This is a genomic window from Enterobacter sp. 03-F-07-AD-ECC (genome assembly GCF_047530935.1).
In the GTDB taxonomy this organism is placed as follows: Bacteria; Pseudomonadota; Gammaproteobacteria; order Enterobacterales; family Enterobacteriaceae; genus Enterobacter; species Enterobacter cloacae.
The window spans coordinates 1-111822 of sequence record NZ_JBLKBZ010000008.1; the positions used below are offsets into that span (position 1 = coordinate 1).

Genomic DNA, 111822 nt, shown 5'->3' on the forward strand with positions numbered 1-111822 from the left:
GTTGTCATGCCAATGGCACTGCCCGGTAGCTAAATGCGGAAGAGATAAGTGCTGAAAGCATCTAAGCACGAAACTTGCCCCGAGATGAGTTCTCCCTGAGACTTAAAGTCTCCTGAAGGAACGTTGAAGACGACGACGTTGATAGGTCGGGTGTGTAAGCGCAGCGATGCGTTGAGCTAACCGATACTAATGAACCGTGAGGCTTAACCTTACAACGCCGAAGGTGTTTTGGCGAAGAGACAGATTTTCAGCCTGATACAGATTAACAGAATTTGCCTGGCGGCTTTAGCGCGGTGGTCCCACCTGACCCCATGCCGAACTCAGAAGTGAAACGCCGTAGCGCCGATGGTAGTGTGGGGTCTCCCCATGTGAGAGTAGGGAACTGCCAGGCATCAAATAAGAAGAACCCCGTACCGTAAGGTGCGGGGTTTTTTGCTTTGCACCCCAGAAAAACATGCCGGATGGCGGCTTCGTCTTGCCTACAAAACCTGTAGGCCCGGTAAGCGCAGCGCCACCGGGCATGGCAGATCGCACGATCCCACGGTAAAGAGAAACAAGAATACTAAAGAAAGGATTTATAAATGCAGAAAAGCAAAAACCCAGCCATAGGCTGGGTTCTTTAAATAGTGGTGCCCGGACTCGGAATCGAACCAAGGACACGGGGATTTTCAATCCCCTGCTCTACCGACTGAGCTATCCGGGCAACGGAGCGCATTAAACCGCAATCCTGCCCGAGCGTCAACATTATTTAGGGAAAAGCTGTTCAACTGCTTAAGTTTGCGGCAATCTGTCGGTTTATGCGACGAAAGTGCACAAATCTTCCAGACAGAACCCGTTCACTGCAGCAATGCTGATAGTAAGAGGAGGGCAGTATGGCGAACGACTGGCTTGAGCTGCGTCAGCATGCAGAGACGGGCATTGAGACGATTAAAGCGCACTTCGAAGGGCATGCCTACGATCCGCACTGGCACGACAGCTATCTGGTAGGGATCACCCTTTCAGGTACTCAACAGTTTCACTGCCGCCGCGTGCGTCATCGTAGTCAACCGGGGGATGCGTTTTTACTGGAACCGGGTGAGATCCATGATGGTGACGCACCTGTAGAAGGCGGCTTTACCTATCTAACCTTTTATCTGGATGAGCAGTGGCTAACACGTACGCTGCGCGGATTATATGACGCTACGCCCGACAGCTATTCACTGCACTTTTCTCAAACGCTGACGCGCGAGCCACGGCTGGTACGTAGCATCGGTGAGACCTTTGCCACACTGCATAACGCGGAGATGAAAATCGTTCAGCAAAGCGCGATGGATAATCTGCTCTCTCAGATCACCGCCCACTGCCACTGGCGTAAGCGACTCCCGTCTCAACGGCAAAGCGCTGCCGTCGCGCATCGTGCACGCGATTACCTCTACGCGCATATGGACGAAAACGTCGGGTTGTCGGATCTGGCACGTGAGACGGGAACCGACCGCTTCACGCTGACGCGCTGTTTTAAACGCGAGTTTCACCTGGCACCGCATGCGTGGCTTATTCAGCTACGCCTTGCAAAAGCTCGCCAGTTGCTGGCTCATGGTGAGCTGCCCGTGGATGTGGCATCGGCGGTAGGCTTTGCCGACCAAAGCCACCTTGGACGCTGGTTCCAGCGAGCATACCGTATATCGCCAGCCTATTACCGTCGGCTGTGCACAAACCTTCCAGACGTTTCCAGAAAATAGCGGCACATTGATGGCTCTGATAATAAGGAGCCACCTGTGAGTACAATACCTTTTCTGCTGTTTGCCTTTGTCGCTTCGATAACGCCAGGGCCGACCAATATCCTCATTCTCACCAACAGCCAGCACTTCGGCATCAAAAAAACCGTTCCGGCCATTCTTGGAGGATGCATGGCGGCGAGCATGATTGTGCTGGTTTCAGGTGCCGGTGCAGGGGAAGTGCTTCGCCAGTATCCCCTGATTCGCCAGATGATGAGCTGGGCAGGGGTGTTATGGCTAAGCTGGATGAGCTGGCAGTTATTTAACGCGCCTGCAGCAAACCTCTCTGCGAAGACGCATACCCGTTTTACCGCGCAAGCTGCAGCCCTGTTGCAGATCGTAAACCCGAAAACCTGGATGATGGCGCTGGCGGTTGTCAGCCTGTTTGCCCCTGCAAGCGAGCACGCGCTGCGGGATATAGCGCTGATGGCGCTGTGGTTCCTGGCCATCTCGGTGGTGTGTCTGATGTGCTGGGCGTGGCTGGGGAAGGCGGTAAATAAATTCTTTCGCACCACCGTGGCGATGGTGCGATTTCAGCGGCTGATGGCATTGTGCCTGCTTGTCTCAGCCTGGGCTGGGGTGCTGGCTTAGGTCAACGCGCCGCCCATGCGGCACTGGGCAAAGCGCAGGATGTCCTCTGCCAGGCGGTGAGCGGTATCCACATCGGCCTGGCTACGATTTACCAGCATACGGCTCAGGCAGCCTTCCAGCACCAGCTCCATTTGCTTTGCCACCATTGCCGGATCATCCACTTCAAGCGTTGTCAGCAGTTCGTGGGTGAAGTCGTGCGCCGCCCGTTTTTGCTGATCCGCCAGCTGATGGATCGGATGGCCTGGATCGGGGTAGTACGTGCATGCGGCGATAAACAGACAACCCGGGTAGCGGTTGTTACTTACACATTCCGTCAGCGCGGTATAGCGCGCCAGCAGCTTCTGTTCGGCGGTCAGTTCTTCATTCAACATCAGCTGCCTGCGCCAGATATCAACCTGCTGGCTGAGGTAGCGCAGGGCATCATAAAGCAGCGCCTCTTTATCGGGCCAGAAGCGCGTAAGCTCATCCAGAGGGTAATCGATACGGTCGGCTACCATCTCAAGCGTGGTGCTGGCGATCCCTTGAATCTCAAGTAATTGCAGGGCTTGTCCCAGTACGTCTTCGCGTTGCACGGTTCTCTCCTCCGTTATTCCCAACGGTTGTCCCGTTTAAAGTGTTGTTTACGGTTGGCGATCGCGCAAATGCGCGCTGAAAGCCGCCGCTTCCATAAACCCGGTTACACGCTGCCCTGGCTGTTCTTCACCCTGTTGATTGAAGAACAGAATGGTCGGCAGCCCGAGCACGTTAAGTTGCTTCAGCAGGGCTTTATCCTGCGCATTGTTGGCGGTCACGTTTGCCTGAAGCAGAACGGTCCCGTTTAGCGCCCCTTGCACCTGCGGGTCGCTAAAGGTGTACTTTTCAAACTCTTTGCAGGCAACGCACCAGTCTGCGTAGAGATCGAGCATCACCGGTTTGCCGCGCGCCTGGGCCAGAGCCTGGTTAAGATCATCCACGTTCTTAATCTGGATGAAATTCAGATGCGCCTGGTTCTGAGCCACTGGCGTGCCAAATGCCCAATCCTGAAGTGGACGCACGCTCACCAGCGCAGCGGCGAGCAGGACGATTTGTACCAGACGCATCCACGCGCTTTTTGCCCCCAGACTGACGATAAACGCCCAGGAGAAGAACGCTACGCCGAGCATCGCCCACAGGCGCATCCCCCAGACGTCACCGACAATACGCTCCAGCAGGAAGACCGGCAGCGCCAGAATGACAAAGCCAAACGCGGTTTTCACCGTCTCCATCCACGGCCCGCTCTTCGGCAGCAGGCGGTTGCCAAATACCGTGACCAGGATCAGCGGTAGACCCATCCCAAGCGCGTAAAGGTACAACGTACCGCCGCCAAGCCACATATTACCGCTCTGGGCGATATAGAGCAGAATCGCGCTAAGCGGTGCAGTGGTGCAGGGCGAACAAATCAGCCCGGCGATAGCTCCCATCGCAAACACACCACCTGCTGAACCCCCCTGTTGGCGGTTGCTGAGCAGCGTTAAGCGGGTTTGCAGGGAAGACGGCAGTTGCAGGGTGAACAGGCCAAACATCGACAATGCCAGCAGGATAAACACCACCGACAGGCCGATAAGGACATAAGGGTGCTGAAGAGCCGCCTGGAACTGTAAGCCGGCCGCCGCAACCACGAGGCCGAGTGCCGTATAGGTTAACGCCATTCCCTGCACGTAAATAAAGGCAAGCAGTAGCGCGCGGGCGGTGCTAAGACGCTGTTTTCCGCCCAGTACTATCCCGGAGATCAACGGGTACATTGGCAATACGCATGGCGTGAAGGCGATGCCGATACCAATCAGCAAGGCCCAGAGCGCGGAGAAAGGGAGGTCTGACGCAGGCTCACCTTCACGCTTGACCTCTGCAGGAAGAGGAGCAACGTTGGCGGCAGACGCTTTAACTTCACTAAGCGGAACGATCCTCGTTTCTGGGGGATAGCAGAAGCCTGCATCGGCACAGCCCTGGTAAGTGACGGTGAGCGTAGCGCCTTTGTCTGCCTGTTGCACCGTTACGGGCACGCTTAAGTGCTGGCGATAAATCTCGCTTTTGCCGTAAAACTCATCCTCGTGCCATTCGCCCGCAGGCAGTTGCAGCGCGCCCACGCTTGCCTGAGCGGGTGTGATACTGACCTGCTTACGATACAGGTAATAACCCTCTTTCACCTGCCAGGTGAGGTTGAGGTCATGCTGGTTTTGCTGGAAATCGAAAACAAATGCCTGATCGGCAGGAATAAAGTTCGAACGGCCGGGCGCGTCAAACAACCCGGCAAAGACTGACGTGCTGCACAGCAGCAGGATCAGCGTAAGGAAACGTTGAGCCATGAGAGATAATCGTTATCACCGTGGAGCACTGGCAATACCAGCAGTTCCGGAGTTTGGTAAGGATGATGAGATTTGAGGCAGTCAAGAAGCGCCTGCTGGTTTGCCAGGTTGGTTTTGAGCAACATCTGGACTTCGTACTCCTGCTCCAGTTTGCCTTCCCAGTAATAGAGGGAGGTCGCTCCGGGGAGGAGGGTTACACAGGCAGCCAGTTTTTCGGCCAATACTTTGGCGGCGAGATCCTGGGCGGAAGCTTCATCAGGGGCGGTACACAATACGACAACAGCATCAGGCGTGTTCACAAGTCGACCTCCTCATCACGAAAGTGGTCACTATATCACGCAAGGCGATTGGTCATTAATGAAACGGGCCGCAGAGCGGCCCGATTTTAACTATTTTTACAACCCGAAATGGTTTACAGCACGACGCCGCCGATGATAAAGCCGAGGATCACGCACAGCGTAATCGCGACCACACCCGGGATCAGGAACGCATGGTTAAACACATACTTACCGATGCGGGTTGAACCGGTGTCATCCATTTCTACCGCCGCCAGCAGGGTTGGATAAGTGGGCAGAACGAACAGGGCAGAAACGGCAGCAAACGAGGCAATGGCCGTCAGTGGCGTTACGCCCAGCATCAGAGCCGCAGGCATCAGCGCCTTGGTCGTGGCAGCCTGAGAATAAAGCAGGGTAGCTGCAAAGAACAGTACCACCGCCAGCAGCCATGGGTAGTTGTGCAGCAGGTCACCCGCAACGGTCTGGATATCGCTGATGTGCGCTTTTACGAAGGTATCACCGAGCCATGCCACACCCAGCACGCACACGCAGGCGCTCATACCGGATTTAAAGGTGCTGGCATTCAGCACTTCGCTGGTATCGATTTTACAGGTGATGCTGATCAGGGTTGCGATGGTCAGCATGAATACCACAATCGCTTCGTTACGCGGCAGAACCGGGTTCTGGATGAGGCCTACTGTGTCACTGATGGCCGTCGCGTAGAACATCACCGCCACGATACCGATCAGGAACAGCACCACGGAGCGTTTCGCATGCGGCTTCAGTTTGAAGACCTGGCTACCGCGCAAGCTCACTTCGCCCTTGGCCAGACGTTCCTGATAAACCGGATCGTCTTTCAGTTCAGCGCCGAGGAAGTTACACAGCACGGCGGTGATCATGACTGCAATCAACGTTACCGGAATACAGATCGCCAGCAGCGTCAGATAGCTCACACCCATGGGTTCCAGGATTCCGGCGAAGAACACTACTGCCGCTGAGATAGGCGAGGCGGTAATCGCAATTTGGGACGCCACTACCGCAATAGAGAGCGGGCGAGATGGACGGATACCCTGTTCTTTCGCCACTTCGGTAATCACCGGCAGCGTGGAAAAGGCAGTGTGACCGGTACCGGCGAGAATGGTCATGAACCAGGTCACCAGCGGGGCAAGGAAGGTAATGTATTTAGGATGACGGCGCAGCATACGCTCCGCCAGACTCACCAGGTAGTCCATACCGCCAGCCACCTGCATGGCGGCGATAGCGGCAATAACTGCCATGATGATTTCGATAACGTCAAACGGGATTGCGCCGGGTTTAATCTGAAAGATAAGGGTAAGAACGAGCACCCCGAGACCGCCGGCAAAACCGATGCCGATACCCCCGAGTCTTGCTCCCAAATAAATCGCCAACAGGACGATGACGAGTTCTGCTCCAAACATAAGGACCTGCCTTGCTTATTAACAAGTTGATATTGAATTGTTGTATTTTGGTAACGCCTAAAAAGAAAAAAGGCACGTCACAAGTGACGTGCCTTTCGGAAGCTTAGCCTGAACGGTTACTGTTCGCTTTCATCGGTGTATCGTTTCGCTTTATATGCCGGGTGCATCAGGTTCTGGGCGGAGAAGATATCGTCCAGCTCGGCTTCGGTCAACAGTCCGCGCTCCAGTACGACTTCACGCACGCTCTTACCGGTTTCGGCGCAAATCTTACCGACGATGTCGCCGTTATGGTGGCCAATGAACGGGTTGAGGTAGGTGACGATCCCGATGGAGTTGTACACGTAACCTTCGCAGACTTCTTTATTCGCGGTAATGCCGTTGATGCATTTTTCCAGCAGGTTATAGCAGGCGTTAGTCAGGATGTGGATAGATTCGAACATCGCCTGGCCAATCACGGGCTCCATGACGTTCAGCTGCAGCTGACCGGCTTCAGAGGCCATGGTTACGGTCGTATCGTTACCAATAACCTTGAAGCAAACCTGGTTCACCACTTCAGGCACTACCGGGTTCACTTTCGCTGGCATGATGGACGAACCGGCCTGCAGTTCTGGCAGGTTGATTTCGTTCAGGCCAGCGCGTGGGCCGGAAGAGAGCAGACGCAGGTCGTTACAGATTTTGGACAGTTTCACCGCCAGACGTTTCAGGGCGCTGTGTACCATGACGTAGGCGCCGCAGTCGGAGGTGGCTTCAATCAGATCTTCTGCAGGTACGACTGGCAGGTTAGAGACTTCAGCCAGTTTCTGAACCGCCAGCTGCTGATAACCGTCCGGTGTGTTCAGACGTGTACCGATGGCGGTGGCGCCCAGGTTCACTTCCAGCAGCAGCTCGGAAGTGCGCAGCAGGTTTTTGGTTTCTTCATTCAGCAGCACGTTAAACGCGTGGAATTCCTGACCGAGGGTCATTGGTACCGCGTCCTGCAGCTGGGTACGACCCATTTTCAGAATGTCCTGGAACTCAACCGCTTTGCGCTGGAAACCGTCGCCCAGCTGGTTAATGGCGTCGACCAGTTTCACAACGGAGGCATAAACCGCGATGCGGAAGCCGGTTGGGTAGGCGTCGTTAGTGGACTGACATTTGTTGACGTGATCGTTCGGGTTCAGGTACTGGTATTCACCTTTCTGGTGGCCCATCAGCTCCAGGCCGATATTTGCCAGTACTTCGTTGGTGTTCATGTTGACGGAGGTGCCCGCGCCGCCCTGATAGACGTCAACCGGGAACTGGTCCATGCATTTGCCGTTGTTCAGCACTTCATCGCAGGCCGCGATAATCGCATTTGCCGCGCTTTTAGGAATGGTTTGCAGCTCTTTGTTTGCCAGCGCTGCCGCTTTCTTCACCATCACCATGCCACGGACAAACTCAGGAATGTCGCTGATTTTGCTGTTGCTGATGTAGAAGTTTTCAATCGCTCTCAGAGTGTGGACACCGTAGTAGGCATCCGCTGGAACTTCCCTGGTACCCAACAAGTCTTCTTCGATACGAATGTTGTTTAACATGTGAACCTTCTTTTCAAGCTGCCGATGGATTGTACTAAACACACAGTATTTATGTGGTTTTGAATATTTTCTGACCGACGATTATTCCCTCAATCGGCCAATTGCTCGAGATCATATGCTGATGATAGCGAATTGCCGTAAGCTGGATCACTTATTATCGACCCGATTCCATGATAATTATTAATCTGTGAAATGGGTCACCGCTTTAATATTTCCAAAAAAAATATCCGTGCAAACCGATTGAATTTTAGCTAACCGTCCTCATCTCTTACAGACGCGTGTCGCGAACACATTCAGACAGGGGCCAAAAGGCACCTGCCACACAGGAGATGCCAGTGCGCTGGATACCGTTTATTGCTTTCTTTCTCTATGTTTACATTGAGATTTCAATTTTTATCCAGGTCGCCCATGTGCTGGGCGTCCTGCTGACGCTGATTCTGGTGATCTTCACCTCCGTCATCGGCATGTCGCTGGTGCGTAATCAGGGTTTCAAAAATTTCCTGTTAATGCAGCAGAAGATGGCCGCAGGCGAGAGCCCGGCGGCCGAGATGATCAAAAGCGTATCGCTGATTATTGCCGGTCTGCTGCTGATCCTGCCGGGCTTCTTCACCGACTTCCTCGGACTGCTGCTGCTGTTGCCGCCGGTGCAAAAACACCTGACCATGAAGCTGCTGCCGCATCTGCGCTTTAGCCGGATGCCGGGCGGCGGGTTCAGCACCGGCCCGGGTGATACGTTTGAAGGGGAATACCAGCGTAAGGATGACCAACACGACCGTTTGGATCATAAAGACGATCGGTAATGTCTTTGCCCGGTGACGCTTCGCTTACCGGGCGCGACTAAAGCGCCACCCACAGCCCTGCCAGCATGACGACGGCGTACATACTCTTCCATCCCACCATCATCAGCAACAGCAGGCAAAGCACTCCCCCGACAACGGCCAGTGCTTTATAGCGACCCTTCAACAGACGACAACCCGCCAGCATGCATAGCAGGTAGATCATAATAAATATGCCGTTGGCATAAATGATTAGTGCATCCAGATTGATCTTTAGCGCGTAAATACACAACGTGCTCACAACGCAACTTCCCAGCACGAGATTCAGCGCATTCAACGGCAGCTGACGCTTAGACAACTGCGCAAGACGGCTCTGCGGTTTATTGCGCGCCTGAGACCACACCAGCCGCGCAAAGCTCTGGATGTAAATATTGAGGCTGGCAAAACAGGCCAGATAGCCAATCACACAGGCCACCCACAGCGCTTTTACGCCGAACAGCTGCACCACGATACCCGGCAGCGAAGCGGCGGCTGCTTTATCTGCGCCAAAAGCGTCGAAGTGCAGCACCAGCACAGTACAGGCCCAGTAAACCGTGCCTGCGACCAACAGGCCAATCATCAGGGCTCGCGGAAAATCGCGCTCGGGATGCTTAAACTCCGACGCCAGATGGGCGAACGCTTCCAGACCGACAAAACACCAGAACATGACTGACAGGGCAGCGAAGAGCTGCGCATGATCGATATCGGTGATGGTCGGGAAGGGGATCTCCTCGACGCGAATATCTCCCGCCCACCAGATAGCGGCGATGAGCGCGACAATCAGCACCGCGACGATCGTCTGCAGGTTAGCGCTGGAACTGGCCCCGCGTGAGCCCACCCACCAGACGATAGCCAGCGTACCCAGCTCAGCCAGCAGCAGTGCTTCGTCATGCCAGCCGAAGAGCGCTTGCCCAAAGCCGGTTGCGATATGCAACGCCGCAGGCAGACCAACCGGAATGACGGAAAGGAACAGCCAGCCGGTGACGCGCTCCAGTCGTGGGCCAAACGCCATGCCGACAAAGTGCGCCACGCCGCCCGCGCTGGGAAAATGCCTTCCCAGAATGGCGAACACGATCGCAACCGGGAACACCAGCACAATCAGCACCGGCCACGCCCACAGGCTGTTATTACCGGCAACCAACGCCGCCAGTGCGGGCACCGCAAACACCCCTGTTCCTAACAAGGAGGTTGAGAGCAGGCCGACCCCCTGCGCCAGCCCCAACTCCTGTTTGAGTCCACTCATTGACATCGTCCCGCCACCATTCAAAGAGAGCCGATGGTAACACTTTCGCAAATTTTTTTTCGACTCCCCCTTGAAGGGGTAAAAAGCTATCCCCATCTCTCAGGGCACTAGCCGGAAAACCGTGTGCGGCCCGGCGTCATCCATAACTGATAATGACTTTCTCAAAGGAGAGCTATCAATGAGTATTCGTCCGTTACATGATCGTGTGATCGTCAAACGTAAAGAAGTTGAAACCAAGTCTGCTGGCGGCATCGTTCTGACGGGTTCTGCAGCAGCAAAATCAACGCGTGGCGAAATCATCGCTGTCGGTAAGGGCCGCATCCTGGAAAACGGAACTGTGCAGCCACTGGACGTTAAAGTTGGTGACATCGTCATTTTCAACGATGGCTACGGCGTGAAATCCGAGAAGATCGACAATGAAGAAGTGTTGATCATGTCCGAGAGCGACATTCTGGCAATTGTTGAAGCGTAATTAACGCACGAAACTGTACGAATTTGAGGAAATAAGAACATGGCAGCTAAAGACGTAAAATTCGGTAACGACGCTCGTGTAAAAATGCTCCGCGGCGTAAACGTACTGGCAGACGCAGTGAAAGTCACCCTGGGCCCGAAAGGCCGTAACGTAGTGCTGGATAAATCCTTCGGCGCGCCAACCATCACCAAAGATGGTGTTTCCGTTGCACGTGAAATCGAGCTGGAAGACAAGTTCGAAAACATGGGCGCGCAGATGGTGAAAGAAGTGGCCTCTAAAGCGAACGACGCTGCGGGCGACGGTACCACCACCGCGACCGTACTGGCGCAGGCAATCATCACTGAAGGCCTGAAAGCCGTTGCTGCGGGCATGAACCCAATGGATCTGAAACGTGGTATCGACAAAGCTGTCGCGTCCGCTGTTGAAGAACTGAAAGCGCTGTCCGTACCATGCTCTGACTCTAAAGCGATTGCTCAGGTAGGTACCATCTCCGCTAACTCCGACGAAACCGTAGGTAAACTGATCGCTGAAGCGATGGACAAAGTCGGTAAAGAAGGCGTGATCACCGTTGAAGACGGTACCGGTCTGGAAGACGAACTGGACGTGGTTGAAGGTATGCAGTTCGACCGCGGTTACCTGTCCCCATACTTCATCAACAAGCCAGAAACTGGCGCTGTTGAGCTGGAAAGCCCATTCATCCTGCTGGCTGATAAGAAAGTTTCCAACATCCGCGAAATGCTGCCAGTGCTGGAAGCCGTTGCGAAAGCAGGCAAGCCACTGGTTATCATCGCTGAAGACGTTGAAGGCGAAGCGCTGGCGACCCTGGTGGTTAACACCATGCGTGGCATCGTGAAAGTGGCTGCGGTTAAAGCACCTGGCTTCGGCGACCGTCGTAAAGCTATGCTGCAGGACATCGCTACCCTGACCGGTGGTACTGTAATCTCTGAAGAGATCGGTATGGAACTGGAAAAAGCGACCCTGGAAGACCTCGGCCAGGCGAAACGTGTTGTGATCAACAAAGACACCACCACCATCATCGATGGCGTGGGTGAAGAGTCCGCTATTCAGGGCCGTGTTGCTCAGATCCGTAAGCAAATTGAAGAAGCAACGTCTGATTACGACCGTGAAAAACTGCAGGAGCGCGTAGCGAAACTGGCAGGCGGCGTTGCGGTAATCAAAGTCGGTGCGGCTACCGAAGTTGAAATGAAAGAGAAAAAAGCACGCGTTGACGATGCCCTGCACGCGACCCGTGCTGCGGTAGAAGAAGGCGTGGTTGCTGGTGGTGGTGTTGCGCTGGTGCGTGTTGCCGCCAAACTGGCTGGCCTGTCCGGTCAGAACGAAGACCAGAACGTGGGTATCAAAGTTGCGCTGCGCGCGATGGAAGCGCCTCTGCGTCAGATCGTTTCCAACGCCGGTGAAGAGCCATCTGTTGTTACCAACAACGTGAAAGCGGGCGAAGGTAACTACGGTTACAACGCGGCAACAGAAGAATACGGCAACATGATCGACTTCGGTATCCTGGATCCAACTAAAGTGACCCGTTCTGCTCTGCAGTATGCGGCATCTGTAGCTGGCCTGATGATCACTACCGAGTGCATGGTAACCGACCTGCCTAAAGGCGACGCACCTGACTTAGGTGCTGCTGGTGGTATGGGAGGCATGGGTGGTATGGGCGGCATGATGTAATTGCCCCCTTCGCCCGGCAGCCATCAGGCGTTGGGCGCTACCTCTTAATAAAAAACCCCGGGCATCGCTGTCCGGGGTTTTTTGTTTTAGAACAGCAGTTGCATGACCCACATAGAGAGCAGAGCGTTGATTACGCAGACGCCAATAATATGCGGATAGTATTTAGGGTTTACCCCTGCCGTACCGAGACAGCGGCCGGTGTTTTGCACCGGATTACCCATCAGATAGATAGCCGGAAGCAGTACGGTGGCGTCATGCCCGCTGAGCGACCCTGCCACCACCAGGCTTGCGCAGACGCCCACGCCGCCGCCCATGCTCATCACCGACGCCAGCAACACGGTGGCGGCTTCTCCGGGCAGCCCCCACAGCGCCATAATCGGCTCGCAAACGCGGCCAACGATATCCAGCAATCCTGTTACCTTCAGCGCCTGGATGATCACGAAGGCCATTACGACGTTTGGCAGCAGGCTGGTGGTGGCGATGGTAAAGCCACGGCGAGCGCCGTCGATAAAGAGATCCATCAGGTTTTTACGCACTTCGGCGGTCATCTTCTCTCTCCTTGATCTGACGGGTTTGCAGGTGCGCAATCCATGCTCTGAGAAAATTGGCACCTATAAATTTAAAGACAAGAATCACTGCCAGCGGGGTGATAACCGGCACAGTGATGCTGGTGAACAGCGCCGCGCCGGACGAGAAGTAATTGGTGATAATTGCGCTACCGCTGGTCTGAAAGGTGGCGAAAATCGCTCGTTCCCTGTCGCTGATAACGCCTTCATCGGCGAGCTCTTTGGTCATACCTGCTGCCGCATCGGTGTTTTGCAAATTGGCGATAAGCGCCAGAGAACAAATGCCTGGAATGCCCAGCAACGGTTTCAAAACGGGCGTCATCAATTGCTGTGCCGCCCGCAGCCCGCCCAGCCCTTCAGTCACTGAAATGATGCCCAGCGACAAAATAACAGACGGTGCCAGTTCCAGCGCAAACAGAAAGCCATCTTTTGCGCCGGTACCGCCTGTGCCGCGAAAAGAGACGCTTACGGCGCCTTCGCCATTAACCTGGCCAAATGTGCCGTTCAGTACGGTGAAATCAAAGACTCGCCACCATTCGGTGGCTTTGGCGAAAAAGCCAGAAAAGAAAATGATGGTTAGAAAGAAAGCGAGATACCCTACCCACGTCACTTTCCCCTGATTCGGGGATACTTCACTCATGTTGCCTCCTGTTTTTATGTTTCCCTGTCACCACACGCGCAAAAAATAAGCCGGTGGCCTGTCACTAAAAACGAAAAAGCATAAAAAAACGATATCCGCGGGGTGATTATCAGAATTCATTTAGGGGAGGCGAAGGCACCATTCGTGCTTGATATCTCGCAGAAACGCACGGAGGTTTTTCTTTTGGTCATCTTTTTAGTATAAGGTTTACACACGGACAACTACTGTCCAGCTTATTGAAAACGAGGAATAACATGCGCGTAAAAGTCTGTGCAGGGATTGTAGGAGCAGCATTGCTGCTGGCGGGTTGTAGCTCCAGCAATGAGCTGACTGCAGCGGGTCAGGGCGTTCGCTTTGTGGAAGATAAGCCGGGTAACGAGTGCCAGTTTTTAGGCACGGCAACCGGTGAGCAAAGCAACTGGATGTCGGGTCAGCACGGCGAAGAGGGCGGCTCTATGCGTGGCGCGGCCAATGCCCTGCGTAACCAGGCCGCGGCGATGGGTGGCAACGTGATTTACGGGGTAAGCAGCCCGACGCAGGGAATGTTATCCAGCTTCGTGCCAACCGCCAGCCAGATGAATGGCCAGGTCTATAAGTGCCCGAACTGATTGCCTTTTTCCCTCTCCCACCGGGAGAGGGTTAGGCTGAGGGGAAACTAGCTCTGTCTTAGCTGCAAATCCAGCGGCGTCTTGCTCGGTTCACCGCCAATCTCACGCGCCAGCTTCGGCACCATATAGCCTGACACCAGCGTTAACAGTTCACGCACGATCTGCCGGGCTTCTTCATCCGTCACCATGAAATGGGCCGCACCCTGAACGCGATCCAGCACGTGCAGGTAATAGGGCATCACTCCCGCATCAAACAGCGCATTGCTGAGGTCCGCCAGCACGCGGGCATTATCATTTACGCCGCGCAGCAGCACGCTCTGGTTAAGAAGCGTCACGCCTGCCTTGCGTAAACGCACCATTGCCGCACGAAATGCATCATCAATTTCATTGGCGTGATTGATATGGTTCACCAGCAGCACCTGCAGGCGGGACTGCTCAAGGCGTGAGACCAGTCCGTCGGTGATACGTGCCGGAATAACAATCGGCAGACGGCTGTGTATGCGCAGGCGCTTAATATGCGGAATGGCTTCAAGCTGGGTCAGCAGCCAGTCCAGCTCATGATCTTTCGCCATCAGCGGATCGCCACCGGAAAAAATGATCTCATCCAGCTCAGAATGGGCGGCGATATAGTCCAGCGCGACCTGCCAGTTGCGTTTATTGCCCTGATTTTCGGCATACGGGAAGTGTCGACGGAAGCAATAACGGCAATTTACCGCACAGCCACCTTTCACCAGCAGCAGCGCACGGTTCAGATACTTGTGCAGCAAACCGGGTACCACGCTGTTCTGCTCTTCCAGCGGATCGGTGCTATAGCCGGGTGCCGTAATGAACTCTTCCTGTGCGGTAAGCGTCTGTTTTAATAATGGATCGTCAGGATTGCCTTTCTCCATACGGGCAACAAACGCGCGGGGAACGCGCAGGGCGAAAAGCCGCTTCGCCTCCCGGCCGGCCAGCAAATCGGTATGCTGTTCGAGCTCAAGAAGACGCAGTAATTCATCAGGACTGGTGATTACATCGGCAAGTTGCGATAACCAATCTTCTCTGGACGGGGTGTTTAGGGTTACAATATGCGCCATTTTGTGGCTAAGCTACCAGTTAACAAATTTAGAGGGCCTTATGGCAACGTACTATAGCAACGATTTTCGTGCTGGTCTTAAAATCATGTTGGACGGCGAACCGTATGCGGTTGAAGCCAGCGAATTCGTTAAACCAGGTAAAGGCCAGGCATTTGCACGCGTTAAGCTGCGCCGCCTGCTGACCGGTACCCGTGTCGAAAAAACCTTCAAGTCTACTGACTCCGCTGAAGGCGCTGATGTTGTCGATATGAACCTGACTTACCTGTACAACGACGGTGAGTTCTGGCACTTCATGAACAACGAAACGTTCGAACAGCTGTCTGCTGACGCTAAAGCCATTGGCGATAGCGACAAATGGCTGCTGGATCAGGCTGAGTGCATCGTGACCCTGTGGAACGGCCAGCCTATCGCGGTTACCCCACCGAACTTCGTTGAACTGGAAATCGTTGAAACTGACCCAGGTCTGAAAGGTGACACCGCCGGTACAGGTGGTAAGCCAGCGAAACTGTCTACCGGTGCCGTGGTTAAAGTGCCACTGTTCGTACAGACTGGCGAAGTGATCAAAGTGGATACCCGCTCCGGCGAATACGTATCTCGCGTGAAGTAAGTGTTAAGGCGCAGCGTTGCTGCGCCTGATTTTTGCAGGCAGGGATGATGAAACGCACCGTTAAAATTCTGCTTCTGTTAGCGCTGTCCAGCGCGTTGCTTTCCGGCTGTAATACCACACGTGGAATGGGGGAGGATATCCAGGATCTCGGCCATATCATTTCTCACGCCGCCAGCTAATCCCGTCTAATTTTCCTAAAAATGCTTCCTTTTCCGTCAACTGGCGGGATCTTGTCTATTCTTAAGTTGCTATACACAAAACAACTCTGGCTATAAAAGGAAGATATTATGGTTAAGAAGACAATTGCAGCGATCTTTTCAGTTCTGGTACTTTCTTCAGTATTAACGGCCTGTAATACCACGCGCGGCGTTGGTCAGGACATTTCTGAAGGCGGTAGTGCAATCTCCGGCGCGGCAACAAAAGCTCAGCAGTAATTTAAAAACGGTACGGGCCCGGACGGGTTTCGTACCGTCAGTTTTCTGATTCCTGCAGAGATAAAAACGGGGAAAAGCGCGTATCCATATGCAATTTCATGCGGATATTTCGCTTATAGGTATAGACCGTTTTTCCATTGATACTCAGGTGAGTGGCAATCTTCTGATTGCTTGCGCCATCCATCCACAGCGTCAACACCTTCTCCTCCTGGCGAGTGAGCAGAGGGGCTGCGACCGCAGGGATCTCAACGCTTGCGCGAGTCGTCAGGGCGTCGTTGATGACCGTCGCCAGCGTCTCCAGTCCGACATTTTTGGTAAGCGAAGCCCATATCGGAAATTGGGACAGAAAGCCTGCCATCTCTTTATCTTCCCCCGACTGCAGCAAAATGAAAGGCACTTTTTCACTGGCGTTCAGCAGGGAAGAAAGCTGCTGGAAATGGTGAATGTCCTGCATAAAGCCGTGCAGATCGGCGATAACTACCGATGGATCCCACTGCAGAATATGCTCTCTGGCGAGGATGAGATTATTCAGCCCGGTCACGACGAAGTGCCCGGGAAACAAACCGGAATGATTGAGCCATGCTTCAAACCCCGCGCGGGTGAAGTGACAACGGTCAATCAAAAGAATTTTGAACATAATAGATTCGCAGTCGGCTAGTGGTTTGGCTTCCTGCCATCAGAAAGCACATCATGATAGAGAAGTCGGATGAGTGATAAATGCCTGAACTACGCGCCATACTGAGGCTATTTCTTGCCTTAACAGGTTCAGCACAAAGGGATTGAAAAAAAATCGTTCGTTAACCAAAATAAGTGACCTAATCTATGCCTTACGGGACGACCCGTAAGCGTTTCGTTCACCGGGGACGGCCCCAACTTGCAGTTAAGTTAAGGAGCCTGAAATGTCCTGGATTATTCTTGTTATCGCCGGTCTGCTCGAAGTAGTTTGGGCAATTGGTCTGAAGTACACCCACGGATTTACCCGCCTGACACCCAGCGTGATTACCGTTACCGCCATGATTGTGAGTATTGTGCTGCTCTCCTGGGCGATGCGCTCTTTGCCGGTGGGGACGGCCTATGCTGTCTGGACGGGCATTGGTGCAGTGGGCGCGGCGATTACCGGGATTTTGCTGCTGGGAGAGTCGGCGAGTCTGGCGCGTATCGCCAGCCTCGCGTTGATTGTGTGCGGTATCATTGGGCTGAAACTCAGCGCCCACTAATGCGGTTGTTCTACCCAGATGAGTTTTGACACATCAAACCCTTGCCGGGTCGCAACGTCCAGCATCTGCTGTTTCATCTCTGACGAAATGGTCGGCGTGCGGGAGAGTATCCATAAATAGTCGCGATCCGGCCCGCAGACCAGCGCATGGCGGTACTCTCTGTCGAGGGCGATGACATTGTACCCGCCATAGAACGGGCCAAAGAACGAGACTTTTAGCGCGGCCCGGCGCGGGTCGCCGGTAAAGTACGCTTTTCCCGTCGACTGTTGCCACATCTGCCGATCCGGATTGTATCCACGGTTGATCACCTGAATACCCCCGTCGTCCATCGAACTGTAATGTGCTGTGACTTTCTCTAACCCCCGCTCAAACCGATGGTCGAGCCGGGCGATTTCATACCAGGTTCCGAGGAAACGTTGAGCGTCGAAATTACTTACAACAGTGACGCCGGAGGGAGGGGTAGGGGAACTGCAGGCAACCACTAAAAACGCGGCTGTCACCGCGGCGATAACAGGCAGAATGCGCATAGGAGTTTCCTTACTGTTTTTTGTTAAGTGTAGATGACAGCAGGGAAATTGCGGAAGATTGTGCAGCGTGTTTCGCCGGGTGGCGCTGCGCTTACCCGGCCTACACAACGCGTAAATTTTGTAGGCCGGGTAAGGCGAAGCCACCACCCGGCAAAGGTTTACTGTAGCGCGTCGAGGATACGGTAAGCCGTTTCCACCCGTACCGGGTTCGGATAGCTTTTATTTGCGAGCATCACAATACCGATCTGCTTTTCAGGAATAAACGCCACGTAGCTGCCAAACCCACCCGTAGAGCCCGTTTTATGCACCCAGGAGGCTTTTACTGGCGGAGCCGGAGGATTCACTTCTGCGACCGGCAACGGCGCCAGTGCGACCTTATTGTCGCTGCCATCCACCACGGTTTTGACGTCGACCGGCCAGTTGAGCATCTCCCAGCCTAACCCTTGATACATGGCACCCACGCGCCAGTAGCGAGACTGCGCCAGCGCAATACCCTGCTGCAGAGTGGACTGCGGGAGTGTCTCAGGTGCCATATTGGCCATCAACCAGCTCGCCATATCTTTGACGTTAGATTTCACGCCATAGGCTTCTGCATCCAGCATTCCAGGCGAAACGTGGACCGCTTTTCCCTCACGATAACCCCATGCGTAGTACGGCTCTTCAGCGTGTGGAACGTTTATCCACGTATGGTTGAGTTTCAGGGGCTTAAAGACCCGCTCCACCATGGCCTGCTCGAAGCGCATGCCGGAAGGTTTAACGGCCAGTGAGCCAAACAGGCCGATGCTGGTGTTGGCGTACAGACGCGTGGTACCCGGGGCCCACTTTGGCTGCCAGGACTGGTAGAAACGCAGCAGAGAGGCATTATCGGTGACATCATCCGGTACCTGCAACGGCAATCCGCCTTCGGTATAGGTTGCCAGGTCGAGCAGGCGAATGCCTTGCCACTGCTTGCCCGTCAATTCAGGCCAATATTTCGTGACCGGGTCGGCCAGCGAAATCTCTTTGCGGGCAATGGCATCGCCACCCAGCACGCCGGTGAAGGTTTTGCTGACGGAGCCCAGCTCAAATAAGGTTTGCGGCGTGACGGGCTTATTCGCCGCGACGTCTGCTTTACCGAAAGTAAAATAGTGTGGCTGGCCCTGATAAATGACGGCCACGGCCATTCCGGGTATGGCCTGCGCCTTCATCAGGGTCGTAATAGTACGTTCCACGACGTCAGCCAGCTGTTTTTCTGACATCGGCGCGGCAAAAGCAGAGCAAGCAACGCTGAGCAGCAGGGCGCAGCTTAGGGATTTTTTCATCATCAGTTATCTTCCGTAATAGCGAATCAAGGGGATGTCCGGGCCCGTCAGACGTTCGTAGTCTGGGTGATTTGACTGAGGCTGACAAACGGTTAAATTTAGCATTAGCTGTTAATTTTTCTAACGGAAGGGACCATGACACGCAGCTATCTCCCTCTTAATTCGCTTCGGGCGTTCGAAGCCGCCGCCAGGCATCTCAGTTTTACTCATGCTGCGATTGAGCTGAATGTGACCCATTCCGCGATTAGCCAGCACGTGAAGGCGCTGGAGCAACACCTTAACTGCCAGCTGTTTGTCCGCGTTTCGCGCGGGTTGATGTTAACCACCGAAGGCGAGAATCTGCTGCCGGTGCTGAATGACTCCTTCGATCGTATCGCAGGCATGCTGGATCGCTTTGCTAACCATCGGGCGCAGGAGAAGCTGAAAATTGGCGTGGTGGGGACCTTTGCCACTGGGGTGTTATTCTCACAGCTGGATGATTTCCGTCGCAGTTATCCGCATATCGATCTTCAGCTTTCCACGCACAACAATCGCGTCGATCCGGCAGCTGAGGGGCTTGATTACACCATTCGCTACGGTGGGGGGGCGTGGCACGGCACGGAGGCGACGTTCCTCTGTTCAGCGCCGCTGGCACCACTTTGCACGCCGGACATTGCAGCCGCGCTGCACACCCCTGCCGATATCCTGAAGTTTACCCTGCTGCGCTCTTACCGGCGCGATGAGTGGACAGCCTGGATGCAGGCCGCCGGAGAAAACCCGCCTTCACCCACGCATCGGGTGATGGTGTTTGATTCGTCGGTCACTATGCTGGAGGCCGCACAGACAGGCACAGGCATTGCTATCGCCCCTGTCGATATGTTTACCCATCTGCTGAACAGCGAGCGCATTGTGCAGCCGTTTACGACGCAGATTGATCTTGGCAGTTACTGGCTAACGCGGCTGCAGTCACGCGCCCAAACCCCGGCAATGCGTGAATTTGCTCAGTGGCTGGTGGGGAAGATGCAGAAATAACAGGCCCGCCGGAGGGCGGGCCTGGTGTGTCAGATAGTGACTACGGCAATCAGTGTTACCACGGTCAGGATGGTTGCCAGACCGTAGAACACCCATTTACCGCTCGGTACGTGGATCTTAAGATCATGCATCGCATGATGGATACGGTGCAGGCCGCACCACAGCGGCAGGACAATCATCAGGAAGATGAATACCCGGCCAATAAAGCTACCTGCAAATGCCAGGACGCGCTCATAGCTCAGCGCATCACCGGGGAACAGACCCAGCGGCAGCATAATGCCGACCAGCAGGATAATGACAGGCGCAATGATGGCACTCCACATGCCGCCTGCGCCAAAGAGGCCCCAGAAGACCGGCTCGTCTGAACGTTTTGGATTTGGATTGATCACAATAGTCTCCTTACCAGAACAGTGCGACAAACAGAATGACCACAGAGACCACTGCCGTCACTGCCCAAAGCCCTTTAATGACCGGCTCTGGCCCCATTTTCTCGCCTTTTACGATAATATTCGCCGCTTTTGGCGCCAGTTCAAACCAGGTTTTGGTATGAAGCAGGGCGGCCGCGAGCACAATCAGGTTCAGGATCACGATGATCGGGTTTTGCAGGAACCCGACAAAACTGGCCCAGGTTTCAGGGCCATGTTTGAGGGCAAAGACGCCATACATCAGTTCAAGGCTGAACCAGACCGCAGGCACCGCAGTGCCTTCACGCAGCATATAGAAGCGATAAAACGGCAGTTTCTTCCACCAGGTGGACGGCATCGGCCGCACGTAGGCTTTGCGTTTAGTCGTCATCATGCACTCCTTAGCGTGGTTTCAGGGTGGCGATAAGAAAGTCTTTCGAGCTTTCCACTTTACCCTGCTGAATAGCGGCGGCCGGGTCGACGTGCTTCGGACAGACTTCGGAGCAGTAGCCCACAAAAGTACAGCTCCAGACGCCGTTCTGGCTGTTAAGCTGCGGCATACGTTCTTTTTTACCGTGGTCGCGGCTATCCTCGTTGTAGCGGTGCGCCAGCGTGATCGCCGCCGGGCCGATGAACTCAGGGTTCAGACCAAACTGTGGACACGCGGCGTAGCAAAGACCGCAGTTGATGCACCCGGAGAACTGATGGTATTTCGCCATCTGGGCGGGCGTCTGGGTATTCGGTCCCTGATCCGGCGTGCGCGGGTTGCCAATGATGTACGGCTTAATGGCTTCCAGGCTTTCGATAAAGTGGGTCATATCGACCACCAGATCGCGCTCAATCGGGAAGTTGCCCAGCGCTTCAACCTTGATGCCTTTGGTGTAATCACGCAGGAAGGTTTTACAGGCCAGTTTCGGTACTTTGTTCACCATCATGCCGCAGGAGCCGCAGATGGCCATGCGGCAGGACCAGCGATAGCTCAGGTCCGGTGCCAGGTTATCCTTGATATAGCCGAGCGCATCCAGCAGAGAGGTTTGCTCGTCATAGGGCACTTCATAGAAAGCGCTGTGTGGCGCGGTGTCCACTTCCGGGTTGTAGCGCACCACTTCAACTTTCAGTGTTTGCATCTCAGCCATTCGCCTTCTCCTTCTTCTCGGCGGCTTCTGCTTCTGCGCCGTAAACGCGTTTAGCCGGTGGCAGCGTTGTGATCTTCACGTCGCTGTAGTCCAGACGAGTGGTGCCATCCGCGTCGCGCCAGGCGAGGGTGTGTTTCAGGAAATTGACGTCGTCACGCTCGGTGCAGCCCTCATCAAGACGCTGATGTGCCCCGCGTGACTCTTTGCGTGCCAGCGCAGAGTGCGCCATACATTCCGCGACGTTCAGGCCGTGACCGAGCTCGATGGTATAAAGCAGGTCGGTGTTGAACACGCTGGAGGTGTCGGTGATGCGCACGCGTTTGAAACGCTCCTGCAGTTCCGCCAGCTTATCGACAGTTTTCTGCATCAGCTCTGGTGTACGGTAGATACCGCAGCCCTCTTCCATCGACATGCCCATTTCGTCGCGGATTTTCGACCAGTTTTCGTTGCCTTCCTGATTGACCAGATCCTTCAGCCGTTTCTCTACGTCAGCGACCTGCGCGTCCAGTGCTGCGCCGTTGGCTTCGCCCGCCGTTGCGGCACGCTCCATCGCGCGTTCGCCCGCCATGCGGCCAAAGACAACCAGCTCCGCCAGCGAGTTTGACCCGAGACGGTTGGCACCGTGCAGGCCGACAGAGGAGCATTCGCCGACGGCGAACAACCCTTTGATGCGCGTTTCACACTGCTGGTCGGTTTCGATCCCACCCATGGTGTAGTGCGCTGTTGGGCGTACCGGAATCGGCTCTTTCACCGGGTCGACACCTACGTAGGCTTTTGCGAGCTCGCAGATGAACGGCAGACGTTCCAGCAGTTTCTTCTCGCCGAGGTGACGCAGATCGAGGTAGACCACATCGCCACGCGGCGTGGAGATCGTGTTGCCTTTGCGCCACTCATGCCAGAAGGCCTGAGACACTTTGTCGCGCGGGCCGAGCTCCATGTATTTGTTTTTCGGCTCACCGAGCGGCGTTTCCGGGCCCATGCCGTAATCCTGCAGATAACGGTAGCCATTCTTGTTGACCAGAATACCGCCTTCGCCACGGCAACCTTCCGTCATCAGAATGCCGGAACCCGGCAGGCCGGTAGGGTGATACTGGACAAATTCCATATCGCGCAGCGGCACGCCGTGGCTGAGCGCCATGCCCATACCGTCACCGGTGACGATGCCGCCGTTGGTGTTGTAGCGGTAAACCCGGCCCGCGCCGCCCGTTGCCATCACTACCGCGTTAGCGCGGATCTGCACGAGCGTGCCTTCCATCATGTTCATCGCCACCAGACCGCGCGCGTGACCGTCATCGACCAGAATATCGAGGACAAAATGTTCGTCAAAACGCTGGATTTGTGGGAACTGAAGGGAGGTCTGGAACAGGGTGTGCAGCATGTGGAAGCCAGTCTTATCGGCGGCAAACCAGGTGCGTTCAATTTTCATTCCGCCGAAGCGACGAACGTTGACGCTGCCGTCCGGACGGCGGCTCCACGGGCAGCCCCACTGTTCAAGCTGGGTCATTTCCGTTGGACAGTGGTGTACAAAGTAGTCAACGACATCCTGTTCGCAAAGCCAGTCGCCCCCTGCAACCGTGTCGTGGAAATGGTATTCGAAGCTGTCATGATCCTGCGCAACGGCGGCGGATCCTCCTTCTGCGGCAACCGTGTGGCTGCGCATCGGATAGACTTTTGAAATCAGTGCGATTTTAGCGTTGGGATTAGCCTGTGCTGCAGCAATCGCAGCACGTAATCCCGCTCCGCCAGCGCCTATTACGGCAAGATCGGCTTGAAAAGTTTGCACGACATTCCTCCAGATTTTTGTTATTTCGCAACGCGATAAACTAAAGGTAGCCCACCTGTCCGCAAGGACGATTGCGAAAGCGTTTCCACTGCTCCTTTATGGGTAAAGAAGTATAACCGCGCGAACGGCAGGGAAATTTGACGTGTTCGATTTTTTTGCTGTTCTGTGCGGTGATTTATCATCGTGAATGATGAATTCCGTCACGTGATAGTTGCCCTAAATGAAATGCGATTTTTATTGCGCAAAATTTGTCTCTGTCCGTGCTAACGAGTAGACTTCGTGCCCTTGTCTGAAATCGGAGAATTACCCATGAGCGAAACGGCCACCTGGCAGCCGAGCGCATCCATCCCCAATCTGCTGAAACGCGCTGCAATTATGGCGGAGATCCGCCGCTTCTTTGCCGACCGCGGAGTCCTTGAGGTGGAAACGCCGTGCATGAGTCAGGCTACGGTAACGGATATACATCTGGTGCCGTTTGAAACCCGTTTTGTTGGCCCCGGTCATTCTCAGGGCATGAACCTCTGGCTGATGACCAGCCCGGAATACCACATGAAACGCCTGCTGGCGGCAGGGTGTGGCCCGGTGTATCAGTTGTGCCGCAGTTTCCGTAATGAAGAGATGGGGCGTCACCATAATCCGGAATTCACCATGCTGGAGTGGTACCGTCCACATTACGATATGTACCGCCTGATGAACGAGGTAGACGATCTGCTGCAGCAGGTTCTCGACTGCTCAGAAGCGGAAACGCTCTCTTATCAGCAGGCTTTCCAGCGTTATCTGGAAATTGATCCACTGTCAGCGGACAAAACCCAGCTGCGCGAAGTTGCGGCAAAACTGGATCTGAGCAACGTGGCGGATACTGAAGAAGATCGCGACACGCTGCTGCAACTGCTCTTCACCTTTGGGGTTGAACCGCAGATTGGCAAAGATCGTCCGACTTTCGTCTACCACTTCCCGGCAAGCCAGGCTTCTCTGGCGCAGATCAGCACTGAAGATCACCGCGTGGCGGAGCGTTTTGAGGTCTATTACAAGGGCATTGAGCTGGCGAATGGTTTCCACGAACTGACCGACGCCCGCGAACAGCAGCAGCGTTTTGAGCAGGATAACCGCAAGCGCGCCGCGCGCGGTCTGCCGCAGCAGCCTATTGATACTAACCTGCTGGAGGCCCTGAAAGCGGGTCTGCCGGATTGTTCTGGCGTGGCGTTGGGTGTGGATCGTCTGGTGATGCTGGCGCTGGGCGCAGAACAGCTGGGCGATGTGATTGCTTTTACCGTCGATCGAGCCTGACGGCAGTACCCCCTCTCCCACGGGAGAGGGGGTACTGGCTGGCTTACAAACTCCCCGCCGGGCGTTTACGCGCCGCAGAGGTTAATGTTTTTCCTGTCTTAAGTCCGTCCAGGCTTTCCAGACGCATCTGGAACGGTGGGAACGGCATATCAATACCGTGCTCACGGAAGCCAGCCAGAATCAGCTGGTGGATCTCATGGCGCAGCGGCATACGGTGCCCCATTTCGGCGGCGTAAATACGCAATTCGAAAATCTGGATACCCTGCTGGAGATCGACCAGGAACACTTCCGGCGCCGGGTTATCAAGGACCAGCGTGCAGCGTTCGGCGGCGGTGTAGAGGATCTGTGTGACCTCTTCACTGTTGGCATCCGAGGGCGCTGGTACCGTCAGCACCACACGCGTGACAGAGTCTGACAGCGACCAGTTGATAAACTGCTCGGTGATAAACGCCTTGTTGGGCACGATGATCTCTTTGCGATCCCAGTCGCTGATCGTGGTGGCGCGGGTGTTGATTTTGGTGATGCTGCCTGTCAGATCGCGGATCGTCACCGTATCGCCAATACGAATCGGTTTTTCAAACAGGATAATCAGGCCGGACACAAAGTTAGCGAAAATCTCCTGCATGCCAAAGCCCAGACCAAACGTCAGCGCGGCAACCAGCCACTGCAATTTAGACCACTCAATACCAATCATGGAGAATCCAACCATCCCGCCAAAGAGCAGAATCAGGTATTTGGTGATGGTGGTAATGGCATAGCCCGTACCGGGGGTTAAATCCAGGTGCTGCAACAGCGCCAGCTCCAGCAGTGCCGGGAAATTACGCACCAGCTGCGTGGTGATGATCAACACCAGAATGGCAATCAGCACCGCACCTAAGGTTATGGGCTCCAGGCTCTCCACACCCTGCACCGTGGACGTCACATCCCACAGCGAGATGTTCTCCAGGAAACCAAACGCGGAGTGGATTTCTGACCACAGGAAGATCACCGACAGCAGCGCAATCAGCATCAGGATGGAGCGTACCAGACGCAGAGACTGGGTGCTGATAGCGTCGAGATCCAGCTCAACCTCGTCCGCATCTATCGTGCCTTCGGTGCTGTTGACGTGGTTTGGCTCATCCTCGCCTCGCGCACGCTGGGCGAGGATCTCCGCCCGGCGATGCTTGGCGCGGTCAAACGCCAGACGGCGTCGCTGGATCAACATCCCCCGGCGGATGACGTGATAGATCACCAGCAGCAGGAACCAGATGGCAACGGAGGTTTCCAGTCGCGCCAGCAGTGCCTGCGAGGTCGCCAGGTAACCCACCGCCGCTGCCAGCATGGCAACCAGGGGGGCGCACAGCAGCAGGTTCCAGAGCATGCGGTTGAACATGTTGTCGCCGCTGCCGGTTTTATCCAGATAGAGCGGTATACCAGCCCGTTTCAGGCTGAGCGTGACGATGGCCAGCGCACCGCATATCAACATAAAGCAGAGACGGCCCAGCGAGCCCGAAAACTCCCGGTCATTGAGATTATCAAACATGATCAGCGCCATAATCAGCGGCACAATCAGCCCGATGCTCATCAGGTAGTAACGCATGGCGCGCGCCACGCGGTTACGCGGCCAGCCAAAGTGAGCAATGAACAGACCATTCGGTCGCGCAAACGTGGCGCAAATCATCACTACCCACAGCAGGGGGACGGTAGCGGTCACGCCATCGCCAATGGCGACCGCGAGCGGGTAGGGCCAGGCCTCCCGCAGGCCATAACCGAGCGTCATCCACAGGACCGGCAGCGGCGAGGCGACAAGTATTGACCAGAACACGGTACGCAGCGTCAGCCAGAAGTGATCCTGCGTAACCTTACCCACCCGGGCGCTGGAGCGTTCCAGGAAGCGGGTGAAGTGTCTGCGTGAGTAAATGCTAAAGCCCACCAGAATCAACGCGCCCAGAAGAGGGAAAATGGTCTCTTTGCTGGTGAGCATCATCACGCTGGCTTTTCCAAGCTGGCTAAAGGTATCCAGCGAGATCAAACGGCGCAGATCCTGAACGATCTCGATTGGCCATGAGAAGGTCATTGGGCGCACGTCAGAGGTCCAGAAGAGATAACGGTGCGTTGCCTCGTTCACCTCTTTCAGCGCATCTTCCAGCTGACTGTTGGAGACCTTCAGCTTGGTCAGCTCCAGAATCAGCGTATCCCCGCCCTGTAACAGGGAGTTCAGCAGCTCGCGCTGGGTCCGCAACTGGGCTTCCAGAATACGGTTTTGCTCGCTGGTGAGAGGCTGCCCATCGGCCTGACGGATCTGGCGGATTTGCGGCTGTTTATTGAGAAGGTCTTCATAGTGCAGGCGTTGAACACGCAGTTGCGCCATCTCGGTATCCAGCTGCTGCGGTTTTGGCATCTCCGGCAGGCGTGAAACCTGGGCGCGTAATGCCTCTCCCAGCAGGTTGGACGAGCCCAGCCACTGAGACTGCTCGCGCAGGGTGTTGAGCGCCTGGCGAACCTGAAGGGTTTGATTGGTGGCCTGACGTTGCTGGGACGCCACCAGATCCATACGCTGCGCCTGCTGATTCAGTGCAGCAGAGAGCTCACGGTTAACCTTAAACTGGTCAACGATGCCCGCTGGCAGGTTATCGCTGTTTTCTGCCAGCAGCTCGGTGCTTTCCAGCGCGCGCTCAGCTTCACGCTGGCGCTGGCTGTTAAGTTGATTACGTAAAGCCTGCAGGTAAGCATCGAGCTGTTCGCTCTGCTTTTGCGCCAGTTCGGAGCGCATCCGCGACAGCTCCTGGCGGTTGTTTGCCGAGAGCTGCGCCAGCTCCAGTTCATCGACCAGTGCTTTAAGTCTGGCTGATTCAGCCTGAAGCGACAGATTTTGCGCCTGGTTCTGCGGCGTGTTACCCGTTTGGGTACCGATACGGCGCTCAACCTCGTTGAGCTGACGGCGGGCATCGGTTTGCTGTTGCGGAAGCTGGCTCAGCGAGTCGGCGATTTCACGTGCGCGTTCCTGCTCCTGCTGTGCCAGACGACTCTTTTCCAGAAGCTGACTGCTAACCTGCAGGATCTCCTGATTCAACGCGTCAGAGGTCATGCCAGCAGGCACATCGCGCGGTTCATCGCGCAGATTGCTCAACTGATTGCGTAGCGTTTGCGAGAGTTTGGGGAAGTTGTCGATAACCTGCTGATATTGCTGAGCGCGCTCAAGGGAGCCTTTCCGCTCCTCAAGCGCATTCAGTGCAGACTGGAGCGACTCCACGGTCTCTGGCTGAGCGGGTTTTGCCGCTTTCGCCTGCTCCAGTTCCTGGGTTATCTGTTTTGCGTCGGGGGCTGTCGCTGCGTACGCCCCCATGCTGAGGCACCAGGCCATCAGTAGTACGATAATCGGGCGCACGTCAGCGTTCCTTCTGTTGTTAGCCTTCGTCTTTTTTGTCGTCAACCAGCGGGCTGGCGTCAAGTTCGGCCTTGATCTCTTCTTCCGGGAGCGGTGCAGGCTCTGCGTCCGGCGTCACGAAAGGTTCAGTCGAGACCGCCAGCGGCTGGCCGAGTTTGGTGACTGACAGGCTCTGGAGCTGTTCAGCCAGCTTCACTTTGCCAGGGGCAAAGAGGTTGATAACCGTGGAACCCAGCTTGAAGCGACCCATCTCCTGGCCTTTCAGCAGAGCGACTGCGCCTTCTTCTTCACCAGCAGGCCAGGTCCAGCGTTTGATCACGCCTTCACGTGGTGGGGTGATGGTTCCAGCCCAGACCGTTTCGATGCTGCCGACAATCGTTGCACCCACCAGAATCTGCGCCATTGGGCCAAACTCAGTATCAAACAGGCAGATGACGCGTTCGTTACGCGCGAACAGGTTGGGAACGTTTTGCGCGGTCAGGTGGTTCACGGAGAACAGATCGCCCGGCACGTAGATCATTTCACGCAGGATCCCGTTGCACGGCATGTGCACGCGGTGATAGTCACGCGGAGAGAGATAGGTGGTGGCGAAGGTACCGTTGCGGAACAGATCCGCCATCAGATAGTTACCCGCCAGCAGCGCTTCCAGGCTGTAGTTGTGGCCTTTTGCCTGCAGGATTTTATCGTCTTCGATGTTACCCAGCTGGCTAATCACGCCATCCGCAGGCATGACCAGCACGTTAGGATCGGTATCAACCGGGCGGACTTCGTCGCGCAGTGGGCGCACGAAGAATTCGTTGAAGGTGCGATAGCTGGCGGTATCTGGCTTCTGCGCCTCTTTCATGTCGACCTTGTAATATTTTACGAAAAGGTCGATGACCAGTTTGGTCAGCCAGCCCGCTCGTTTGCTCGCGCCCCAGCCCGCCAGGCGAGTGAGCCACAGTTTTGGCAGAATGTATTGAAGCGAAAGTTTAAATGCGTTTAACAAGGTAGCCTCCAGGCCATTTTTTGTCGTTCCTGATCCGGCTGTAATCAGCCGGAACCTGAAAAAAGGGGACGATTTTAGCGATGCTTAGCTTAGTTGTCAGTTATCAGAATCAGAAAAGTTTTTACGCGTTTTTACCTGATCCATGCTCTCAAGAATGCGGTGGTAGTTATCAAAGCGGGTCTCCGCAATCTCACCTTTCTCGACCGCTTCGCGGATGGCACAGCCCGGGTCGTTATCGTGTTTACAGTCCCGGTATTTGCAAGCCCCTAAATAATCATGGAATTCGACAAATCCGTTGAAGATTTGTTCCGGCTCAAGGTGCCACAAACCGAATTCACGCACGCCCGGAGAGTCAATCACATCGCCGCCATGCGGGAAGTGGTAGAGACGAGAAGCGGTAGTGGTGTGCTGGCCCAGGCCCGAGACATCAGAGACATCGTTAGTCAGAATTTCTTGCTGGAGACCGAGAAGATTATTCAGCAGGCTGGATTTCCCCACGCCGGACTGACCCGCAAAGATACTGATGCGCCCGGTCAGCGCTTCTTCTAAGGGTTTCAGGCCATCTTTGGTGTAGCTGGAGACCATCAGCACGCGATAACCGATCTTGCGGTAGATATCCATCTGCTCATTCACGAAGTCCATACCTTCATCATCCAGCAGATCGATCTTGTTCAGAACAATGATTGGCTCAACCTGTAACGTTTCGCAGGCAACAAGGTAGCGGTCGATAATATTGAGCGACAGCTCGGGCAAAATCGCCGAGACGATGACGATCTGGTTGATATTGGCGGCAATGGGTTTTACCCCGTCGTAGAAATCGGGACGGGTAAGTACCGACGTGCGCTCGTGAACCGCTTCAACGATACCTTTGACCGTTACGCCTTCCGCCGCCTCTTTACCTGGACGCCAGACAACGCGATCGCCGGTAACCAGCGAACGAATAGTCCGTCGAATGTTGCAACGGTGGATCTCACCGTCGGCGGATTCCACGTCGGCATGCATACCGAAACGGCTGATGACGACGCCTTCCGTCGGCTCACCAAACAGGTTGTCGTCGTAATCGACCTTCTCCGAAGTGGTTTTAAGACGGCGCTGGTGATTGGCATTCACGCGGCGCTGCTGCCCTTTGGAGAGTTTATTTTTACTCAATCGCGCTGGCTCCTGGTCGCCCGTAAGGGGCAAAACCTCTATGATACACTCTAATTAATACTAGTTAACCTGCTACAGCCGGTTATGCGAGAAGGGTGGAAAATAACATGAGCGCGGATGAAAACAACCTGATTTGGATCGATCTTGAAATGACCGGGCTGGATCCCGAGCGCGATCGCATTATTGAGATTGCCACGCTGGTCACCGATGCAAACCTGAATATTCTGGCGGAAGGGCCAACCATTGCGGTGCACCAGTCCGACGATCAGCTTGCGTTGATGGATGAGTGGAACGTGCGTACCCACACCGGCAGCGGGCTGGTTGAACGGGTGAAGGCGAGCACGATGGGCGACCGCGAGGCGGAGCTGGCGACGCTTGAGTTTCTGAAACAGTGGGTCCCGGCGGGCAAATCCCCTATCTGTGGTAATAGCATTGGCCAGGATCGTCGTTTCCTGTTTAAGTACATGCCGGAGCTGGAATCTTACTTCCACTACCGTTATCTGGACGTGAGCACCCTTAAAGAGCTGGCGCGCCGCTGGAAACCCGAAATCCTCGATGGCTTTAAAAAGCAGGGTACGCATCAGGCGATGGACGATATCCGTGAGTCCGTCGCGGAGCTGGCGTACTATCGCGAAAACTTTATTAAGCTGTGATTTTGAGACCTGGCGCCTTGCGTGGCCGGGTTTTTGTCGTTAAATTGTTCAGCTTGCCGATTAAATAAGCACTTGAACTGATTTTCGAAAAAATCGCGTTGAGGGGGGTTGCAGCTAAAAGGATTTCTCGTATAATGCGCCTCCCGTAACGACAGAGAAATACGCGTTACGACAGCAACAAAAGCAGTACAAATTTGCGGGAATAGCTCAGTTGGTAGAGCACGACCTTGCCAAGGTCGGGGTCGCGAGTTCGAGTCTCGTTTCCCGCTCCAAAATTTGAAAAGTATCGCAAGATACGCCAGCACCAGAACACCCAAGCGGGAATAGCTCAGTTGGTAGAGCACGACCTTGCCAAGGTCGGGGTCGCGAGTTCGAGTCTCGTTTCCCGCTCCAAAATTTGAAAGTATCGCAAGATACGCACAGCTTCAGAACACCCAAGCGGGAATAGCTCAGTTGGTAGAGCACGACCTTGCCAAGGTCGGGGTCGCGAGTTCGAGTCTCGTTTCCCGCTCCAAATTCTTCTTGATATCAAAAATATCCACAGCGATAAGATTCGTTGGGGACGTTTTCTATTACTTCCGAAATACTCTTGTAAACAGAGTTATCCACAGATTTTGGGTGTAGCCGAAACCGTGTAAAAAGTTAGCAGGGTGAATAGTATCTCTGTAACTTACTGTATATGCTTGAGAAAATTTGATTTCAAAATGTTATTGAGATCACTTGACCTCATCTCCAGCCCTGATGCTGCTTGAGTTTGTAATTTTATTCACAGGCTGTGAATAGTTCACGCATCCCGCGGAAGCCCTTTTTCTATCACCCTCACCAGGCGTTGTTTTTGCGGTGGTTGCACCTCAACCACGCAGGCATTTCGCTTCTCGATTTGCTGCGCAATCGCCCACTCTATGTGTTCATCGAGAAGTGGGTGCTCACCTCTACGGCTCTCAAGCGCCCGGATATTCGCTTCATCCCACGGGGCATTCCCCAGCGCAACGGCGACATTACGCAGCCAGCGCAGATGGCCAATACGGCGAATGGCCGAACCTTCCGTCACTTTCAGGAACCAGGCTTCACTCCAGGCGAACAGTTCAATGAGCTGTGGCGCATGCAGCGCCTTACGCGGGCTAAAATCCTCTTCGTCTGTGAGCTGCGAATAACGGTTCCACGGGCAAATTAACTGGCAGTCGTCGCAGCCGTAGATGCGATTGCCAATAAGTGGTCGGAATTCTTCAGGGATCGCCCCTTCCAGTTCGATGGTGAGGTAAGAGATGCAGCGTCGGGCATCCACCGTATAGGGCTCAACGATAGCGCCAGTCGGGCAGATAGTCATACAGGCCACGCAGCGCCCACAACCTTCTTCTACCGGGCCGTCTACCGGCAGTGGTAAATCAATCAGCAGTTCACCAAGGAAAAAGAACGATCCGGCGTCGCGGCTCAGAATAAGTGAGTGCTTACCAGTCCAGCCAAGCCCGGCTTTTTCAGCGATAGGGCGCTCAAGAACAGGCGCGGAGTCGACAAACGGTCTAAAATTCAGCGAAACACAGTGCTGCTGAATAGTTTCGCCGAGTTTTTTTAGTCGGTTACGCAGAAGCTTATGGTAATCACGCCCCAGGGCATACCGGCTAACGTAACCGAGAGAGGGATTTTTTAACGTACGCGCAAAAGCCGCGTTGGCGGGAAGATAATTCATGCGTACGCTGATAACGCGTAACGTACCCGGCAACAGCTCGTGTGGACGGGCCCGCATCATGCCGTGACGCGCCATCCACTCCATTTCGCCGTGGTATTGTTTATCCAGCCAGGCCTGCAGTTTTGGCTCGCTGGCGGAGAGATCGGTGTCGGTGATCCCCACCTTCTGGAAGCCCAGTTCAGCACCCCACTGTTTTATTTTTTGCGCTAACTGATTGAGATCGAGGGGCTGTGACATGACGGACCATACTGTGAAGAAAAACCCCGCAAGTATACCACATTCCATCTGGCATGCGGATGACCTCAGACGCGCCGAAAAAGAGGCCGCGGACAGTCTTGGCATTACCCTTTATGAGCTCATGCAGCGGGCGGGCGAGGCGGCATTCAACATTGCCCGCAGTGCGTATCCGCAATCCGGCCACTGGCTCATTTTATGCGGACACGGCAATAACGGTGGCGATGGTTACGTTGTCGCCCGGCTGGCGGTCGCGGCAGGTCTCCGCGTTACGTTACTGGCGCTGGAGAGCGATAAGCCGCTGCCGGAAGAAGCCAGCGCCGCGCGGGAAGCCTGGCTGAATGCAGGCGGAGTGATTCATGCATCCGATATCGTCTGGCCAGAGGATGTTGATCTGATTGTTGATGGTCTGCTGGGCACCGGGTTACGTAGTGCGCCCCGTGATAACGTAGCCGCTCTGATTGCGCGCGCCAATGCCCATACCGCGCCGGTGGTGGCACTGGATATTCCCTCTGGTCTGTTGGCGGAAACCGGTGCGACACCGGGAGCGGTGATCCAGGCCGCGCATACCGTCACGTTTATTGCCCTGAAGCCCGGGTTACTCACCGGGAAAGCGAGGGATGTGGTGGGCTCGTTGCACCATAACGCCCTGGGGCTGGAGAGCTGGCTTGCCGGGCAGGAGACACACCTTTCCCGCTTTGATGCTACTCAACTTAGCCACTGGCTGCCGCCGCGTCGGCCAACGTCGCACAAGGGCGACCACGGCAGGCTGGTCATCATTGGCGGCGATCACGGTACGGCTGGCGCAATCCGGATGACGGGGGAAGCTGCGTTGCGCAGCGGGGCGGGGCTGGTCCGGGTGCTGACACGCAGTGAAAATATCCCGCCCATTATTACGGCCCGACCAGAGCTGATGGTGCATGAGCTTACGCCGCAGACCCTTGAAGAGAGTCTTGAGTGGGCGGATGTGGTGGTGATTGGCCCGGGACTCGGGCAACAGGCCTGGGGTAAGCAGGCGCTGCAAAAGGTCGAGAATTTTCGTAAACCGATGCTCTGGGATGCCGATGCGCTGAACCTTCTGGCAATCAACCCGGATAAGCGTCACAATCGCATCCTGACGCCACACCCCGGCGAAGCCGCGCGGCTGCTTAACTGCAGCGTGGCAGAAATTGAAAGCGATCGCTTACTTTCTGCTCGCCGTCTGGTAAAACGTTACGGAGGTGTTGCCGTTCTTAAAGGGGCGGGAACCGTCATCGCAAGCGATGAGGCACTGGGCATTCTTGATGCCGGAAATGCGGGCATGGCGAGTGGCGGAATGGGCGATGTGCTTTCAGGCATCATCGGCGCATTGCTCGGGCAGAAACTTCCCCTTTATGATGCAGCCTGTGCCGGCTGCGTGGCTCACGGTGCGGCGGCTGACAGCCTGGCTGCACGGTATGGCACACGCGGTATGCTGGCCACCGATCTTTTTTGCACGCTGCGGCGTGTTGTTAACCCGGATGTGATTGACGTAGAAAATGACTAATCGAGCGATTCCTTTACCTGATGAACAAGCCACTTTAGAACTCGGCAAGCGCGTGGCGCAGGCCTGTCAGGGGGCGACTGTCATTTATCTTTATGGTGATTTAGGTGCGGGTAAAACCACCTTCAGCCGGGGTTTTTTGCAGGCGTTAGGCCATAACGGGAATGTGAAAAGCCCAACCTACACGCTGGTAGAACCGTACACTCTTGAAAATCTCATGGTGTATCACTTCGATTTATACCGACTTGCGGATCCTGAGGAGCTGGAATTTATGGGGATCCGTGATTATTTTGCCAATGATGCCATCTGCCTGGTGGAGTGGCCGCAACAAGGTGCGGGTGTGTTGCCTGACCCGGATGTCGAAATTCACTTAGATTACCAGGCACAAGGGCGTGAGGCGCGCATCAGTGCTGTTTCCTCATCAGGCAGTTCCTTACTGGCGCGTTTAGCCGGTTGAGCGTAGGGATGACGGGATGATAAATCGCGTTAAAGGTTGGTTATTGGCTGCCACAGTGCTGCTGTGCGCGCAGGCTGGTGCAGCAAGCCTCTCGGATATTCAGGTGTCGAACGGGGAGAGTCAGGCCCGGATCACGTTCAGTTTTATGGGCGACCCTGAATATGCTTTTTCTCAACCAGACAGCCGCAGCGTGGCGCTGGATATCAAACAGACGGGTGTGATCCAGGGGTTGCCCTTACAGTTCAGCGGTAACAACCTGGTCAAAAGTATTCGTTCCGGTACGCCAAAAGATAGTCAGTCATTGCGCCTGGTGGTCGATCTGACCGAAAAGGGTAAAACGCGGGCGGTGAAGCAGCAAAACGGCGCGAATTATACGGTGGTCTTTACCATCAATGCCGATGCGCCTCCGCCACCGCCACCGCCGCCGGTTGTGGCGAAACGGGTGGAAGAGCCGGTTTATACCCCGCGCCCGTCTGAACCTGCGCGTAATCCGTTTAAAACCGACAACGATCGCATCACCGGCGTCACCAGCAGTAATACCGTGACGCGCCCGGCGGCCAGCGCGCGTCGGGTGGTCAGCGGTGATAAAGTGATTATCGCCATTGATGCCGGTCATGGCGGGCAGGATCCTGGTGCAATTGGTCCAGGTGGTACGCGCGAAAAAAACGTGACCATCGCCATTGCCCGTAAGCTACGGACGCTGTTGAACGATGACCCGATGTTTAAAGGCGTATTGACCCGTGACGGCGATTATTTTATCTCCGTGATGGGACGCTCAGACGTGGCGCGTAAACAAAATGCTAACTTCCTGGTCTCCATTCATGCGGATGCCGCACCAAACCGTAACGCCACGGGGGCATCGGTGTGGGTGCTGTCAAACCGTCGGGCGAACAGTGAAATGGCTAACTGGCTTGAAGAGCATGAGAAGCAGTCCGAACTGTTGGGTGGTGCGGGCGATGTGCTGGCCAACAGCCAGTCTGACCCGTATCTCAGCCAGGCGGTGCTCGATTTACAGTTCGGTCATTCTCAGCGCGTCGGGTATGATGTCGCCACCAACGTACTGAATCAGCTGCAAGGCATCGGGGCATTGCATAAACGCCGTCCGGAGCATGCGAGCCTTGGGGTTCTGCGTTCGCCGGACATTCCATCGATCCTCGTGGAAACTGGCTTTATCAGTAATAACAGCGAAGAGCGTTTGCTGGGCAGCGACAGCTATCAGCAGCAAATTGCCGAAGCGATTTATAACGGTCTGCGTAAATATTTTGAGGCTCATCCGCTGCAGTCTGCGCCGCAGGGCGGTGCAGCCCAGACGGCCAGCGCCGTGCTGCCGGGTGAAATTACCGCGACCAACTAAGGAGAATTCATGCCGATTCAGGTTCTACCGCCGCAGCTTGCGAACCAAATCGCCGCCGGTGAGGTGGTGGAGCGCCCTGCGTCGGTGGTGAAGGAGCTGGTCGAAAACAGTCTTGATGCGGGAGCCACCCGCATCGATATTGATATCGAACGTGGTGGCGCAAAGCTGATTCGCATTCGGGACAACGGGTGCGGTATCAAAAAAGAGGAGCTGGCGCTGGCGCTGGCGCGTCACGCGACCAGTAAAATCGCCTCTCTGGACGACCTGGAAGCGATCATCAGCCTCGGGTTTCGCGGCGAGGCGCTGGCCAGTATCAGCTCGGTTTCCCGTTTAACGCTGACCTCCCGAACGGCCGAACAGCAGGAAGCCTGGCAAGCCTATGCCGAAGGGCGCGATATGGACGTCACGATTAAACCTGCGGCGCATCCTGTTGGCACGACGCTCGAAGTATTGGATCTCTTCTACAACACTCCCGCCCGCCGTAAGTTTATGCGCACCGAGAAGACCGAATTCGGCCATATCGATGAGATTATCCGCCGTATCGCGCTGGCGCGTTTCGATGTCACCATCAACCTCAGCCACAACGGCAAGGTGATGCGTCAGTACCGCGCGGTAGCGGAGGGCGGGCAGAAAGAGCGTCGTCTGGGGGCAATCTGCGGTACGCCGTTTCTGGAACAGGCGCTGGCCATTGAATGGCAGCACGGTGATTTGGCCTTACGCGGTTGGGTTGCCGACCCGAACGCCAGCAGCGCCGCCTTCGCGGAGATCCAGTATTGCTACGTTAACGGCCGCATGATGCGCGACCGTCTGATCAACCACGCCATTCGTCAGGCCTGTGAAGATAAGCTCGGCGCGGATCAGCAGCCTGCGTTTGTGCTTTATCTGGAAATCGACCCGCATCAGGTTGATGTTAACGTCCATCCTGCCAAGCATGAAGTTCGGTTCCATCAGTCGCGGCTGGTGCACGATTTCATCTATCAGGGCGTGTTGAGCGTTTTGCAGCAGCAGGTTGAACCCACGCTGCCGCTGGAAAAAGAAGAGCCCGCTCCGCGTCCAATACCGGAAAACCGTGTTGCGGCGGGGCGTAACCATTTTGCCGAGCCCGCTGTCGCGCGTGAACCGGAAGCGCCACGTTTCTCGTCGGCAGGAAGCGCGCCGCGACCCACCGGTGCGAACTATCCCAACGCTCAGCCCGGCTATCAAAAGCAGCAGGGGGCGTTGTACCGCAAACTGCTGGAAACCCCCGCAGTTACGCGTAAAGAGCACAGTGAGGTACAAACGCCTTCGCTGGAAGGGCATAGTCAGAGCTTTGGCCGGGTGCTGACGATTATTGCGCCGGATATGGCGTTACTCGAACGCGAGGGCAAGCTCATGCTCCTGGCCCTGCCGGTTGCAGAACGCTGGCTAAAACAGGTGCAACTGACCCCAGGAGAAAACGCGGCTTGTGCGCAACCGCTTTTGATCCCGGTTCGACTAAAAATATCCACTGAAGAAACAAGGGTACTGCAGCGCGCAGAGGCCCAACTGGCGCAGATGGGGATTGAAATGGTACTGGAATCACAGCATGTGACAATTCGCGCAGTGCCTTTACCCTTACGCCAACAAAATTTACAAAACTTGATTCCTGAACTGATAGGCTACCTGGCGCAACAAACAACGTTTGATGCCGCCAACACCGCGCAGTGGATCGCCCGCCATTTGGCCAGCGAACATACGCCGTGGAGTATGGCGCAGGCGATTAGCGTGCTGGCAGAGGTGGAACGCCTTTGCCCGCATCTGGTGAAAGCACCGCCGGGTGGATTATTACAACCTGTTGATTTACAAACGGCGATGACTGCCCTTAAAGATGATTGATGTCAGTAAGGCGAGCCTGCCTAAGGCGATTTTTTTGATGGGCCCTACGGCCTCCGGCAAAACGGCGTTGGCCATTGAGCTACGTAAAGTTTTGCCCGTAGAGTTGATTAGTGTCGATTCTGCCCTCATCTACCGAGGAATGGACATCGGCACGGCGAAGCCCGACGCAGACGAACTGCGCGCGGCTCCGCATCGTTTGCTGGACATTCTCGACCCGGCGCAGGCCTACTCCGCAGCGGATTTTCGCCGCGATGCCTTAGCCGAGATGGCCGAGATAACGGCGGCGGGACGTATACCGCTGTTGGTTGGCGGCACCATGCTCTATTTCAAGGCGTTGCTGGAGGGGCTCTCTCCTCTGCCATCGGCGGACCCTGAAATAAGAGCAAAAATCGAACAGCAGGCGGCAGAGCAGGGATGGGACGTTTTGCATCAGCAACTGGCAGAGATTGACCCGGTTGCCGCGGCACGGATCCATCCAAATGATCCGCAAAGGCTTTCCCGGGCACTGGAAGTTTTTTTCATTTCGGGTAAAACTTTAACGGAACTGACGCAAACGTCAGGAGACGCTCTGCCGTATCAGGTGCATCAGTTCGCTATCGCCCCGGCGAGCCGTGAACTGCTCCATCAACGAATTGAGCAGCGTTTTCATCAGATGTTGGCTTCAGATTTTGAAGCAGAAGTGCGGGCGTTATTTGCCCGTGGAGATTTGCATACGGACATGCCTTCCGTTCGTTGTGTGGGATACCGCCAGATGTGGTCATATCTTGAAGGCGAGATTTCATATGATGAAATGGTTTATAGAGGTGTTTGCGCCACGAGACAGTTAGCGAAGCGCCAGATCACCTGGTTGCGCGGTTGGGAAGGGGTTCACTGGTTAGACAGCGAAAAACCGCAACAGGCGCTAAACGAAGTGATTGAGGTTATTGGTGATATCGCTCACTGAATGTGTACAATTGAGACGTATCGTGCGCAATTTTTCAGAATCGCAAGGTTCTAAGTACAAAACAAGCATATAAGGAAAAGATAGAATGGCTAAGGGGCAATCTTTACAAGATCCGTTCCTGAACGCATTGCGTCGGGAACGTGTTCCAGTTTCTATTTATTTGGTGAATGGTATTAAGCTGCAAGGTCAGATTGAGTCTTTCGATCAGTTCGTGATCCTGTTGAAAAACACGGTCAGCCAGATGGTCTACAAGCACGCTATTTCTACTGTTGTTCCGTCCCGTCCGGTATCTCATCACAGCAATAACGCTGGCGGCGGCACTGGTAGTAACTACCATCATGGCAGCAACGCGCAGGGTTCTTCTGCTCCTGCGCAGGACAGCGACGAGACCGAATAAGGTTTCGCACTGTTATCCACACGGGGAGCCAGGGATCCTGCGTTCCCCGCTGATATTTTTAGAGGGTTTTACGCTTGTTTGACCGTTATGATGCCGGTGAGCAGGCGGTGCTGGTACACATCTATTTTTCGCAAGACAAAGATATGGAAGACCTCCAGGAGTTTGAATCTCTGGTCTCTTCCGCCGGTGTCGAAGCAATGCAGGTGATTACCGGTAGCCGTAAAGCGCCGCACCCAAAGTATTTTGTTGGTGAAGGTAAAGCAGTAGAAATTGCGGATGCCGTAAAAGCAACCGGTGCGTCAGTCGTGTTGTTTGATCATGCGCTGTCTCCGGCTCAGGAGCGTAACCTGGAAGCGCTTTGCGAATGCCGTGTTATCGATCGCACGGGGTTGATTTTAGATATTTTTGCTCAGCGTGCACGTACCCACGAGGGTAAGCTGCAGGTTGAGCTGGCGCAGTTGCGCCATCTGGCCACGCGTCTTGTACGTGGCTGGACCCACCTTGAACGACAAAAAGGCGGGATTGGTTTGCGCGGTCCGGGTGAAACCCAGCTCGAAACCGACCGCCGTTTGCTGCGCGGCCGTATTACCCAGATCCTCTCTCGTCTGGAAAGAGTCGAGAAACAGCGTGAGCAGGGACGTCGGGCGCGTACGAAAGCCGACATCCCGACGGTGTCGCTGGTGGGGTATACCAACGCCGGTAAATCCACCCTGTTTAACCAGATTACCGAGGCCCAGGTCTATGCCGCAGACCAGCTGTTTGCGACCCTGGACCCAACGTTGCGTCGTATCGATGTGGCGGATGTGGGTGAAACCGTGCTGGCGGATACCGTAGGGTTTATCCGCCACCTGCCGCATGATCTGGTGGCCGCGTTTAATGCCACCCTGCAGGAGACGCGTCAGGCGACCCTGCTGCTGCACGTGATTGATGCTGCAGATGTCCGCGTGCAGGAAAACATCGACGCGGTGAATGTGGTGCTCGAAGAGATCGAGGCCCACGAGATCCCAACGCTGTTGGTGATGAACAAGATCGACATGCTGGATGATTTTGAGCCGCGTATCGATCGTGATGAAGAGAACAAACCAATTCGGGTCTGGCTTTCCGCCCAGACCGGTATTGGCGTGCCACTGCTTTTCCAGGCTTTGACAGAACGTCTTTCCGGTGAGGTAGCCCAGCACACGCTGCGACTGCCACCACAGGAAGGCAGGCTGCGCAGCCGGTTTTATCAGCTTCAGGCGATAGAAAAAGAGTGGATGGAGGATGACGGCAGCGTGGGGATGCAGGTGCGTATGCCGATCGTTGACTGGCGTCGCCTCTGTAAACAAGAACCTGCGCTGGTCGACTATATCGTCTGATCGGAAAGGGGATGCCTGAATAATTCGCCCTTGCATAACAAATATGGAGCATATACATGGCGTGGAATCAGCCCGGTAATAACGGACAGGACCGCGACCCGTGGGGAAGCAGCAATAATCAAGGCGGCAACTCTGGGGGAAATGGCAACAAAGGTGGTCGCGATCAGGGGCCGCCGGATCTGGATGATATCTTCCGCAAGCTAAGCAAGAAGCTTGGTGGGCTTGGTGGAGGAAAAGGGTCTGGCTCGGGTGGCAATTCTACCCAGGGCCCGCGCCCGCAAATGGGTGGTCGCATCGTGGGCATTGTGGCCGCTGCCGTGGTCATCATCTGGGCTGCCAGCGGGTTCTACACCATTAAAGAAGCCGAGCGCGGCGTGGTCACCCGTTTTGGTAAGTTCAGCCATCTGGTTGAGCCGGGCCTGAACTGGAAACCGACCTTCATTGACGACGTCACTGCTGTGAACGTGGAGTCGGTGCGTGAGCTGGCCGCTTCCGGCGTGATGCTTACCTCTGATGAGAACGTAGTGCGCGTTGAGATGAACGTGCAATATCGTGTTACGGACCCAGAACGTTATCTGTTTAGCGTGACCAGTGCCGATGACAGCCTGCGTCAGGCGACCGACAGCGCCTTGCGTGGCGTGATCGGTAAATACACCATGGACCGCATTCTGACTGAAGGTCGTACCGTTATTCGTAGCGATACCCAGCGTGAGCTGGAAGAGACCATTCGTCCGTACAACATGGGTATCACCCTGCTGGACGTCAACTTCCAGGCTGCTCGTCCGCCGGAAGAGGTGAAAGCCGCGTTTGATGACGCGATTGCCGCGCGTGAGAACGAACAGCAGTACATCCGTGAAGCGGAAGCGTACGCCAACGAAGTTCAGCCACGTGCTAACGGTCAGGCGCAGCGTATTCTTGAAGAAGCACGCGCGTATAAGACCCAGACCATCCTGGAAGCGCAGGGTGAGGTGGCTCGTTTCGCGAAAATTCTGCCGGAATATAAAGCGGCTCCGGAAATTACCCGCGAGCGTCTCTATATCGAAACCATGGAAAAAGTGCTGAGCCATACACGTAAAGTGCTGGTTAACGACAGCAAAGGTGGAAACCTGATGGTACTGCCGCTGGATCAGATGCTGAAAGGCGGTTCTGCACCGGCAGCAAAAGATAACAGCGGTGCGAATAACCTGCTGCGTCTGCCACCTGCATCGTCCGGTAGCTCCAGCGCAACAACCACGCCTTCTTCGAACGATGGTGACATTATGGACCAACGCCGTGCTAACGCGCAGCGTAACGACTACCAGCGTCAGGGGGAATAAGGATGCGTAAGTCAGTTATTGCGATCATCGTCATCGTACTGGTCGTACTTTATACCTCTATCTTTGTGGTGAAAGAGGGCGAGCGCGGGATTAAGTTCCAGTTCAGCAGCGTCGTCCGTGACAGTGACAAGCGTCCGGTGATTTATGAGCCGGGTCTGCACTTCAAGGTTCCTTTTATCCAGTCAGTGAAGACGCTTGATGCGCGTATCCAGACCATGGATAACCAGGCCGACCGTTTCGTGACTAAAGAGAAGAAAGACCTGATCGTTGACTCTTATATCAAGTGGCGTATCAGTGATTTCAGCCGTTACTTCCTGGCAACGGGCGGCGGTGATGTTTCTCAGGCGGAAGTGCTGTTGAAACGTAAATTCTCTGACCGTCTGCGTTCTGAAATTGGTCGTCTGGATGTGAAAGACATCGTGACCGACTCTCGTGGTCGTCTGACGCTGGAAGTGCGCGATGCGCTGAACTCCGGCACCGCGGGTACGGAAGACGAAGTTGAAACGCCAGCAGCGGACGATGCAATTGCTAAAGCGGCGGAACGTGTTCAGGCTGAAACCAATGGTAAAGTGCCTGTAATCAACCCGAACAGTATGGCTGCGCTGGGTATCGAAGTGGTGGATGTGCGTATTAAGCAGATCAACCTGCCGGCGGAAGTGTCTGAGGCGATTTACAACCGTATGCGCGCCGAGCGTGAAGCGGTAGCCCGTCGTCACCGTTCACAGGGTCAGGAAGAAGCGGAAAAACTGCGTGCAGCCGCGGACTACGAAGTGACCAAGACGCTGGCGGAATCTGAGCGTCAGGGCCGTATCCTGCGTGGTGAAGGTGATGCGGAAGCCGCGAAACTGTTCGCCGATGCGTTTAGCCAGGATCCAGACTTCTACGCCTTTATCCGTAGCCTGCGCGCTTACGAGAATAGCTTCCAGAGCAACCAGGATGTGATGGTGCTCAGCCCGGACAGCGATTTCTTCCGTTATATGAAGACGCCGACTAACGCAACGCGATAAACTCAGTCTCGTTTGAGTATTCAAACCACCGCTCTTAACGGAGCGGTGGTTTTCTTTTATAAGGATTAAAAATGAATTCAACGATCTGGCTGGCACTGGCGCTGGTTTTAGTCCTGGAAGGTCTGGGCCCGATGCTCTATCCGCGCGCCTGGCGTCGCATGATCGCCACCCTGAGCCAGTTGCCGGATAATATTTTGCGCCGATTCGGCGGCGGTCTTGTGGTTGCTGGCATTGTTATCTACTACATGTTGAGGAAAACGATTGGCTGATCAAAAAGTGATCGGTTTTGGCATATTTTGGGGTCAAAAAGTGCTGTATATCTGAAAAAGCGATGGTAGAATCCATTTTTAAGCAAACGGTGATTTTGAAAAAAATGGGTAACAACGTCGTCGTACTGGGCACCCAATGGGGTGACGAAGGTAAAGGGAAGATTGTTGATCTTCTGACTGAACGGGCTAAATATGTTGTACGCTACCAGGGCGGTCACAACGCAGGCCATACTCTCGTAATCAACGGTGAAAAAACCGTCCTCCATCTTATTCCATCAGGCATTCTCCGCGAAAACGTCACCAGCATCATCGGTAACGGCGTAGTGCTGTCTCCGGCTGCGCTGATGAAAGAGATGAAAGGTCTGGAAGACCGTGGTATCCCGGTTCGCGAGCGTCTGCTGCTCTCCGAAGCCTGCCCGCTGATCCTTGATTATCACGTGGCGCTGGACGTTGAGCGTGAAAAAGCGCGTGGCGCGAAAGCGATCGGCACCACCGGTCGTGGTATCGGCCCGGCTTATGAAGACAAAGTGGCTCGTCGCGGTCTGCGCGTGGGCGACCTGTTCGATAAAGCCACCTTCGCTGAAAAACTGAAAGAAGTGATGGAATATCACAACTTCCAGTTGGTGAACTTCTACAAAGCAGACGCTGTTGACTACCAGAAAGTGCTGGATGATGTCATGGCGATTGCAGACATTCTGACCGGCATGGTAGTTGATGTGTCCGATCTGCTGGACCAGGCGCGCAAGCGTGGCGATTTCGTCATGTTCGAAGGTGCGCAGGGTACGCTGCTGGATATCGACCACGGTACCTATCCGTACGTAACCTCCTCTAACACCACCGCAGGTGGCGTGGCGACCGGCTCTGGCCTGGGTCCACGTTATGTGGATTACGTTCTGGGCATCATCAAAGCGTACTCCACTCGCGTGGGTGCGGGTCCATTCCCGACCGAGCTGTTTGATGAAACCGGCGAGTTCCTGTGCAAGCAAGGTAACGAGTTTGGCGCGACCACCGGTCGTCGTCGTCGTACCGGCTGGCTGGATGCAGTGGCTGTGCGTCGTGCAGTGCAGATCAACTCCCTGTCTGGCTTCTGCCTGACCAAACTGGACGTCCTGGACGGCCTGAAAGAGGTGAAAATCTGCGTCGGTTACCGCATGCCGGATGGCCGTGAAGTGACCACCACTCCGCTGGCTGCTGATGACTGGGAAGGTATCGAGCCAATCTACGAAACCATGCCAGGCTGGTCTGAGACCACTTTCGGTGTGAAAGAGCGTAGCGGCCTGCCACAGGCAGCGCTGGATTACATCAAGCGCATTGAAGAACTGACCGAAGTGCCGATCGACATTATCTCTACCGGCCCGGATCGTACTGAAACGATGATCCTGCGCGACCCGTTCGACGCATAATCTTCGTGACTGCTGGCCTGCGGGAAAACCCGTAGGCCGGATAAGCGTAGCGCCATCCGGCGACCGCTCCTGGATATCCGCTTTTTCGCCCCGTCTGTCAAATAAATTAGCCCCTAACTATCTGGCTGGTTTATCATCATTAATGAATATCTCTGCGGTTTTACCGCGTTTTCCCTTTTTTCCTGAGGTTGATGTGCAGTTAACAAGTTTCACCGATTACGGCTTACGCGCGCTAATCTACATGGCGTCGTTACCCGATGGGAAAATGACCAGTATCTCTGAAGTGACAGAGGTCTACGGCGTGTCCCGTAATCATATGGTCAAAATAATCAATCAACTTAGTCGTGCCGGATACGTTGCTGCCGTCCGCGGGAAAAATGGTGGGATCCGTCTCGGTAAACCGGCGCAAAGTATTCGTATTGGGGATGTGGTGCGTGAACTGGAACCCTTGTCTCTGGTGAACTGCAGCAGTGAGTTCTGCCACATTACCCCCGCTTGTCGCCTGAAACAGGCGCTTTCTCTGGCCGTGCAAAGTTTTCTTAAGGAACTGGATAACTACACGCTGGCCGATTTGGTTGAAGAGAATCAACCGCTTTATAAATTATTGCTGGTGGAATGAAGAAAATTTCCACCGGAGCTGACAACGGAGGAACCGATATGTCACATGATCCTTTCCAGGAACGCGAAGCTGAAAAATACGCGAATCCTATCCCCAGCCGCGAGTTCATCATTGAACACTTAACAAAACGCGAAAAACCCGCCAATCGTGAAGAACTTGCTGTTGAATTAAACATTGAAGGTGAAGAGCAAACTGAAGCCCTTCGCCGCCGCCTGCGCGCCATGGAGCGCGACGGGCAACTGGTCTTTACCCGCCGCCAGTGCTATGCGCTGCCAGAACGCCTCGACCTGTTGAAAGGGACCGTCATTGGTCACCGCGACGGTTACGGTTTTTTGCGCATAGAGGGCCGCAAAGACGACCTCTACCTCTCATCCGAACAGATGAAGATGTGTATTCACGGCGACCAGATCCTGGCGCAACCGTTGGGTGCCGATCGTAAAGGCCGTCGCGAAGCACGCGTGGTTCGCGTGCTGGTGCCAAAAACCAGCCAGATCGTTGGCCGCTACTTTACCGATGCCGGTGTAGGCTTTGTGGTACCGGATGACAGCCGTCTGAGCTTCGATATCCTGATCCCGCCTGAAGAGGTGATGGGCGCGCGCATGGGCTTTGTGGTAGTAGTGGAACTTACCCAACGTCCAACGCGTCGCACCAAAGCGGTAGGTAAAATCGTCGAAGTGCTGGGCGATAACATGGGTACCGGCATGGCTGTTGATATGGCCCTGCGTACGCATGAGATCCCTTACATCTGGCCAAAAGCGGTTGAAGAGCAGATTGTGGGTCTGAAGGAAGAGGTGCCGGAAGAGTCCAAAGCGGGGCGCGTGGATCTCCGCAGTTTGCCGCTGGTCACCATTGATGGTGAAGATGCCCGCGACTTCGATGACGCCGTATACTGCGAGAAAAAACGTGGCGGCGGCTGGCGTCTGTGGGTTGCTATCGCCGACGTGAGCTATTACGTTCGTCCCCATACGCCGCTCGATAACGAAGCGCGCAGCCGTGGTACGTCGGTTTACTTCCCGTCTCAGGTGGTACCGATGCTGCCGGAAGTGCTTTCCAACGGCCTCTGTTCCCTGAACCCGCAGGTTGATCGCCTGTGTATGGTTTGCGAGATGACCATCTCCAGTAAAGGTCGCTTAACCGGTTATAAATTCTACGAAGCGGTAATGAGCTCCCATGCGCGTCTGACCTATACCAAGGTCTGGCATATGCTGCAGGGCGATCAGGATCTGCGTGAACAGTATGCGCCGCTGGTGAAGCACATCGAAGAGTTGCATAACCTCTACAAAACGCTGGATCAGGCACGTGAAGAACGCGGCGGGATCTCGTTTGAGAGCGAAGAGGCGAAGTTCATTTTCAACGCTGAACGCCGCATTGAGCGTATTGAACAGACCCAGCGTAACGATGCGCATAAGCTGATCGAAGAGTGTATGATCCTGGCGAACATCTCGGCGGCCCGTTTTGTCGAGAAAGCTAAAGAGCCGGCGCTGTTCCGTATCCACGATAAACCGTCGACGGAAGCCATTACCGCGTTCCGCTCCGTACTGGCTGAACTCGGTCTGGAGCTGCCTGGCGGTAACAAGCCAGAGCCGCGCGATTATGCCGAGCTGCTGGAATCCATTGGCGATCGTCCGGATGCAGAAATGCTGCAGACCATGCTGCTGCGCTCCATGAAGCAGGCGATTTACGACCCGGAAAACCGGGGTCACTTCGGTCTGGCGCTGCAGTCTTACGCGCACTTTACATCGCCGATCCGCCGTTATCCGGACCTGTCTTTGCACCGTGCGATCAAGTATCTGCTGGCGCAGGAGCAGGGCCATAAAGGAAACACGACTGAAACCGGCGGGTACCACTATTCAATGGAAGAGATGCTGCAGCTTGGCCAGCACTGTTCCATGACCGAACGCCGTGCCGATGAAGCGACGCGCGAAGTCTCTGACTGGCTGAAATGCGACTTTATGCTGGATCAGGTCGGTAACATTTTCAAAGGTGTTATCGCCAGCGTGACCGGGTTTGGTTTCTTTGTTCGCCTTGACGAGCTGTTTATCGACGGTCTGGTGCATGTCTCCAGCCTCGATAACGACTATTATCGTTTCGACCAGGTTGGACAGCGCCTGATTGGTGAATCGGGTGGACAGACCTATCGCCTTGGCGATCGGGTGGAAGTCAAAGTCGAAGCCGTCAACATGGACGAGCGTAAGATTGACTTCAGTCTGATCTCCAGCGAGCGCGCGCCGCGCAACGTAGGTAAAACCGCGCGTGAGAAGGCGAAAAAAGGCGGTAACGGCAACGCGAGCGGCAAACGTCGTCAGGCGGGTAAGAAAGTGAACTTCGAGCCAGACAGCGCCTTCCGCGGTGAGAAAAAGCAGAAGCCAAAAGCGGCGAAGAAAGAGGCTCGCAAGGCGAAAAAGCCGTCCGCGAAAACACAGAAAATTGCTGCTGCGACCAAAGCGAAGCGCGCAGCGAAGAAACAGCAGGCGGAGTAAATTCTCCCCTCACCCTGACCCTCTCCCCACTGGGGAGAGGGGGAAATACCTTTTATGAGAATCATCAATGAGTGAAATGATTTACGGCATCCACGCGGTGCAGGCCCTGCTGGAGCGCGCACCGGAGCGTTTTCAGGAAGTGTTCATTCTGAAAGGGCGTGAAGACAAACGTCTGATGCCGCTGATCCACGCACTGGAAGCGCAGGGCGTGGTGATCCAGCTGGCCAACCGCCAGTTCCTGGATGAGAAAAGTGAAGGCGCGGTTCACCAGGGGATTATTGCCCGCGTGAAGCCAGGCCGTCAGTATCAGGAAAACGATCTGCCGGATCTGATCGCCGCACTGGATAACCCGTTCTTCCTGATCCTTGATGGCGTGACCGATCCGCACAACCTCGGCGCGTGCCTGCGCAGCGCCGATGCGGCGGGCGTGCACGCGGTGATCGTACCGAAAGATCGTTCTGCACAACTGAACGCAACGGCGAAGAAAGTGGCCTGCGGTGCAGCGGAAAACGTTCCGCTGATCCGCGTCACCAACCTGGCGCGCACCATGCGTATGCTGCAGGAAGAGAATATCTGGATCGTCGGTACCGCCGGTGAAGCAGATCATACTCTGTATCAGAGCAAAATGACCGGCCGTCTGGCGCTGGTAATGGGTGCGGAAGGTGAAGGCATGCGTCGCCTGACGCGTGAGCACTGCGACGAGCTGATAAGCATCCCGATGGCGGGCAGCGTGTCGTCCCTGAACGTTTCTGTTGCAACGGGTATTTGCCTGTTTGAAGCGGTACGTCAGCGCGGCGAATAAACAGCAAGGCCGTCCTGTGGACGGCCTTTTGTGTTTTATCTCTCTCCCGGTGGGTGAGGGCACCAGACGGTGACAACCTTACTCCTCTAACGCCCGCAAATGGTCATCCTTCCTGAGCGTCATCAGCGCCACAATACTCACGACCGCCGTCGCCATCACGTAATATGCCGGAATGTCGAGGTTTCCCGTCTCCTTAATCAACCCGGTAATAATAAGCCCCGCACACCCCGAGAAAATGGCATTCGACAAGGAATACGCCAGACCAAGCCCGGTATAGCGTACACGCGTCGGGAACATCTCTGAGAGCATTGCCGGCCCTGGACCTGCCAGCATGCCCACCAGACCGCCAGCTATCAATACCACGATCGCTTTTACCGCGAGGGTACTGGACTCCGCCTGCAGAATTTTCAGCAGCGGCAGGGCGAGGATCAGCAGTAACGCGGTGGCGATAATCATCACCGTGCGGCGGCCAATCCTGTCGCTCAGGATCCCCGACGGAATAATGGTGAGCGCAAAGCCGACATTCGAAATCACGGCTATCAACAGTGCCTGGTTAAATCCGGTGTGCAGTGCCGATTGCAGATAGGTTGGCATAATCACCAGATAGGTATATCCCGCCGCCGACCAGACCATCACCCGGCCAATTCCCATCACGATCGCTTTAATTGTGGCGACGGTACTGGCCTGCGCGATCAGCGGTTTTTCCTGCTGCTGCACGAAGCTCGGCGTCTCTTCCATACTCACCCGCAACCAGAGCGCCACCACCCCCATAGGCAGGGCCAGGAAAAATGGGATACGCCAGCCCCAGTCGTGCAGGGCTTCCGGTGTCAGTAAGGCAGAAAGCAAGGCGACAATACCCGCGCCCGCTAATAGCCCCAGCGCCACCGTGAACGATTGCCATGCGCCATACAGACCACGTTTACCGCGTGGTGCAAATTCCGTCATCAAGGAAACCGCACCACCGTACTCACCCCCCGCGAACAATCCCTGCAGGATGCGCAGCAACGTAACGATCAGCGGCGCAGCGATACTGATGCTGGCATAGACTGGCACAACACCGATGGCGGCGGTGGCGAGCGTCATCAGCACCAGCACAATAATCAGCGTCGGTTTGCGGCCAATCCGGTCGCCGATGCGGCCAAACACCACCGCCCCCAGTGGGCGGAAAAAGAAAGCGATGGCAAACGAGGCGTAGGTGAGGATCAGGCTGGTCAGCCCCGACTCGCCTTCAAGCTGGAAGAAGTTTTTTGCAATCACGGTGGCCAGAAAGCCGTAGACCGCAAACTCATACCACTCGATGAAATTACCAATGGAGCCTGCAATTAACGCACGCTTATGCGCATTCGGTTGCATAACTTTCCTCACTGAAAGGGGTAAGAATAAATTATTCAATAAAAGTGAAGTGATGAAATAGTTTATTCTTATGTTCTGTGAGCTATTTCACGAATGATATCAGCGGGATCGCTACCGTGTGACCTTACTCCCATGCAGCGTGCACAGGGTCTGTCCATACTTATCTTCATTGCCACTGAAGGAGGGAGACAGCATGCACTGGCAAACACATACCGTTTTTAACCAACCCGCACCGCTTTCGAACAGCAACCTTTTTCTCTCTGATTGTGCCCTGCGTGACGCGGTGGCCCGCGAAGGCGCGGAGTGGGATAGCGAGTTGCTGGCTAGTATCGGCCAGCAGTTAGGTACGGCGGAGTCGCTGGAGCTTGGCAGGCTGGCGAACGTCAATCCGCCGGAGTTACTTCGCTATGACCCCACCGGTGAGCGGCTGGATGATGTCCGTTTTCACCCCGCCTGGCATCTTCTGATGCAGGGGCTGTGCGCTAACCGGGTGCATAACCTGGCGTGGGAAGAGGAGGCGCGTAAAGGCTCCTTTGTCGCTCGCGCCGCGCGCTTCGTGTTGCATGCTCAGGTTGAGGCCGGAACGCTGTGCCCCGTGACCATGACGTTTGCCGCCACGCCGCTGCTGCAACAGGCGCTCCCTGAACCTTTTCAGAACTGGCTCACGCCGCTACTGAGCGATCGTTATGATCCTCACCTTGCCCCTGGAGCCCAAAAGCGCGGCCTGCTGATCGGCATGGGGATGACGGAAAAACAGGGCGGATCGGACGTGCTCAGCAACACTACCAAAGCAGAAAAGTGCAGCGACGGCAGCTACCGGCTGGTGGGTCATAAATGGTTTTTCTCCGTGCCACAAAGCGATGCGCATCTGGTGCTGGCGCAGGCGAAAGGCGGGTTGTCCTGCTTTTTTGTTCCTCGCTTTTTGCCTGACGGGCAGCGCAACGCCGTGCGCCTGGAGCGGCTGAAAGACAAGCTCGGCAACCGCTCTAACGCCAGCAGTGAAGCGGAGTTTCTGGATGCGTCCGGCTGGCTGTTAGGGGAAGAGGGGGAAGGGGTACGACAGATCCTCCGCATGGGCGGGTTAACGCGTTTTGACTGTGCTCTGGGCAGCCATGGGTTGATGCGTCGGGCATTATCCGTGGCGCTGTACCACGCCCATCAGCGGCAGACGTTCGGGAAAAACCTCATCGATCAGCCGCTGATGCGCGACGTCCTGAGCCGCATGGCGCTGGTGCTGGAGGGGCAAACGGCGCTGCTGTTTCGCCTTGCCCGGGCGTGGGATAAACGCGCCGATCCGCAGGAGGCGGCCTGGGCGCGGCTTTTCACACCAGCCGCGAAATTCAGCGTCTGCAAAGCGGGTATCCCGTTCGTGGCAGAGGCGATGGAGGTGTTGGGCGGCATCGGGTACTGTGAGGAGAGTGAACTCCCCCGCCTGTATCGCGAGATGCCGGTGAATAGCATCTGGGAAGGCTCAGGGAACATCATGTGTCTGGATGTTCTGCGCGTTCTGGCGAAGCAGCCGGGTATGTTCGATCTGCTGGCAGAGGATTTTGCGCAGGTGAAAGGTCAGGACAGACACTTCGATCGCAGCTGGCGGCAGTTGCAGCAAAAACTGCGTAAACCGCAGGAGGCGCAGGGGCGGGAGATTGCGCATCAGCTATTCCTGCTGGGCGCCGGAAGCCAGATGCTGCGGCACGCCTCTCCGCCCGTCGCGCAGGCGTGGTGCCGCATGATGCTGGATACCCGTGGCGGCACGCTGATGACAGAGCAGGTTCAAAGCGATCTTCTGCTACGCGCCACGGGCAGGGTAGGCTAGTTTTTAAGCTGGAACAGGCTCACCAGTTGAGTGAGGTGCGACCCTTTCTCGCGCAGTGATTGTGCGGTTTGCTCGCTGCGCGAGACGCGATCGGCGTTGATGTGGGAGGCTTCACCAATATGGGTCATGGCCAGATTCACCTGACGGATCCCCGCCGACTGTTCGCGGGATGCATGGTTAATCTCGGTCACCAGTTGGTTGATGTTATCGATGTGCGCGATGATGGCATCCATCGCCAGACGCGTCTGCTCTGAGAGCGCATGGCCTTCACTCACCTTGTTCAGCGTGTCGCCAATCAGCTGCTCAATCTCTTTCACCGCATTAGCGCTGCGTGCCGCCAGGGCGCGCACTTCCTGCGCGACCACAGCAAACCCTTTTCCGTGTTCGCCGGCGCGTGCTGCTTCAACCGCTGCATTAAGCGCCAGAATGTTAGTCTGGAAAGCAATCGACTCAATCACGCGCGTGATGTCCTCGATGCGCTTTGAGGCGTCGCGAATATCGTCCATGGTGGAGACTGCGTTCGTCACCGTCTCGCCCCCCTGATGCACCGCGCGTGAGGTTTCCCCCACCAGCTGCTGCGTCTGTTCCATATTGGCCGCGTTTTGCTGCACGGTTGCGGCGAGTTGTTCCATACTCGCGGAGGTCTCTTCAACGCTACTGGCCTGTTTGTTGATCTGCTCTGAGATCTCACCGGTATCAGAGGCCAGGGCGTTAGTGCCCAGATGGATCTCGCCTGCGGCTTCGCGTACCTGCAGGACAATCTTTTGCAGACCGCCGCCGATCCCGTTGATGGCGTCGATAAGCTGGCCAACCTCATCCTGGCGGGTAACGGACAGGCTGGCACGCAGATCGCCTGCCGCATATTGTCGGGCAAGATGAATGACGTTACGCAACGGGCGCGTCAGCATGCGACGAATGATGATGACAAACAGCGCGGCAAACAGGACTGACAGCACCACGCCTGCCAGCAGGAAGCGATCCCGCATCGTGGTGACGCTTGAAAGCAGGACCGATTTATCCACTTCCCCCACAATGGTCCAGTTCCAGCCTGGCAGCGGCGTATAGGCCATTTTCAGTATGCGACCATCCTCACTTGTGCGTTCCAGCGTGCCCGGGGTATTGCTCAGCAACTGCTGCTGGGTGGCGCTGTCCCACTCAGGAAGCTGGCCTTCCCGGTTCGAGTGGAAAAGGAACTGTCCGCGCGTTTTACCGTTGCTGCGATCCAGCACGAAGAAGTGTCCGCTGTCACCTAAACGACGATTGAGGATTTTTTCGCGCATCACGTTCCAGGAGTGGGTGATATCCACACCAACAAAAATGATCCCAATGACCTGGCCTTCTGCGTTTTTGAACGGCTGATACTGGGTGATATAGCGCTTGCCGAACAGCAACGCCAGACCGCGATAGACCTCGCCTTTGGTGACGGCCGCATAGGCCGGACTGGCTGTGTCCAGAACGGTACCCATTGCCCGATCGCCGTTCTCTTTGCGCAGGGAGGTGGCGACACGGACAAAGTCATTACCGCTACGCACAAACAGGGTCGAGATTGCCCCTGTACGCGTCAGGAAGTCGTCAGAAAGTGCATTGTTTTCATGCAGGCCCGTTTCACTCCCTTTCAGAAGGGGAACGCTAAGCCCGTTAATGGTCTGGAGTTGACTGCTGTCGACGCTCAAAGGCTGCGGTAAAAAGGTGGTGAACAGCCGGGTATAGCTCTCGACCTCTTCGCTCAGACTGGTGTTAAACATCTGTACCATATCAACCATACCGGTGGACTGGTTATGCAGGTCTTCTACCGCAAGGGCTTCAAGCTGCTGGCTGGCTTTATGGCTGAGCAGAAAAGTGAAAAGCAGAAACAGCGTGGCGACACTCACGCCGGTAAGAAGCGATAGCTTTGCGCCCAGACCCGCACGGCGAAAAAAGGTGATCATAAATTGCTCATTATTGAAAAGGTATGGCTTTTCAACGGCAGGACAGAGCTAACATTTACTTAAATAATGTAACAAAATGTTATCAAATTGTTTTTAATGGGGTTGAAAGAAGATAAAAAATTTGCAAAAACGAAAAGCCACTAAAAATAAGTGGCTTTTATCGGAGGTGATTAGACGTAGAGAATAGCCTGTACGCGCCAATGATCGCTGCGGTTATCTTCCTGCATCTGAATAATTCGATACCAGGAAGCGCCCTGTTCATCGGCTTTTAGTGCCACGACACGTTCAACATCTTGCGGGCTCCCCGAAATGTTATTGACGGAGATCTGGCCAATTTCATTAAGGCCAGTGACGCAATCAGCACTGGCGAATTCTGCTGACTGTGCAGTCGTGCTCACAAGGCCTACTGAGAGCAACAGAGAGGTCAAAGCAAGAGTTCGTTTCATTGTCAGCTCCATTTCACATTTCTCCGGTATCCGCCGGGCACTCCTTCGCAAATAAACTCACTTCCATTGTCGCGGGCATGGAGTTTATTGTGGACAGGAAAATGTCTATGGACGCAAAGCAGTGTAAATGTCGTTCAAATGAAGATCGTTATTTACGGTACAAAATAGCCTGTGAATACCACTGTCCCGTAATGATGGTTTCATCGATCATAATGATGACGTAATAATCTGCTTTGGCGGCGGCAGCTTGCGCCTTTATTGACTCCTCTGCGTCATCCGGGGATCCGCGAACCAGCGCGGAGACGGTACCCATTCGTTGTAATCCTTCCGTCTGATTACGACGAATCTCCTGCGGATGGTCGGCGACCGGGGGAGCGGGTTGCGGTGTCCCCTGTAGCGCACTACAGCCACTGAGCAGTAACAGCAACAATAAAGTAGCAAACCTGCGCATAACCATATCTCGTTTCCTGATAGCCATAGTGTAGTTGTCTGCGAATTTAGTTTTGGGGGAATGTTCCCGAAGTGTTATCTGGTACGTATATTTCGAATGAAAATATCGTGAAAGCGTAATCCAGTTCTCAACATTATGAATCATTCATCAGCACAGGGTCGACAATGATTGAAATTGAAACTCGCCGCCTCGGCAATCATGAAATATTACACGCTATCCCTGCGGGAAAAAGTGCACACCCGCTGCCTGTTGTGGTTTTTTATCATGGCTTTACTTCATCGAAGCTGGTGTACAGCTACTTTGCGGTGGCGCTGGCGCAGGCCGGTTTTCGGGTTGTGATGCCGGATGCGCCCGATCACGGTGCACGTTTTACCGGTGATGAACAGGTGCGACTGGGGCAGTTCTGGCAGATTTTGCACGGTAGCCTTACCGAATTTGCCGGGCTGCGCGATGCGCTTTACCAGGCGGGGCTGGTGGCGGATCAACGGCTGTCGGTGGCCGGCGCATCGATGGGGGGAATGACGGCGCTCGGGATAATGGCTCGTCACCCTGAGGTGACCTCCGTGGCGTGCCTGATGGGCTCGGGCTATTTTACGTCATTGTCAAAAACGCTGTTTCCACCGCAAGACGCGACGGAGATTGATGCGTTGCTGGCCGAATGGGAAGTGACCCGGGCGTTACCGCGTCTGGCCGATCGCCCGTTGCTGTTGTGGCATGGTGACGCGGATGATGTGGTGCCCCCTGGCGAAACCTTCCGTCTCCAGCAGGCACTACAGCGCGAAGGGCTGGACGGCAACCTGACCTGCCTGTGGGAAGCGGGGGTTCGCCACCGTATCACGCCAGCGGCGCTGGACGCGACGGTGGACTTTTTCCGCCAGCATCTTTAAACGCGCAGAATTTTGACGCCCTGATCTTCCAGCTTCTGGAGGATCTCTGGATTGGCATGTTTGCCGGTGATCACCATGTCAATCTGTTCGGCGCGGCTGAACAACATGCCAGCTCGCTCGCCGACTTTACTGCTGTCGACCAGTACGACGAGCTTGCCCACGACGTTAAGCATATTTTGCTCTGCCATCGCGGTTAACATGTCGGTTTTGTAGAGCCCGTCCGCGGTCAGGCCTTTGCCGCTGGTAAACATCCAGTGCCCGGCGTAGAGGCTGTTTTCGCTATCCTGGGGACTGAGGGTAATGGACTGGCTCTTATTATACTGGCCGCCCATGATCACCACGCTTTCATGTTCCTGATCGATAAGATAGTTAGCCAGCGGCAGATAGTTGGTGATGATTTGCACCGGTTTACCGCACATCTCGCGGCCCAGCAGAAATGCCGTGGAGCCGCAGTTGATCACCACGCTCTCACCCGGGTTGACCAGCTGTGATGCGGCTCTGGCAATGCGCACTTTTTCATCGTGGTTTTGCGCCTGATGGATGTTCATCGGCGTCCAGCGGGGGCGCTGCTGGCTGATGGCTTCCGCGCCGTTACGGACTTTTTTCAGCTTACCGCTCTCATCCAGTTTGTTGATATCTCGTCGTGCCGTCGCGGGGGAAATCCCTAAACGTTCGATCACTTTCTCGACGGTGATAAACCCTGTTTGCGCCAGGAGTTCCAGTAATATTTGATGCCGTTGCGCTTCCGTCATGAGCTATTCCGATAAGAATTGATTTGAAAAGATGATATTTGAAATAGCGTGAAATTACTAAAATAAATATGAAATCGCCAGACGCAAGGTCTGGCGATGGGGGTTCACAATCAGAGGAATGACTTGAACGGCAGGTCTGGCTCTATGGTGAAGCAATCATCGAAACCGCGTGGGTAGTGATACTCGAGATTGTCTTTGTCCAGCGGCCAGGTGAACTTGCCGCCTACCTGCCAGATAAATGGCTTGAAGCCATACTTCAGACGGTCTTTTTTCATCTCCCACAATACGCGGATTTCCTGCGGATCGGCCTGGAAGTTTGACCAGATATCGTGGTGGAAAGGAATCACCACTTTGGTGTTCAGTGCTTCCGCCATGCGCAGCATATCGGCGCTGGTCATTTTGTCGGTGATGCCGCGTGGGTTCTCGCCGTAGGAGCCCAGCGCCACGTCAATCTGATGCTCGTTACCATGCTTCGCATAGTAGTTGGAGTAGTGAGAATCACCGCTGTGGTAGAGGGAACCGCCAGGGGTTTTAAACAGATAGTTCACTGCTCGCTCATCCATGCCGTCTGGCAGGACGCCTGCGGCTTTCTGGTCAGCAGGCAGGGTGATCAGCGCGGTGCGGTCAAAGGCGTCCAGCGCGTGGATTTCAATGTCTTTAATTTTCACCACGTCGCCTGGCTTCATGACGATGCAGCGCTCTTTCGGCACGCCCCAGCCAATCCAGAGATCCACGCAGGTCTGCGGCCCGATAAACGGCACGTCGTCCGCGCAGTTTTGCATCACCGCTGCCGCCACGTTTACATCGATGTGATCGTTATGATCGTGGGTGGAAAGGACGGCGTCGATCTGGCGAATGGCAAAAGGATCAAGAACAAACGGCGTGGTACGCAGGTTCGGCTGCAATTTTTCTACACCTGCCATGCGCTGCATCTGATGACCTTTTTTCATCAGTGGATTGCCGTGGCTCTGTTTGCCGGTACCGCACCAGAAATCAACGCAAATATTGGCGCCACCCTCGGATTTCAGCCAGATGCCGGTGCAACCCAGCCACCACATTGCAAACGTACCAGGAGCAACCTGTTCCTGCTCAATCTCTTCATTCAGCCAGCTGCCCCATTCCGGGAAGGTGCTCAGAATCCATGATTCACGGGTGATGGTGTTCACTTTACTCATCGTTTTGACTCCTGGTTTAATCAAAAGTAATCATTTGGTGATTTGTTGTGATTAATGCTGGCACTCTTTGAATCGGTTTGCAACGAGTAAATTGAGGGAATTTATCTTCGCCATGTCACAGATAATCCATTTCTACGTTGTTAGAATATCCGCTATCAATGATTAATTGTATGAATTATAAGAAATAATTTATACGTGAGAATCGGTAGTGAAAATCATTACTAACACCATGGAAATAATTTGCGTGATACGTCACAAATAATCAAATGCAATCTTGTGGTGATTATTTGTGATTAATAGAGTGATGGCACCAACCGAACAGGGATTACCCCCTCGTGTTCTCATTTCTGGAGAGAGTTATGGAGATCCTCTACAACGTCTTTACCGTGTTCTTTAATCAGGTAATGACTAACGCCCCGCTTTTGCTGGGTATCGTGACGTGCCTGGGCTACATCCTTCTGCGCAAAAGCGTCAGCGTCATCATCAAAGGCACAATCAAAACCATCATCGGTTTCATGCTGCTGCAGGCGGGTTCAGGCATTCTGACCAGCACGTTTAAGCCTGTGGTTGCGAAGATGTCGGAGGTGTATGGCATCAACGGCGCCATCTCTGACACCTACGCGTCGATGATGGCCACTATTGACCGCATGGGAGATGCCTACAGTTGGGTGGGTTACGCGGTACTGCTCGCGCTGGCGTTGAACATCATTTACGTTCTGCTGCGCCGCATTACCGGCATCCGCACCATCATGCTGACTGGCCACATTATGTTCCAGCAGGCCGGGCTGATTGCGGTGTCTCTCTATATCTTCGGCTACCCCATGTGGACCACGATTATCTGCACCGCCGTGCTGGTATCGCTCTACTGGGGTATCACCTCCAACATGATGTACAAGCCGACGCAGGAGGTCACCGACGGCTGCGGTTTCTCCATCGGCCATCAGCAGCAATTCGCCGCCTGGCTCGCTTACAAGGTCGCACCGTACCTGGGTAAAAAAGAGGACAGCGTAGAAGATCTCAAGCTGCCGGGCTGGCTGAATATCTTCCACGACAACATCGTTTCAACCGCCATTGTGATGACTATCTTCTTCGGCGCCATTCTGCTCTCCTTCGGGATTGATGTAGTACAGGCGATGGCGGGGAAAACGCACTGGACGGTTTATATCCTGCAGACCGGTTTCTCCTTCGCGGTAGCCATTTTCATCATTACCCAGGGCGTCCGTATGTTTGTTGCCGAACTGTCTGAAGCCTTTAATGGGATCTCCCAACGCCTGATTCCTGGTGCGGTGCTGGCCATTGACTGTGCGGCTATCTACAGCTTTGCGCCAAACGCGGTGGTCTGGGGCTTCATGTGGGGCACCATCGGCCAGTTGATTGCGGTAGGCATTCTGGTCGGCTGCGGCTCATCCATTCTGATTATTCCTGGCTTTATCCCAATGTTCTTCTCCAACGCCACCATTGGCGTCTTTGCTAACCACTTTGGCGGCTGGCGCGCGGCGCTCAAGATCTGTCTGGTGATGGGCATGGTGGAGATCTTCGGTTGCGTGTGGGCGGTCAAGCTCACCGGTATGAGCGCCTGGATGGGCATGGCGGACTGGTCAATCCTGGCACCGCCAATGATGCAGGGCTTTGCGTCCGTCGGGCTGGTCTTTATGGCCGTCATCATCCTGATTGCTCTGGCTTATATGTTCTTCGCTGGCCGTTCTCTGCGAGCTGAAGAAGATGCGGAAAAACAAACAGCAGAAGTTTCTGCTCACTAAGGAGTTTCGATTATGACCGTACGTATCCTGGCTGTGTGTGGCAATGGGCAAGGTAGCTCCATGATCATGAAGATGAAAGTGGACCAGTTTTTAACCCAGTCAAACATTGACCACACGGTGAACAGCTGCGCGGTGGGTGAATACAAAAGTGAACTGAACGGCGCCGATATCATCATCGCGTCTACCCATATCGCCGGTGAAATTAGCGTTTCTGGCAACAAGTATGTCGTGGGGGTACGCAACATGCTCTCCCCTGCGGATTTCGGCCCAAAACTGCTGGAAGTGATCAAAGCGCACTTCCCCCAGGACGTGAAGTAAGGACGCCACATGAAACTACGTGATTCGCTGGCAGAGAATAACTCCATCCTTTTACAGGCCGAGGCCAGCACCTGGCAGGAGGCGGTCAAGCTGAGCGTGGACCTGCTGGTTAAGGCTGATGTTGTCGAGCCGCGGTATTACCAGGCCATTCTTGATGGTGTGGCGCAGCATGGTCCTTATTTTGTCATCGCGCCAGGCCTTGCAATGCCGCACGGTCGCCCGGAAGAGGGCGTGAAGAAAACCGGCTTCGCGCTGGTAACGCTGAAAACGCCTTTGGTGTTTAACCATGAAGATAACGACCCGGTCGACATCCTGATCACCATGGCGGCCGTCGATGCCAATACCCATCAGGAGGTTGGCATCATGCAGATCGTTAACCTGTTTGATGACGAAGCGAATTTTGATCGTTTACGCGCCTGCCGCACTGAGCAGGAAGTGCTGGATTTAATTGATAACGCCACAGCGGCGGCAGTTTAAGAAGGAATTGAAAATGTCATTACCAATGTTGCAGGTTGCGCTGGATAACCAGACTCTGTCCGATGCGTATGAAACCACCCGCTTGATTGCGGAAGAGGTGGATATTATCGAAGTTGGCACCATTCTGTGCGTAGGCGAAGGCGTGCGCGCCGTTCGCGATCTGAAAGCGCTCTACCCGCATAAAATCGTGCTGGCCGATGCCAAGATTGCCGATGCAGGCAAAATTCTCTCCCGCATGTGTTTTGAAGCCAATGCCGACTGGGTCACTGTGATCTGCTGTGCAGATATCAACACCGCGAAAGGCGCGCTGGATGTGGCGAAAGAGTTCAACGGCGATGTGCAGATTGAACTGACCGGTTTCTGGACCTGGGAACAGGCCCAGGCGTGGCGCGATGCTGGCATTCAGCAGGTCGTTTATCACCGCAGCCGTGATGCGCAGGCCGCCGGCGTGGCGTGGGGAGACGCGGATATCAGCGCCATTAAACGTCTTGCTGACATGGGCTTTAAAGTGACCGTTACCGGTGGCCTGGCACTGGAAGATCTGCCGCTGTTTAAAGGTATCCCTATTCACGTCTTTATCGCGGGTCGCAGCATTCGTGATGCCGCGTCTCCGGTGGAAGCGGCACGTCAGTTCAAACGTTCAATCGCTCAGCTTTGGGGCTAAGGAGCGGGTATGTTGTCTAAACAGGTCCCGCTTGGCATCTATGAAAAGGCACTCCCCGCGGGGGAGTGCTGGCTGGAGCGGCTGAAACTGGCGAAACAGTTGGGCTTCGATTTTGTCGAAATGTCCGTGGATGAGACCGATGAACGTCTTTCTCGCCTCGACTGGAGCCAGGAGCTGCGTCTGGCGCTGGTGAGTGCGGTCGCCGAAACGGGCGTACGCGTGCCGTCTATGTGCCTCAGTGCCCACCGTCGTTTTCCGCTTGGCAGTGAAGATGATACGGTGCGCGCGCAGGGGCTGGAGATCATGCGTAAAGCCATTCGTTTTGCGCAGGATGTGGGTATTCGCGTGATACAGCTTGCCGGGTATGACGTTTACTATCAGGAAGCCAATGACGAAACGCGTCGTCGTTTTCGTGATGGCCTGAAAGAGAGCGTTGAAATGGCTAGCCGCGCGCAGGTGACGCTGGCGATGGAGATCATGGACTATCCGTTAATGAACTCGATCAGCAAGGCGTTGGGCTACGCACATTACCTGAACAATCCGTGGTTCCAGCTCTATCCTGATATCGGCAACCTGTCGGCGTGGGATAACGACGTACAAATGGAACTGCTGGCGGGGATGGGCCATATCGTCGCGGTTCATGTCAAAGATACGCGTCCTGGGGTATTCAAAAACGTTCCGTTCGGCACCGGGGTGGTGGATTTCGAACGGTGCTTCCAGACGCTCAAACAGGCGGGGTATTGCGGACCTTACCTGATTGAGATGTGGAGCGAAACGTCAGATGACCCGGCAGGTGAAGTGACTAATGCTCGCGACTGGGTACGGGAACGTATGGCACGGGCCGGCTTACTGGAGGCTGAATATGCTTAAGCTTAAGCAGCAGGTCTTTGACGCTAATATGGATCTCCCTCGCTATGGGCTGGTGACCTTCACCTGGGGAAACGTCAGTGCTATCGACCGAGAGCAGGGACTCGTGGTGATTAAGCCTAGCGGCGTGGCATATGACGCCATGAGCCCTGACGATATGGTGGTGGTTGATCTTGAGGGTAACGTTGTCGACGGCAAATGGCGCCCTTCTTCAGATACAGCCACCCATCTGGCGCTCTACCGGCGTTACCCTTCTCTTGGCGGCGTAGTTCATACGCACTCTACGCATGCCACAGCCTGGGCGCAGGCGGGGCGGGCCATTCCGGCTCTTGGAACCACGCATGCGGACTACTTCTTTGGTGACATTCCGTGCACGCGGGCACTCACGCAGACAGAAGTGGAAGGCGAGTATGAGCTCAACACCGGCAACGTCATTATCGAAACGCTGGGTGAGAGCGAACCGCTGCATACGCCGGGCATTGTGGTCTATCAGCACGGTCCGTTCGCCTGGGGAAAAGATGCGCATGACGCTGTCCATAACGCGGTAGTCATGGAGGAGGTGGCACGCATGGCGTGGATCGCTCGCGGCATCAACCCACAGCTTCAGGGCATTGATGATTACCTGATGAACAAGCATTTCATGCGCAAGCACGGTCCAAACGCCTATTACGGGCAGAAGTGAATAAGTGCTCTGGAATACCGAAAACAGTTGTAACCGGTGGTATTTCAGAGCCATTCATAAAAAAAAGCCCCCGGGCAGGGGGCAAGTAAAACGATGGCTATATTCTTTTTGTTGGCTTTCCTGGTGCTAGCGTCAAAGCGTTATCGGTAAATATCTGCACTGGCGTGCATGTTGCCATTGCTGCCGGGCTCACGCATCAGAATGACGTGGTAGTAATTTGCCCCCTGAGCATCGGTTTCTTTATTAAGCGCCTGATCTGCTTCGCTCTCTGTGGCGAAATGGTGATTGATGTAAATAACGCCTAAGCTCTGCACATCATCCATGTTTCTGGCCTGTCGGCCGTCTATCTTGATGGCTGCCATCGCGTTTGCACTGAGCAAAAGCGCAGCCATTACGGCAATTGCGATTTTTTTCATGATATGCGCTCCACGACTGCGTGCTGTGAGACGGTTGTTTGCTCCCCTCCGGTATTTATATGGTCTCTGATTAAAGTGTAATCACTTATCCGGCGAGGATGCGTGACCATTTCTGATGCAGTTGTTCAAAAAAACAACGCTTCCTGATGTGGTTAATTTTAAATCACCCACTTAGACCAGCTTTGCGGTTTGTGCGAATTATTTGTGCAATCAGCTTGAGTTTCCTGGGGGGCGCAAGTATTATGACGCGTCAATTTTTCAGCCGACCTTTAACACGTTCCTTGCCTCCCCGGGCCTCGGCTGACCCAGACAGGAGGCTGAATAATCCGTAAGGAGCAATTCGATGCGTCATTACGAAATCGTTTTTATGGTCCATCCTGACCAGAGCGAACAGGTTCCGGGTATGATCGAGCGTTACTCTGCTGCCATCACTGGTGCAGAAGGTACGATCCACCGTCTGGAAGACTGGGGCCGCCGTCAGCTGGCTTACCCGATCAACAAACTGCACAAAGCACACTACGTTCTGATGAACGTTGAAGCTCCGCAGGAAGTGATCGATGAGCTGGAAACTACCTTCCGCTTCAACGATGCCGTTATCCGCAGCATGGTTATGCGTACCAAACACGCAGTTACCGAAGCATCTCCGATGGTTAAAGCGAAAGACGAGCGCCGTGAGCGTCGCGATGATTTCGCAAACGAAACCGCAGATGATTCTGATGCTGGGGATTCTGAAGAGTAATTTCTGATGACCAACCGTCTGGCGTTGTCCGGCATCGTATGCAGGGCTCCCCTTCGAAAGGTCAGTCCATCAGGAATTCCGCATTGCCAGTTCGTGCTTGAGCATCGTTCTGTGCAAGAGGAAGCCGGGTTTCACCGGCAGGCGTGGTGCCAAATGCCCGTTATCATTAGCGGACACGAAAACCAGGCCATTACTCACAGTTTAACGGTCGGTAGTGCAGTAATCGTTCAGGGGTTCATCTCTTGCCACAAGGCAAAGAACGGTCTGAGCAAAATGGTTCTGCATGCCGAGCAGATTGATTTGATAGATTCTGGAGACTAGCCATATGGCACGTTATTTCCGTCGTCGCAAGTTCTGCCGTTTCACCGCGGAAGGCGTTCAAGAGATCGACTATAAAGATATCGCAACGCTGAAAAACTACATCACCGAAAGCGGTAAGATTGTCCCAAGCCGTATCACCGGTACTCGTGCAAAATACCAGCGTCAGCTGGCTCGCGCTATCAAACGCGCTCGCTACCTGTCTCTGCTGCCGTACACTGATCGTCATCAGTAATCGGGCACGGTCCATTAATACGACTTTAAGAGGATAAGGTAATGCAAGTTATTCTGCTTGATAAAGTAGCAAACCTGGGCAGCCTGGGTGATCAGGTAAACGTTAAAGCGGGCTACGCTCGTAACTTCCTGGTTCCACAGGGCAAAGCTGTTCCTGCTACCAAGAAAAACGTAGAGTTTTTCGAAGCACGTCGTGCTGAACTGGAAGCCAAACTGGCTGACGTTCTGGCGGCTGCTAACGCTCGCGCTGAAGCAATCAACGCACTGGGCACTGTTACCATCGCTTCCAAAGCTGGCGACGAAGGTAAACTGTTCGGTTCCATCGGTACCCGCGATATCGCTGATGCAGTTTCTGCAGCAGGCGTTAAAGTGGCTAAGAGCGAAGTTCGTCTGCCGAACGGCGTTCTGCGTACCACTGGTGAGCACGAAGTTGACTTCCAGGTTCACAGCGAAGTGTTCGCTAAACTGGTTGTTAACGTTGTAGCTGAGTAATTTTTTACTCTGCTCGCGTCGAAGCGCCGGCCTTGTGCCGGCGTTTTGCTTTTTAAAGCCCGACGAACCTCTCTTTTAGCTTGTATGGTCGCGATTCCTGACGCATTCTCTGATAATAAAATGAAACGCAATTTTATCTTTGAGATTTGCCATGGAAACCGCTCTGTCTACGCCTGTCTTTGCCCGTCGCAATGTGGCTTACGCCTGCGCCACACTCTGCTGTCTGCTCTGGGGTAGCTCTTACCCGGCCATTAAAAGTGGCTATGAACTCTTTCAGATCGCAACCGATGATATCCCGTCAAAAGTCGTCTTTGCCGGATACCGTTTTCTGTTTGCCGGAGCACTGCTGCTGCTGTTTGCGCTGGCACAGCGTAAACCCATCGCCAGGCTCACGCCCACGCAGTTTGGCCAGCTTACGATCCTGGGACTGACGCAGACCACCATTCAGTACACCTTCTTTTATATCGGGCTGGCATACACCACGGGCGTTAATGGCTCGATCATGAACGCCACCGGCACCTTCTTCAGCGTACTGCTGGCGCATTTTATCTACCACAACGACAAGCTCAGCTATAACAAAACGCTGGGCTGTATTCTGGGGTTTGCCGGGGTGATGCTGGTGAATTTCCACAGTGGTATTCGTGATTTCCGATTTGTCTGGAATGGTGACGGGTTTGTGGTGCTGGCGGCGTTCATCCTCTCCGCCGCCACGCTTTACGGCAAACGGATTTCCCAGACGGTTGATCCCACGGTGATGACCGGCTGGCAGCTGGGCATTGGTGGTCTTGCGCTGGTGGCAGGGGGATATGCAACGGGCGGGACGCTGGAGGTGCATAGCCTTACCGCGGTGGCGGTATTAGGGTATCTGACGTTGCTCTCATCCGTCGCCTTCGCCCTGTGGAGCGCGCTACTGAAAGTGAACCGCGTCAGTATGATTGCCCCGTTCAACTTTGTGATTCCCGTCGCCGGGACGGTACTGTCCGCTATTTTCCTCGGCGAAAACATCCTTGAGATTAAATACGCGATTGCGCTGGTGCTGGTCTGCTCGGGGATCTGGTGGGTGAATAAACGGAGTGCCTGAGAACAAAAGTGCCGGGTGGCGGCTTCGCCTTACCCGGCCTACGCCATTACCGTGCTCTGATAAAACTGCCGTCTGGCTGGCGGGTAAACAGCACCTGTTGGCCATTACCCGTATCAATCGTTAGCCCGGTGACCACGCCGCTGGCATTCTGGCGGATCTGCACCATCTGGCCGTTCTGCAGGTTACTGAGCGGCTTGCCCGCACCTTCAACCTGAGCCATCGCATAGACATCGGTTGGCGGCAGGTTATGGTCGCGGAACAGCTGGGCAAGTGTTTTGCCCGCCTCCACGCGGTAGGAACGCCATTGCTGCTCAATGCCGGTTGGCTGCTGCGTCTGGGGTTCAGATGGGGCTGCGGCCTGCTCCTGCGGCTGTTCTTCCTGAATAGGCTCTGGCTCAACCGGTGCAACCTGTCCCGGATCGTTAGACGGCGTCACAAGCTGTGTCTGCATGGGCTGCGCATCAGGCTGCGGGCGCGTTTGCGACTGAAGATCCAGTTGCGCATTGCGGGTGACCGGTGCGGTATCGACATCATCGCCGCCAGAAGGGAGCAGGAAACCGACGATCACCAGCAGCGCGCCTATGATAATCCCTCTGCGATGCAGAGGAGGTAGCGGGTCCATAATGCGAAAATTGTCCGGCGCATGCCAGATTTTCGCCAGGGTAGGTTTCAGTTCAAATCGCCCGGGCATGGCTCTCCTCCTGCTCCGCGTCTTTTTTATCCTGTGCTCCGAAGTATAGTTCGCTAACTGCCTGAACGGCGTAGCAAACCCGACATCCGTGACATCCATTCGGGATTAATCCTGGTTACCTCTATTGTTTCTGTTTCGTCGCAGTTTGTCACCTTAACTTCAGACAAAGTTTTACCCATAAGGGCATGGCTGCTATGCTGCCCGCTACTTTAAATGTGATGGAAGGAAAACCCATGACCACCCCGACTTTTGACACTATCGAAGCGCAGGCAAGTTACGGTATCGGCTTGCAGGTAGGACAGCAACTGAGCGAATCCGGCCTGGAAGGTCTGTTACCAGAAGCGCTGGTGGCGGGTATCGCTGACGCGCTGGAAGGCAAACAGCCAGCCGTTCCGGTTGATGTTGTGCACCGTGCGCTGCGTGAAATCCACGAACGTGCGGACGCTGTGCGTCGCGCGCGCTTCGAAGAGATGGCGGCAGAAGGTGTGAAATATCTGGAAGAGAACCGTGAGCGTGAAGGCGTGAACAGCACCGAGTCTGGCCTGCAGTTCCGCGTGATCAACCAGGGCGACGGCGCTATCCCGGCACGCACTGACCACGTTCGCGTGCACTACACCGGTAAGCTGATCGACGGTACCGTGTTCGACAGCTCTGTTGCACGCGGCGAACCGGCTGAATTCCCGGTTAACGGCGTTATCGCAGGCTGGATTGAGGCTCTGACCCTGATGCCAGTCGGCTCCAAATGGGAACTGACTATCCCACACAACCTGGCGTACGGTGAGCGTGGCGCTGGCGCGTCCATCCCACCATTCAGCACCCTGGTGTTTGAAGTCGAGCTGCTGGAAATCCTGTAATCGGCTTTTCTTATTTCCTCTCTCCGTCCGGGGAGAGGAAAATAGTGTTAAAACCTATAGTTACGACGGAATCAATATTTTATCTTGCAAACGAAACTGTTGCGTGTATTTTTGTGAGCTGTTTCGCGCTGTATGAGTGATATGACACTCACTTCCAACATATTATTAACATAATATCTAAATCATAGTATTCATCCCGCCGATTCTTACCTAATATCGATAAACCCTTACAAAGGGACCGTCATTTATTTGACGTTTTTAAAGGCCAGAAGAGCCTTAACAACACAGACAGGCATAAACAGGAAAATTACATGGTAGATCAGGTCAAAGTCGCCGCGACAGAAGAGGCGACGTCTGAACAGTCGCTACGGCGCAATCTCACAAACCGTCATATTCAGCTTATCGCCATCGGGGGTGCCATCGGTACCGGGCTGTTTATGGGCTCAGGCAAAACCATCAGTCTTGCCGGGCCGTCGATCATTTTCGTTTATATGATCATCGGTTTTATGCTCTTTTTTGTGATGCGTGCAATGGGTGAATTGCTGCTCTCTAACCTCGAATACAAATCTTTCAGCGATTTTGCTTCCGACCTGCTCGGTCCCTGGGCGGGTTATTTCACCGGCTGGACCTACTGGTTCTGCTGGGTCGTAACCGGCATGGCGGATGTCGTCGCCATTACTGCCTATGCGCAGTTCTGGTTCCCGGGGCTGTCGGACTGGGTCGCCTCGCTGGCGGTGATTATTCTGCTGCTGAGCCTCAACCTCGCCACCGTTAAGATGTTCGGTGAGATGGAGTTCTGGTTCGCGATGATCAAGATTGTCGCTATTGTGGCGCTGATTGTGGTGGGCCTGGTAATGGTGCTGACGCACTTCCAGTCGCCAACTGGCGTACAGGCTTCGTTTACCCATCTGTGGAATGACGGCGGCTGGTTCCCGAAAGGCATCAGCGGCTTCTTTGCCGGCTTCCAGATTGCGGTATTTGCCTTTGTGGGGATTGAACTTGTCGGAACCACCGCTGCCGAAACCAAAGACCCGGAAAAATCCCTGCCGCGTGCAATCAACTCCATTCCGGTTCGTATCATCATGTTCTACGTCTTTGCGTTGATCATTATTATGTCCGTGACGCCGTGGAGCTCGGTTGTGCCAAGCAAGAGCCCATTTGTCGAACTGTTCGTGCTGGTGGGACTGCCTGCGGCAGCGAGCCTGATTAACTTCGTGGTGCTGACATCTGCAGCGTCATCGGCAAACAGCGGTGTGTTCTCAACCAGCCGCATGCTGTTTGGCCTGGCGCAGGAAGGCGTTGCGCCGAGCGCGTTCGCGAAGCTCTCTAAGCGTGCTGTTCCGGCGAAAGGGCTGACGTTCTCCTGCATGTGCCTGTTGGGTGGGGTGGTAATGCTCTACGTGAACCCGAGCGTTATCGGTGCGTTCACCATGATCACCACCGTTTCGGCGATCCTGTTTATGTTCGTCTGGACGATCATCCTTTGTTCGTACCTGGTGTATCGTAAACAGCGTCCGCATCTGCATGAGAAATCGATCTATAAAATGCCGCTGGGCAAGCTGATGTGCTGGGTGTGCATGGCGTTCTTCGCGTTCGTTCTGGTTCTGCTGACGCTGGAAGATGACACCCGTCAGGCGCTGATCGTCACGCCGCTGTGGTTCATTGCCCTGGGATTGGGCTGGCTGTTCATTGGTAAGAAACGAATGGCAGGCGTAAGGTAAAAGCAAAACGGCAACTTCGGTTGCCGTTTTTAGTTTTTGCACCCTCTCCCCGTGGGAGAGGGCCGGGGTGAGGGCATCAGGCTTCAGTGGCCTTTTTATTCACCCGCCAATGCACGCGGGAACAGAACGTTATTCTCAAGACTGATGTGTTCCATCAGGTCATCGATCATCTCGTTAATGCCGTTGTACATCGCTTTCCATGTGGTGCAGGCTTCTGGCGGCGGCGTGACGTTATTGGTCGTGTGTTTGATGACTTCCAGCAGTTCACCCGCGTCGTCATGTTCGCTTTCCATCACGCTAATTGGCCCCATCGCCTGGCTGCCCATTCCCTGTTTAATCATCGGGAAGAGGATCTGCTCTTCTTTCATCATGTGGCTGGTGAGTTCTTCATGCAGCATGGTCAGGTATTTCGCCAGGCCGCGCGGCACGGAAGGCTTGTCGGCGTGCACACGTTCAACTTTGCTGGCCTGCAGGATCAGCTCCGGCAGTTGTTCGCGGTGGCGATCGTGGTAACGCACGATAATGTGGTCGATGATTTCGGCAAGCGGGGCCGTGCGCCACTCTTTGTCGATGGGTTGCTCTGCCAGCAGGGCCAGCTCCGCTTCAATAACCTCTACATCCAGCTCTTTGCGCGAGGCCGCACGTGCCAGAGTTTGCTTACCGCCGCAGCAGTAATCCATGTCGTATTTACGAAACAGCGCAGAAGCGCGAGGGATGGAGAGCGCCAGCTCGCCGAGTGGTTGGTCGCGGAAGGCCATAGCAGTTACCTCATCATCAAGAATATAAGATGCATATTAAATGCATCTTTAAGGCGGCGCTATAACCCTTTAGAGGCAAGGGTGAAAATGAGATATAAGTCACAAAAAATTAGCGTGTTTAACTCACTGAATGAATGCAGAAAATAACTTTAGAAACTTTTTTAACGTGGAGAAACAGTAAACAACCCGCCGCGCCTGCCGATATATCCACGTCAGACAAACCTGCATATTACAAAGGCAACGCATGTTTAAACGTATAAAAGTCATTACCCTTTTGATTTCGGTGCTGCTTGTGCTCGGCATCATGCAACTCGTTTCCGCCGGTATCTTTATCAACGCGCTGAATAACGATAAAGACAATTTCACCGTGTCGCAGCTATCCAGCAAAAACGTGGCGGAGTTTACCGATGCATGGATCAGCCTGAACCAGGCGCGCGTCACCCTGAACCGCGGCATGCTGCGTCTGCAAAGCAGCATGGCCTCGCAGATTAACGGCGGACAGCTCAATGAGCTGGTAAACACGGCGAAAAACCTGCTGGCCAATGCCCAGTCTCATTACGACAAATACTATGCTTTGCCGAATACCCCAGGGCTGGATCCCAACCTGGCAAATCGCCTGGAAGAGCAGTACCGCAATTACTCCGCGACGCTGACCCAAATGAACGTTTTGCTCTCTCAGGGCAATCTGGAAGAGATGTTCAAGCAGAATGCAGAGCAGAAACAGACCGCGATGCAAAACGTTTACCGGGAATGGCGTGAAGCCCAGGCCGTGCTTACGGATAAAGGGATCAAAGATAACGAAAGTGATTACAAGCGTATCCTGTGGATCCTCTCTGCGGTTATGCTGCTGGTAATTATCGTGATTATCTCCAGCTGGATTGCCATGCGCCGCGTGCTGCTGTTGCCGCTGCAGGATGTGATAAGTCATATCCGCGCCATTGCCGCCGGTGATTTAACCCAGCCGATCCATGCAGAGGGTAAAAACGAGATGGCCGTACTGGCGCAAAACGTCCAGGAGATGCAAACCGCGCTGGCAAACACCGTGGGCGTGGTTCGTGAAGGTGCGGATACCATTTACACCGGTGCGGGGGAAATCTCTGCGGGCAGTAACGATCTCTCTTCCCGTACCGAGCAGCAGGCTGCCTCGCTGGAAGAGACGGCTGCCAGCATGGAGCAGCTGACGGCAACGGTGAAACAAAACGCCGACAATGCCCGTCAGGCTTCCCGTCTGGCGCTTGATGCCTCTTCAACGGCGAAGAAGGGCGGTAACGTTGTAGAAGGCGTGGTGCGCACCATGGACGAAATTGCCACCAGTTCCAGCAAAATTGCGCAAATTACCAATGTCATTGACGGCATTGCCTTCCAGACGAACATCCTGGCTCTTAACGCGGCAGTTGAAGCGGCGCGCGCAGGTGAGCAGGGGCGTGGCTTTGCGGTGGTAGCCGGAGAAGTGCGTACGCTCGCTCAGCGCAGCGCCCAGGCGGCGAAAGAGATCAAAGCGCTGATTGATGACTCTGGTGAGCGAGTTAACGCCGGCTCGCAGCTGGTGAACGAAGCCGGGGCCACTATGGCGGAAATTGTTAACGCCGTGACTCGCGTCACCGACATTATGGGTGAAATTGCCTCTGCGTCTGATGAGCAGAGCCGCGGGATCGACCAGGTGGGCCAGGCGGTGGCAGAGATGGATCGTGTTACCCAACAGAACGCCTCGCTGGTGGAAGAGTCTGCGGCCGCAGCGGCCGCGCTGGAAGACCAGGCGGCACGCCTGAACGACGCGGTGGCAGTGTTTAAAATTGCCCGCAGCCAGGCAGTGAAGGCGGCTCCGGCGAAAACCTATGCGCCAAAAGCGCAGCCCGTCGCTTCTGCGTCTGAAGCCAACTGGGAAACGTTTTAAAAGCTTGCCCGGAGGCGGCTACGCCTGACCGGGCCTACGTTTTTGCAGGCCCTGCAAACGCCTCATATCTCCGACGCCGGAACGACCATCGGTTTTTCCGGCTTCGCTCTTACCGCCATTACTACACCCATCACCAGCAGCACTATTCCACAGGCCGTTAACAGCGGCGGTACGCTCTGGCGCATCAGGAAGGTGTACAGCAGCCCGGCCAGCGTTTCGAAGACAATCAGCGGCCCTAAGATCACCGTTGGCAGTTTCTGGCTGGCGATATTCCAGCACAGTGCGCCCACCCAGGAACAGAGCACAGCGATAGCGATCATCAGCCCGACAAAGACCCACGGCCGCGGCCCGAAAGGGAGGGCGAAGTCCGGTTGTTGCTGCGCAGACCAGAGGCACGCCCCGGCATAGCCCACCAGCGAGACCGGCAGCGTCACCAGCGCCTGTGCCGTTGCCCACATCATCGGATGTTTATCCGGGTTCTCCCGTAACCATCGCGCATTACGCAGGGCATACCAGGCCCAGCAGGCGACCGAAATAAACGCTAAACCGATCCCCGAGCCGTAACGCCAGACGCTGAAATCAGCGAGCCCGTGGCGAAGCTCGGCAATATTCACACAGACCAGCCCGACGCCCGTGCAGATCAGCGCGGGTACCATTTTTGACCATGCCAGTTTGCCATCGCGCTGGCTGTACAGCAGGTTCGCAAAGACGGGGATAACGACAGGCAGCGTGCCGATAATCATGGTCGATACCGGCGCGCCGGTACGCTGAATGGCGCTCGCCAGGCAGACGTAATAGATAAGGTTGCCCATCATGGTCAGCGCCAGCGCGGTCATCCAGTCCTGGCGGTTGAGCTGGCGTAAACGCGTACGACCGAGCCAGGCCAGCGGCAGGGCAATCAGCCCCAGCGCCAGATAGCGTCCGGTTGACTGCAGGGCCGCCGGATACTCGGGCACAATCAGCGGGCCGACAAAAATCAGCCCCCACATCAGCCCTGCCAGCAGGGCATACAACACGCCACTAATCATTATTCCATCCACATCAATTGACTTTGTACTCAGTGTAGAAGGGGGGATTGCGCGCGTATTGTATGAGATTGCGCATCAGCGCCCAATAACTTGTTTCTGGTAGCGGACGGGCGTAATCCCGTAGCGGCGGGTAAACGCGCGGGTTAAATGCGACTGGTCGGTCAGCCCGGTCGCGGCGGCCACTTCGGCGGCGGGCATGCCGTGCGTAAGGAAGCCTTTGGCGCGCCACAGGCGAATAGCCATCAGCATCTGGTGCGGTGTGACGTGGAAATGGGCTTTAAACTGGCGCTGAAAATGGTAAGGGCTGAGAGAAACCACGTTGGCCAACTCGTCCAGCGTCACGGCGTGCATGTAGTTGTCGTGCAGATACTCGCGTACCCGTTCGAACCGGTGCGCGCCTTCCTTAATTATTGGAGCGTGATGGGCCAACGGCTGGAAGGTCTCAATCAGATCCAGCAGCAGTCCTTTTTGCGCAAGCGGGTCCTGGGTATGCCACAGGCCGTAGATCAGCTGGCCGATTTGCTGCGAACGCAGCGGGTCGTGGCGGGTCACGTCGCTGAACCACCAGTGGCGCAGGCCAGTCACCTCTTCCAGTAAAGCGGGTTCGATGTAAACCATCCGGTAGCGCCAGCCGCCCTCGGTGGCCGATTCACCGGTGTGGATCTCGTCCGGGTTCATGGTGACAACGGATTTTTCAGCGGCCAGGTGCTGAGTACCGCGATAGCGAAAGCGCTCGGCACCGGTTTCGATGGTGCCGATGCCGAAGGCTTCATGCGTGTGAGGCTCAAAGGCGTAGTCAGCGATATGCGCGTGATAAAGTTCCAGACCCGGCAACTGCGCCAGATGGCGAAAGCGCGCGCTGTCTCTCTCATCGCTAAATTGTTCCGGTACGCCTTGCACGGTGAGCCTCCTCGTGGGTCATCGCTTCATTATCAGAGATGACCCGAGGGGATGCCACAAAAAATAACCAATCCGTAACAATTACAGGATGGCCTTGACGCTCTCCGCCAGAGAGGTCGTTGGTCGCCCAATCAGTTTGCTCAGCGTATGGCTATCGTCAAAGAGCCCGCCTTTAGATGCGCCCACATCAGAGTCCGCCAGCATATCCGCCAGCCCGGCAGGCAGGCCGACACTCTTCAGCGCAGCGGCGAAATCCGCTTCGCTCATGTTCTGATAAACCACCGGTTTACCGCTCTGCTTGCTCAGTTCAGCCGCCAGTTCGCTCAGCGTCCACGCGCTGTCGCCTGCCAGTTCATAGACCTTGCCAGCGTGGCCCTCTTCCGAAACCACTTTTGCCGCCGCCGCCGCGTAATCCGCACGGGTGGCTGAGGCGATTTTGCCTTCACCTGCGGCACCAATAAACACGCCGTGTTCCAGCGCAGGCGGTGCGCTCGCCAGGTAGTTTTCGGTATACCAGCCGTTGCGCAGCAGGGCATAAGGAATGCCGGATGTTGCCAGCGCTTTTTCCGTAGCAACATGCTCAACGTGCAGGCCCAGCGGTGAGTTATCCGCATGCAGCAGGCTGGTGTAGGCGATAAATGTCACGCCAGCCGCTTTGGCAGCGTTGATGACGTTCTGGTGCTGCGTGGCGCGCTGACCCACTTCGCTGGATGAGATCAGCAGCAGTTTCTTCACACCCTTCAGCGCCGTGGTCAACGCGGCCTGGTCGGTGTAATCGCCCTGACGAACCACAATACCCTGCTGGCTCAGGGCTTCCGCTTTCGCCGGGTTACGCACAATGGCGACAATCTGGTTTGCCGGGACGGTTTTTAACAGCTGTTCGATAACGAGGCGGCCAAGCTGGCCGGTAGCGCCGGTAATCGCGATCATGATCAATCTCCTTCGTGTTTGTCTGGTGTTGTGGCACACTAGCACCATAACTAACTTTTAGTAAGTACGTACAAAAAGGTAAGTATTAAATGACGATACCGACACTCAGCGAACAAATGCGCGATGGTAACCTCTTCGCGGAGCAGTGCCCGTCCAGAGAGGTGCTCAAACATGTCACCAGCCGCTGGGGGGTTCTGATCCTGGTGGCGCTACGTGAGGGAACGCACCGCTTCAGCGATCTGCGCCGTAAAATGGGCGGCGTGAGCGAGAAGATGCTGGCCCAGTCGCTGCAGGCACTGGAGCATGACGGTTTTGTCGATCGCGTTTCGTATCCTGTTGTACCGCCGCACGTTGAGTATAGCCTGACGCCGCTTGGCGTAGAGGTGAGCGAGAAAGTGGCCGCGCTGGCGGACTGGATAGAGGTGAATACGCCAAAAGTAATGGCGAACCGGGATGAGCGGGCAGCGTAATAGCCGGGAATGTGCGGTCTGATACCCTCACTCTAACCCTCTCCCACAGGGCTGGGTTCCCCACAAAATAATGCCTGCACGGAGGACCCCCTCTCCCTTGAGGGAGAGGGTTGGGGTGAGGGGGAACATATGGCTGTAGAGGTCATTCCGTTCACTTTATGTTCCTTGCTACTCTGTAACGGCATGACTTGTGAACGTTCCAGGGCGGCTCAGTCGCCACCACCCTGGCGACCCGGGCTCCCGGCGGTAAATCGCCGCTCCGCGGTGCCTTCGGCTTATTCCTTCCGGCTTATCGGGGACGGGCGGATGTAACGTCCCTGTAAAGCCGCCCTCTCGGCGCATCCATGCGCCTCGCCCCGGCCTGCAGGAAACGCCTCAGCGATTTACAGCCGGACCAGGGCGTCGCTATAAGTCATTCATTTTCCTGAAGCAACATTCATCGCTTTCGGTAAAAAATTACTGGGGATCCCTCAGCCCACAGGGAGAGGGAATAAACACCAAAAACGGCAACGTGCGTTGCCGTTTTGCTTTTACTTACTTAAATCCACCTGATAAATGGCGAACCCGATATCATCCGTCGCAACCTTCTTCATAGGATACTGCGCCTTCTCCTTAATAAACGCCGCAGCCTTATCCGACGGAGATGTTTCAATGCGAATATCCAGTGGGGTATCGCTGTGGATCGGGGCCAGACGCCAGTTGTTATCGACCGCCGGATGAATCTCTCCCGCCTTTTTCGACTCAGCGCTGATCCAGGCGGCCAGCACCGAGCGGTTCTCATCCGGGGATGCAAAAGCAATGTGGCTATCGCCGGTGCCGGCAAATTTGCCGCCATACGCGCGATAGTTATTGGTCACCACCAGGAAGTTGGCCGCCGGATCGACAGGCTTGCCCTTGAAGGTCAGGTTTTTGATGCGCTCTGCCTGCGGATTAATGGCCTGACACTCGCCGTCATATTTCGCGGGTTGGGTGACATCAATCTGATAATCCACCCCGTCGATAACGTCGAAGTTATAGGTGCGGAACCCGTCCCAGTTAATCAACGACTGCGGCTTGCTGCTCTTCGGATCGATCTGGTTAAACTGCCCGGCGGAGCATTCCAGCCACTCTTTCACCTCTTTACCCGTTGCTTTAACCACGACCAGCGTGTTCGGGTAGAGATAGAGATCGGCGGCGTTACGGAACGTCAGCTGGCCTTTTTCCACTTCAACATAGCTGGCCGGGTCATTTTTACGTCCGCCCACTTTGAACGGTGCGGCGGCGGAAAGCACTGGCAGGTTGGCTAAGTCCGGATCGCCCTGAACAAAATGTTCGGCATAGGCTTTCTGCGCCATGTTGACCACCTGAACGGTTGGGTCATCCTGTACCAGCGCCAGATAGCTGTACATGTTGTCGGCGGATTTGCCGATCGGCTTACTGACGAACTCGCGGGTGGCGTCGTGGTCATGCTTGAGCACGTCGAGGAGTTTTTGGTCTTCAGCCGCCAGTGATTTTTTGGCGGCAGCATCGTAGATGGGGCGCGCTTCGGCTTTGGATCCGGTCACCTTCCAGCTGCCGCTGTCGTTATTGAGTACCAGATCCACCACGCCAAGATGGTCGCCCCACATGCCGGGCATTACCGCCGGCACGCCGTTGAGCGTTCCCTTGTCGATATCTGCCCCTTTGATGCTGGCAAAATCCTTACCCGGGAAGACCGCATGAGCGTGGCCGAAGAGGATCGCGTCCACGCCCGGCACTTCGCTCAGGTAGTAAACCGAGTTTTCCGCCATCACCTGATACGGATCGGCAGAGAGGCCCGAGTGGGCGACAACGACCACAACATCCGCCCCTTTTTCACGCATCTCCGGTACGTATTTACGCGCCGTTTCGGTGATGTCGTTAACGGTGACTTTGCCGGTGAGATTGGCTTTATCCCAGGTCATGATCTGGGGCGGTACAAAGCCGATGTAGCCAATTTTCAGCGTCTGCTTTTTACCGTCCTGATCAACAACCTCGGTCTCTTTAATCAGATAAGGGGTGAAAAGCGGCTTTTTGGTCTTAACGTCGATGATATTGGCGTTAACGTACGGGAATTTTGCGCCTGCCAGCGCATCGTGCAGGTATTTAAGACCATAGTTGAATTCGTGGTTACCGAGGTTGCCGACGGTATAATCCAGGGTGTTCATCGCTTTATACACCGGGTGGATCTCGCCTTTTTTCAGCCCCTTTGCCGCCATGTAGTCACCCAGCGGACTCCCCTGAATCAAATCACCGTTGTCGACCAGCACGCTATTTTTCACTTCATTGCGGGCGGCATTGATCAAACTTGCCGTGCGTACCAGTCCGAATTTTTCCGTAGGGGTATCTTTGTAGTAATCGAAGTCCATCATATTGCTGTGCAGGTCGGTGGTTTCCAGAATACGGAGATCGACCGTCGCCGCCTGTACGCTCGCTGCAATCAGCGTCGCCAGGAGCGTTGCGCTAAACTTAATCATCAGAGGAGTCCTTTTTTCGATCTAGGCCACAAAAGAATATGTATCTATCGTTTGTTGCTTACAGAAGTGTGAATCCTGCCAGAAAAAAGGGCGATGAAACCGGAATTGCTTCACAGATAGCGGAATTGTTCACATTACGATATAAATAAAACAAAGAGTTATACCCACTGCGTTAACGAAGAGGTGGAGAATGTTAGATAAAATTTGTCAGCTCGCACGGGATGCGGGCGATGCCATCATGCAGGTGTATGATGGCGCACAACCGATGAACGTTGTCAGCAAGGCGGATGATTCCCCGGTCACGGCGGCGGATATCGCGGCGCATGGCGTGATCATGAAAGGGCTACAGGCACTCACGCCAGAGATCCCCGTGCTTTCCGAAGAAGCGCCGCAGAGCTGGGATGAGCGTCAGCACTGGCAGCGTTACTGGCTGGTCGATCCTCTGGACGGCACCAAAGAGTTTATCAAGCGTAACGGTGAATTCACCGTGAATATCGCCCTGATCGACAAGGGCAAGGCGGTGCTTGGGGTGGTCTACGCGCCGGTGATGAAAGTGATGTACAGCGCCGCAGAAGGCAAGGCCTGGAAGGAAGAGTGTGGTGTCCGCAAGCCGATCCAGGTGCGCGATGCACGCCCTCCGCTGGTGGTCATCAGCCGCTCGCACAGCGACAGCGAGTTGGAAGAGTACCTGCAACAGTTGGGTGAACATCAGACGACCTCGATTGGCTCCTCGCTGAAATTCTGTCTGGTGGCGGAGGGGCAGGCGCAGCTCTATCCCCGTTTCGGGCCGACGAACATCTGGGACACGGCAGCCGGCCACGCGGTAGCCGCGGCCGCGGGTGCGCATGTTCATGACTGGCAGGGCAAGCCGCTGGACTACACCCCGCGCGAATCATTCCTCAATCCAGGCTTCCGGGTCTCTCTTTACTGAGCCAGCAGCTTGTGCAGCAGATCAACCACCTGCTGCACCTCTTCCTGGGTTAACGCCCCGTCTTTTACCCACTGCACCTGGCCGTTTTTATCCAGCACGATAATCGCGGAACTCTCTTCCTCAAGCTGCCAGGCTTTGCGCGTCACGCCGTTGCTGTCGACAATAAACTGCGACCACGGGTAGAGCTTTTTGTTGCTCTCAAGGCTTGAGCGTACAAACATCCCGGAGCCAGGGATGGCATCGTCGGTGTTCACAATGGTGGTGGTCTGATAGCGGTCATGCGGGAATTTTGCGGCCTTGATCGCTTCCACCAGGTTTGCGTTTTTCTCTTTTGCAGATGTACGACCGGCAATATGTTGTACAACTCTCACTTTGCCCGCGAGCTGCGCGCTATTCCACGGTTTGTAGCTAAACTTATCATTGTCGAGAATCAATTCTCCCCGGTCAGCAATGCCGACTGGCGGTACGCGTTGTCCTTTTTCAATGTTGTGGGCACTCGCCCACAGGGGCAGGAGCAGGCATGCGGCTGCAAGAATGTTACGTAGGGTCATGGTGTTTCCTTATTGTATGCAGGTGATCCGACCACTTGGTCTTACGCTTTTAATCATAAGTGCGATCAATGGGCTTTTCCCGCAATCCCGATGCCAGTTTGCGGGCGAACGCACATATCCATAAAAAAACGACGGCTTATACTGCCTGTAGTCACAGTTTGAAAAGATTATTCTGAATAATTGTAATCAAACGGTAAATAAACTTATGCACACTGGGTAACTACGTAGTTCTGGTCTATAGTCATTGGGCAACAAAATTTGCGCTCAGAACAGTCGGGCCGATTGTGGCGCCGCAAGAGCGTATGATTCGCAGGAGATACAAGAATGAAAATTTTCCAACGCTACAACCCGCTTCAGGTGGCGAAGTACGTGAAGATCCTGTTCCGTGGACGGTTGTATATCAAGGATGTTGGCGCTTTTGAGTTTGATAAGGGCAAGATCCTTGTCCCAAAAGTGAAGGACAAACAGCACTTGTCTGTGATGTCCGAAGTCAACCGTCAGGTTATGCGTCTGCAAACTGAGATGGCTTAACCAACGTGCTATGCAGTAGTTAAAAAAACGGCTCCCGATGGGAGCCGTTGATGTTTGTGAGGCAGGAATCTTACGCCGACACCTTCTCTTCCGCATCCGGCAGTTTCGGCACCAGCACGGTCGGTTTGTTATCGATACGCGTCACCAGCAACTGGTCGATGCGGTAGTTATCAATATCCACCACTTCAAACTTGTAGCCGGAGAACTTCACCGAGTCGGTGCGCTTCGGGATTTTACGCAGCATAAACATCATAAAGCCGCCGATGGTCTCGTAGTTGCCTGACTGCGGGAACTCGTCGATATCCAGCACGCGCATCACGTCGTCGATTGGCGTTGCGCCGTCAATCAGCCATGAGTTCTCATCACGCGCCACAATCTGCTCTTCCAGACCCTGGCCGACCAGGTCACCCATCAGCGTGGTCATGACGTCGTTGAGGGTAATGATACCCACCACCAGCGCGTATTCGTTCATGATAACGGCAAAGTCTTCACCGGCGGTTTTGAAACTTTCCAGCGCTTCAGAGAGCGTCAACGTGTCCGGTACAATCAGGGTATTGCGGATCTGCACGCCGCTGTTGAGCGCCAGGCTTTGGTTCGCCAGCACGCGGTTCAGCAGATCTTTGGAATCCACATAGCCGATGATGTGGTCGATATCTTCATTACAGACCAGGAATTTAGAGTGCGGGTGCTCCGCGACTTTATTCTTCAGGCTCTGCTCGTCTTCATGCAGATCGAACCAAATCACGCTTTCACGGCCCGTCATGGAAGAGGGCACGGTACGGGATTCCAGCTCGAACACATTTTCGATCAGCTCATGCTCTTGCTTGCGCAGCACCCCGGCCAGCGCACCGGCTTCTACCACGGCGTAGATGTCGTCGGAGGTGATGTCATCTTTACGCACCATCGGCAGTTTAAAGATGCGGAAGATGACGTTCGCCAGGCCGTTGAAGAACCACACCAGCGGACGGAACACGAACAGGCAGAAGCGCATCGGGTTGATGATACGCAAAGCCACAGCTTCTGGCGCAATCATACCGATGCGTTTCGGGGTCAGGTCAGCGAACAGGATGAACATCCCGGTGACCAGCGAGAAGGAGAGAATAAAGCTCATCTGCTCGGCAAGTTCGGCGGACATGTACTGCACGAACAGGCTGTAAAAGGCCGGAGAAAACGCTGCATCCCCCACGATACCGCCGAGAATAGCGACCGCGTTCAGGCCAATTTGTACCACGGTGAAGAACGTTCCAGGATTTTCCTGCATCTTCAGGATACGGGAAGCATTGATGTTGCCTTCGTCGGCAAGCAGCTTAAGTTTGATTTTACGGGACGCGGCCAGCGAGATCTCGGATATCGAGAAAAATGCGCTGACGGCTATCAGACAAAGTATTACTAAAATACTGTTTAACATAGTTTATCCGGCTTCTCGCCAGATCCTCGGAAGGGAAGTTGATACCATTTGTGTGGAAACACATTGAACGTCAGCTCGTAGCGTTGAGCTGATTATTTCAGCGGGTAGTATAGCGTAAAGAGATGTAAACCTGCCAGAGGTCACATTTTGAGGCGAAAAGAGGCCGGGCAGGCGGCGAACCGGCCCGGCGAGACGCGCTATTTTGCGGCCGATAACCCGACGTTGTTCACTGCACGACGGGCAGCATCGCCTCCCCACACCTGATCGTACTCATAGCCTGTGAGCTGTTTTATCACCACGCGGGTATTGGCATCGCAGTCGCGGTAATCACCGCCCAGCTTACGGCGGGCAATCTCCTTGAGAAGCAGCTTATGCGTGTCGCGGGTGAGCTTGAATTTATAGGTAGTGAAGAAGCTCACCGCCAGCAGGGCTGCCGTCGCGAAGATCATCAGGCCTATAATCGCCCCCAGCGCGCTTTCAGGCTGTGCGCCGCCGCCCTTCACAAAGCCGGACTCCTGCAGGACCAGGCCAATAATCATGATGGCGATCGCCACGGTGCTTTTGCGGGTCAGGACCATCACCCCGGCAAAAATCCCTTCGCGGCGCTGCTGCGTCACCATCTCGTCAATATCAGGAATGAAGCTGTAGATATTCCACGGTATGTAATAGAGGCCTGCTCGGGTGGCGCCCAGCAGGATAAAGACCGCCGTGAACAGCAGCGTGGGCACCTGGGTTTTGGTCAGGTAAACCGTAAACAGGAACACCAGCACGAAGAATATCCCGCCGTAAGAGAGGCGCAAAGCGGCAGAAGGGGAGACATTCAGCCTGTTCAGCAACAGCATAAATCCATATGTGCCAGGTACCGAGGCGAAAGCCGCAATGCTCAGCCAGCCGGAGACGGCTGCCGCGTCCTGGCTCAGACAATACACGACATAATAGGTAAAGACCGAACCGAATACGTCCATCGCCGTAAATGAAAAGATATAAATAATAATATGCAGGCGGAACGCGCGAATACGGAAAGAGGAAAAGAGATCCAGCACCAGATATTTCAGGTGATTAATTAATCCGCTGCTGCGCTGTTTATCCACTTTAAACGTGGATGGCTGTTGCACATCTTTCGCTTCCCAGGTGGTATACCAGGTAATAAATACCGCAATACAGAATACGCAGGAGAATATCAGCCCGGTAAGAGTATAGGTAAACGGATTATCTTTCCCCGTGAACTGCATAATGACGCCGGGAACGGAAACCGCAAGAAAGCCGCCGAGCTGAGAGCAGATCATGCGCACGCCGGAGAGACGGCTGCGCTCTTCATACCGGTTAGTCATTTCAGCGGCCAGGGTTTCCCAGGGCACCAGCACCATCGCCGACAAGAGCTCAATAGAGAGGTAAGTGCCCAGGTAATACCAGTAACCCATGTCCGTAAGCCACAGCAGGGCATACAGAAACATTAAGGGCGAACTGAGTAATAAAAAGAAGCGGCGACGGCCAAATTTACGCCCGAGCCAGGTATCACCGAAATTATCCGTGATATAACCCATAATCGGGCTTAATAACGCATCAATGACGCGAGCAATAGCAAATATCGAACCCGCTTCGACGACAGAGAGCCCGCAATAGGTGGTGTAAAAAAATAAAAGCCAAGTGCCGATAATGGCGAAAGCGCCTCCGCCAAACAGATCGGTTATACCGTAGCCGAGCGCCACGCCATAACCCACTCTACGTTCAGTTGGTTTGACCATAATAATATCCAGTGTAGGGTAATGATTAACCCGATCTGTCGGGTCGTTTTTTATTTACTGCTGGAATACAAATTACGTTCTATTAATTGATTTCTATCCATTGCCTTAATTGAGATGATCGATAAATAGCCTCCACAAGGGTGAGTGATTTCCCGGCTTCACGGATATCGGTGTAATCCGTGTAACCGGGGTGAGTGATAGCCTGATAAAAACGGCGGATCGCCTGCTGGTGGCCCAGCCCCCAGTAGCTTTTGACCGAACCGTCCGGGGAGTCGTCGCAGGTGAGCCTGACGCGCTCACCCGGCGTCACGCGCCAGAGCGTGTTGTCGTTCAGCAGCAGCGAGCCCTGCTCGCAGTGGATCTCCATCAGAAGCGGGGAATCGGTGGTATTGCAGTTACTGGCGTAAAACAGGCCGCGCGCGCCGTTAGCAAAGTGCAGCGTGGCCATCGCGCTGTCTTCGCCTTCCGTCACGTCCGCCAGTTCACCGCTATCCACCACACCTTTCACACGCGTCACGCCGCCGGCGAACCACTGCATCAGGTCGAGGGTATGAATGGCCTGGTTGATCAGCAGGCTGCCTCCTTCCGTAGCCAGTCGCCCACGCCACGGACTTTGGGTGTAGTACGCGCCCGAGCGTGACCACGTCAGCACCGCTTTGATGCTGAGCATTTTTCCCAGCTCGCCTTCGTCCAGCGCCTGGCGAATGCGCAGGCTGGTGGGGTTGAGCCGGTTCTGATAACACACGCCGAGCAGACCCGTAGCCTGGTCAGCGGCGCGGGTGATATCCACCAGTTCGCTGCTGTTCATGCCCACCGGTTTTTCGCAGAACACATGCTTTCCGGCGGCGAGGGCCGCCAGAATCATGCTTTTATGCTCAAAGTGCGGCGTGCAGATATGGACCACATCGATGGCATCATCCAGCAGCATCTCCCGGTAATCCTGATAGAAGCGGCACTGATAGCCCAATGCCAGCTTCAGCCCTTTGACGCTGTCGATATCTGCCAGCGCGCGCAGCGCAACGTTGGGGAGCTGGCGCAGCGCATTCACATGGCAACCGTGAATCGCTCCGGCGCCGATCACCGCCGTGTTCAGGAGCTTCATTGTCGCCTCCCGTTATGCCGTTGCGTTGGCCAGCATCTGTGCCTTCACGCAGAGCTCCGCCGCCTTAAAGGCGTGAGCCTGGGTCATGGCATGTTCAGTACGATGCAAACAATCGAGGATCAGTTCGCCAAAGAACGGGAATCCGACCTGGCCGGCGACCGGATAACGGAACTCCCCCTCGTTATTGACGAGATACACCACGTCCTGTTCACCACGGGTGAGATCGACATATTTGCGGATCTCGATATAGCCTTCGGTGCCCAGCAGCGTCAGGCGGCCATCGCCCCAGGTCGAGAGCCCGTCAGGGGTAAACCAGTCGCAGCGGAAATAGCCGCTGGCGCCGTTTTCCCCTTTCAGCATGGCATCGCCAAAATCTTCGAAGGCGGGGTACTGGGGGTGTTTAACGTTCCGTACCTGGCTTGCCACCACGATGGCGTCACTGTTGCCGGTATAAAACAGGAACTGCTCAATCTGATGGCTGCCGATATCGCATAGAATGCCGCCGAAATAGCGCCGATCGTAGAACCAGTCCGGGCGGCCGGTCCCTTCCCGGTGCGGGCCCGTCCCCAGCGTTTGTACGACGCGGCCAATGGCCCCTTGCTGCACCAGCTGTCCGGCAAAGACCGCGCTCTCAACATGCAGGCGTTCGCTGTAATACACTGCGTATTTCCGGCCCGTTTTTTCCACCATGGCTTTGGCATCCGCCAGTTGTTCAAGGGTGGTAAGGGGGGCTTTATCGGTGAAGTAATCTTTGCCTGCGGCCATCGCTTTTAGCCCCAGCGCGCAGCGCTCGGCGGGAATGGCGGCGCCAGCTACCAGACGCACCTCATCGTCGGCGAGTATGACATCCAGGGAGTCTGCAACCCTGGCCTGCGGATACTGCTGAATGAATTTGTCCACTTTTGCCGGATCGGGGTCGTAGACCCATTTCAGCGTGGCGCCCGCTTCAATCAGGCCGTTACTCATGCCGTAGATATGGCCGTGGTCGAGCGCGGCAGCGGCAAAGACAAACTCTCCTTCCCTGACAACGGGCTGAGGTTTACCCACTGGCGCGTAGTTCATGCCGTCATTTTTGTTCATGATGTCACTCCTTCATCCAGATCTTTGCCCAGGGGAATCGCACCGACTTCGCTGAAGTTGGCGACGCTTGCGGATTTTTCATAAAAACGGGGGGCGAGGGCGTTGGTCCCGCCGGTACGGTAAAACGGATCGTCGCGTTGAATCGGCAGCGAAACCACGGAGCGGGTGATGGCGGATTTATAGATCGCGGTTATCAGCTCCAGCGAACGTTTGCCCTGCAGGCCATCCACTAACGGCGCCGTGCCGTGCTCAATGGCATACAGCAGGTCATTAATCTGCCCGGTGTGCAGCGTCCATTCGAGCTTCGGCGTCTCGTGAAAAACGGCGTTAAGCTGCGCTTCCCGTTGCAGGTCCCGATCCTCCTGGGGAAAGCCGTTATCAGCGCTGACGCTGGCAAAGGCCTGCCACGGTGCGGAGATGCGCGCCTTTTCACCCTGGATAATGATTTTCTGATCTTCGCCGTGGTGCACGACCGAGGCGGTTAGCTGAGTGAGTGCGCCGCTGGGGTATTTAAATATTGCCGCGCTGAGATCTTCGACTTCAGCGTTGTCGTGCGCCACGTTGGTCATCATAGCCACCACTTCAGACGGGAAGCCCAGCATCCACTGAATGGCGTCGATGTGGTGAACAGCGTGGTTAAGGGTGCAGCCGCCGCCCTCTTTTTCCCAGGTGCCGCGCCACCACAGGTCGTAGTAGCAGTGTCCGCGCCACCAGAACGAGTCCACCTGGGCATGGCACACCTTGCCAGCAAGGCCCGAATCCAGCGCCGCTTTTAAACGCCAGAAGGCATCGGTAAAGCGGTTTTGAGCGATGATGGCGAGCAATTTACCGCTGGCCTGTTGCGCGGCGATCATGGCGTCGCACTCCTCCAGCGAGGCGGCCATCGGTTTTTCGCACAGCACATGGCAACCCGCATTGAGGGCATTAATGCTTATCTCTGCATGAACGTAGGGCGGCGTGCAGACGTCGACGATATCGATATCTGGCTCTGACGCCAGCATCTGCTCGTGGCTTTCATACACGCGTGCGTCCGTCAGGTTGTAGCGTGCTTTTTTCTCGTGGGCTTTTTCCGGGTAGATATCGACCAGCGCGACGATCCGGCAGCGTTGGCCAAACTGCAAATAACCCTGAATATGGTTATGCGAGATATTTCCTGTTCCCACGATAGCGACATTTAACATCGTTTCTTCTCCTGAGTTACCAGGTGCCGGAGGCATCCAGCGTGACGCTGGCGGTCTCTTTAGCCACTGAGGTGCTGATACGCTGTTGAAGCAAGCGCAGATACTGTTTCTCATTGAGCGGGAGGTCGACCCAGTCGTCGGTCCAGGTGGAGAGGTGCATGGCGTTGGAGAGCGTTAACCCGTGGATCCCTTCCAGCCCCGGGGCAATGAGCGGCTCGCCGCGCAGGATGGCGCCGCAGAAATTGGCGGTAATGACGTGGTGTTCGCTGCATTCCGGGCCGACGGGAAGCGTGACCTCCCAGCATTCCGGTTCACCAAAGCCGTTTTGCCAGCGGGCGTTGAAGGCGGTTTCAGATTCCCGCAGCCGCCAGTAACGCAGTTTCCCTTCTTCGACGACCACCTTGCCGCGATCGCCGACGATCTCCAGCCGGTTGGTCCCCGGCGTTTCAGCCACGGTCGTGATAAATACGCCCGTCGCACCGTTGGCGTACTCGGCGTAGGCGGTGACCTCATCTTCCACTTCAATGTCGCGATGCTTACCAAACTGGCAAAACGCGCGCAGACGGATCGGCATACCAACCAGCCACTGCCAGAGATCAAGCTGATGTGGGTCCTGATTGAGCAGTACGCCGCCGCCTTCTCCTTTCCAGGTGGCGCGCCAGCCGCCGGAGTTGTAGTAGCTCTGCGAGCGATACCAGTTGGTAATGATCCAGTTGGAGCGGCGGATCTCACCCAGCTCGCCGCTGTCGATCAGATCTTTCACCTTCTGGTAGAGCGGATTCGGGCGCTGGTTGTACATGATGCCGAACACCACATCGCAGGTTCGGGCACAGGCGTTCATCTCCTGCACCTGCGCCGTATATACGCCGGCCGGTTTTTCGCAGAGCGTGTGGATGCCGTGGCGCATTGCCAGCATCGACAGACGCGGATGCTCGTAGTGCGGCGTTGCGACAATCACCGCGTCGATAAGCCCGCTCTGAAGCATCTCCTGCGCATCGCTGAAAAGGGGGAGGGAGCCGACCAGCTGGCGAATGGCCGGATGCTTTTCCGGTGCATTATCACAAACCGCCGCCAGGCATGCGTCACTGACCGTACCCGCCAGTAAATAACGCGCGTGGACCGTACCGATATTACCTATTCCGATAATGCCAAAACGTACCTTCTCCATGTCACACCTTAATTTCAGTTGAAATGAGGGATGACCGGAAAATAGGAAAGGGGAGCCGCAGCGACAATGTGTTTTTGTGAGAATACTCGCAAGCTGTTTAAGTAATCTCCAGGGTCTCTGAAATTTGGTTTTAAAATCAAAGCGCTGTTTCTGCAAATATTTGCAAAAACTGATTGAGAGCGAGGTCACACTATGCCGGGCAGATTAAAAATGGAGGAGATTGCGACCCTGACGGGGTATTCCGTCAGCACGGTTTCGCGGGTATTAAGCGGCAAGTCTTATGCCAGCGATAAAGCCCGTGACGCGATCGTTCGCACCGCGCGCGAATTAGGTGTTCTGGAGGCAATGGCAAGCGGAAGGCTGTTAATTAACGGTATCGCTGTCTTTGCCCCGGAAAGAACCTTTCAGGGGCGTGGAGACATTTTTTATCTGGAAGTGACCAAAGGCATTGCTGAAGCGTGCGCCCCGCATAACGTGTGGGTCAGTTGCTGCGGATTAGAAGAGCAGCACGCCGACGTGAAATTGTTTATGGAAAAGGCCAGCCATAAGAATATCAACGCAATAATAATTATTGGGACTGATGATTCCACCATCTTTAAACTGGCGAGCACGCTGAATAAGCCCTGCGTATTGATTAACTCCGTTGATCGTGCTCGGGTGCTGGACGCCGTATCACCCGATCACCGGGCGATTGGTTTCACCGCCATGCAGTACCTTTTTGAGCAGGGGCACCGCCGTGTGCTCACGCTCACCTGCCTGCGGCGTGAGACGCTGTATGCGCGTCTGGACGGCATTAAAGAGGCGTACCGCCATTTTCACGTGGCCTTTGATCCCCAGCGTGATTTGCTGGTGACGGAGTGGTTTACGGCAGAGGAGGCCGAGCGGGCGCTGGATGCATGGCTGTTAAGTCATGACAGATCGCAGTGGCCAGAGGTGATTTTCCCGAACAGTACCAGCATGACGGAGGGAGTGATCAGGGCGTTAACGCGCCACGGGCTGCGCATTCCGGAAGACATTTCGCTCATTACGACCGATTTTGCATGGAATTTAGCGCACCGTCTGGAAAAACCGATCACAGGCGTCACGGTGCCCTGCCGTGAGCTGGGGATTGAGGCCGTACACCTGCTGCAAACGCGGCTCAACCGACCTCAGGCGCCGGTCTATAACCTGCTGTTGCAGGGCAAAGTCATGGATTACGGCTCAGTCAGTAATGCCACGCGCCACGCGGCTCGCGTGGCGCTGGATCAGTAATCAGGCAAGCTGCGGCGGCAGGCACACGCCGATGCCACCAATTCCGCAGTAGCCGTACGGATTTTTGTGCAGATACTGCTGGTGGTCGTCCTCGGCATAGTAGAACGGTTTCGCGGTGGTGATTTCCGTTGTCACCTCGCGCGTATCACCTGCGTCGCGCATGGCCTGCTGGAAACGCTCCTTACTGGCGAGTGCGGCGGCTTCCTGCTCAGGCGTGAGCGGATAAATCGCCGAACGATACTGGGTGCCATGGTCATTACCCTGACGCATACCCTGCGCCGGGTCGTGGTTTTCCCAGAACACCTGCAGCAGCTGTTCATAGCTGATGACGGACGGGTCGTATACCACGCGTACGGCTTCAGCATGGCCGGTCTCGCCGGAGCAGACTTCGCGGTAGGTGGGGTTTGGCGTATATCCGCCCGTGTAGCCCGCCGCGGTGCTGTAGACGCCAGGCAACTGCCAGTAGAGGCGTTCCACGCCCCAGAAGCAGCCCATGGCAAACAGGGCGATTTCCATGCCTTCAGGTACGTTGGTCATGGAATGGCCATTCACGGCGTGTAAGGTTGCGACTGGCATAGGGGTGTTGCGTCCCGGTAATGCATCTGCTTGTGAAACCAGATGCTTTTTGTCGAATAAACTCACGATGGGGCCTCCCGGGGTGCGATGTTTCGGTTAAGGTTGTCACGAAGCGTTTAATTGAACACAATAAATGCGCTGAATGAGTCTAGATTTAATCATAAGAAATATTTGGGTGTTACACCCTTTTTCAACCCGAGAATTGGGTTTTTTGGCCAACAGGCCGTATTTTGCCGCGGAGCGGCACTTCATTTGCTTCCAGGGTGGAAACAGGGATATTCAGGAGAGAACGTGACAAAAATCCGCCAGTTATGTTTGGTCAGTGTCTTGCTGACAAGCGGGGTTGCCAGCGCGGCGAATGTCCGTTTGCAGGTTGAGGGGTTATCCGGGGCGCTGGAAAAAAACGTGCGTGCACAGCTGTCGACGATTGAAAGTGACGAAGTGACGCCGGACCGGCGTTTTCGTGCACGCGTGGATGACGCGATACGCGAAGGGCTAAAAGCCCTGGGATATTACGAACCCACCATCGATTTCGATCTCCGCCCACCGCCAAAAAAGGGGCGGCAGGTGCTTATTGCCCGCGTCTCGCCGGGTGAGCCGGTGCTGATAGGCGGCACCAATGTGGTGTTACGCGGCGGCGCGCGTACCGATCGCGATTATCTGGATCTGCTCAGTACGCGGCCTAAAATTGGTACCGTACTGAATCACGGTGATTACGACAGTTTCAAAAAATCGCTGACGAGCGTCTCCTTACGCAAGGGCTACTTCGACAGCCAGTTCAATAAAAGCCAGCTGGGCATTGCGCTGGGCAGACGCCAGGCTTTCTGGGATATCGACTATGACAGCGGCGAACGCTACCGCTTTGGCGACGTGACGTTCGAAGGCTCGCAAATTCGTGAAGAGTACCTGCAAAACCTCGTGCCGTTCAAAAAGGGTGACTACTACCATTCACGCGATCTGGCCGAGCTGAACCGCCGCCTGTCGGCAACCGGGTGGTTTAATTCGGTGGTCGTTGCGCCGGAGTTTGAAAAGGCCCGCAAAACCAAGGTATTACCGCTGCACGGTGTGGTGTCGCCACGCACCGAAAACACCATTGAGACCGGGGCTGGCTATTCAACGGACGTGGGGCCGCGCGTGAGGGCGACCTGGAAAAAGCCGTGGATGAACTCGTACGGCCATAGCCTGACCACCAGTGCCAGTATCTCAGCCCCGGAGCAACAGCTCGACTTCAGCTACAAAATTCCGCTGCTGAAGAACCCGCTTGAGCAGTATTACCTGGTCCAGGGGGGCTTTAAGCGTACCGATCTGAACGATACCGAGTCGGATTCCACCACGCTTGCCGTATCCCGATTCTGGGATCTCTCCAGCGGCTGGCAGCGCGCCATTAACCTGCGCTGGAGTCTTGACCACTTTACCCAGGCCAACGTCACCAACACCACCATGCTGCTCTATCCGGGGGTAATGATCAGCCGTACCCGCTCACGCGGCGGCCTGATGCCGACCTGGGGCGATTCCCAGCGTTACTCTATCGATTACTCCAACACCATGTGGGGTTCCGATGTGGATTTCTCGGTAATTCAGGCGCAAAACGTCTGGATCCGCACGCTGTATGACAAACACCGCTTTGTGATGCGCGGTAACCTCGGCTGGATTGAAACCGGCGACTTCGACAAAGTCCCGCCTGACCTGCGCTTCTTCGCCGGGGGCGACCGCAGTATCCGCGGCTACAAATACAAATCCATCGCGCCTAAAGATGATGACGGCAAGCTGATCGGGGCCTCCAAGCTGGCGACCGGCTCGCTGGAGTACCAGTACAACGTCAGCGGAAAATGGTGGGGCGCCATGTTTGTGGACGGCGGCGAAGCGGTGAGCGATATCCGCCGCAGTGATTTCAAAACCGGCGCGGGCGTGGGCGTGCGCTGGCAGTCGCCCGTCGGGCCCATCAAGCTCGACTTCGCCGTACCGGTGGGTGACAAAGAAGAACACGGTTTACAGTTTTACATCGGTCTTGGGCCTGAATTATGAGTTTATGGAAGAAGATAAGCCTCGGAGTACTGATTTTTATCGTGCTGCTGCTCGGTACGGTGGCGTTTCTGGTGGGCACGACAACCGGCCTGCATCTGCTGTTTAACGCGGCGAACCGCTGGGTACCCGGGCTGGAAATCGGCCAGGTGACGGGCGGCTGGCGCGATCTACGTCTGAAGAATATTCGCTACGAGCAGCCTGGCGTTGCGGTCAACGCGGGCGAGTTTCACCTTGCCGTCAGGCTGGGTTGCCTGCGGGACAGTAAGCTCTGCGTCAACGACCTGTCGCTAAAAGATGTGAACGTGGCGATTGATTCGGAGAAAATGCCGAAATCAGCGCCGGTTGAAGAAGAGGACAGCGGCCCGCTGAATCTCTCGACGCCGTACCCGATTGCGCTTTATCGGGTGTCGCTGGACAACGTCAATGTCAAAATCGATGACACCACCGTATCGGTGATGGATTTCACCTCCGGCCTGCGCTGGCAGGAGAAAAACCTCACCCTGACGCCAACCACCCTGCAGGGATTGCTGATCGCGCTGCCGAAGGTGGCGGACGTGGCGCAAGAGGAGATCGTCGAGCCGAAGATCCAGAACCCACAGCCGGAAGAGAAACCGCTGGGTGAAACGCTGAAAGATCTGTTCTCGAAGCCCGTCCTGCCGGAGATGACGGACGTGCACCTGCCGCTGAACCTGAATATCGAAGCGTTCAAGGGCGAGCAGTTGCGTCTGACTGGCGACACCGATCTCACGGTCTATAACATGTTGCTGAAGGTCAGCAGCATCGACGGCAACATGAAGCTCGACGCGCTGGATATCGACACCAACCAGGGCTCTGTCAATGCCTCGGGTCATGCCCTGCTGCGTGACAACTGGCCGGTGGATATTACCCTGAACAGCGCGCTCAACATCGACCCGCTGAAAGGCGAAAAAGTGAAGGTTAAGGTGGGCGGCGCGCTACGCGACAAGCTGGATGTCGGGGTGAATCTCTCCGGCCCGGTGGACATGGTTCTGCGCGCGCAAACCCAGCTGGCGGAAGCCGGACTGCCACTTAACCTTGAGGTGGTCAGCAAGCAGCTGTACTGGCCGTTCACCGGCGAAAAACAGTTCCAGGCCGATGACCTGAAGCTGAAGCTGAGCGGCAAGATGACCGATTACACGCTGTCGTTCCGTACCGCCGTGAAGGGCCAGGACGTGCCACCCGCCACGATCACGCTGGATGCAAAAGGGAATGAACAACAGGTTAATCTCGACAAACTGACCGTTGCGGCGCTGGAAGGCAAAACCGAGCTGACCGCGCTGCTCGACTGGCAGCAGGCGATCAGCTGGCGCGGTGAGCTGAAGCTCTCGGGGATTAACACGGCGAAAGAGGTGCCGGACTGGCCGTCAAAACTGGACGGTCTTATCAAAACCCGCGGCAGCCTGTACGGCGGCACGTGGCAGATGGATGTCCCGGAAATCAAGCTCACCGGTAACGTGAAGCAGAACAAGGTTAACGTAGAAGGTTCGCTCAAAGGCAACAGCTACCTGCAGTGGGTGATCCCGGGTCTGCACGTGGCGCTGGGCCGCAACACGGCGGATATCAAAGGCGAGCTGGGGGTGAAAGATCTGAACCTCGACGCCACTATCGATGCGCCGAATCTGGATAACGCCCTTCCGGGGCTTGGCGGCACGGCGAAGGGGCTGCTTAAGGTCCGCGGCACGGTGGATGCACCGCAGTTGCTGGCGGATATCACGGCCAGTAACCTGCGCTGGCAGGAGCTGTCCATCGCCCGTGTGCGCGTTGACGGGGATGTGAAATCCACCGATCAGATCGGCGGTAACCTGAACCTGCGCGTGGAGCGCATTTCTCAGCCGGACGTGAACATTAATCTGGTGACCCTGGACGCCAAAGGCAACGAGAAGCAGCACGACCTCCAGCTGCGCGTGCAGGGCGAGCCGGTTTCCGGGCAGCTTCACCTGACGGGGAGCTTCGACCGCAAGGCGGAGCGCTGGAAAGGGACGCTCGACAACACCCGTTTCAACACCCCGGTAGGGCCACTGGTGCTGTCACGCGCTATTGCCCTGGACTACCGCAATGCCGAACAAAAGATCAGCATTGGCCCACACTGCTGGACCAACCCGAATGCGGAGCTGTGCGTGCCGCAGACCATCGACGCGGGAGCGGAAGGGCGCGCGCAGATCACCCTCAATCGTTTTGATCTGGCGATGTTAAAACCGTTCATGCCGGATACCACTCAGGCGAGCGGCGTCTTTAGCGGGAAGGCTGATGTGGCCTGGGACACCACCAAAGAGGGGCTGCCACAGGGCAGCGTGACGCTTTCTGGCCGCAACGTGAAGGTGACACAGGATGTCAACAACGCGCCGCTGCCGGTGGCGTTTGATACTCTGAACCTGAGCGCCGATCTGCACAAAAACCGCGCCGAGCTGGGGTGGCTTATCCGCCTGACCAATAATGGCCAGTTCGACGGTAAGGTGCAGATTACCGACCCACAAGGGCGACGTAATCTGGGCGGGAACGTCTCTATCCGCAACTTCAACCTGGCGATGGTTAACCCGATTTTCTCGCGCGGTGAAAAAGCGGCGGGGATGCTCAACGCGAACCTGCGGCTGGCGGGCAACGCGCAAAGCCCGCAGCTGTTCGGTCAGATGCAGCTAAACGGTGTGGATATCGACGGCAACTTTATGCCGTTCGATATGCAGCCAAGCCAGATTACGATGAACTTCAACGGGATGAGCTCAACGCTGAACGGCTCGGTGCTGACCCAGCAGGGGCAAATCAACCTCAGCGGTGACGCCGACTGGAGCCAGCTTGATAACTGGCGCGCCCGTATCGCCGCGAAAGGCAGCAAGGTGAGGATCACCGTACCGCCGATGGTACGTCTGGATGTCTCGCCGGATATCGTCTTTGAAGCAACGCCGAGCCTCTTTACCCTCGACGGGAACGTGGACGTGCCGTGGGCGCGCATCGTGGTTCACGAGGTGCCGGAAAGCGCGGTGGGCGTCTCCAGTGATGAAGTGATGCTCGACGATAACCTCAAGCCGATTAATCAGCAAAGCGCGGGCATTCCGATCAACAGCAATCTTACCGTGCATGTGGGGAATAACGTTCGTCTGAACGCGTTTGGGCTGAAGGCACGCCTGACGGGTGACCTGAAAGTGGCGCAGGACAGACAGGGGCTTGGCCTGAACGGGCAGATCAACATTCCTGAAGGGCGCTTCCATGCTTATGGTCAGGATTTGATTGTGCGTAAAGGTGAACTGCTGTTCTCCGGTCCGCCGGATCAGCCGCTGCTCAACATTGAAGCGATTCGTAACCCGGAAGCGACAGAAAACGACGTGATTGCGGGCGTGCGCGTCACCGGTTCGGCCGACGAACCGAAGGCGGAGATCTTCTCCGACCCGGCGATGTCCCAGCAGGAAGCACTCTCTTACCTGCTGCGTGGTCAGGGCCTGGATAGCGGCCAAAGCGACAGTGCAGCGATGACCTCAATGTTAGTGGGTCTGGGGGTTGCACAAAGTGGTCAGGTTGTGGGTAAAATCGGTGAGACGTTCGGCGTAAGCAATCTGGCGCTGGACACCCAGGGCGTGGGTGACTCCTCGCAGGTGGTGGTCAGCGGCTATGTACTGCCGGGTCTGCAGGTAAAATATGGCGTGGGGATCTTTGACTCGCTGGCAACTCTCACGTTACGCTATCGCCTGATGCCTAAGCTATATCTGGAAGCAGTGTCCGGCGTAGACCAGGCACTTGATCTGCTCTATCAGTTTGAGTTTTAGCAATGCGAATATTTGTCTACGGCAGTTTACGAACCAAGCAAGGCAACAGTCACTGGATGACCAATGCCCTGTTGCTTGGGAATTACAATATCGAAAACTACCAGTTGTACAGCCTGGGCCACTATCCAGGCGCGGTTCCCGGCGAAGGAACAGTACACGGTGAAGTTTATCGTATTGATAACGCGACACTTGCCGAACTTGATGCCTTGCGCACCAGGGGCGGTGAATACGCGCGCCAGTTGATCCAGACGCCGTACGGAAGTGCGTGGATGTACGTCTACCAGCGTCCGGTCGAAGGGTTAACGCGGATTGTAAGCGGTAACTGGTTAGACAGAGACCAGTACTGAAAAAACAACGCCACCGTGAGGTGGCGTTGTTTTTTGTGCCTTCAACTCTCTTCTGTATCCCGGCGACGGGTCAAAAACAGAGGAACAAACAGCATGATGTACGGGGCAATAAGCCATAACAGGCACAGGGCGCGTGAACGGCCATAGTAGTTTATGCACCGCGTATTGCTTGAAATGACGGGCAGGAAAAACAGTAAAAACAGCAGAATCGCATAATCACTTCGATAAGGGATCCATAAGTACCCCAAAAACCAGGCAAGCTGGAATGCCAGGATGCAGAGATACTGCCATTTACTGTCTTTGCCGTAACAGTCAAACGCCTTTATGTAGCCCATCTTTATGCTTTGAAGAAAGAAACTTAGCATGTATAACGCTCACGATCGCGACGGTCAGGAGGGTGCTCGTGAGCAACGCCCCTAAAAAATAGCCGTAGGTAATGTCAGTAGCACCCGGGCCTAAAGTATGCAATTTACTATATCCTCTCTCTACGGCAACGAAAAGCGTATAGAGACCGATATTAATACAGAACTGAAGCAGACATGAAACAACGATATTTCTGGGGATTCTTTTTGATAGAGTGAGCGACGCATAAATAATACATGCTGAAAGAACGAAGAAGAACCCGTTGAATAAACTGGATAATAAGGCGCTGTTCACTTCGCTAAATATTAAATTATTGCTCCCATAGTACCATGCCAGGTATTCAGTATATGTGCTTCTGCCAAAGATAAAGGCGGCAATAATAAGGATGAAAAGACTCACGATATGAGTTTTTTTATTCATAATTTTGCTCCTTTTGAGAGCAGTTCTTTCATTGTTTTACTGGCTTCTAGCTGATCTTTGATTATGGCAAGATCGCGCGTGTTATGGTTATATTTTGCAATAGCGGTTGGCGTGCCTTTTCCACCATTGTCCATAAAGAAAACAATATCCTTACGGCCATACAGAAGAACTTGTGGAATGGGATCACGGCCATAACTCACCGCCTGTGGCAGCGAGTGGATAGACTCTGTCGTGAGGAACCGAGGAATATTTTCAAGTTCAATATTGCCTAACGGTGTTGTGGCAACAAGGGAGCCGATAAAATCGGTCGTATACACTAACGTATCTGTATCTTTGGTCGTGACTTTTGAACCCGTAATATATTTTATCTGTTGCCAAAGAGTAATGTCTTTGGGGATAACCTTAACACCATCCATAAACATATCTTGCTTACGTTTGAGCTGAATGACAGTACGGTGTACCTGTGTCAAAGAGGGACTTATTTCCCCAAAAGAAGGCATCAGGCCATCGCGAGAATACAGGCGTTCAATGATAAAATAAATTCCAGTTGGGCGGGCAACATCAATGTTAATGGATGACATGTGAATCCTATAATGAATGGGGATTAATGTTCATCGTGACAGTATGTTGTTAATGACCAGTCTATTCAACTATCCCCACCATAAATGATAGTGCATCGTTTATGGTTTTATTATAGGTATGAAAAGGAATGAGATTCTTCTTAAATATCCGCTTGTGATGCGTTAGCCAGGTACAAAAAAGCCCCGACCAGCGGGGCTTTATCGATGTGCGGTAAGAATTACTTCTTAGCAGCGCGTTCGAAAGAGGCGATGATTTCTGCTTTCGCCGCTTCTGCGTTGTCCCAGCCGTCAACTTTAACCCACTTGCCTTTTTCGAGGTCTTTGTAGTGCTCGAAGAAGTGAGTGATCTGCGCTTTCAGCAGTTCTGGCAGGTCGTTCACATCTTTGATGTGATCGTACTCTTTGCTCAGCTTGGTGTGCGGTACCGCAACCAGTTTCGCATCTTCGCCGGATTCGTCGGTCATTTTCAGCACGCCAACTGGGCGGCAGCGAATGACTGCGCCTGGCTGCAGTGGGTATGGCGTCGGAACCAGCACGTCAACCGGGTCACCGTCCAGAGACAGGGTGTGGTTGATGTAACCGTAGTTGCATGGATAGAACATCGCGGTAGACATGAAACGGTCTACAAACAGCGCACCGCTCTCTTTGTCCACTTCGTATTTGATAGGATCTGCGTTAGCCGGGATTTCGATAACAACGTAGATGTCTTCTGGCAGTTCTTTACCCGCAGGGACGTTGAGTAAGCTCATGTCTGTGTCCTTTAAAATGGATGGTAAACAAGTGGCAGGTATTATAGCCAACTGGCGCTGAATGTCTCCGCCTGTTTTCGTCTTCTCACCGCGTTCGTCTCACTTTTCAGACCGATTCCATGACAGAAAAATCCATAAACTCAGCCGCATTTTTCATGGAGAAATGAAAGCGATTACAAACTTGTGATTAACGTTTTATTCACTTTTCTGAAGTGTGATGTAACGCAATTCGTTACATATTTCATTGGCTATAGTCATTTCGCAGAACATCTTTTAACCAACAATAACTCACCCTACGAGGACGTTCATATGTGGAAGCGCTTACTTCTTGTCACAGCAGTTTCGGCAGCCATGTCGTCTATGGCGATGGCCGCACCTTTAACCGTAGGATTTTCGCAGGTCGGCTCTGAATCAGGCTGGCGTGCGGCAGAAACCAACGTGGCGAAAAGCGAGGCCCAGAAACGCGGCATCACGCTGAAGATCGCCGATGGTCAGCAAAAACAGGAAAACCAGATTAAAGCCGTGCGTTCGTTTATTGCGCAGGGTGTGGATGCCATCTTTATTGCGCCCGTTGTGGCCACCGGCTGGGAGCCTGTCCTGAAGGAAGCGAAAGACGCTGAGATCCCGGTCTTCCTGCTCGATCGTTCCATCGATGTAAAAGACAAATCTCTCTATATGACCACCGTGACCGCCAACAACGTTCTTGAAGGGCAATTAATTGGTGACTGGCTGGTGAAACAGGTGGATGGCAAGCCGTGTAACGTCGTTGAGCTGCAAGGTACGGTCGGCGCGAGCGTGGCCATCGACCGTAAGAAGGGGTTTGCTGAGGCCATCGCCAAAGCGCCAAACATTAAAATTATCCGTTCTCAGTCCGGCGACTTTACCCGCAGTAAAGGTAAAGAGGTCATGGAGAGCTTTATCAAGGCTGAAAACAACGGCAAGAACATCTGCATGGTTTACGCCCACAACGATGACATGGTGATCGGGGCGATTCAGGCCATTAAAGAAGCGGGCCTGAAACCGGGCAAAGATATTCTCACCGGCTCTATCGACGGCGTGCCGGACATCTACAAAGCGATGATCGACGGCGAAGCCAACGCCAGCGTGGAGCTCACGCCAAACATGGCCGGTCCGGCATTCGATGCGCTGGAGAAATTCAAGAAGGACGGCACGATGCCTGAGAAGGTGACGGTCACCAAATCCACTCTCTACCTGCCGGATACCGCGAAAGAAGAGTTAGAGAAGAAGAAAAATATGGGCTACTAAGCTTGTCTGAACATGCCGGGTGACGCTGCGCTTACCCGGCCTACGATACGCTCTTTTGTAGGCCGGATAAGCGTAGCGCCATCCGGCTTGATGCAGGGGGAAAACCATGACCACTGAACAACACCAGGAAATCCTCCGCACAGAGGGCTTGAGTAAATTCTTCCCCGGCGTAAAAGCGCTGGATAACGTTGATTTTAGCCTGCGACGCGGCGAGATCATGGCGTTGCTGGGCGAGAACGGTGCGGGGAAATCGACGCTGATTAAAGCCCTGACCGGGGTTTATCACGCCGATCGCGGCACCATCTGGCTGGAAGGTAACGCCATATCACCCAAAAATACCGCCCATGCGCAGCAGCTGGGGATCGGGACGGTCTACCAGGAGGTGAACCTGCTGCCGAACATGTCGGTCGCGGATAACCTGTTTATTGGCCGGGAGCCACGACGCTTTGGCCTGCTGCGCCGCAAGGAGATGGAAGCGCGGGCGACAAAACTGATGGCGTCTTACGGCTTCTCTCTCGACGTACGCGAGCCGCTGAACCGTTTTTCCGTCGCCATGCAGCAGATTGTCGCCATTTGTCGCGCTATCGACCTCTCGGCAAAAGTGCTGATCCTTGATGAGCCCACCGCCAGCCTCGATACCCAGGAAGTGGAGATGCTCTTTACCCTGATGCGCCAGCTGCGCAATCAGGGCGTGAGCCTGATCTTCGTCACCCACTTCCTCGATCAGGTGTATGAGGTGAGCGATCGCATTACGGTGCTGCGTAACGGCAGTTTTGTCGGCTGCCGCGAAACCCGCGAGCTGCCGCAGATTGAACTGGTCAAAATGATGCTCGGCCGCGAGCTGGAATCCAATGCGCTCCAGCGTGCCGGCCGTACGCTGCTGAGTGAGAAACCGGTCGCCGCGTTCAGTGATTTCGGCAAGAAAGGGGTCATCTCGCCGTTTAACCTGGAGGTGCGCCCCGGTGAAATTGTCGGTCTGGCGGGCCTGTTAGGCTCGGGCCGTACCGAAACCGCCGAGGTGATCTTCGGGATCAAGCCTGCAGACAGCGGCACCGCGCTGATCAAAGGTAAACCGCAAACCCTGCGCTCGCCACATCAGGCCTCCTGTCTGGGTGTGGGCTTCTGCCCGGAAGACAGAAAAACGGATGGCATTATTGCCGCCGCCTCGGTGCGGGAAAATATCATTCTGGCCTTACAGGCGCAGCGCGGCTGGCTGCGGCCGATCACACGGAAAGAGCAAAACGCCATTGCCGAGCGCTTTATTCGCCAGCTCGGTATCCGTACCCCGAGCGCAGAACAGCCGATAGAGTTCCTCTCCGGGGGCAACCAGCAGAAGGTACTGCTTTCCCGCTGGCTGCTGACCAAACCTCAGTTCCTGATCCTCGATGAACCGACCCGCGGCATTGACGTGGGGGCGCACGCCGAAATTATCCGCCTTATTGAAACCCTGTGCGCGGACGGGCTGGCGCTGCTGGTCATCTCGTCTGAACTGGAGGAGCTGGTGGGCTATGCCGATCGCGTCATCATCATGCGCGATCGCAAGCAGGTGGCAGAGATCCCGCTGGATAAACTGTCCGTTCCGGCAATCATGAATGCCATCGCGGCGTAAGGAGTGAATCGTGATGTCTCGTTCGCTTTCGCAAACTGGCGAAACAAAACGCCGCTTCAACTGGCCGACCGGCACGCCGCAAATCGCCGCGCTGCTGGTGGTGTTGCTGGTCGATAGCCTGGTCGCACCGCATTTCTTCCAGATAATCGTGCAGGATGGCCGCCTGTTCGGCAGCCCGATCGATATTTTAAACCGCGCCGCGCCGGTGGCGCTGCTCGCCATTGGTATGACGCTGGTGATCGCCACCGGCGGGATCGACCTTTCTGTTGGCGCGGTGATGGCCATTGCCGGGGCGACGGCAGCCTCAATGACCGTGGCCGGGCACAGCCTGCCGGTGGTGCTGCTGGCGGCGTTGGGCACCGGCGTGCTGGCCGGACTGTGGAACGGCATTCTGGTGGCGGTGCTCAAAATCCAGCCGTTTGTTGCCACGCTGATTTTGATGGTGGCCGGGCGCGGTGTCGCACAGCTCATCACCTCGGGGCAGATTGTTACCTTCAACTCGCCGAACCTGGCGTGGCTCGGGAGCGGCAAGCTGCTCTTCTTCCCCACGCCGGTGATCATTGCGCTGGTGACGCTGGTGGTGTTCTGGATCTTTACCCGCAAAACGGCGCTGGGCATGTTCATTGAAGCGGTCGGGATCAACATCCGTGCGGCACGCAACGCCGGGGTCAATACGCGGCTGATGGTGATGCTCACGTACGTATTGAGCGGCGTGTGTGCCGCCATCGCTGGGGTGATCGTCGCGGCAGATATTCGTGGGGCTGATGCCAACAACGCCGGGTTATGGCTGGAGCTGGATGCGATCCTGGCGGTGGTCATTGGCGGCGGATCGCTGATGGGCGGGCGCTTTAACCTGCTGCTCTCGGTAATTGGTGCGCTGATTATTCAGGGCATGAACACCGGGATCCTGCTTTCCGGGTTCCAGCCGGAACTCAACCAGGTGGTGAAAGCGGTGGTCGTGCTCTGCGTGCTGATCGTTCAGTCACCGCGCTTTGTCAGCATCATTAAGGGGATCCGTGGCCATGATAAAACGTAATTTACCGTTAATGATCACGCTGGGCGTGTTTGTGCTGGGCTATCTCTACTGCCTGACCCAGTTCCCGGGGTTCGCCTCGACGCGTGTGATTTGTAACATACTGACGGACAACGCCTTTTTAGGCATCATCGCGGTCGGCATGACCTTTGTGATCCTCTCCGGGGGGATTGATCTCTCCGTCGGATCGGTGATCGCCTTTACCGGCGTGTTCCTTGCCAAAGCGATCGGTTTCTGGGGCATCTCGCCGCTGGTGGCGTTTCCGCTGGTGCTGGTGATGGGCTGTGCGTTTGGTGCCTTTATGGGGCTTCTGATTGACGCGCTCAAGATCCCGGCCTTTATCATTACGCTTGCCGGAATGTTCTTCCTGCGCGGCGTGAGTTATCTGGTGTCTGAGGAGTCGATCCCGATCAACCATCCGGTGTACGACACGCTCTCCAGCCTGGCGTGGAAAATCCCCGGCGGGGGCCGCCTGAGCGCGATGGGGCTGCTGATGCTGGGCGTGGTGGTCATTGGTATCTTCCTTGCCCATCGCACCCGGTTTGGTAATCAGGTCTACGCTATTGGCGGCAACGCGACCTCGGCCAACCTGATGGGGATCTCCACCCGTAGCACCACCATCCGCATCTATATGCTCTCCACCGGGCTGGCGACGCTGGCGGGGATTGTCTTCTCCATTTACACCCAGGCGGGTTACGCGCTGGCCGGGGTTGGCGTTGAACTGGATGCGATTGCCTCTGTGGTGATTGGCGGCACGCTGCTCAGCGGCGGGGTGGGGACGGTGCTGGGAACACTGTTTGGCGTGGCAATCCAGGGGCTGATCCAGACCTATATCAACTTTGACGGCACGCTCAGCTCCTGGTGGACGAAAATCGCCATCGGCATTTTACTGTTTATTTTTATTGCCCTGCAGCGCGGTCTGACGGTGCTCTGGGAGAACCGCCAGAGCTCGCCTGTTACCCGCGTGAACACATCAGTAACAGAGCGATAACATGCTGAATTTGCTTAAAGTCTAAACATTTTCCGGTAGCGGCCGATACTCTTTTTTTATGCCCAGAAATATCTCGCTACCGGAAATAACATCATGCTTAAAACGCTATCGATTCGTACCGGCTTGCTCTCTTTACTGGCCGTTATGACCCTTCTGCTGCTGATTGTCAGCGGCATTGGCATTTATGCCCTCACACAGAGTTCTTCGTCACTTCAGCGCATCAACCACCTTCAGGGTGAGCAGATGGTGCAGCTCAATTCTGGCTATACGCTGATCCTTCGTGCGCGCAACGAGGCGGGCCAGGCCGTCAGAATGATGGAAATTGGTCTGCTGGACGATGCTGCGAAATCGGTGAAAAGCATTAATCAGGAGATCGCCCTGGCGCAAAAAACGCTGAAGGGCGTGATCGACGCAGGCGTGGCCGATCCCCAGGGACAGCAGTTGCTGGATAAGGTGGCGGCCAGTCTGGCGGCCTATAACCAGCAGGGGATCAACCCAATGTTGAAAGCGCTGAACGAACAGAGCGCAGACAGCTATTACGATCTGCTGGAGAGTAAGCTCATTCCGGTAGCAAAGCAGTTTGATAACGATATGCAGGCGTTCCAGATGTGGAGCGACGCGCGCGGGAAAGCGGAAGTCAGCGCCGTGCAGTCGAGCAAAACGCGGGTTCTGGTCCTGATCGTTGTCGCGGCGCTGCTGACGGCAGGCATCATTGTGCTGGCCTGGCTGGTGCTGCGCCACATGCTGCTCAAGCCGCTCTCGGCGTCGATTGCGCAGCTGGAAAACGTCGCCGCGGGGGATTTAACCCACACGCTGAATGCCCCGGCGAGCCAGGAGTTCAACCGTCTGAACGCTGCCATCGAGGGCATGCGCCAGTCGCTGATGCACTCGGTGCTGCGGGTCCGCGATGCCAGCTCGCAAATTGATACCGGCAGCCGCGAGCTGACGGCGGGAAACAGGGATCTTGCCGAGCGCACGGAGTCCACCGCGACCTCGCTGGAGCAGACCGCCGCCAGCATGGAAGAGATCACCGCCACGGTGAAACTCAACGCGGATAACGCCGAGCAGGCGCACCAGCTGGCGAAATCTGTCTCGGATACTGCCGATCACGGCAGCGAAATGGTCTGCTATGTAATTGAGAAAATGCGCGATATCTCCGGCAGCTCGGCGCGCATTGCCGACATTCTGAGCGTTATTGACGGCATTGCCTTCCAGACCAATATTCTGGCGCTGAACGCCTCCGTGGAAGCGGCGCGTGCGGGCGAGCAGGGGCGCGGTTTTGCCGTCGTTGCGGGCGAGGTACGCAATCTTGCCAGCCGCAGCGCCGATGCGGCAAAAGAGATCCGTTCACTTATCAGCGACTCGCAGACCCACGTTAATGAGGGCAGCGAGCTGGCGCAGCAGGCGGGCGAAACGATGGATGAGATCGCAACCGAAGTGCTGCGCATGACCAAACTGATGCGCGAAATTGCTACCGCGTCTCAGGAACAGAGCCGCGGCATTGAACAGGTGAATATTGCGGTAAATCAGATGGATGAAACCGCGCAGCAGAATGCGGCGCTGGTACGGCAATCCTCTGCCGCGACGCGCTCGCTGGAAGAGCAGTCGCGCCAGCTGATGGAAGCCATGTCATCATTTAAACTGACGACGCAGAGTGTCGCATAATATTCCCCAACCCTGGTACATTCTGTACCAGGGTATTATTCTCGGACAAATTAATCGCGCTAATATTATCGTGAATATTACCGAGTAATATTTCCAGCTGGTGAGTTAAGGTTAACGCTTTTTCCGTCGGCTCAAGATATAACCCTTTACGGATAAATAGCGGTTCAGCAAAAAGCTGGCTAAAGCGCTTCAACGCCAGGCTCACGGCCGGGCGTGACATCTCCAGCCGGACAGAGGCCTTCGCCATGCTGCCGCAGCGGACCACTTCAATAAAGACAGGAATAAGATTTAAATCGATGCCGGTATTGGCACGGGAATAGTTTTTCGTCACGGGTACGCTCCAGGAAATATCTGTCAAACTGTTATGGAAATAATGCAGGAGCGAATCTGAATATTAAAGCGCGTTTTTTATAAACACTTATACGGTAAATTATATAAATGTATTGGGGAGCCAGAGCGGCTCCCCGGGAGAGGGATTACGCGTCCGGATACTCACGGATAAAACGTTCAACGTCTTCAACCATATGGTTGTTGCCGACGAAGAAGGAACGACGCTGGTGCAGACTTTCTGGCACGATGTCCAGAATGCGCTCTTTACCATCGCTCGCCTTGCCGCCCGCCTGTTCCGCCAGGAACGCCATCGGGTTGCATTCATACAGCAGACGCAGCTTCCCGTCCGGGTGGCTGGCGGTGCTTGGGTAGAGGTAAATGCCGCCTTTCAGCAGGTTACGGTGGAAATCCGCAACCAGGGAACCAATATAGCGGGAGGTGTAAGGGCGTTGCGTCGCTTTATCTTCTTCCTGGCAGAATTTGATGTACTTCTTCACGCCAGTCGGGAACTTGATGTAGTTACCTTCGTTGATGGAGTAGGTGTTGCCCTTCTCCGGGAAGCGCATACGTTCCTGACACAGGCAGAACACGCCCAGCGACGGATCGTAAGTAAAGGCATGAACGCCACAGCCGGTGGTGTAGACCAGCATGGTGGAGGAGCCATACACGACATAACCGGCAGCAACCTGCTGACTGCCAGGCTGCAGGAAATCTTCTTCTGTCACCGGCGTGCCAACAGGCGTGACGCGGCGGTAGATGGAGAAAATGGTACCGACAGAAACGTTAACGTCGATGTTGGAGGAGCCGTCCAGCGGATCCATCAGAACAACGTATTTCGCGTGTTCACACCCTTCGAATACGACAATTTCATCTTCTTCTTCAGAGGCGATACCCGCAACGATGTCGCGCGCGCGCAGTGCAGCTTTCAGTTTTTCATTTGCGAACAGATCGAGTTTCTGCTGAACCTCGCCCTGAACGTTCTCGGCACCGCTGGCACCCAGGATATCGACCAGACCGGCCTTGTTGATATCACGGTGGATGATCTTAGCGCCCAGCTTTATTGCCGACAGCAAAGCAGTGAGTTCACCGGTAGCATGAGAGAACTCGTGCTGCTTTTCGACAATAAATTCACCTAACGTTTTCATAACACTTTCCCTGCATCTTTGTGAGTAGAGCGATTGTATGTTCACTAAAACGACTAATGCCCAACAATCTTAACAAATATTCAAATAGTAGCGCAGAGGTGAATCGCGCCAGCAATATACGGATTTACCTGAAATGCGTTTCACACCCGCTAACATGTGAGTAAAATGTGCGCCACATTGAAGAAGGATAGTGACGTATGCGCATTCATATATTGGGGATTTGTGGCACTTTCATGGGCGGACTGGCAATGCTGGCGCGCTCGCTGGGCCATGAAGTGACAGGTTCGGACGCCAATGTGTATCCGCCGATGAGCACGCTCCTGGAGAAGCAGGGCATCTCTCTGATTCAGGGCTATGATGCCAGCCAGCTGGATCCCGCGCCGGATCTGGTGATCATTGGCAACGCCATGACGCGAGGTAATCCGTGCGTTGAGGCGGTACTGGAACGCAATATTCCGTTCATGTCTGGCCCACAGTGGCTGCATGATTTCGTCCTGCGCGACCGTTGGGTTGTTGCCGTGGCCGGTACGCACGGTAAAACCACCACCGCCGGTATGGCGACCTGGATCCTTGAAGCCTGTGGTTACAAGCCTGGCTTTGTCATTGGCGGCGTTCCGGGCAATTTCGACGTGTCTGCGCGTCTGGGGGAGAGCCCGTTCTTTGTGATCGAAGCCGATGAGTACGACTGTGCGTTCTTCGACAAGCGCTCCAAGTTTGTACACTACTGCCCGCGCACGCTGATCCTCAACAACCTTGAGTTCGATCATGCGGATATCTTTGACGATCTGAAAGCCATTCAGAAACAGTTCCACCACCTGGTACGCATCGTTCCGGGTCAGGGCCGTATCATCCTGCCGGAGAACGACATCAATCTTAAGCAGACCATGGCGATGGGCTGCTGGAGCGAGCAGGAGCTGGTGGGTGAGCAGGGCCACTGGCAGGCGAGAAAACTCAACGTGGATGCATCGGAGTGGGAAGTGTGGCTCGACGGCGAGAAAGTGGGTGAGGTGAAGTGGGGCCTGGTTGGCGAACACAACATGCACAACGGCCTGATGGCAATCGCTGCCGCACGCCATGTGGGTGTTCAGCCTGCGGACGCAGCGAATGCACTGGGTTCGTTTATCAATGCCCGTCGCCGTCTGGAGCTGCGCGGTGAAGCCCACGGCGTAACCGTGTATGACGATTTCGCGCACCACCCAACCGCTATTCTGGCGACGCTTGCAGCGTTACGCGGCAAGGTCGGCGGTACCGCGCGCATTCTGGCGGTGCTGGAGCCACGCTCTAACACCATGAAAATGGGCATCTGCAAAGACGATCTCGCGCCATCCTTAGGGCGTGCCGACGAAGTCTTCCTGCTGCAGCCACAGCATATTCCGTGGCAGGTAGCTGAAGTGGCCGATGCCTGCATTCAGCCTGCGCACTGGAGTGCGGATGTTGATGCTCTGGCGGATATGGTGGTGAAAGCCGCTCAGCCGGGTGACCATATTCTGGTGATGAGTAACGGCGGTTTTGGTGGGATCCATCAGAAGCTGCTGGACGGTCTGGCGAAAAAGGCTGAGGCCGCAGAGTAAAAAAAGCCCGGTGGCGCTAGCGCTTACCGGGCCTACATTACTCTTCTCCCTCTCCCCTATGGGGAGAGGGCTGGGGTGAGGGGGGAAAAGGCGGTTCGATATTACTCTTCGTTCTCAGACAGCTCGCGCAGATACTGGAAAATCAGACGCGCGGACTTCGGCGGCTTATTCCCTTCTTTCTCTTTCTTCGCGTTGCGGATCAGTGAACGCAGCTGCTGGCGGTCGGCATCCGGCCACAGGTTCAATACTTCCGGTACCGCATCATCACCCTGTTCAATCAGACGGTCGCGGATCTGCTCCAGCTTGTGGAACAGCGCAACCTGCTGGTTGTGGCGGTTTTTCAGTTTATCCAGCGCCTGGCGGATCGGATCGACGTCGCGCTGACGCAGCATTTTACCGATAAGCTGAAGCTGGCGACGACGGCCTTCTTTTTTGATTTTCTGTGCCAGTTCAATGGCATCACGAAGATCCTGGTCGAGCGGGATCTTATCCAGCGCGTTTTTACCCAGTTCCACCATTTCTGCGCCAAGCTGTTTTAACTCTTCGGCGTCGCGTTTAATTTCACTTTTACTGACCCAGATGATCTCATCATCTTCGTCTTCGATGTCATCACCGGGAACGTCGTCGAGCCAGTCTTCGGGCTGCTTAGTCATGTCAGGCTCCTTAAAAAAAGAGGCTAATGTTACCAGTTAAGACGCGCACTGAAAAACGGTTCTCTGTTAGACTTCAGTTAACTCTCTCTTACAGTATGGCATTTGCGATGAAAGTAACCTCACAAGTTGAAGCGCAGCGTAAGATTCTGGAAGATGCCGTCTCCACCGCGCTGACGCTCGCTTCAGGTAAATCAGATGGCGCCGAAGTGGCGGTCAGCAAAACCACCGGCATTAGCGTGAGCACCCGCTATGGCGAAGTGGAGAATGTAGAATTTAACAGCGATGGCGCACTGGGGATCACGGTCTATCACCAGAACCGCAAAGGCAGCGCGTCGTCTACCGATCTCAGCCCCGATGCCATTGCCCGTACCGTGCAGGCGGCGCTGGATATTGCGCGTTACACCTCACCGGATCCTTATGCAGGCGTTGCGGATAAAGATCTGCTGGCCTTTGATGCCCCGGATCTCGATCTTTTCCACCCGGCGGAAGTCACCCCGGACGAAGCCATTGAGCTGGCCGCACGCGCCGAACAGGCGTCTTTGCAGGCGGATAAACGCATCACCAATACCGAAGGCGGCAACTTCAACAGCCACTACGGCATCAAAGTCTTCGGCAACAGCCACGGGATGCTGCAGGGCTACTGCTCAACCCGTCACTCGCTTTCCAGCTGCGTGATCGCCGAAGAGAACGGCGATATGGAGCGGGATTACGCTTACACCATCGGCCGCGCGCTGGGGGATTTACAGTCCCCTGAGTGGGTGGGCAAAGCGTGTGCCGAACGCACGCTGTCTCGCCTGTCACCGCGTAAGCTCTCCACCATGAAAGCCCCGGTTATTTTTGCCAATGAAGTGGCGACCGGCCTGTTTGGCCATCTGGTGGGCGCTATCGCGGGCGGCTCAGTTTACCGTAAATCGACCTTCCTGCTCGACTCATTGGGCAAACAGATCCTGCCGGAATGGCTGACCATTGAAGAGCACCCGCACCTGCTGAAAGGGCTGGCCTCTACGCCGTTCGACAGCGAAGGCGTGCGCACGGAACGCCGCGATATCGTTAAAGACGGCATTCTGACCCAGTGGCTGCTGACCAACTACTCCGCGCGCAAGCTGGGGCTGAAAAGCACCGGACATGCGGGGGGAATCCATAACTGGCGCATTGCCGGACAGGGCCTGAACTTCGAGCAGATGCTGAAAGAGATGGGCACCGGCCTGGTGGTGACAGAACTGATGGGCCAGGGCGTGAGCGGCATTACCGGAGACTACTCTCGCGGTGCGGCAGGCTTCTGGGTCGAAAACGGCGAGATTCAGTATCCGGTGAGCGAAATTACCATCGCCGGCAACCTGAAGGACATGTGGCGCAATATCGTTACGGTCGGTAACGATATTGAAACACGTAGCAATATACAGTGTGGTTCTGTATTACTGCCGGAAATGAAAATCGCCGGCCAGTAATACCCGAAAAGCGTTTTAATAATAAAAAAGGAAGTGAGCAATGCGTAAACACCTGTTAGCGATCGTCGCGGCTTCAACGCTGGTTCTTGGCTCTTCTGCGTTTGCTGCCGATCTTGAAGACAACATGGACATCCTCAGTCAAAACCTGAAGGTCGTTCAGAAAACGGACAATGCGGCAGAAATGAAAAGCGCATTGACCAAAATGCGTGAAGCGGCGCTGGACGCGCAAAAAGCGACGCCGCCAAAGCTGGAAAGCAAAGCGGCAGACAGCGCAGAGATGAAGGACTATCGCCACGGCTTTGACGTGCTGGTCGGTCAGATTGACGGCGCGCTGAAGCTCGCTAACGAAGGCAAAGTGAAGGAAGCCCAGGCGGCAGCCGACCAGTTTGTCGCGACGCGTAACACGTATCACAAAAAGTATCGTTAATTGGGTGCCTGAGCTGTACGTCCTTTCCCGTATGCGGGGGCGCAGTTAGCGCCCCCGCATCTTTGCTCCCTACTGGCCGGAGCGACACTCCATTCGCGCTGTCACTTCAAGCGAGCCGTTTCGAAAACGGATCTCGCACAGTGTTTTCCTCGTCACCAGCGTTAAGATGATTTTTGTCAAAGCAATAATCATCAAAACCCGGATAATTGGGGATTGGCGTTTCATGGATGCCTCCTTGCTTTAAAGCGGGCGAGGTAGCGAACTCCACGGTCCGACGTGTCGTTTCGAGCCCCCGCCCTGATTTTTTATCAGGCGGGGCTTTCCACTTTCCGTCCCATGCCTGAGACGGTCAGTCTCAAGCACCCGCCGCCACTCTAGCGAATCCCCATAAGAAAACCTTATCCACGTCACATTTCTACGAGTCGGCTCGTAATCTTTTCCGCTTCGCTCTTCCCATATTTGCCGTCAGATAACGTGATATTCATCACGTAAATACAGCGATTTATCCAGATTCAGCCTATTTATGTGGCACAGATCACTGCTGCGGCTCGCCTTTCCACTTCGAAGTGGAAAACAACTCGCTACAAACCCGCCATCGCCAACGTTAGTTTTATTCCAGAGCCATTAACGGGGTAAGACCAGTGAGTAACGGAGCGGTAATGAACGACGTTGGGGATCAGGCGGAGCAAACAGAAAAGCTCGCGAACACCATGCTGCAGCAGGTTTATGCCCTGCTGGCCCGGCACAACATCATCCCCAATGCAGTACAGGAACAGATGCTCACCTCCCATGTCCGCGCGATGGCGCACCGGTCAGTGACCGGCGAGCCGTTGCCGGAAGTGGAGGCAGAACTGTTCGACGAAATTTCACCGGATTCAATGCGGCTCGCCCGTGAAGTGGTAGCGCAGTTTGGCAACCTTCCTGACGAAGAAGCCTGGCTGCTCTCCGTTCACTTTGAAGTCGCGAAAGACAACCTTTAAGGAGCAACACATGGAACAGATTACAGTCGTGATTGGCGATCGCCTGGGTAAAGGCCAGAAAGTGGCTGCCGGTGTGGAAAAAGCGGGTGGACGTGCGGTTGTCGTGCCGGGTATGGCGGCAGATATGAAACTCGGCGACGTCATGAAAGCGGAAAACGCCACCTTCGGCATCTCCTTCTGCGGCAGCGGCGGCGCGGGTGCCATCACGGCGCAAACCAAATATGGCTACAAAGCGAAATACGGCATGCGCTCCGTGGATGAGGGGGTGACCGCCATCAACGAAGGCTGCAACGTGCTGGGCTTTGGCTTTATGGATAAAGAAGAGCTGGGCGAGCGTCTGGTGCAGGCGTGGCAGAAGAAGCACGGCGCATAAGCATGAAAGAACAGTTCACAACCACGGTGAGAGTGAAGGGGAAGGGCGACGCCAAAGCGCGCGCCTTTGCCGACGCACTCAACCACGTTCAGGCCGCGGTGATGAAAGCCTCACCGCATATCTTACTGCGTATTGAGCCACAGGATGTGCAGGTCGTTCAGGCGCAAGAAGCGGTGCGTAAAGAAGCGTTTCTGTTCTTCTTTTTGCGCCGGGAAAGACGCACCTACAGCGTGGAGCTGGATGTGACCGTCAACGTGACCGCCATCAATCTCGACCAGGTGGATTTCGTCACGCAACGCTGATTATTCATAAAAGGGCAGACTGATGTTCTTAATTATATTAATAAAATCGCTCATCATTGGCGGCCTGGTAGGCGTCGGTGTTGGAGCCGGGGCTGCACGCATGTTTCATGCGCCTACCACTCAGGGTATGGGCGCGTTTCGTACGTTGGGGGAACTGAACTCCTGCGAAGGGGATCCGGCTTCTCACTTCTCCTTTGGGTTAGGCTTCTTCTTTAACGCCTGGGCCTCTTCCGTGGCCGCAGGTGCCTTCACACAGGACGTAGACCACCGCATCATCCCAAACTGGGGTGCTGCAGCCTTGATGATCAAAAACCGTAACGTCGGCGAAACGCTGCACGATCCCCGCAAGATGGCGATTGCCTGCGGCATCATCGGCATGATTGTCGTCACCTTCCTTAACCTGACTGCCTCGTCTGTTCCGGCCGCACTGCAGGTCACCGCCGTTAAGGTGCTGGTACCGGCGGCAAACCTACTGGTGAACACCGTGATGCCGGTGATCTTCTGGCTGGCGGCCATCGACGCGGGTAAAAAATCCGGCTTCTGGGCGACCATCTTCGGCGGCGCGGCGCAGCTGATTATGGGTAACGCCGTACCGGGCCTGGTACTGGGGATCCTGATCGGTAAAGGCGTGGAAGAGAGCGGCTGGAACCACGTCACCAAAGTGATGATGGCGGCCATCGTTCTGCTCTTCGTGCTGAGCGGCTTCTTCCGCGGCTTCGACATGAAGATGATTGAATCCTTCCATCTGACCGTGCCGAACTGGCTCGACATGATCCACAACTCGCTCAGCGGTAAATAACAGGAGCCTCTACATGGAACAGAATAAAGGTTTTTGGTATGCCGACTGGTCGTTCCCGATCTTCGTTGGCCTGCTCTCCTCCGGCGTGTTTGCCGGGACGCACATGTACTACCTCTACGGCATCGGCGCGTTTAACGAAGTGGCCTTCGTGGCGATGCTGAAAGCGGGAATTGATACCGGTGTATACGGCGCAGTGGCGGCGTTCGGCGCAAGCTTCCTGTTCGCCCGTATTATCGAAGGATCGCTGGTAGGGATCCTCGACATCGGCGG

Annotated in this window: 111 protein-coding genes, 4 tRNA genes and 2 rRNA genes (1 of these 117 only partly in view); 68 read left to right on the forward strand and 49 right to left on the reverse strand. The window is 55.2% G+C overall.

Going from position 1 to position 111822, the window contains the following annotated elements; translation table 11 throughout:
* Positions 1 to 211: ribosomal RNA gene (locus tag ACMWKA_RS13870) — 23S ribosomal RNA — on the forward strand; the annotation flags it as partial.
* Between the two features lie 64 nt (positions 212 to 275).
* Positions 276 to 391 (forward strand): 5S ribosomal RNA (rrf, locus tag ACMWKA_RS13875).
* Between the two features lie 236 nt (positions 392 to 627).
* Here the strand turns inward: rrf and ACMWKA_RS13880 are convergent.
* Positions 628 to 703, reverse strand: a tRNA-Phe gene (locus ACMWKA_RS13880).
* A gap of 169 nt (positions 704 to 872) precedes the next feature.
* On the opposite strand from ACMWKA_RS13880, the gene ACMWKA_RS13885 reads away from it, so the two are divergent.
* Positions 873 to 1718, forward strand: coding sequence for an AraC family transcriptional regulator (locus ACMWKA_RS13885; protein WP_040020545.1), 846 nt, complete (start codon positions 873 to 875; stop codon positions 1716 to 1718).
* 36 nt (positions 1719 to 1754) lie between these two features.
* The gene (locus tag ACMWKA_RS13890; protein WP_020688994.1) at positions 1755 to 2345 is read left to right on the forward strand and encodes a LysE family translocator; all 591 of its coding nucleotides are present in this window, start codon (positions 1755 to 1757) and stop codon (positions 2343 to 2345) included.
* Here ACMWKA_RS13890 and ACMWKA_RS13895 read toward each other — a convergent pair.
* The 5 genes from ACMWKA_RS13895 to aspA all read right to left on the reverse strand — a co-directional run bounded on the left by ACMWKA_RS13895 (position 2342) and on the right by aspA (position 7933).
* Positions 2342 to 2917 carry a transcriptional regulator gene (locus ACMWKA_RS13895; RefSeq protein WP_013095254.1) on the reverse strand — a complete coding sequence of 192 codons (576 nt, stop codon included), beginning with the start codon at positions 2915 to 2917 and terminating at the stop codon, positions 2342 to 2344. The genes ACMWKA_RS13890 and ACMWKA_RS13895 overlap by 4 nt on opposite strands.
* Positions 2918 to 2965: 48 nt before the next feature.
* Positions 2966 to 4666: a protein-disulfide reductase DsbD gene (locus ACMWKA_RS13900; protein ID WP_148790405.1), complete on the reverse strand. Its 1701-nt coding sequence runs from the start codon at positions 4664 to 4666 to the stop codon at positions 2966 to 2968.
* Entirely contained in the window at positions 4642 to 4965 is a 324-nt protein-coding gene (cutA, locus tag ACMWKA_RS13905) for a divalent cation tolerance protein CutA (protein ID WP_038985610.1), read from the reverse strand. Before cutA ends, ACMWKA_RS13900 begins: the two co-directional genes overlap by 25 nt.
* Positions 4966 to 5078: 113 nt before the next feature.
* Positions 5079 to 6380: an anaerobic C4-dicarboxylate transporter gene (locus ACMWKA_RS13910; protein WP_013095257.1), complete on the reverse strand. Its 1302-nt coding sequence runs from the start codon at positions 6378 to 6380 to the stop codon at positions 5079 to 5081.
* 116 nt (positions 6381 to 6496) lie between these two features.
* Positions 6497 to 7933 carry an aspartate ammonia-lyase gene (aspA, locus tag ACMWKA_RS13915; protein ID WP_003855923.1) on the reverse strand — a complete coding sequence of 479 codons (1437 nt, stop codon included), beginning with the start codon at positions 7931 to 7933 and terminating at the stop codon, positions 6497 to 6499.
* A gap of 335 nt (positions 7934 to 8268) precedes the next feature.
* On the opposite strand from aspA, the gene ACMWKA_RS13920 reads away from it, so the two are divergent.
* Positions 8269 to 8733 carry an FxsA family protein gene (locus ACMWKA_RS13920; protein ID WP_013095258.1) on the forward strand — a complete coding sequence of 155 codons (465 nt, stop codon included), beginning with the start codon at positions 8269 to 8271 and terminating at the stop codon, positions 8731 to 8733.
* 37 nt (positions 8734 to 8770) lie between these two features.
* On the opposite strand, the gene yjeH is transcribed toward ACMWKA_RS13920, so the two are convergent.
* Positions 8771 to 9991, reverse strand: a complete 1221-nt coding sequence (gene yjeH / locus ACMWKA_RS13925; protein WP_248031821.1) for an L-methionine/branched-chain amino acid transporter — start codon at positions 9989 to 9991, stop codon at positions 8771 to 8773.
* Between the two features lie 178 nt (positions 9992 to 10169).
* Here yjeH and ACMWKA_RS13930 point away from each other — a divergent pair, with 178 nt between their 5' ends.
* Entirely contained in the window at positions 10170 to 10463 is a 294-nt protein-coding gene (locus ACMWKA_RS13930) for a co-chaperone GroES (RefSeq protein ID WP_003855929.1), read from the forward strand.
* A 39-nt stretch (positions 10464 to 10502) separates the two neighbouring features.
* The gene (gene groL, locus ACMWKA_RS13935; protein WP_013095260.1) at positions 10503 to 12149 is read left to right on the forward strand and encodes a chaperonin GroEL; all 1647 of its coding nucleotides are present in this window, start codon (positions 10503 to 10505) and stop codon (positions 12147 to 12149) included.
* An 86-nt stretch (positions 12150 to 12235) separates the two neighbouring features.
* Here groL and ACMWKA_RS13940 read toward each other — a convergent pair whose 3' ends face one another.
* Positions 12236 to 12697, reverse strand: a complete 462-nt coding sequence (locus ACMWKA_RS13940) for a YjiG family protein (RefSeq protein ID WP_023622425.1) — start codon at positions 12695 to 12697, stop codon at positions 12236 to 12238.
* Positions 12678 to 13355, reverse strand: coding sequence for a nucleoside recognition domain-containing protein (locus ACMWKA_RS13945; RefSeq protein ID WP_414760343.1), 678 nt, complete (start codon positions 13353 to 13355; stop codon positions 12678 to 12680). The genes ACMWKA_RS13940 and ACMWKA_RS13945 overlap by 20 nt, the downstream gene beginning before the upstream one ends.
* Before the next feature lie 254 nt (positions 13356 to 13609).
* Between ACMWKA_RS13945 and ACMWKA_RS13950 the strand changes: the two genes are divergently transcribed.
* Positions 13610 to 13963: a DUF4156 domain-containing protein gene (locus ACMWKA_RS13950; protein ID WP_013095263.1), complete on the forward strand. Its 354-nt coding sequence runs from the start codon at positions 13610 to 13612 to the stop codon at positions 13961 to 13963.
* 47 nt (positions 13964 to 14010) lie between these two features.
* On the opposite strand, the gene epmB is transcribed toward ACMWKA_RS13950, so the two are convergent.
* Entirely contained in the window at positions 14011 to 15039 is a 1029-nt protein-coding gene (gene epmB, locus ACMWKA_RS13955; protein WP_020688987.1) for an EF-P beta-lysylation protein EpmB, read from the reverse strand.
* Between the two features lie 40 nt (positions 15040 to 15079).
* On the opposite strand from epmB, the gene efp reads away from it, so the two are divergent.
* From efp to ecnB, 3 genes are all read left to right on the forward strand, one after another.
* Positions 15080 to 15646 carry an elongation factor P gene (gene efp / locus ACMWKA_RS13960; protein WP_014830362.1) on the forward strand — a complete coding sequence of 189 codons (567 nt, stop codon included), beginning with the start codon at positions 15080 to 15082 and terminating at the stop codon, positions 15644 to 15646.
* A gap of 47 nt (positions 15647 to 15693) precedes the next feature.
* Positions 15694 to 15825, forward strand: a complete 132-nt coding sequence (locus tag ACMWKA_RS13965; protein ID WP_013095266.1) for an entericidin A/B family lipoprotein — start codon at positions 15694 to 15696, stop codon at positions 15823 to 15825.
* 108 nt (positions 15826 to 15933) lie between these two features.
* The gene (gene ecnB, locus ACMWKA_RS13970; RefSeq protein ID WP_003025482.1) at positions 15934 to 16080 is read left to right on the forward strand and encodes a lipoprotein toxin entericidin B; all 147 of its coding nucleotides are present in this window, start codon (positions 15934 to 15936) and stop codon (positions 16078 to 16080) included.
* 37 nt (positions 16081 to 16117) lie between these two features.
* Here the strand turns inward: ecnB and ACMWKA_RS13975 are convergent, their stop codons facing one another.
* Positions 16118 to 16717, reverse strand: a complete 600-nt coding sequence (locus ACMWKA_RS13975; RefSeq protein WP_020688984.1) for a response regulator transcription factor — start codon at positions 16715 to 16717, stop codon at positions 16118 to 16120.
* Positions 16718 to 16979: 262 nt separating this feature from the next.
* Here ACMWKA_RS13975 and sugE point away from each other — a divergent pair, with 262 nt between their 5' ends.
* Positions 16980 to 17297 (forward strand): quaternary ammonium compound efflux SMR transporter SugE, encoded by a 318-nt coding sequence (gene sugE / locus ACMWKA_RS13980; RefSeq protein WP_013095268.1) that lies wholly within the window; start codon positions 16980 to 16982, stop codon positions 17295 to 17297.
* On the opposite strand, the gene ACMWKA_RS13985 is transcribed toward sugE, so the two are convergent.
* Positions 17294 to 17824, reverse strand: coding sequence for a lipocalin family protein (locus ACMWKA_RS13985; RefSeq protein ID WP_013095269.1), 531 nt, complete (start codon positions 17822 to 17824; stop codon positions 17294 to 17296). The genes sugE and ACMWKA_RS13985 overlap by 4 nt on opposite strands.
* A 158-nt stretch (positions 17825 to 17982) precedes the next feature.
* Positions 17983 to 19128 (reverse strand): CMH family class C beta-lactamase, encoded by a 1146-nt coding sequence (blaCMH, locus tag ACMWKA_RS13990; protein WP_414760344.1) that lies wholly within the window; start codon positions 19126 to 19128, stop codon positions 17983 to 17985.
* Positions 19129 to 19260: 132 nt separating this feature from the next.
* Between blaCMH and ampR the strand changes: the two genes are divergently transcribed.
* Positions 19261 to 20136, forward strand: a complete 876-nt coding sequence (gene ampR / locus ACMWKA_RS13995; protein ID WP_013095271.1) for a LysR family transcriptional regulator AmpR — start codon at positions 19261 to 19263, stop codon at positions 20134 to 20136.
* Positions 20137 to 20165: 29 nt separating this feature from the next.
* Here the strand turns inward: ampR and frdD are convergent, their stop codons facing one another.
* From frdD to frdA, 4 genes are read right to left on the reverse strand one after another with little or no spacing between them, the layout of a single operon-like run.
* Positions 20166 to 20525: a fumarate reductase subunit FrdD gene (frdD, locus tag ACMWKA_RS14000; RefSeq protein ID WP_013095272.1), complete on the reverse strand. Its 360-nt coding sequence runs from the start codon at positions 20523 to 20525 to the stop codon at positions 20166 to 20168.
* A 10-nt stretch (positions 20526 to 20535) separates the two neighbouring features.
* A complete protein-coding gene (gene frdC / locus ACMWKA_RS14005; protein ID WP_013095273.1) occupies positions 20536 to 20931 on the reverse strand; it encodes a fumarate reductase subunit FrdC in 396 nt (131 codons plus the stop codon).
* 10 nt (positions 20932 to 20941) lie between these two features.
* On the reverse strand, positions 20942 to 21676 hold the full coding sequence (frdB, locus tag ACMWKA_RS14010; protein ID WP_013095274.1) for a fumarate reductase iron-sulfur protein: 735 nt from the start codon (positions 21674 to 21676) through the stop codon (positions 20942 to 20944).
* Positions 21669 to 23459: a fumarate reductase (quinol) flavoprotein subunit gene (gene frdA / locus ACMWKA_RS14015; protein WP_013095275.1), complete on the reverse strand. Its 1791-nt coding sequence runs from the start codon at positions 23457 to 23459 to the stop codon at positions 21669 to 21671. Before frdA ends, frdB begins: the two co-directional genes overlap by 8 nt.
* A gap of 309 nt (positions 23460 to 23768) precedes the next feature.
* On the opposite strand from frdA, the gene epmA reads away from it, so the two are divergent.
* On the forward strand, positions 23769 to 24746 hold the full coding sequence (epmA, locus tag ACMWKA_RS14020; protein ID WP_014830371.1) for an elongation factor P--(R)-beta-lysine ligase: 978 nt from the start codon (positions 23769 to 23771) through the stop codon (positions 24744 to 24746).
* A gap of 43 nt (positions 24747 to 24789) precedes the next feature.
* Here the strand turns inward: epmA and mscM are convergent, their stop codons facing one another.
* The 3 genes from mscM to rsgA form a co-directional block, all read right to left on the reverse strand.
* Complete coding sequence (gene mscM / locus ACMWKA_RS14025; protein WP_029883866.1) at positions 24790 to 28113, reverse strand: miniconductance mechanosensitive channel MscM; 3324 nt, start codon at positions 28111 to 28113, stop codon at positions 24790 to 24792.
* A 19-nt stretch (positions 28114 to 28132) separates the two neighbouring features.
* Positions 28133 to 29101, reverse strand: a complete 969-nt coding sequence (gene asd, locus ACMWKA_RS14030; protein WP_013095278.1) for an archaetidylserine decarboxylase — start codon at positions 29099 to 29101, stop codon at positions 28133 to 28135.
* Positions 29102 to 29197: 96 nt separating this feature from the next.
* Positions 29198 to 30250, reverse strand: a complete 1053-nt coding sequence (gene rsgA, locus ACMWKA_RS14035) for a small ribosomal subunit biogenesis GTPase RsgA (RefSeq protein WP_013095279.1) — start codon at positions 30248 to 30250, stop codon at positions 29198 to 29200.
* 107 nt (positions 30251 to 30357) lie between these two features.
* Between rsgA and orn the strand changes: the two genes are divergently transcribed.
* From orn to ACMWKA_RS14055, 4 genes are all read left to right on the forward strand, one after another.
* Positions 30358 to 30903 (forward strand): oligoribonuclease, encoded by a 546-nt coding sequence (gene orn / locus ACMWKA_RS14040; RefSeq protein WP_013095280.1) that lies wholly within the window; start codon positions 30358 to 30360, stop codon positions 30901 to 30903.
* 196 nt (positions 30904 to 31099) lie between these two features.
* Positions 31100 to 31175: transfer RNA gene (locus ACMWKA_RS14045), tRNA-Gly, on the forward strand.
* 45 nt (positions 31176 to 31220) lie between these two features.
* Positions 31221 to 31296 (forward strand) — tRNA-Gly (locus ACMWKA_RS14050).
* Between the two features lie 45 nt (positions 31297 to 31341).
* Positions 31342 to 31417: transfer RNA gene (locus ACMWKA_RS14055), tRNA-Gly, on the forward strand.
* Positions 31418 to 31687: 270 nt separating this feature from the next.
* Here ACMWKA_RS14055 and queG read toward each other — a convergent pair.
* Positions 31688 to 32827 carry a tRNA epoxyqueuosine(34) reductase QueG gene (gene queG, locus ACMWKA_RS14060; RefSeq protein WP_013095281.1) on the reverse strand — a complete coding sequence of 380 codons (1140 nt, stop codon included), beginning with the start codon at positions 32825 to 32827 and terminating at the stop codon, positions 31688 to 31690.
* Between queG and nnr the strand changes: the two genes are divergently transcribed.
* From nnr to rlmB, 14 genes are all read left to right on the forward strand, one after another.
* Entirely contained in the window at positions 32826 to 34349 is a 1524-nt protein-coding gene (gene nnr / locus ACMWKA_RS14065) for a bifunctional ADP-dependent NAD(P)H-hydrate dehydratase/NAD(P)H-hydrate epimerase (RefSeq protein WP_414760345.1), read from the forward strand. The genes queG and nnr overlap by 2 nt on opposite strands.
* Positions 34342 to 34803, forward strand: a complete 462-nt coding sequence (gene tsaE, locus ACMWKA_RS14070; protein ID WP_013095283.1) for a tRNA (adenosine(37)-N6)-threonylcarbamoyltransferase complex ATPase subunit type 1 TsaE — start codon at positions 34342 to 34344, stop codon at positions 34801 to 34803. Before nnr ends, tsaE begins: the two co-directional genes overlap by 8 nt.
* A gap of 16 nt (positions 34804 to 34819) precedes the next feature.
* Positions 34820 to 36157, forward strand: a complete 1338-nt coding sequence (gene amiB, locus ACMWKA_RS14075; RefSeq protein ID WP_414760346.1) for an N-acetylmuramoyl-L-alanine amidase AmiB — start codon at positions 34820 to 34822, stop codon at positions 36155 to 36157.
* A gap of 9 nt (positions 36158 to 36166) precedes the next feature.
* Positions 36167 to 38011 carry a DNA mismatch repair endonuclease MutL gene (gene mutL, locus ACMWKA_RS14080; protein ID WP_414760347.1) on the forward strand — a complete coding sequence of 615 codons (1845 nt, stop codon included), beginning with the start codon at positions 36167 to 36169 and terminating at the stop codon, positions 38009 to 38011.
* Positions 38004 to 38954, forward strand: a complete 951-nt coding sequence (gene miaA / locus ACMWKA_RS14085; RefSeq protein ID WP_058660621.1) for a tRNA (adenosine(37)-N6)-dimethylallyltransferase MiaA — start codon at positions 38004 to 38006, stop codon at positions 38952 to 38954. Before mutL ends, miaA begins: the two co-directional genes overlap by 8 nt.
* 85 nt (positions 38955 to 39039) lie before the next feature.
* On the forward strand, positions 39040 to 39351 hold the full coding sequence (hfq, locus tag ACMWKA_RS14090; protein WP_013095287.1) for an RNA chaperone Hfq: 312 nt from the start codon (positions 39040 to 39042) through the stop codon (positions 39349 to 39351).
* Positions 39352 to 39425: 74 nt separating this feature from the next.
* Positions 39426 to 40706, forward strand: a complete 1281-nt coding sequence (gene hflX / locus ACMWKA_RS14095) for a ribosome rescue GTPase HflX (protein WP_414760348.1) — start codon at positions 39426 to 39428, stop codon at positions 40704 to 40706.
* Between the two features lie 56 nt (positions 40707 to 40762).
* A complete protein-coding gene (hflK, locus tag ACMWKA_RS14100) occupies positions 40763 to 42022 on the forward strand; it encodes an FtsH protease activity modulator HflK (protein WP_013095289.1) in 1260 nt (419 codons plus the stop codon).
* Between the two features lie 2 nt (positions 42023 to 42024).
* Positions 42025 to 43029 (forward strand): protease modulator HflC, encoded by a 1005-nt coding sequence (gene hflC / locus ACMWKA_RS14105; protein WP_013095290.1) that lies wholly within the window; start codon positions 42025 to 42027, stop codon positions 43027 to 43029.
* Between the two features lie 71 nt (positions 43030 to 43100).
* Positions 43101 to 43298 (forward strand): DUF2065 domain-containing protein, encoded by a 198-nt coding sequence (locus ACMWKA_RS14110; protein ID WP_013095291.1) that lies wholly within the window; start codon positions 43101 to 43103, stop codon positions 43296 to 43298.
* A 104-nt stretch (positions 43299 to 43402) separates the two neighbouring features.
* On the forward strand, positions 43403 to 44701 hold the full coding sequence (locus ACMWKA_RS14115) for an adenylosuccinate synthase (RefSeq protein ID WP_414760384.1): 1299 nt from the start codon (positions 43403 to 43405) through the stop codon (positions 44699 to 44701).
* A 193-nt stretch (positions 44702 to 44894) separates the two neighbouring features.
* Positions 44895 to 45320 (forward strand): nitric oxide-sensing transcriptional repressor NsrR, encoded by a 426-nt coding sequence (nsrR, locus tag ACMWKA_RS14120; RefSeq protein ID WP_014830384.1) that lies wholly within the window; start codon positions 44895 to 44897, stop codon positions 45318 to 45320.
* A gap of 38 nt (positions 45321 to 45358) precedes the next feature.
* On the forward strand, positions 45359 to 47800 hold the full coding sequence (gene rnr / locus ACMWKA_RS14125) for a ribonuclease R (RefSeq protein WP_414760349.1): 2442 nt from the start codon (positions 45359 to 45361) through the stop codon (positions 47798 to 47800).
* A 67-nt stretch (positions 47801 to 47867) separates the two neighbouring features.
* Positions 47868 to 48602, forward strand: coding sequence for a 23S rRNA (guanosine(2251)-2'-O)-methyltransferase RlmB (rlmB, locus tag ACMWKA_RS14130; RefSeq protein ID WP_013095294.1), 735 nt, complete (start codon positions 47868 to 47870; stop codon positions 48600 to 48602).
* 78 nt (positions 48603 to 48680) lie between these two features.
* Here rlmB and ACMWKA_RS14135 read toward each other — a convergent pair whose 3' ends face one another.
* Positions 48681 to 49955 carry an MFS transporter gene (locus ACMWKA_RS14135; protein WP_414760350.1) on the reverse strand — a complete coding sequence of 425 codons (1275 nt, stop codon included), beginning with the start codon at positions 49953 to 49955 and terminating at the stop codon, positions 48681 to 48683.
* Positions 49956 to 50148: 193 nt separating this feature from the next.
* Between ACMWKA_RS14135 and ACMWKA_RS14140 the strand changes: the two genes are divergently transcribed.
* Positions 50149 to 51771 (forward strand): isovaleryl-CoA dehydrogenase, encoded by a 1623-nt coding sequence (locus ACMWKA_RS14140; protein WP_013095296.1) that lies wholly within the window; start codon positions 50149 to 50151, stop codon positions 51769 to 51771.
* On the opposite strand, the gene ACMWKA_RS14145 is transcribed toward ACMWKA_RS14140, so the two are convergent.
* The 3 genes from ACMWKA_RS14145 to bsmA form a co-directional block, all read right to left on the reverse strand.
* On the reverse strand, positions 51768 to 53699 hold the full coding sequence (locus ACMWKA_RS14145; protein ID WP_161657645.1) for a methyl-accepting chemotaxis protein: 1932 nt from the start codon (positions 53697 to 53699) through the stop codon (positions 51768 to 51770). The two genes, ACMWKA_RS14140 and ACMWKA_RS14145, sit on opposite strands and share 4 nt — an antisense overlap.
* Positions 53700 to 53869: 170 nt before the next feature.
* Positions 53870 to 54157 carry a DUF1471 family protease activator YjfN gene (gene yjfN, locus ACMWKA_RS14150; RefSeq protein WP_013095298.1) on the reverse strand — a complete coding sequence of 96 codons (288 nt, stop codon included), beginning with the start codon at positions 54155 to 54157 and terminating at the stop codon, positions 53870 to 53872.
* A 136-nt stretch (positions 54158 to 54293) separates the two neighbouring features.
* A complete protein-coding gene (gene bsmA / locus ACMWKA_RS14155) occupies positions 54294 to 54623 on the reverse strand; it encodes a biofilm peroxide resistance protein BsmA (protein WP_071843255.1) in 330 nt (109 codons plus the stop codon).
* A 137-nt stretch (positions 54624 to 54760) separates the two neighbouring features.
* On the opposite strand from bsmA, the gene yjfP reads away from it, so the two are divergent.
* The gene (yjfP, locus tag ACMWKA_RS14160; RefSeq protein ID WP_414760351.1) at positions 54761 to 55483 is read left to right on the forward strand and encodes an esterase; all 723 of its coding nucleotides are present in this window, start codon (positions 54761 to 54763) and stop codon (positions 55481 to 55483) included.
* Here the strand turns inward: yjfP and ulaR are convergent.
* Positions 55480 to 56235, reverse strand: a complete 756-nt coding sequence (ulaR, locus tag ACMWKA_RS14165; protein WP_013095301.1) for an HTH-type transcriptional regulator UlaR — start codon at positions 56233 to 56235, stop codon at positions 55480 to 55482. The genes yjfP and ulaR overlap by 4 nt on opposite strands.
* 110 nt (positions 56236 to 56345) lie before the next feature.
* On the reverse strand, positions 56346 to 57410 hold the full coding sequence (ulaG, locus tag ACMWKA_RS14170; protein WP_010427455.1) for an L-ascorbate 6-phosphate lactonase: 1065 nt from the start codon (positions 57408 to 57410) through the stop codon (positions 56346 to 56348).
* A 359-nt stretch (positions 57411 to 57769) separates the two neighbouring features.
* On the opposite strand from ulaG, the gene ulaA reads away from it, so the two are divergent.
* From ulaA to ACMWKA_RS14200, 6 genes are read left to right on the forward strand one after another with little or no spacing between them, the layout of a single operon-like run.
* Positions 57770 to 59170 (forward strand): PTS ascorbate transporter subunit IIC, encoded by a 1401-nt coding sequence (gene ulaA / locus ACMWKA_RS14175; protein ID WP_013095302.1) that lies wholly within the window; start codon positions 57770 to 57772, stop codon positions 59168 to 59170.
* Between the two features lie 12 nt (positions 59171 to 59182).
* Positions 59183 to 59488, forward strand: coding sequence for a PTS ascorbate transporter subunit IIB (gene ulaB / locus ACMWKA_RS14180; RefSeq protein WP_004109091.1), 306 nt, complete (start codon positions 59183 to 59185; stop codon positions 59486 to 59488).
* Positions 59489 to 59497: 9 nt separating this feature from the next.
* A complete protein-coding gene (gene ulaC / locus ACMWKA_RS14185) occupies positions 59498 to 59965 on the forward strand; it encodes a PTS ascorbate transporter subunit IIA (RefSeq protein WP_013095304.1) in 468 nt (155 codons plus the stop codon).
* A 13-nt stretch (positions 59966 to 59978) separates the two neighbouring features.
* Positions 59979 to 60629 carry a 3-keto-L-gulonate-6-phosphate decarboxylase UlaD gene (ulaD, locus tag ACMWKA_RS14190; RefSeq protein ID WP_013095305.1) on the forward strand — a complete coding sequence of 217 codons (651 nt, stop codon included), beginning with the start codon at positions 59979 to 59981 and terminating at the stop codon, positions 60627 to 60629.
* A gap of 9 nt (positions 60630 to 60638) precedes the next feature.
* Complete coding sequence (locus tag ACMWKA_RS14195; RefSeq protein ID WP_250021377.1) at positions 60639 to 61499, forward strand: L-ribulose-5-phosphate 3-epimerase; 861 nt, start codon at positions 60639 to 60641, stop codon at positions 61497 to 61499.
* A complete protein-coding gene (locus ACMWKA_RS14200; RefSeq protein ID WP_013095307.1) occupies positions 61492 to 62178 on the forward strand; it encodes an L-ribulose-5-phosphate 4-epimerase in 687 nt (228 codons plus the stop codon). Before ACMWKA_RS14195 ends, ACMWKA_RS14200 begins: the two co-directional genes overlap by 8 nt.
* 140 nt (positions 62179 to 62318) lie before the next feature.
* Here ACMWKA_RS14200 and yjfY read toward each other — a convergent pair whose 3' ends face one another.
* Positions 62319 to 62594 carry a DUF1471 family protein YjfY gene (yjfY, locus tag ACMWKA_RS14205; protein WP_038418536.1) on the reverse strand — a complete coding sequence of 92 codons (276 nt, stop codon included), beginning with the start codon at positions 62592 to 62594 and terminating at the stop codon, positions 62319 to 62321.
* A gap of 343 nt (positions 62595 to 62937) precedes the next feature.
* On the opposite strand from yjfY, the gene rpsF reads away from it, so the two are divergent.
* The 5 genes from rpsF (at position 62938) to ACMWKA_RS14230 (ending at position 65458) form a co-directional block, all read left to right on the forward strand.
* Positions 62938 to 63333 (forward strand): 30S ribosomal protein S6, encoded by a 396-nt coding sequence (rpsF, locus tag ACMWKA_RS14210; protein WP_003856034.1) that lies wholly within the window; start codon positions 62938 to 62940, stop codon positions 63331 to 63333.
* Positions 63334 to 63339: 6 nt separating this feature from the next.
* Complete coding sequence (priB, locus tag ACMWKA_RS14215; RefSeq protein WP_008502895.1) at positions 63340 to 63654, forward strand: primosomal replication protein N; 315 nt, start codon at positions 63340 to 63342, stop codon at positions 63652 to 63654.
* A 4-nt stretch (positions 63655 to 63658) separates the two neighbouring features.
* Positions 63659 to 63886 (forward strand): 30S ribosomal protein S18, encoded by a 228-nt coding sequence (gene rpsR, locus ACMWKA_RS14220; RefSeq protein ID WP_000135199.1) that lies wholly within the window; start codon positions 63659 to 63661, stop codon positions 63884 to 63886.
* A 41-nt stretch (positions 63887 to 63927) separates the two neighbouring features.
* Entirely contained in the window at positions 63928 to 64377 is a 450-nt protein-coding gene (rplI, locus tag ACMWKA_RS14225; RefSeq protein WP_008502894.1) for a 50S ribosomal protein L9, read from the forward strand.
* 151 nt (positions 64378 to 64528) lie between these two features.
* Positions 64529 to 65458, forward strand: a complete 930-nt coding sequence (locus ACMWKA_RS14230; protein ID WP_013095309.1) for a DMT family transporter — start codon at positions 64529 to 64531, stop codon at positions 65456 to 65458.
* 46 nt (positions 65459 to 65504) lie between these two features.
* Here ACMWKA_RS14230 and ACMWKA_RS14235 read toward each other — a convergent pair whose 3' ends face one another.
* Positions 65505 to 66149, reverse strand: coding sequence for an OapA family protein (locus tag ACMWKA_RS14235; protein ID WP_062934798.1), 645 nt, complete (start codon positions 66147 to 66149; stop codon positions 65505 to 65507).
* A gap of 233 nt (positions 66150 to 66382) precedes the next feature.
* On the opposite strand from ACMWKA_RS14235, the gene fklB reads away from it, so the two are divergent.
* Both fklB and cycA read left to right on the forward strand, forming a co-directional pair.
* Positions 66383 to 67003: an FKBP-type peptidyl-prolyl cis-trans isomerase gene (fklB, locus tag ACMWKA_RS14240; RefSeq protein ID WP_008502892.1), complete on the forward strand. Its 621-nt coding sequence runs from the start codon at positions 66383 to 66385 to the stop codon at positions 67001 to 67003.
* Between the two features lie 311 nt (positions 67004 to 67314).
* Positions 67315 to 68724, forward strand: coding sequence for a D-serine/D-alanine/glycine transporter (cycA, locus tag ACMWKA_RS14245; protein ID WP_023619712.1), 1410 nt, complete (start codon positions 67315 to 67317; stop codon positions 68722 to 68724).
* Positions 68725 to 68819: 95 nt separating this feature from the next.
* Here cycA and ytfE read toward each other — a convergent pair whose 3' ends face one another.
* Positions 68820 to 69482, reverse strand: a complete 663-nt coding sequence (gene ytfE / locus ACMWKA_RS14250) for an iron-sulfur cluster repair protein YtfE (RefSeq protein ID WP_023619711.1) — start codon at positions 69480 to 69482, stop codon at positions 68820 to 68822.
* Positions 69483 to 69726: 244 nt separating this feature from the next.
* Here ytfE and ACMWKA_RS14255 point away from each other — a divergent pair, with 244 nt between their 5' ends.
* Positions 69727 to 71376, forward strand: a complete 1650-nt coding sequence (locus tag ACMWKA_RS14255; protein ID WP_013095313.1) for a methyl-accepting chemotaxis protein — start codon at positions 69727 to 69729, stop codon at positions 71374 to 71376.
* A 62-nt stretch (positions 71377 to 71438) separates the two neighbouring features.
* Here the strand turns inward: ACMWKA_RS14255 and ACMWKA_RS14260 are convergent, their stop codons facing one another.
* The 3 genes from ACMWKA_RS14260 to ACMWKA_RS14270 all read right to left on the reverse strand — a co-directional run bounded on the left by ACMWKA_RS14260 (position 71439) and on the right by ACMWKA_RS14270 (position 74234).
* The gene (locus ACMWKA_RS14260) at positions 71439 to 72404 is read right to left on the reverse strand and encodes a DMT family transporter (protein ID WP_047352277.1); all 966 of its coding nucleotides are present in this window, start codon (positions 72402 to 72404) and stop codon (positions 71439 to 71441) included.
* A gap of 75 nt (positions 72405 to 72479) precedes the next feature.
* A complete protein-coding gene (locus tag ACMWKA_RS14265) occupies positions 72480 to 73304 on the reverse strand; it encodes an AraC family transcriptional regulator (protein WP_013095315.1) in 825 nt (274 codons plus the stop codon).
* An 81-nt stretch (positions 73305 to 73385) separates the two neighbouring features.
* The gene (locus ACMWKA_RS14270) at positions 73386 to 74234 is read right to left on the reverse strand and encodes an SDR family oxidoreductase (RefSeq protein ID WP_226835549.1); all 849 of its coding nucleotides are present in this window, start codon (positions 74232 to 74234) and stop codon (positions 73386 to 73388) included.
* An 89-nt stretch (positions 74235 to 74323) separates the two neighbouring features.
* Here ACMWKA_RS14270 and ACMWKA_RS14275 point away from each other — a divergent pair, with 89 nt between their 5' ends.
* Complete coding sequence (locus ACMWKA_RS14275; RefSeq protein WP_028027891.1) at positions 74324 to 74704, forward strand: winged helix-turn-helix transcriptional regulator; 381 nt, start codon at positions 74324 to 74326, stop codon at positions 74702 to 74704.
* Positions 74705 to 75234: 530 nt separating this feature from the next.
* Here the strand turns inward: ACMWKA_RS14275 and ACMWKA_RS14280 are convergent.
* Positions 75235 to 77178, reverse strand: a complete 1944-nt coding sequence (locus ACMWKA_RS14280) for a bifunctional 2',3'-cyclic-nucleotide 2'-phosphodiesterase/3'-nucleotidase (RefSeq protein WP_414760352.1) — start codon at positions 77176 to 77178, stop codon at positions 75235 to 75237.
* Between the two features lie 190 nt (positions 77179 to 77368).
* Here ACMWKA_RS14280 and cysQ point away from each other — a divergent pair, with 190 nt between their 5' ends.
* On the forward strand, positions 77369 to 78109 hold the full coding sequence (gene cysQ, locus ACMWKA_RS14285; protein ID WP_013095322.1) for a 3'(2'),5'-bisphosphate nucleotidase CysQ: 741 nt from the start codon (positions 77369 to 77371) through the stop codon (positions 78107 to 78109).
* Here the strand turns inward: cysQ and ACMWKA_RS14290 are convergent.
* On the reverse strand, positions 78103 to 78660 hold the full coding sequence (locus tag ACMWKA_RS14290) for a YtfJ family protein (protein WP_013095323.1): 558 nt from the start codon (positions 78658 to 78660) through the stop codon (positions 78103 to 78105). The genes cysQ and ACMWKA_RS14290 overlap by 7 nt on opposite strands.
* A 324-nt stretch (positions 78661 to 78984) precedes the next feature.
* Here ACMWKA_RS14290 and ACMWKA_RS14295 point away from each other — a divergent pair, with 324 nt between their 5' ends.
* Entirely contained in the window at positions 78985 to 79191 is a 207-nt protein-coding gene (locus tag ACMWKA_RS14295) for a DUF1107 domain-containing protein (protein WP_008501430.1), read from the forward strand.
* Positions 79192 to 79261: 70 nt separating this feature from the next.
* On the opposite strand, the gene ACMWKA_RS14300 is transcribed toward ACMWKA_RS14295, so the two are convergent.
* From ACMWKA_RS14300 to ACMWKA_RS14325, 6 genes are all read right to left on the reverse strand, one after another.
* On the reverse strand, positions 79262 to 80599 hold the full coding sequence (locus tag ACMWKA_RS14300; RefSeq protein ID WP_013095324.1) for a hemolysin family protein: 1338 nt from the start codon (positions 80597 to 80599) through the stop codon (positions 79262 to 79264).
* 197 nt (positions 80600 to 80796) lie between these two features.
* Complete coding sequence (locus tag ACMWKA_RS14305) at positions 80797 to 82344, reverse strand: MFS transporter (protein WP_058680816.1); 1548 nt, start codon at positions 82342 to 82344, stop codon at positions 80797 to 80799.
* An 82-nt stretch (positions 82345 to 82426) separates the two neighbouring features.
* Positions 82427 to 83446: a Gfo/Idh/MocA family protein gene (locus ACMWKA_RS14310; protein ID WP_013095327.1), complete on the reverse strand. Its 1020-nt coding sequence runs from the start codon at positions 83444 to 83446 to the stop codon at positions 82427 to 82429.
* Between the two features lie 12 nt (positions 83447 to 83458).
* On the reverse strand, positions 83459 to 84526 hold the full coding sequence (locus tag ACMWKA_RS14315; protein WP_045902448.1) for a Gfo/Idh/MocA family protein: 1068 nt from the start codon (positions 84524 to 84526) through the stop codon (positions 83459 to 83461).
* Positions 84523 to 85707 carry a Gfo/Idh/MocA family protein gene (locus tag ACMWKA_RS14320; protein ID WP_414760353.1) on the reverse strand — a complete coding sequence of 395 codons (1185 nt, stop codon included), beginning with the start codon at positions 85705 to 85707 and terminating at the stop codon, positions 84523 to 84525. The genes ACMWKA_RS14315 and ACMWKA_RS14320 overlap by 4 nt, the downstream gene beginning before the upstream one ends.
* A gap of 16 nt (positions 85708 to 85723) precedes the next feature.
* Positions 85724 to 86875 (reverse strand): Gfo/Idh/MocA family protein, encoded by a 1152-nt coding sequence (locus ACMWKA_RS14325; protein WP_013095330.1) that lies wholly within the window; start codon positions 86873 to 86875, stop codon positions 85724 to 85726.
* 192 nt (positions 86876 to 87067) lie between these two features.
* On the opposite strand from ACMWKA_RS14325, the gene ACMWKA_RS14330 reads away from it, so the two are divergent.
* A complete protein-coding gene (locus ACMWKA_RS14330; protein WP_414760354.1) occupies positions 87068 to 88126 on the forward strand; it encodes a LacI family DNA-binding transcriptional regulator in 1059 nt (352 codons plus the stop codon).
* Here the strand turns inward: ACMWKA_RS14330 and msrA are convergent, their stop codons facing one another.
* Positions 88127 to 88768 carry a peptide-methionine (S)-S-oxide reductase MsrA gene (gene msrA / locus ACMWKA_RS14335; RefSeq protein ID WP_014830428.1) on the reverse strand — a complete coding sequence of 214 codons (642 nt, stop codon included), beginning with the start codon at positions 88766 to 88768 and terminating at the stop codon, positions 88127 to 88129.
* Between the two features lie 225 nt (positions 88769 to 88993).
* On the opposite strand from msrA, the gene tamA reads away from it, so the two are divergent.
* From tamA to ACMWKA_RS14350, 3 genes are read left to right on the forward strand one after another with little or no spacing between them, the layout of a single operon-like run.
* Entirely contained in the window at positions 88994 to 90727 is a 1734-nt protein-coding gene (gene tamA / locus ACMWKA_RS14340; RefSeq protein WP_013095333.1) for an autotransporter assembly complex protein TamA, read from the forward strand.
* Complete coding sequence (tamB, locus tag ACMWKA_RS14345; protein ID WP_414760355.1) at positions 90724 to 94500, forward strand: autotransporter assembly complex protein TamB; 3777 nt, start codon at positions 90724 to 90726, stop codon at positions 94498 to 94500. The genes tamA and tamB overlap by 4 nt, the downstream gene beginning before the upstream one ends.
* A 2-nt stretch (positions 94501 to 94502) precedes the next feature.
* On the forward strand, positions 94503 to 94847 hold the full coding sequence (locus ACMWKA_RS14350; RefSeq protein ID WP_028027890.1) for a gamma-glutamylcyclotransferase: 345 nt from the start codon (positions 94503 to 94505) through the stop codon (positions 94845 to 94847).
* A gap of 312 nt (positions 94848 to 95159) precedes the next feature.
* Here ACMWKA_RS14350 and ACMWKA_RS14355 read toward each other — a convergent pair whose 3' ends face one another.
* The 3 genes from ACMWKA_RS14355 to ppa form a co-directional block, all read right to left on the reverse strand.
* Positions 95160 to 95630 (reverse strand): hypothetical protein, encoded by a 471-nt coding sequence (locus ACMWKA_RS14355; protein WP_414760356.1) that lies wholly within the window; start codon positions 95628 to 95630, stop codon positions 95160 to 95162.
* Positions 95627 to 96211 (reverse strand): hypothetical protein, encoded by a 585-nt coding sequence (locus ACMWKA_RS14360; protein WP_013095338.1) that lies wholly within the window; start codon positions 96209 to 96211, stop codon positions 95627 to 95629. The genes ACMWKA_RS14355 and ACMWKA_RS14360 overlap by 4 nt, the downstream gene beginning before the upstream one ends.
* Before the next feature lie 218 nt (positions 96212 to 96429).
* Positions 96430 to 96960, reverse strand: coding sequence for an inorganic diphosphatase (gene ppa, locus ACMWKA_RS14365; RefSeq protein ID WP_008501423.1), 531 nt, complete (start codon positions 96958 to 96960; stop codon positions 96430 to 96432).
* 309 nt (positions 96961 to 97269) lie between these two features.
* Here ppa and ytfQ point away from each other — a divergent pair, with 309 nt between their 5' ends.
* The 5 genes from ytfQ to ACMWKA_RS14390 all read left to right on the forward strand — a co-directional run bounded on the left by ytfQ (position 97270) and on the right by ACMWKA_RS14390 (position 103524).
* Entirely contained in the window at positions 97270 to 98226 is a 957-nt protein-coding gene (gene ytfQ / locus ACMWKA_RS14370) for a galactofuranose ABC transporter substrate-binding protein YtfQ (protein WP_014882271.1), read from the forward strand.
* Between the two features lie 106 nt (positions 98227 to 98332).
* Complete coding sequence (gene ytfR / locus ACMWKA_RS14375) at positions 98333 to 99835, forward strand: galactofuranose ABC transporter, ATP-binding protein YtfR (RefSeq protein WP_414760357.1); 1503 nt, start codon at positions 98333 to 98335, stop codon at positions 99833 to 99835.
* 10 nt (positions 99836 to 99845) lie between these two features.
* Positions 99846 to 100871, forward strand: a complete 1026-nt coding sequence (gene ytfT / locus ACMWKA_RS14380) for a galactofuranose ABC transporter, ATP-binding protein YtfT (RefSeq protein ID WP_161799150.1) — start codon at positions 99846 to 99848, stop codon at positions 100869 to 100871.
* Complete coding sequence (gene yjfF, locus ACMWKA_RS14385) at positions 100858 to 101859, forward strand: galactofuranose ABC transporter, permease protein YjfF (RefSeq protein ID WP_014830436.1); 1002 nt, start codon at positions 100858 to 100860, stop codon at positions 101857 to 101859. Before ytfT ends, yjfF begins: the two co-directional genes overlap by 14 nt.
* A 93-nt stretch (positions 101860 to 101952) precedes the next feature.
* On the forward strand, positions 101953 to 103524 hold the full coding sequence (locus ACMWKA_RS14390; RefSeq protein ID WP_414760358.1) for a methyl-accepting chemotaxis protein: 1572 nt from the start codon (positions 101953 to 101955) through the stop codon (positions 103522 to 103524).
* Here ACMWKA_RS14390 and ACMWKA_RS14395 read toward each other — a convergent pair.
* Both ACMWKA_RS14395 and fbp read right to left on the reverse strand, forming a co-directional pair.
* The gene (locus tag ACMWKA_RS14395) at positions 103496 to 103855 is read right to left on the reverse strand and encodes a helix-turn-helix domain-containing protein (RefSeq protein ID WP_045292405.1); all 360 of its coding nucleotides are present in this window, start codon (positions 103853 to 103855) and stop codon (positions 103496 to 103498) included. The genes ACMWKA_RS14390 and ACMWKA_RS14395 overlap by 29 nt on opposite strands.
* 145 nt (positions 103856 to 104000) lie before the next feature.
* Positions 104001 to 104999 carry a class 1 fructose-bisphosphatase gene (gene fbp, locus ACMWKA_RS14400; protein WP_013095345.1) on the reverse strand — a complete coding sequence of 333 codons (999 nt, stop codon included), beginning with the start codon at positions 104997 to 104999 and terminating at the stop codon, positions 104001 to 104003.
* A 197-nt stretch (positions 105000 to 105196) separates the two neighbouring features.
* Here fbp and mpl point away from each other — a divergent pair, with 197 nt between their 5' ends.
* Complete coding sequence (gene mpl, locus ACMWKA_RS14405; RefSeq protein WP_414760359.1) at positions 105197 to 106570, forward strand: UDP-N-acetylmuramate:L-alanyl-gamma-D-glutamyl-meso-diaminopimelate ligase; 1374 nt, start codon at positions 105197 to 105199, stop codon at positions 106568 to 106570.
* 101 nt (positions 106571 to 106671) lie between these two features.
* Here the strand turns inward: mpl and yjgA are convergent, their stop codons facing one another.
* Complete coding sequence (gene yjgA, locus ACMWKA_RS14410; RefSeq protein ID WP_008501414.1) at positions 106672 to 107223, reverse strand: ribosome biogenesis factor YjgA; 552 nt, start codon at positions 107221 to 107223, stop codon at positions 106672 to 106674.
* Between the two features lie 95 nt (positions 107224 to 107318).
* On the opposite strand from yjgA, the gene pmbA reads away from it, so the two are divergent.
* Both pmbA and cybC read left to right on the forward strand, forming a co-directional pair.
* Positions 107319 to 108671 carry a metalloprotease PmbA gene (pmbA, locus tag ACMWKA_RS14415; RefSeq protein ID WP_414760385.1) on the forward strand — a complete coding sequence of 451 codons (1353 nt, stop codon included), beginning with the start codon at positions 107319 to 107321 and terminating at the stop codon, positions 108669 to 108671.
* Between the two features lie 40 nt (positions 108672 to 108711).
* On the forward strand, positions 108712 to 109098 hold the full coding sequence (cybC, locus tag ACMWKA_RS14420) for a cytochrome b562 (RefSeq protein WP_013095348.1): 387 nt from the start codon (positions 108712 to 108714) through the stop codon (positions 109096 to 109098).
* A 69-nt stretch (positions 109099 to 109167) separates the two neighbouring features.
* On the opposite strand, the gene ACMWKA_RS14425 is transcribed toward cybC, so the two are convergent.
* Positions 109168 to 109323 carry a Hok/Gef family protein gene (locus tag ACMWKA_RS14425; RefSeq protein WP_414760360.1) on the reverse strand — a complete coding sequence of 52 codons (156 nt, stop codon included), beginning with the start codon at positions 109321 to 109323 and terminating at the stop codon, positions 109168 to 109170.
* Between the two features lie 416 nt (positions 109324 to 109739).
* Between ACMWKA_RS14425 and ACMWKA_RS14430 the strand changes: the two genes are divergently transcribed.
* The 5 genes in view from ACMWKA_RS14430 to ACMWKA_RS14450 are tightly spaced (at most 22 nt apart) and all read left to right on the forward strand, a layout consistent with a single transcriptional unit that may run on beyond the window.
* On the forward strand, positions 109740 to 110078 hold the full coding sequence (locus ACMWKA_RS14430) for a glycine dehydrogenase (RefSeq protein WP_028027887.1): 339 nt from the start codon (positions 109740 to 109742) through the stop codon (positions 110076 to 110078).
* A gap of 10 nt (positions 110079 to 110088) precedes the next feature.
* Positions 110089 to 110451 carry an SFCGS family glycine-rich protein gene (locus tag ACMWKA_RS14435; RefSeq protein WP_006179053.1) on the forward strand — a complete coding sequence of 121 codons (363 nt, stop codon included), beginning with the start codon at positions 110089 to 110091 and terminating at the stop codon, positions 110449 to 110451.
* Between the two features lie 2 nt (positions 110452 to 110453).
* On the forward strand, positions 110454 to 110753 hold the full coding sequence (locus ACMWKA_RS14440; RefSeq protein WP_006810338.1) for a DUF4312 family protein: 300 nt from the start codon (positions 110454 to 110456) through the stop codon (positions 110751 to 110753).
* A 22-nt stretch (positions 110754 to 110775) separates the two neighbouring features.
* Positions 110776 to 111552, forward strand: coding sequence for a DUF4311 domain-containing protein (locus tag ACMWKA_RS14445; RefSeq protein WP_006810337.1), 777 nt, complete (start codon positions 110776 to 110778; stop codon positions 111550 to 111552).
* Positions 111553 to 111565: 13 nt separating this feature from the next.
* Positions 111566 to 111822: the 5' end (the start) of a DUF4310 family protein gene (locus tag ACMWKA_RS14450; RefSeq protein ID WP_013095350.1), read on the forward strand. The gene runs 385 nt beyond the window's last position; 257 of the gene's 642 nt are visible here — the first part of the coding sequence; its start codon is at positions 111566 to 111568; the stop codon falls past the right edge of the window.

Excerpts from the sequence above, each read along its gene's own strand:
- rplI (WP_008502894.1), top strand. The coding sequence starts at position 63,928 with ATGCAAGTTATTCTGCTTGATAAAGTAGCAAACCTGGGCAGCCTGGGT.
- ACMWKA_RS13930 (WP_003855929.1), top strand. The coding sequence starts at position 10,170 with ATGAGTATTCGTCCGTTACATGATCGTGTGATCGTCAAACGTAAAGAA.
- yjgA (WP_008501414.1), bottom strand. The coding sequence starts at position 107,223 with ATGACTAAGCAGCCCGAAGACTGGCTCGACGACGTTCCCGGTGATGAC.
- rlmB (WP_013095294.1), top strand. The coding sequence starts at position 47,868 with ATGAGTGAAATGATTTACGGCATCCACGCGGTGCAGGCCCTGCTGGAG.
- ACMWKA_RS14230 (WP_013095309.1), top strand. The coding sequence starts at position 64,529 with ATGGAAACCGCTCTGTCTACGCCTGTCTTTGCCCGTCGCAATGTGGCT.
- ACMWKA_RS14140 (WP_013095296.1), top strand. The coding sequence starts at position 50,149 with ATGCACTGGCAAACACATACCGTTTTTAACCAACCCGCACCGCTTTCG.
- ACMWKA_RS14270 (WP_226835549.1), bottom strand. The coding sequence starts at position 74,234 with ATGATCGCGATTACCGGCGCTACCGGCCAGCTTGGCCGCCTCGTTATC.
- ACMWKA_RS13910 (WP_013095257.1), bottom strand. The coding sequence starts at position 6,380 with ATGTTTGGAGCAGAACTCGTCATCGTCCTGTTGGCGATTTATTTGGGA.
- efp (WP_014830362.1), top strand. The coding sequence starts at position 15,080 with ATGGCAACGTACTATAGCAACGATTTTCGTGCTGGTCTTAAAATCATG.
- ulaC (WP_013095304.1), top strand. The coding sequence starts at position 59,498 with ATGAAACTACGTGATTCGCTGGCAGAGAATAACTCCATCCTTTTACAG.
- hfq (WP_013095287.1), top strand. The coding sequence starts at position 39,040 with ATGGCTAAGGGGCAATCTTTACAAGATCCGTTCCTGAACGCATTGCGT.
- hflC (WP_013095290.1), top strand. The coding sequence starts at position 42,025 with ATGCGTAAGTCAGTTATTGCGATCATCGTCATCGTACTGGTCGTACTT.
- ACMWKA_RS14330 (WP_414760354.1), top strand. The coding sequence starts at position 87,068 with ATGCCGGGCAGATTAAAAATGGAGGAGATTGCGACCCTGACGGGGTAT.
- rnr (WP_414760349.1), top strand. The coding sequence starts at position 45,359 with ATGTCACATGATCCTTTCCAGGAACGCGAAGCTGAAAAATACGCGAAT.
- ACMWKA_RS14300 (WP_013095324.1), bottom strand. The coding sequence starts at position 80,599 with ATGTTAAACAGTATTTTAGTAATACTTTGTCTGATAGCCGTCAGCGCA.
- ACMWKA_RS14145 (WP_161657645.1), bottom strand. The coding sequence starts at position 53,699 with ATGATCACCTTTTTTCGCCGTGCGGGTCTGGGCGCAAAGCTATCGCTT.
- nnr (WP_414760345.1), top strand. The coding sequence starts at position 32,826 with ATGACGGACCATACTGTGAAGAAAAACCCCGCAAGTATACCACATTCC.
- queG (WP_013095281.1), bottom strand. The coding sequence starts at position 32,827 with ATGTCACAGCCCCTCGATCTCAATCAGTTAGCGCAAAAAATAAAACAG.
- ampR (WP_013095271.1), top strand. The coding sequence starts at position 19,261 with ATGACACGCAGCTATCTCCCTCTTAATTCGCTTCGGGCGTTCGAAGCC.
- yjfY (WP_038418536.1), bottom strand. The coding sequence starts at position 62,594 with ATGAAAAAAATCGCAATTGCCGTAATGGCTGCGCTTTTGCTCAGTGCA.
- ACMWKA_RS14275 (WP_028027891.1), top strand. The coding sequence starts at position 74,324 with ATGACGATACCGACACTCAGCGAACAAATGCGCGATGGTAACCTCTTC.
- sugE (WP_013095268.1), top strand. The coding sequence starts at position 16,980 with ATGTCCTGGATTATTCTTGTTATCGCCGGTCTGCTCGAAGTAGTTTGG.
- ulaD (WP_013095305.1), top strand. The coding sequence starts at position 59,979 with ATGTCATTACCAATGTTGCAGGTTGCGCTGGATAACCAGACTCTGTCC.
- mpl (WP_414760359.1), top strand. The coding sequence starts at position 105,197 with ATGCGCATTCATATATTGGGGATTTGTGGCACTTTCATGGGCGGACTG.
- frdC (WP_013095273.1), bottom strand. The coding sequence starts at position 20,931 with ATGACGACTAAACGCAAAGCCTACGTGCGGCCGATGCCGTCCACCTGG.
- ulaR (WP_013095301.1), bottom strand. The coding sequence starts at position 56,235 with ATGACGGAAGCGCAACGGCATCAAATATTACTGGAACTCCTGGCGCAA.
- ACMWKA_RS14110 (WP_013095291.1), top strand. The coding sequence starts at position 43,101 with ATGAATTCAACGATCTGGCTGGCACTGGCGCTGGTTTTAGTCCTGGAA.
- ACMWKA_RS14390 (WP_414760358.1), top strand. The coding sequence starts at position 101,953 with ATGCTTAAAACGCTATCGATTCGTACCGGCTTGCTCTCTTTACTGGCC.
- ACMWKA_RS14315 (WP_045902448.1), bottom strand. The coding sequence starts at position 84,526 with ATGAACAAAAATGACGGCATGAACTACGCGCCAGTGGGTAAACCTCAG.
- ACMWKA_RS13950 (WP_013095263.1), top strand. The coding sequence starts at position 13,610 with ATGCGCGTAAAAGTCTGTGCAGGGATTGTAGGAGCAGCATTGCTGCTG.
- ACMWKA_RS14255 (WP_013095313.1), top strand. The coding sequence starts at position 69,727 with ATGTTTAAACGTATAAAAGTCATTACCCTTTTGATTTCGGTGCTGCTT.
- ACMWKA_RS14200 (WP_013095307.1), top strand. The coding sequence starts at position 61,492 with ATGCTTAAGCTTAAGCAGCAGGTCTTTGACGCTAATATGGATCTCCCT.
- miaA (WP_058660621.1), top strand. The coding sequence starts at position 38,004 with ATGATTGATGTCAGTAAGGCGAGCCTGCCTAAGGCGATTTTTTTGATG.
- ACMWKA_RS14305 (WP_058680816.1), bottom strand. The coding sequence starts at position 82,344 with ATGGTCAAACCAACTGAACGTAGAGTGGGTTATGGCGTGGCGCTCGGC.
- hflK (WP_013095289.1), top strand. The coding sequence starts at position 40,763 with ATGGCGTGGAATCAGCCCGGTAATAACGGACAGGACCGCGACCCGTGG.
- ACMWKA_RS14440 (WP_006810338.1), top strand. The coding sequence starts at position 110,454 with ATGAAAGAACAGTTCACAACCACGGTGAGAGTGAAGGGGAAGGGCGAC.
- rpsF (WP_003856034.1), top strand. The coding sequence starts at position 62,938 with ATGCGTCATTACGAAATCGTTTTTATGGTCCATCCTGACCAGAGCGAA.
- amiB (WP_414760346.1), top strand. The coding sequence starts at position 34,820 with ATGATAAATCGCGTTAAAGGTTGGTTATTGGCTGCCACAGTGCTGCTG.
- yjfP (WP_414760351.1), top strand. The coding sequence starts at position 54,761 with ATGATTGAAATTGAAACTCGCCGCCTCGGCAATCATGAAATATTACAC.
- ACMWKA_RS14355 (WP_414760356.1), bottom strand. The coding sequence starts at position 95,630 with ATGAATAAAAAAACTCATATCGTGAGTCTTTTCATCCTTATTATTGCC.
- groL (WP_013095260.1), top strand. The coding sequence starts at position 10,503 with ATGGCAGCTAAAGACGTAAAATTCGGTAACGACGCTCGTGTAAAAATG.
- yjfN (WP_013095298.1), bottom strand. The coding sequence starts at position 54,157 with ATGGAGCTGACAATGAAACGAACTCTTGCTTTGACCTCTCTGTTGCTC.
- ACMWKA_RS14295 (WP_008501430.1), top strand. The coding sequence starts at position 78,985 with ATGAAAATTTTCCAACGCTACAACCCGCTTCAGGTGGCGAAGTACGTG.
- ACMWKA_RS14115 (WP_414760384.1), top strand. The coding sequence starts at position 43,403 with ATGGGTAACAACGTCGTCGTACTGGGCACCCAATGGGGTGACGAAGGT.
- fbp (WP_013095345.1), bottom strand. The coding sequence starts at position 104,999 with ATGAAAACGTTAGGTGAATTTATTGTCGAAAAGCAGCACGAGTTCTCT.
- ecnB (WP_003025482.1), top strand. The coding sequence starts at position 15,934 with ATGGTTAAGAAGACAATTGCAGCGATCTTTTCAGTTCTGGTACTTTCT.
- epmA (WP_014830371.1), top strand. The coding sequence starts at position 23,769 with ATGAGCGAAACGGCCACCTGGCAGCCGAGCGCATCCATCCCCAATCTG.
- ACMWKA_RS13965 (WP_013095266.1), top strand. The coding sequence starts at position 15,694 with ATGAAACGCACCGTTAAAATTCTGCTTCTGTTAGCGCTGTCCAGCGCG.
- fklB (WP_008502892.1), top strand. The coding sequence starts at position 66,383 with ATGACCACCCCGACTTTTGACACTATCGAAGCGCAGGCAAGTTACGGT.
- ulaA (WP_013095302.1), top strand. The coding sequence starts at position 57,770 with ATGGAGATCCTCTACAACGTCTTTACCGTGTTCTTTAATCAGGTAATG.
- ACMWKA_RS14435 (WP_006179053.1), top strand. The coding sequence starts at position 110,089 with ATGGAACAGATTACAGTCGTGATTGGCGATCGCCTGGGTAAAGGCCAG.
- ACMWKA_RS14360 (WP_013095338.1), bottom strand. The coding sequence starts at position 96,211 with ATGTCATCCATTAACATTGATGTTGCCCGCCCAACTGGAATTTATTTT.
- ACMWKA_RS13945 (WP_414760343.1), bottom strand. The coding sequence starts at position 13,355 with ATGAGTGAAGTATCCCCGAATCAGGGGAAAGTGACGTGGGTAGGGTAT.
- ACMWKA_RS14350 (WP_028027890.1), top strand. The coding sequence starts at position 94,503 with ATGCGAATATTTGTCTACGGCAGTTTACGAACCAAGCAAGGCAACAGT.
- ACMWKA_RS14260 (WP_047352277.1), bottom strand. The coding sequence starts at position 72,404 with ATGATTAGTGGCGTGTTGTATGCCCTGCTGGCAGGGCTGATGTGGGGG.
- ytfQ (WP_014882271.1), top strand. The coding sequence starts at position 97,270 with ATGTGGAAGCGCTTACTTCTTGTCACAGCAGTTTCGGCAGCCATGTCG.
- ACMWKA_RS14425 (WP_414760360.1), bottom strand. The coding sequence starts at position 109,323 with ATGAAACGCCAATCCCCAATTATCCGGGTTTTGATGATTATTGCTTTG.
- ppa (WP_008501423.1), bottom strand. The coding sequence starts at position 96,960 with ATGAGCTTACTCAACGTCCCTGCGGGTAAAGAACTGCCAGAAGACATC.
- ulaB (WP_004109091.1), top strand. The coding sequence starts at position 59,183 with ATGACCGTACGTATCCTGGCTGTGTGTGGCAATGGGCAAGGTAGCTCC.
- cycA (WP_023619712.1), top strand. The coding sequence starts at position 67,315 with ATGGTAGATCAGGTCAAAGTCGCCGCGACAGAAGAGGCGACGTCTGAA.
- aspA (WP_003855923.1), bottom strand. The coding sequence starts at position 7,933 with ATGTTAAACAACATTCGTATCGAAGAAGACTTGTTGGGTACCAGGGAA.
- ACMWKA_RS13900 (WP_148790405.1), bottom strand. The coding sequence starts at position 4,666 with ATGGCTCAACGTTTCCTTACGCTGATCCTGCTGCTGTGCAGCACGTCA.
- tamB (WP_414760355.1), top strand. The coding sequence starts at position 90,724 with ATGAGTTTATGGAAGAAGATAAGCCTCGGAGTACTGATTTTTATCGTG.
- cybC (WP_013095348.1), top strand. The coding sequence starts at position 108,712 with ATGCGTAAACACCTGTTAGCGATCGTCGCGGCTTCAACGCTGGTTCTT.
- yjfF (WP_014830436.1), top strand. The coding sequence starts at position 100,858 with ATGATAAAACGTAATTTACCGTTAATGATCACGCTGGGCGTGTTTGTG.
- rpsR (WP_000135199.1), top strand. The coding sequence starts at position 63,659 with ATGGCACGTTATTTCCGTCGTCGCAAGTTCTGCCGTTTCACCGCGGAA.
- priB (WP_008502895.1), top strand. The coding sequence starts at position 63,340 with ATGACCAACCGTCTGGCGTTGTCCGGCATCGTATGCAGGGCTCCCCTT.
- ACMWKA_RS13985 (WP_013095269.1), bottom strand. The coding sequence starts at position 17,824 with ATGCGCATTCTGCCTGTTATCGCCGCGGTGACAGCCGCGTTTTTAGTG.
- ulaG (WP_010427455.1), bottom strand. The coding sequence starts at position 57,410 with ATGAGTAAAGTGAACACCATCACCCGTGAATCATGGATTCTGAGCACC.
- ACMWKA_RS14235 (WP_062934798.1), bottom strand. The coding sequence starts at position 66,149 with ATGCCCGGGCGATTTGAACTGAAACCTACCCTGGCGAAAATCTGGCAT.
- frdB (WP_013095274.1), bottom strand. The coding sequence starts at position 21,676 with ATGGCTGAGATGCAAACACTGAAAGTTGAAGTGGTGCGCTACAACCCG.
- ACMWKA_RS14445 (WP_006810337.1), top strand. The coding sequence starts at position 110,776 with ATGTTCTTAATTATATTAATAAAATCGCTCATCATTGGCGGCCTGGTA.
- epmB (WP_020688987.1), bottom strand. The coding sequence starts at position 15,039 with ATGGCGCATATTGTAACCCTAAACACCCCGTCCAGAGAAGATTGGTTA.
- ACMWKA_RS13940 (WP_023622425.1), bottom strand. The coding sequence starts at position 12,697 with ATGACCGCCGAAGTGCGTAAAAACCTGATGGATCTCTTTATCGACGGC.
- bsmA (WP_071843255.1), bottom strand. The coding sequence starts at position 54,623 with ATGGCTATCAGGAAACGAGATATGGTTATGCGCAGGTTTGCTACTTTA.
- ACMWKA_RS14135 (WP_414760350.1), bottom strand. The coding sequence starts at position 49,955 with ATGCAACCGAATGCGCATAAGCGTGCGTTAATTGCAGGCTCCATTGGT.
- blaCMH (WP_414760344.1), bottom strand. The coding sequence starts at position 19,128 with ATGATGAAAAAATCCCTAAGCTGCGCCCTGCTGCTCAGCGTTGCTTGC.
- pmbA (WP_414760385.1), top strand. The coding sequence starts at position 107,319 with ATGGCATTTGCGATGAAAGTAACCTCACAAGTTGAAGCGCAGCGTAAG.
- ACMWKA_RS14195 (WP_250021377.1), top strand. The coding sequence starts at position 60,639 with ATGTTGTCTAAACAGGTCCCGCTTGGCATCTATGAAAAGGCACTCCCC.
- ACMWKA_RS13885 (WP_040020545.1), top strand. The coding sequence starts at position 873 with ATGGCGAACGACTGGCTTGAGCTGCGTCAGCATGCAGAGACGGGCATT.
- cysQ (WP_013095322.1), top strand. The coding sequence starts at position 77,369 with ATGTTAGATAAAATTTGTCAGCTCGCACGGGATGCGGGCGATGCCATC.
- mutL (WP_414760347.1), top strand. The coding sequence starts at position 36,167 with ATGCCGATTCAGGTTCTACCGCCGCAGCTTGCGAACCAAATCGCCGCC.
- ytfR (WP_414760357.1), top strand. The coding sequence starts at position 98,333 with ATGACCACTGAACAACACCAGGAAATCCTCCGCACAGAGGGCTTGAGT.
- ACMWKA_RS14310 (WP_013095327.1), bottom strand. The coding sequence starts at position 83,446 with ATGAAGCTCCTGAACACGGCGGTGATCGGCGCCGGAGCGATTCACGGT.
- ytfE (WP_023619711.1), bottom strand. The coding sequence starts at position 69,482 with ATGGCCTTCCGCGACCAACCACTCGGCGAGCTGGCGCTCTCCATCCCT.
- ACMWKA_RS14320 (WP_414760353.1), bottom strand. The coding sequence starts at position 85,707 with ATGTTAAATGTCGCTATCGTGGGAACAGGAAATATCTCGCATAACCAT.
- ACMWKA_RS14280 (WP_414760352.1), bottom strand. The coding sequence starts at position 77,178 with ATGATTAAGTTTAGCGCAACGCTCCTGGCGACGCTGATTGCAGCGAGC.
- orn (WP_013095280.1), top strand. The coding sequence starts at position 30,358 with ATGAGCGCGGATGAAAACAACCTGATTTGGATCGATCTTGAAATGACC.
- ACMWKA_RS14290 (WP_013095323.1), bottom strand. The coding sequence starts at position 78,660 with ATGACCCTACGTAACATTCTTGCAGCCGCATGCCTGCTCCTGCCCCTG.
- ACMWKA_RS13975 (WP_020688984.1), bottom strand. The coding sequence starts at position 16,717 with ATGTTCAAAATTCTTTTGATTGACCGTTGTCACTTCACCCGCGCGGGG.
- ACMWKA_RS14325 (WP_013095330.1), bottom strand. The coding sequence starts at position 86,875 with ATGGAGAAGGTACGTTTTGGCATTATCGGAATAGGTAATATCGGTACG.
- tsaE (WP_013095283.1), top strand. The coding sequence starts at position 34,342 with ATGACTAATCGAGCGATTCCTTTACCTGATGAACAAGCCACTTTAGAA.
- yjeH (WP_248031821.1), bottom strand. The coding sequence starts at position 9,991 with ATGAGTGGACTCAAACAGGAGTTGGGGCTGGCGCAGGGGGTCGGCCTG.